Annotated in this window: 100 protein-coding genes and 1 riboswitch (2 of these 101 running past the window's edge); of the genes, 47 read left to right on the forward strand and 53 right to left on the reverse strand. The window is 73.2% G+C overall.

Annotated elements, in window-relative coordinates:
- Positions 1-452, reverse strand: partial view of a malto-oligosyltrehalose trehalohydrolase gene (gene treZ / locus ACXNSR_RS29810; RefSeq protein WP_458638440.1) — the beginning only. The gene continues 1,294 nt to the left of window position 1, outside the view; only the first 452 of its 1,746 coding nucleotides appear in the window; the start codon lies at positions 450-452; its stop codon lies off the left edge, out of view.
- 110 nt (positions 453-562) lie between these two features.
- Between treZ and ACXNSR_RS29815 the strand changes: the two genes are divergently transcribed.
- From ACXNSR_RS29815 to ACXNSR_RS29825, 3 genes are all read left to right on the forward strand, one after another.
- Positions 563-1,126 carry an FHA domain-containing protein gene (locus tag ACXNSR_RS29815; RefSeq protein ID WP_458638441.1) on the forward strand — a complete coding sequence of 188 codons (564 nt, stop codon included), beginning with the start codon at positions 563-565 and terminating at the stop codon, positions 1,124-1,126.
- Between the two features lie 49 nt (positions 1,127-1,175).
- A complete protein-coding gene (locus ACXNSR_RS29820; protein ID WP_458638442.1) occupies positions 1,176-1,688 on the forward strand; it encodes an N-acetyltransferase family protein in 513 nt (170 codons plus the stop codon).
- A 102-nt stretch (positions 1,689-1,790) separates the two neighbouring features.
- On the forward strand, positions 1,791-2,636 hold the full coding sequence (locus ACXNSR_RS29825; protein WP_458638443.1) for a 2OG-Fe(II) oxygenase: 846 nt from the start codon (positions 1,791-1,793) through the stop codon (positions 2,634-2,636).
- Positions 2,637-2,666: 30 nt separating this feature from the next.
- On the opposite strand, the gene ACXNSR_RS29830 is transcribed toward ACXNSR_RS29825, so the two are convergent.
- Both ACXNSR_RS29830 and lpdA read right to left on the reverse strand, forming a co-directional pair.
- Positions 2,667-4,070 (reverse strand): M14 family zinc carboxypeptidase, encoded by a 1,404-nt coding sequence (locus tag ACXNSR_RS29830; protein WP_458643434.1) that lies wholly within the window; start codon positions 4,068-4,070, stop codon positions 2,667-2,669.
- A 115-nt stretch (positions 4,071-4,185) separates the two neighbouring features.
- Positions 4,186-5,598, reverse strand: coding sequence for a dihydrolipoyl dehydrogenase (lpdA, locus tag ACXNSR_RS29835; RefSeq protein ID WP_458638444.1), 1,413 nt, complete (start codon positions 5,596-5,598; stop codon positions 4,186-4,188).
- 83 nt (positions 5,599-5,681) lie between these two features.
- On the opposite strand from lpdA, the gene ACXNSR_RS29840 reads away from it, so the two are divergent.
- Complete coding sequence (locus tag ACXNSR_RS29840; RefSeq protein WP_458638445.1) at positions 5,682-6,593, forward strand: LysR family transcriptional regulator; 912 nt, start codon at positions 5,682-5,684, stop codon at positions 6,591-6,593.
- A gap of 27 nt (positions 6,594-6,620) precedes the next feature.
- Here ACXNSR_RS29840 and treY read toward each other — a convergent pair whose 3' ends face one another.
- Complete coding sequence (treY, locus tag ACXNSR_RS29845) at positions 6,621-8,891, reverse strand: malto-oligosyltrehalose synthase (RefSeq protein ID WP_458638446.1); 2,271 nt, start codon at positions 8,889-8,891, stop codon at positions 6,621-6,623.
- 82 nt (positions 8,892-8,973) lie between these two features.
- On the opposite strand from treY, the gene ACXNSR_RS29850 reads away from it, so the two are divergent.
- Entirely contained in the window at positions 8,974-10,272 is a 1,299-nt protein-coding gene (locus tag ACXNSR_RS29850; protein ID WP_458638447.1) for an MFS transporter, read from the forward strand.
- Here ACXNSR_RS29850 and glgX read toward each other — a convergent pair.
- Positions 10,257-12,371: a glycogen debranching protein GlgX gene (gene glgX, locus ACXNSR_RS29855; RefSeq protein ID WP_458638448.1), complete on the reverse strand. Its 2,115-nt coding sequence runs from the start codon at positions 12,369-12,371 to the stop codon at positions 10,257-10,259. The two genes, ACXNSR_RS29850 and glgX, sit on opposite strands and share 16 nt — an antisense overlap.
- A 286-nt stretch (positions 12,372-12,657) precedes the next feature.
- Here glgX and ACXNSR_RS29860 point away from each other — a divergent pair, with 286 nt between their 5' ends.
- Both ACXNSR_RS29860 and ACXNSR_RS29865 read left to right on the forward strand, forming a co-directional pair.
- Entirely contained in the window at positions 12,658-13,935 is a 1,278-nt protein-coding gene (locus tag ACXNSR_RS29860; protein WP_458638449.1) for an SAV2148 family HEPN domain-containing protein, read from the forward strand.
- A 110-nt stretch (positions 13,936-14,045) separates the two neighbouring features.
- The gene (locus ACXNSR_RS29865) at positions 14,046-14,765 is read left to right on the forward strand and encodes an exonuclease domain-containing protein (protein ID WP_458638450.1); all 720 of its coding nucleotides are present in this window, start codon (positions 14,046-14,048) and stop codon (positions 14,763-14,765) included.
- A 45-nt stretch (positions 14,766-14,810) separates the two neighbouring features.
- On the opposite strand, the gene ACXNSR_RS29870 is transcribed toward ACXNSR_RS29865, so the two are convergent.
- A complete protein-coding gene (locus ACXNSR_RS29870; protein WP_458638451.1) occupies positions 14,811-15,674 on the reverse strand; it encodes an aminoglycoside phosphotransferase family protein in 864 nt (287 codons plus the stop codon).
- A gap of 84 nt (positions 15,675-15,758) precedes the next feature.
- Here ACXNSR_RS29870 and ACXNSR_RS29875 point away from each other — a divergent pair, with 84 nt between their 5' ends.
- Complete coding sequence (locus ACXNSR_RS29875; protein ID WP_458638452.1) at positions 15,759-18,008, forward strand: FUSC family protein; 2,250 nt, start codon at positions 15,759-15,761, stop codon at positions 18,006-18,008.
- A 50-nt stretch (positions 18,009-18,058) separates the two neighbouring features.
- Entirely contained in the window at positions 18,059-19,261 is a 1,203-nt protein-coding gene (gene mgt, locus ACXNSR_RS29880) for a macrolide-inactivating glycosyltransferase (RefSeq protein WP_458638453.1), read from the forward strand.
- 151 nt (positions 19,262-19,412) lie between these two features.
- On the opposite strand, the gene ACXNSR_RS29885 is transcribed toward mgt, so the two are convergent.
- From ACXNSR_RS29885 to ACXNSR_RS29900, 4 genes are all read right to left on the reverse strand, one after another.
- A complete protein-coding gene (locus ACXNSR_RS29885) occupies positions 19,413-19,880 on the reverse strand; it encodes a MarR family winged helix-turn-helix transcriptional regulator (protein ID WP_458638454.1) in 468 nt (155 codons plus the stop codon).
- 195 nt (positions 19,881-20,075) lie between these two features.
- The gene (locus ACXNSR_RS29890) at positions 20,076-21,035 is read right to left on the reverse strand and encodes a M56 family metallopeptidase (protein WP_458638455.1); all 960 of its coding nucleotides are present in this window, start codon (positions 21,033-21,035) and stop codon (positions 20,076-20,078) included.
- The gene (locus ACXNSR_RS29895) at positions 21,032-21,412 is read right to left on the reverse strand and encodes a BlaI/MecI/CopY family transcriptional regulator (protein WP_458638456.1); all 381 of its coding nucleotides are present in this window, start codon (positions 21,410-21,412) and stop codon (positions 21,032-21,034) included. Before ACXNSR_RS29895 ends, ACXNSR_RS29890 begins: the two co-directional genes overlap by 4 nt.
- A 91-nt stretch (positions 21,413-21,503) precedes the next feature.
- The gene (locus ACXNSR_RS29900; protein ID WP_458638457.1) at positions 21,504-21,887 is read right to left on the reverse strand and encodes a BlaI/MecI/CopY family transcriptional regulator; all 384 of its coding nucleotides are present in this window, start codon (positions 21,885-21,887) and stop codon (positions 21,504-21,506) included.
- Between the two features lie 168 nt (positions 21,888-22,055).
- Here ACXNSR_RS29900 and ACXNSR_RS29905 point away from each other — a divergent pair, with 168 nt between their 5' ends.
- From ACXNSR_RS29905 to ACXNSR_RS29920, 4 genes are all read left to right on the forward strand, one after another.
- On the forward strand, positions 22,056-22,601 hold the full coding sequence (locus ACXNSR_RS29905) for a TetR family transcriptional regulator (protein WP_458638458.1): 546 nt from the start codon (positions 22,056-22,058) through the stop codon (positions 22,599-22,601).
- Between the two features lie 74 nt (positions 22,602-22,675).
- Positions 22,676-23,377 (forward strand): phosphatase PAP2 family protein, encoded by a 702-nt coding sequence (locus ACXNSR_RS29910; RefSeq protein WP_458638459.1) that lies wholly within the window; start codon positions 22,676-22,678, stop codon positions 23,375-23,377.
- On the forward strand, positions 23,374-24,210 hold the full coding sequence (locus tag ACXNSR_RS29915) for an undecaprenyl-diphosphate phosphatase (protein ID WP_458638460.1): 837 nt from the start codon (positions 23,374-23,376) through the stop codon (positions 24,208-24,210). Before ACXNSR_RS29910 ends, ACXNSR_RS29915 begins: the two co-directional genes overlap by 4 nt.
- A gap of 60 nt (positions 24,211-24,270) precedes the next feature.
- Positions 24,271-24,852, forward strand: a complete 582-nt coding sequence (locus tag ACXNSR_RS29920; protein WP_458638461.1) for a DUF1697 domain-containing protein — start codon at positions 24,271-24,273, stop codon at positions 24,850-24,852.
- Positions 24,853-24,904: 52 nt separating this feature from the next.
- On the opposite strand, the gene ACXNSR_RS29925 is transcribed toward ACXNSR_RS29920, so the two are convergent.
- The gene (locus ACXNSR_RS29925; RefSeq protein WP_458638462.1) at positions 24,905-25,291 is read right to left on the reverse strand and encodes a nuclear transport factor 2 family protein; all 387 of its coding nucleotides are present in this window, start codon (positions 25,289-25,291) and stop codon (positions 24,905-24,907) included.
- Positions 25,292-25,375: 84 nt separating this feature from the next.
- Between ACXNSR_RS29925 and ACXNSR_RS29930 the strand changes: the two genes are divergently transcribed.
- From ACXNSR_RS29930 to ACXNSR_RS29945, 4 genes are all read left to right on the forward strand, one after another.
- On the forward strand, positions 25,376-26,377 hold the full coding sequence (locus ACXNSR_RS29930) for a ketopantoate reductase family protein (protein ID WP_458638463.1): 1,002 nt from the start codon (positions 25,376-25,378) through the stop codon (positions 26,375-26,377).
- 280 nt (positions 26,378-26,657) lie between these two features.
- A complete protein-coding gene (locus ACXNSR_RS29935; protein ID WP_458638464.1) occupies positions 26,658-27,485 on the forward strand; it encodes an FAD binding domain-containing protein in 828 nt (275 codons plus the stop codon).
- Entirely contained in the window at positions 27,482-30,199 is a 2,718-nt protein-coding gene (locus ACXNSR_RS29940) for a molybdopterin-dependent oxidoreductase (protein WP_458638465.1), read from the forward strand. Before ACXNSR_RS29935 ends, ACXNSR_RS29940 begins: the two co-directional genes overlap by 4 nt.
- Before the next feature lie 4 nt (positions 30,200-30,203).
- Positions 30,204-31,175, forward strand: coding sequence for an antibiotic biosynthesis monooxygenase (locus ACXNSR_RS29945; protein ID WP_458638466.1), 972 nt, complete (start codon positions 30,204-30,206; stop codon positions 31,173-31,175).
- Between the two features lie 89 nt (positions 31,176-31,264).
- Here ACXNSR_RS29945 and ACXNSR_RS29950 read toward each other — a convergent pair whose 3' ends face one another.
- From ACXNSR_RS29950 to ACXNSR_RS30015, 14 genes are all read right to left on the reverse strand, one after another.
- Complete coding sequence (locus ACXNSR_RS29950; protein WP_458638467.1) at positions 31,265-32,020, reverse strand: sirohydrochlorin chelatase; 756 nt, start codon at positions 32,018-32,020, stop codon at positions 31,265-31,267.
- Between the two features lie 5 nt (positions 32,021-32,025).
- A complete protein-coding gene (locus ACXNSR_RS29955; RefSeq protein ID WP_458638468.1) occupies positions 32,026-32,922 on the reverse strand; it encodes an ABC transporter permease in 897 nt (298 codons plus the stop codon).
- Complete coding sequence (locus ACXNSR_RS29960) at positions 32,909-33,727, reverse strand: ABC transporter ATP-binding protein (RefSeq protein ID WP_458638469.1); 819 nt, start codon at positions 33,725-33,727, stop codon at positions 32,909-32,911. The genes ACXNSR_RS29955 and ACXNSR_RS29960 overlap by 14 nt, the downstream gene beginning before the upstream one ends.
- Before the next feature lie 34 nt (positions 33,728-33,761).
- A complete protein-coding gene (locus tag ACXNSR_RS29965) occupies positions 33,762-34,886 on the reverse strand; it encodes an ABC transporter substrate-binding protein (RefSeq protein ID WP_458638470.1) in 1,125 nt (374 codons plus the stop codon).
- Positions 34,887-35,082: 196 nt separating this feature from the next.
- The gene (locus ACXNSR_RS29970; RefSeq protein WP_458638471.1) at positions 35,083-36,423 is read right to left on the reverse strand and encodes a sulfate adenylyltransferase subunit 1; all 1,341 of its coding nucleotides are present in this window, start codon (positions 36,421-36,423) and stop codon (positions 35,083-35,085) included.
- Positions 36,424-36,425: 2 nt separating this feature from the next.
- The gene (gene cysD / locus ACXNSR_RS29975) at positions 36,426-37,364 is read right to left on the reverse strand and encodes a sulfate adenylyltransferase subunit CysD (protein ID WP_458638472.1); all 939 of its coding nucleotides are present in this window, start codon (positions 37,362-37,364) and stop codon (positions 36,426-36,428) included.
- Positions 37,361-37,906 carry an adenylyl-sulfate kinase gene (gene cysC, locus ACXNSR_RS29980; protein ID WP_458638473.1) on the reverse strand — a complete coding sequence of 182 codons (546 nt, stop codon included), beginning with the start codon at positions 37,904-37,906 and terminating at the stop codon, positions 37,361-37,363. Before cysC ends, cysD begins: the two co-directional genes overlap by 4 nt.
- Before the next feature lie 38 nt (positions 37,907-37,944).
- Positions 37,945-38,673, reverse strand: a complete 729-nt coding sequence (locus ACXNSR_RS29985; RefSeq protein WP_458638474.1) for a phosphoadenylyl-sulfate reductase — start codon at positions 38,671-38,673, stop codon at positions 37,945-37,947.
- Positions 38,670-38,876, reverse strand: coding sequence for a hypothetical protein (locus ACXNSR_RS29990; RefSeq protein WP_458638475.1), 207 nt, complete (start codon positions 38,874-38,876; stop codon positions 38,670-38,672). The genes ACXNSR_RS29985 and ACXNSR_RS29990 overlap by 4 nt, the downstream gene beginning before the upstream one ends.
- Complete coding sequence (locus ACXNSR_RS29995; RefSeq protein WP_458638476.1) at positions 38,873-40,579, reverse strand: nitrite/sulfite reductase; 1,707 nt, start codon at positions 40,577-40,579, stop codon at positions 38,873-38,875. Before ACXNSR_RS29995 ends, ACXNSR_RS29990 begins: the two co-directional genes overlap by 4 nt.
- Positions 40,580-40,795: 216 nt before the next feature.
- Positions 40,796-40,879, reverse strand: coding sequence for a putative leader peptide (locus tag ACXNSR_RS30000; protein WP_312847410.1), 84 nt, complete (start codon positions 40,877-40,879; stop codon positions 40,796-40,798).
- A 191-nt stretch (positions 40,880-41,070) separates the two neighbouring features.
- Positions 41,071-41,634: a GNAT family N-acetyltransferase gene (locus ACXNSR_RS30005; protein WP_458638477.1), complete on the reverse strand. Its 564-nt coding sequence runs from the start codon at positions 41,632-41,634 to the stop codon at positions 41,071-41,073.
- A 5-nt stretch (positions 41,635-41,639) separates the two neighbouring features.
- Positions 41,640-42,902: a GAF domain-containing protein gene (locus ACXNSR_RS30010; RefSeq protein ID WP_458643435.1), complete on the reverse strand. Its 1,263-nt coding sequence runs from the start codon at positions 42,900-42,902 to the stop codon at positions 41,640-41,642.
- Between the two features lie 357 nt (positions 42,903-43,259).
- Positions 43,260-44,903 carry an acyl-CoA dehydrogenase family protein gene (locus ACXNSR_RS30015; RefSeq protein ID WP_458638478.1) on the reverse strand — a complete coding sequence of 548 codons (1,644 nt, stop codon included), beginning with the start codon at positions 44,901-44,903 and terminating at the stop codon, positions 43,260-43,262.
- A 17-nt stretch (positions 44,904-44,920) separates the two neighbouring features.
- On the opposite strand from ACXNSR_RS30015, the gene ACXNSR_RS30020 reads away from it, so the two are divergent.
- The gene (locus ACXNSR_RS30020) at positions 44,921-46,036 is read left to right on the forward strand and encodes a YihY/virulence factor BrkB family protein (RefSeq protein WP_150260118.1); all 1,116 of its coding nucleotides are present in this window, start codon (positions 44,921-44,923) and stop codon (positions 46,034-46,036) included.
- Positions 46,037-46,061: 25 nt separating this feature from the next.
- Here the strand turns inward: ACXNSR_RS30020 and ACXNSR_RS30025 are convergent, their stop codons facing one another.
- Positions 46,062-46,895 carry a class I SAM-dependent methyltransferase gene (locus ACXNSR_RS30025; RefSeq protein ID WP_458638479.1) on the reverse strand — a complete coding sequence of 278 codons (834 nt, stop codon included), beginning with the start codon at positions 46,893-46,895 and terminating at the stop codon, positions 46,062-46,064.
- 166 nt (positions 46,896-47,061) lie between these two features.
- Between ACXNSR_RS30025 and ACXNSR_RS30030 the strand changes: the two genes are divergently transcribed.
- Positions 47,062-47,820: a helix-turn-helix domain-containing protein gene (locus ACXNSR_RS30030; protein ID WP_458638480.1), complete on the forward strand. Its 759-nt coding sequence runs from the start codon at positions 47,062-47,064 to the stop codon at positions 47,818-47,820.
- Here ACXNSR_RS30030 and ACXNSR_RS30035 read toward each other — a convergent pair.
- Both ACXNSR_RS30035 and ACXNSR_RS30040 read right to left on the reverse strand, forming a co-directional pair.
- Complete coding sequence (locus ACXNSR_RS30035) at positions 47,742-48,152, reverse strand: VOC family protein (RefSeq protein ID WP_458638481.1); 411 nt, start codon at positions 48,150-48,152, stop codon at positions 47,742-47,744. The two genes, ACXNSR_RS30030 and ACXNSR_RS30035, sit on opposite strands and share 79 nt — an antisense overlap.
- A gap of 80 nt (positions 48,153-48,232) precedes the next feature.
- Positions 48,233-48,709, reverse strand: a complete 477-nt coding sequence (locus ACXNSR_RS30040; protein ID WP_458638482.1) for a hypothetical protein — start codon at positions 48,707-48,709, stop codon at positions 48,233-48,235.
- A 174-nt stretch (positions 48,710-48,883) separates the two neighbouring features.
- Between ACXNSR_RS30040 and ACXNSR_RS30045 the strand changes: the two genes are divergently transcribed.
- The 4 genes from ACXNSR_RS30045 to rsgA all read left to right on the forward strand — a co-directional run bounded on the left by ACXNSR_RS30045 (position 48,884) and on the right by rsgA (position 53,044).
- Positions 48,884-50,161: a sensor histidine kinase gene (locus tag ACXNSR_RS30045; protein WP_458638483.1), complete on the forward strand. Its 1,278-nt coding sequence runs from the start codon at positions 48,884-48,886 to the stop codon at positions 50,159-50,161.
- A complete protein-coding gene (locus ACXNSR_RS30050; RefSeq protein ID WP_458638484.1) occupies positions 50,149-50,805 on the forward strand; it encodes a response regulator transcription factor in 657 nt (218 codons plus the stop codon). Before ACXNSR_RS30045 ends, ACXNSR_RS30050 begins: the two co-directional genes overlap by 13 nt.
- The gene (locus tag ACXNSR_RS30055) at positions 50,802-51,650 is read left to right on the forward strand and encodes a DUF4097 family beta strand repeat-containing protein (protein WP_458638485.1); all 849 of its coding nucleotides are present in this window, start codon (positions 50,802-50,804) and stop codon (positions 51,648-51,650) included. The genes ACXNSR_RS30050 and ACXNSR_RS30055 overlap by 4 nt, the downstream gene beginning before the upstream one ends.
- Positions 51,651-51,925: 275 nt before the next feature.
- Complete coding sequence (rsgA, locus tag ACXNSR_RS30060; protein ID WP_458638486.1) at positions 51,926-53,044, forward strand: ribosome small subunit-dependent GTPase A; 1,119 nt, start codon at positions 51,926-51,928, stop codon at positions 53,042-53,044.
- A 312-nt stretch (positions 53,045-53,356) separates the two neighbouring features.
- On the opposite strand, the gene ACXNSR_RS30065 is transcribed toward rsgA, so the two are convergent.
- From ACXNSR_RS30065 to ACXNSR_RS30075, 3 genes are all read right to left on the reverse strand, one after another.
- A complete protein-coding gene (locus ACXNSR_RS30065) occupies positions 53,357-53,731 on the reverse strand; it encodes a hypothetical protein (protein WP_458638487.1) in 375 nt (124 codons plus the stop codon).
- Positions 53,732-53,938: 207 nt separating this feature from the next.
- The gene (locus tag ACXNSR_RS30070; protein ID WP_458638488.1) at positions 53,939-54,310 is read right to left on the reverse strand and encodes a PPOX class F420-dependent oxidoreductase; all 372 of its coding nucleotides are present in this window, start codon (positions 54,308-54,310) and stop codon (positions 53,939-53,941) included.
- A 217-nt stretch (positions 54,311-54,527) separates the two neighbouring features.
- Complete coding sequence (locus ACXNSR_RS30075; protein ID WP_458638489.1) at positions 54,528-55,931, reverse strand: hypothetical protein; 1,404 nt, start codon at positions 55,929-55,931, stop codon at positions 54,528-54,530.
- A gap of 179 nt (positions 55,932-56,110) precedes the next feature.
- Between ACXNSR_RS30075 and ACXNSR_RS30080 the strand changes: the two genes are divergently transcribed.
- Positions 56,111-56,308 carry a hypothetical protein gene (locus tag ACXNSR_RS30080; RefSeq protein WP_458638490.1) on the forward strand — a complete coding sequence of 66 codons (198 nt, stop codon included), beginning with the start codon at positions 56,111-56,113 and terminating at the stop codon, positions 56,306-56,308.
- Between the two features lie 5 nt (positions 56,309-56,313).
- Here the strand turns inward: ACXNSR_RS30080 and ACXNSR_RS30085 are convergent, their stop codons facing one another.
- The 3 genes from ACXNSR_RS30085 to ACXNSR_RS30095 form a co-directional block, all read right to left on the reverse strand.
- Positions 56,314-56,475, reverse strand: coding sequence for a hypothetical protein (locus ACXNSR_RS30085; protein ID WP_458638491.1), 162 nt, complete (start codon positions 56,473-56,475; stop codon positions 56,314-56,316).
- A 96-nt stretch (positions 56,476-56,571) separates the two neighbouring features.
- Entirely contained in the window at positions 56,572-57,054 is a 483-nt protein-coding gene (locus tag ACXNSR_RS30090) for a DUF456 domain-containing protein (RefSeq protein WP_458638492.1), read from the reverse strand.
- Between the two features lie 24 nt (positions 57,055-57,078).
- Positions 57,079-58,056, reverse strand: coding sequence for a helix-turn-helix domain-containing protein (locus tag ACXNSR_RS30095; protein WP_458638493.1), 978 nt, complete (start codon positions 58,054-58,056; stop codon positions 57,079-57,081).
- A gap of 466 nt (positions 58,057-58,522) precedes the next feature.
- On the opposite strand from ACXNSR_RS30095, the gene ACXNSR_RS30100 reads away from it, so the two are divergent.
- A complete protein-coding gene (locus ACXNSR_RS30100; RefSeq protein ID WP_458638494.1) occupies positions 58,523-59,926 on the forward strand; it encodes a protein phosphatase 2C domain-containing protein in 1,404 nt (467 codons plus the stop codon).
- Between the two features lie 25 nt (positions 59,927-59,951).
- Here ACXNSR_RS30100 and ACXNSR_RS30105 read toward each other — a convergent pair whose 3' ends face one another.
- On the reverse strand, positions 59,952-60,389 hold the full coding sequence (locus tag ACXNSR_RS30105) for a glutaredoxin domain-containing protein (RefSeq protein WP_458638495.1): 438 nt from the start codon (positions 60,387-60,389) through the stop codon (positions 59,952-59,954).
- A gap of 777 nt (positions 60,390-61,166) precedes the next feature.
- Between ACXNSR_RS30105 and ACXNSR_RS30110 the strand changes: the two genes are divergently transcribed.
- Positions 61,167-61,607 carry an ATP-binding protein gene (locus tag ACXNSR_RS30110; protein ID WP_458638496.1) on the forward strand — a complete coding sequence of 147 codons (441 nt, stop codon included), beginning with the start codon at positions 61,167-61,169 and terminating at the stop codon, positions 61,605-61,607.
- 67 nt (positions 61,608-61,674) lie between these two features.
- Here ACXNSR_RS30110 and ACXNSR_RS30115 read toward each other — a convergent pair whose 3' ends face one another.
- Entirely contained in the window at positions 61,675-62,733 is a 1,059-nt protein-coding gene (locus tag ACXNSR_RS30115) for a DUF2637 domain-containing protein (RefSeq protein WP_458638497.1), read from the reverse strand.
- Between the two features lie 208 nt (positions 62,734-62,941).
- Positions 62,942-63,802, reverse strand: a complete 861-nt coding sequence (locus ACXNSR_RS30120) for a (2Fe-2S)-binding protein (RefSeq protein ID WP_458638498.1) — start codon at positions 63,800-63,802, stop codon at positions 62,942-62,944.
- A 137-nt stretch (positions 63,803-63,939) separates the two neighbouring features.
- Here ACXNSR_RS30120 and ACXNSR_RS30125 point away from each other — a divergent pair, with 137 nt between their 5' ends.
- Positions 63,940-64,605 (forward strand): GntR family transcriptional regulator, encoded by a 666-nt coding sequence (locus ACXNSR_RS30125; RefSeq protein ID WP_458638499.1) that lies wholly within the window; start codon positions 63,940-63,942, stop codon positions 64,603-64,605.
- Positions 64,606-64,731: 126 nt separating this feature from the next.
- On the opposite strand, the gene ACXNSR_RS30130 is transcribed toward ACXNSR_RS30125, so the two are convergent.
- Together ACXNSR_RS30130 and ACXNSR_RS30135 are read right to left on the reverse strand one after the other, a co-directional pair.
- Positions 64,732-65,523 carry a hypothetical protein gene (locus ACXNSR_RS30130; protein ID WP_458638500.1) on the reverse strand — a complete coding sequence of 264 codons (792 nt, stop codon included), beginning with the start codon at positions 65,521-65,523 and terminating at the stop codon, positions 64,732-64,734.
- Between the two features lie 166 nt (positions 65,524-65,689).
- The gene (locus tag ACXNSR_RS30135) at positions 65,690-67,369 is read right to left on the reverse strand and encodes a PucR family transcriptional regulator (protein WP_458638501.1); all 1,680 of its coding nucleotides are present in this window, start codon (positions 67,367-67,369) and stop codon (positions 65,690-65,692) included.
- A 253-nt stretch (positions 67,370-67,622) separates the two neighbouring features.
- Between ACXNSR_RS30135 and ACXNSR_RS30140 the strand changes: the two genes are divergently transcribed.
- From ACXNSR_RS30140 to ACXNSR_RS30165, 6 genes are all read left to right on the forward strand, one after another.
- Positions 67,623-68,519, forward strand: a complete 897-nt coding sequence (locus ACXNSR_RS30140) for an FAD binding domain-containing protein (RefSeq protein WP_030715117.1) — start codon at positions 67,623-67,625, stop codon at positions 68,517-68,519.
- Between the two features lie 2 nt (positions 68,520-68,521).
- Positions 68,522-69,139, forward strand: coding sequence for a (2Fe-2S)-binding protein (locus tag ACXNSR_RS30145; RefSeq protein ID WP_327382582.1), 618 nt, complete (start codon positions 68,522-68,524; stop codon positions 69,137-69,139).
- A gap of 2 nt (positions 69,140-69,141) precedes the next feature.
- On the forward strand, positions 69,142-71,544 hold the full coding sequence (gene pucD, locus ACXNSR_RS30150; protein ID WP_458638502.1) for a xanthine dehydrogenase subunit D: 2,403 nt from the start codon (positions 69,142-69,144) through the stop codon (positions 71,542-71,544).
- A 320-nt stretch (positions 71,545-71,864) separates the two neighbouring features.
- Entirely contained in the window at positions 71,865-73,328 is a 1,464-nt protein-coding gene (locus tag ACXNSR_RS30155; RefSeq protein WP_329098008.1) for an NCS2 family permease, read from the forward strand.
- Positions 73,329-73,431: 103 nt separating this feature from the next.
- A complete protein-coding gene (locus ACXNSR_RS30160; RefSeq protein WP_458638503.1) occupies positions 73,432-74,583 on the forward strand; it encodes an XdhC family protein in 1,152 nt (383 codons plus the stop codon).
- A gap of 139 nt (positions 74,584-74,722) precedes the next feature.
- Positions 74,723-75,982 carry a YncE family protein gene (locus ACXNSR_RS30165; protein ID WP_458638504.1) on the forward strand — a complete coding sequence of 420 codons (1,260 nt, stop codon included), beginning with the start codon at positions 74,723-74,725 and terminating at the stop codon, positions 75,980-75,982.
- Between the two features lie 67 nt (positions 75,983-76,049).
- Here ACXNSR_RS30165 and ACXNSR_RS30170 read toward each other — a convergent pair whose 3' ends face one another.
- From ACXNSR_RS30170 to ACXNSR_RS30185, 4 genes are read right to left on the reverse strand one after another with little or no spacing between them, the layout of a single operon-like run.
- Entirely contained in the window at positions 76,050-77,033 is a 984-nt protein-coding gene (locus ACXNSR_RS30170; RefSeq protein ID WP_458638505.1) for a hypothetical protein, read from the reverse strand.
- The gene (locus ACXNSR_RS30175; protein ID WP_458638506.1) at positions 77,024-78,247 is read right to left on the reverse strand and encodes a hypothetical protein; all 1,224 of its coding nucleotides are present in this window, start codon (positions 78,245-78,247) and stop codon (positions 77,024-77,026) included. The genes ACXNSR_RS30170 and ACXNSR_RS30175 overlap by 10 nt, the downstream gene beginning before the upstream one ends.
- Entirely contained in the window at positions 78,244-79,281 is a 1,038-nt protein-coding gene (locus tag ACXNSR_RS30180; protein WP_458638507.1) for a hypothetical protein, read from the reverse strand. Before ACXNSR_RS30180 ends, ACXNSR_RS30175 begins: the two co-directional genes overlap by 4 nt.
- Positions 79,282-79,325: 44 nt before the next feature.
- A complete protein-coding gene (locus ACXNSR_RS30185) occupies positions 79,326-80,570 on the reverse strand; it encodes a hypothetical protein (protein WP_458638508.1) in 1,245 nt (414 codons plus the stop codon).
- A 311-nt stretch (positions 80,571-80,881) separates the two neighbouring features.
- Between ACXNSR_RS30185 and ACXNSR_RS30190 the strand changes: the two genes are divergently transcribed.
- Positions 80,882-81,673 (forward strand): trypsin-like peptidase domain-containing protein, encoded by a 792-nt coding sequence (locus ACXNSR_RS30190; protein ID WP_458638509.1) that lies wholly within the window; start codon positions 80,882-80,884, stop codon positions 81,671-81,673.
- Positions 81,674-81,848: 175 nt separating this feature from the next.
- Positions 81,849-83,093, forward strand: coding sequence for a GNAT family N-acetyltransferase (locus ACXNSR_RS30195; protein ID WP_458638510.1), 1,245 nt, complete (start codon positions 81,849-81,851; stop codon positions 83,091-83,093).
- 33 nt (positions 83,094-83,126) lie between these two features.
- Here ACXNSR_RS30195 and ACXNSR_RS30200 read toward each other — a convergent pair whose 3' ends face one another.
- Positions 83,127-85,343, reverse strand: a complete 2,217-nt coding sequence (locus ACXNSR_RS30200; protein WP_458638511.1) for a terpene synthase family protein — start codon at positions 85,341-85,343, stop codon at positions 83,127-83,129.
- A gap of 236 nt (positions 85,344-85,579) precedes the next feature.
- Positions 85,580-87,604 (reverse strand): ATP-binding cassette domain-containing protein, encoded by a 2,025-nt coding sequence (locus ACXNSR_RS30205; protein WP_458638512.1) that lies wholly within the window; start codon positions 87,602-87,604, stop codon positions 85,580-85,582.
- A 338-nt stretch (positions 87,605-87,942) separates the two neighbouring features.
- Between ACXNSR_RS30205 and ACXNSR_RS30210 the strand changes: the two genes are divergently transcribed.
- The 3 genes from ACXNSR_RS30210 (at position 87,943) to ACXNSR_RS30220 (ending at position 89,769) form a co-directional block, all read left to right on the forward strand.
- Positions 87,943-88,374, forward strand: coding sequence for a hypothetical protein (locus ACXNSR_RS30210; protein WP_458638513.1), 432 nt, complete (start codon positions 87,943-87,945; stop codon positions 88,372-88,374).
- Between the two features lie 295 nt (positions 88,375-88,669).
- Entirely contained in the window at positions 88,670-89,443 is a 774-nt protein-coding gene (locus ACXNSR_RS30215) for a hypothetical protein (RefSeq protein ID WP_458638514.1), read from the forward strand.
- A gap of 104 nt (positions 89,444-89,547) precedes the next feature.
- On the forward strand, positions 89,548-89,769 hold the full coding sequence (locus ACXNSR_RS30220) for a hypothetical protein (protein ID WP_030715088.1): 222 nt from the start codon (positions 89,548-89,550) through the stop codon (positions 89,767-89,769).
- Positions 89,770-89,870: 101 nt separating this feature from the next.
- Here the strand turns inward: ACXNSR_RS30220 and cobN are convergent, their stop codons facing one another.
- Positions 89,871-93,488 (reverse strand): cobaltochelatase subunit CobN, encoded by a 3,618-nt coding sequence (cobN, locus tag ACXNSR_RS30225; RefSeq protein ID WP_458638515.1) that lies wholly within the window; start codon positions 93,486-93,488, stop codon positions 89,871-89,873.
- Positions 93,489-93,544: 56 nt separating this feature from the next.
- A riboswitch (cobalamin riboswitch) is annotated at positions 93,545-93,649 on the reverse strand.
- Positions 93,650-93,987: 338 nt separating this feature from the next.
- On the opposite strand from cobN, the gene ACXNSR_RS30230 reads away from it, so the two are divergent.
- From ACXNSR_RS30230 to ACXNSR_RS30240, 3 genes are read left to right on the forward strand one after another with little or no spacing between them, the layout of a single operon-like run.
- Positions 93,988-95,325 carry a cobalamin biosynthesis protein CobG gene (locus ACXNSR_RS30230; protein WP_458643436.1) on the forward strand — a complete coding sequence of 446 codons (1,338 nt, stop codon included), beginning with the start codon at positions 93,988-93,990 and terminating at the stop codon, positions 95,323-95,325.
- Positions 95,322-95,969 (forward strand): precorrin-8X methylmutase, encoded by a 648-nt coding sequence (locus ACXNSR_RS30235; protein WP_237291375.1) that lies wholly within the window; start codon positions 95,322-95,324, stop codon positions 95,967-95,969. Before ACXNSR_RS30230 ends, ACXNSR_RS30235 begins: the two co-directional genes overlap by 4 nt.
- Positions 95,966-97,462 (forward strand): precorrin-2 C(20)-methyltransferase, encoded by a 1,497-nt coding sequence (locus tag ACXNSR_RS30240; protein ID WP_458638516.1) that lies wholly within the window; start codon positions 95,966-95,968, stop codon positions 97,460-97,462. The genes ACXNSR_RS30235 and ACXNSR_RS30240 overlap by 4 nt, the downstream gene beginning before the upstream one ends.
- Before the next feature lie 96 nt (positions 97,463-97,558).
- Here ACXNSR_RS30240 and ACXNSR_RS30245 read toward each other — a convergent pair whose 3' ends face one another.
- From ACXNSR_RS30245 to ACXNSR_RS30270, 6 genes are all read right to left on the reverse strand, one after another.
- Positions 97,559-98,128, reverse strand: a complete 570-nt coding sequence (locus ACXNSR_RS30245; RefSeq protein WP_458638517.1) for a GNAT family N-acetyltransferase — start codon at positions 98,126-98,128, stop codon at positions 97,559-97,561.
- A gap of 46 nt (positions 98,129-98,174) precedes the next feature.
- The gene (locus tag ACXNSR_RS30250) at positions 98,175-98,930 is read right to left on the reverse strand and encodes a cobalt-precorrin-6A reductase (protein WP_458638518.1); all 756 of its coding nucleotides are present in this window, start codon (positions 98,928-98,930) and stop codon (positions 98,175-98,177) included.
- On the reverse strand, positions 98,920-99,669 hold the full coding sequence (gene cobM / locus ACXNSR_RS30255; RefSeq protein ID WP_458638519.1) for a precorrin-4 C(11)-methyltransferase: 750 nt from the start codon (positions 99,667-99,669) through the stop codon (positions 98,920-98,922). The genes ACXNSR_RS30250 and cobM overlap by 11 nt, the downstream gene beginning before the upstream one ends.
- Positions 99,666-100,919: a precorrin-6y C5,15-methyltransferase (decarboxylating) subunit CbiE gene (gene cbiE, locus ACXNSR_RS30260; protein WP_458643437.1), complete on the reverse strand. Its 1,254-nt coding sequence runs from the start codon at positions 100,917-100,919 to the stop codon at positions 99,666-99,668. Before cbiE ends, cobM begins: the two co-directional genes overlap by 4 nt.
- A gap of 478 nt (positions 100,920-101,397) precedes the next feature.
- The gene (locus ACXNSR_RS30265) at positions 101,398-102,000 is read right to left on the reverse strand and encodes a TetR/AcrR family transcriptional regulator (RefSeq protein ID WP_458638520.1); all 603 of its coding nucleotides are present in this window, start codon (positions 101,998-102,000) and stop codon (positions 101,398-101,400) included.
- 92 nt (positions 102,001-102,092) lie between these two features.
- Positions 102,093-103,061: a trypsin-like serine peptidase gene (locus ACXNSR_RS30270; protein WP_458638521.1), complete on the reverse strand. Its 969-nt coding sequence runs from the start codon at positions 103,059-103,061 to the stop codon at positions 102,093-102,095.
- 227 nt (positions 103,062-103,288) lie between these two features.
- On the opposite strand from ACXNSR_RS30270, the gene ACXNSR_RS30275 reads away from it, so the two are divergent.
- The 5 genes from ACXNSR_RS30275 to ACXNSR_RS30295 are packed head-to-tail and all read left to right on the forward strand — an operon-like array spanning position 103,289 to position 111,580.
- Positions 103,289-104,578, forward strand: a complete 1,290-nt coding sequence (locus tag ACXNSR_RS30275; RefSeq protein WP_458638522.1) for a hypothetical protein — start codon at positions 103,289-103,291, stop codon at positions 104,576-104,578.
- Positions 104,575-106,638 carry a VMAP-C domain-containing protein gene (locus ACXNSR_RS30280; RefSeq protein ID WP_458638523.1) on the forward strand — a complete coding sequence of 688 codons (2,064 nt, stop codon included), beginning with the start codon at positions 104,575-104,577 and terminating at the stop codon, positions 106,636-106,638. Before ACXNSR_RS30275 ends, ACXNSR_RS30280 begins: the two co-directional genes overlap by 4 nt.
- A 31-nt stretch (positions 106,639-106,669) precedes the next feature.
- On the forward strand, positions 106,670-107,779 hold the full coding sequence (locus ACXNSR_RS30285; protein WP_458638524.1) for an AAA family ATPase: 1,110 nt from the start codon (positions 106,670-106,672) through the stop codon (positions 107,777-107,779).
- Positions 107,776-111,357 (forward strand): SAV_2336 N-terminal domain-related protein, encoded by a 3,582-nt coding sequence (locus tag ACXNSR_RS30290; protein WP_458638525.1) that lies wholly within the window; start codon positions 107,776-107,778, stop codon positions 111,355-111,357. The genes ACXNSR_RS30285 and ACXNSR_RS30290 overlap by 4 nt, the downstream gene beginning before the upstream one ends.
- A gap of 34 nt (positions 111,358-111,391) precedes the next feature.
- Positions 111,392-111,580, forward strand: a complete 189-nt coding sequence (locus ACXNSR_RS30295; RefSeq protein ID WP_458638526.1) for a hypothetical protein — start codon at positions 111,392-111,394, stop codon at positions 111,578-111,580.
- An 89-nt stretch (positions 111,581-111,669) separates the two neighbouring features.
- On the opposite strand, the gene ACXNSR_RS30300 is transcribed toward ACXNSR_RS30295, so the two are convergent.
- A complete protein-coding gene (locus tag ACXNSR_RS30300; RefSeq protein ID WP_458638527.1) occupies positions 111,670-112,563 on the reverse strand; it encodes an ion transporter in 894 nt (297 codons plus the stop codon).
- A gap of 318 nt (positions 112,564-112,881) precedes the next feature.
- Here ACXNSR_RS30300 and ACXNSR_RS30305 point away from each other — a divergent pair, with 318 nt between their 5' ends.
- Positions 112,882-113,376, forward strand: partial view of an acyltransferase gene (locus tag ACXNSR_RS30305; RefSeq protein ID WP_458638528.1) — the 5' portion only. 105 nt of this gene lie beyond the right edge of the window; only the first 495 of its 600 coding nucleotides appear in the window; its start codon is at positions 112,882-112,884; the stop codon falls past the right edge of the window.

Genomic DNA, 113,376 nt, shown 5'->3' on the forward strand with positions numbered 1-113,376 from the left:
CAGGGCGCGACCCCGTCGTACCCCCAGCCGTGCCGGCCGGCGAAGGAGCAGACCGGCATCAGCTCCACGTGCGTGACGCCGAGGGCGGTGAGGTGCCCGAGCCGGGCGGCGGCCGCGTCGAAGGTGCCCTCGGGGGTGAAGGTGCCGATGTGCAGCTCGTACAGGACCGCGTCCTGGAGCCGGGTGTGCGGCGGCGGCACCGGCCGCGGGGCGAGGGTCTGCGGGTCGACCACCGCCGACAGGCCGTCGGGCCCGTCGGGCAGGCGCCGTCCGCGCGGGTCCGGCCGCGGGCCGTCGCCGTCGAGCAGGAATCCGTAGCGGCTCCCGTCGGTGGCCGGGGCCTCGGCGGTCCACCAGCCGTCCCGGTCCGGATCGCGTGCCATGTCGTACGTCGCCCCGTCGAGCAGCATGGCGACGTGACCTGTCAGTGGTGCCCACACCTCGAACTGCACGGACGGTCCCCTCGTCGTAGGCGGTGTCCAGCATGCGTATCGTGCCCATCATTCCGGGCGTGGCGGGGGAGTTCTGGACACTCCGGCCCCGACGGGCCGACAATCACCCTGTGACGTCGAGTTTCGAGATTCCCGCCTTCCCCGCGCCGCGGCTGTCCGACGCCGAGCGCGACCGGGCGCTGGGTCAGCTCCGGGAGGGCGCGGCCCTCGGCAAGCTGTCCCACGACACCTTCCTGCGCCGGATGGAACTCGCCCTGGTCGCCCGCCGCTCCGAGGACCTCGCCGTGCTCACGGCCGACCTCCGGTCCCGGCAGGCGGCCGAAAGCCCCTGGACCCGTCGGCTGTTCGGCTGGGTCGGCCGCGCCTCGGCCGTGTCCCTCGGGGTCCGCCGCGCCTGGAACGCCGAGCGCCTGCCCAAGCTGCTGCTGCCGCATCCGAGCGCGGCGGCCCTGCGGATCGGCCGCGACCCCGGCAACGGGCTGCGGCTCAGCCACGAGACGGTCTCCCGGGCGCACGCCGAGCTCAGGCTGCAGGGCGGGGTGTGGGTGCTCAGGGACCTCGGCTCCACCAACGGGACCACGGTCAACGGGCACCGGGTGACCGGCTCCGCTGTGGTCCGCGACGGGGACCAGGTCGGCTTCGGGAACATGACCTTCCGGCTCTCGTCGAGCTGAGGGCGTCCCCGCCGCCCGGCCGGCGGGAGCGTGTGCGCAGGATGGGGTCATGGAAGACACCTCCCTCGTGCGCCGCGCACGCGTCGGCGACCTGCCCCGCCTGGTCGAACTCGTCCACGAGCACGTGGCGTACGAGAAGTCGGCGCCGCGCCCGCCGGACCTCGCCGGCCGGCTCGGCCCGCAGCTCTTCGCCGAGGACGCCCGGCTGTGGGTGCTGCTCGCCGAGACCCCGGACGGCACGGTCGCCGGATACGCCGCCTGCTCCGCCGAGTTCTCCTTCTGGGATGCCCGGCACTACCTGCACATGGACTGCCTCTACCTGGCGGAGGAGGCCCGCGGACACGGCCTCGGAGCGGCCCTGATGGACGGTGTGACGGGTCTGGCCCGCGAGCTCGGCCTCGACCAGGTCCAGTGGCAGACCCCGGACTGGAACGAGGGCGCCATCCGCTTCTACGACCGGCTCGGCGCGGCCGGACGCCCCAAGCAGCGCTATTCCCTGGCGGTGGAGCCCGCCCGGGGCCGGGACGGGACACCCGCCGGGCCCGGTTCCGCTTCGGGCTGACCGCGCCGCGCCGGACGGCCGGCGCGGGCGTGCACCGTGCACTCCTGTGCGCCCCCTTGTGCTCCTTCGGCGCGGACGGCCGCCGTCGTACGGTTCCGGGCTATGAGCGGATACACGATGGAACCGGCCATGCCGATGGAAATCAGCCCGCGAGTCCTGCCGCCCTCCGACCGGTGGTCACCCGCCCCCGCGGTACCGGCACCGGTCTGCCGTTTCGAGAACTTCCTGGGGGCGGAGCGCGCCGCCGCCCTGCTGGAGTACGCGATATCGCGGGGGGAGGACTTCACGGCGGGCACCGTCGTGGACCCCCTGACCGGACAGGTGTCCCGCAAGGGGCGGGACTCGCTGGTCCTTCCCGTGACCAGCCGGGTGTTCAGCGCACACCTGGCCGACTGCCTGCCGCTCGTCCAGGAAGTCCTCGGCCACCGGGCCGCACTCGCACGGTCGTTGACCGTCCTGACGGCGCACGGCGAGGGTGGCCACTTCGGCCTGCACACGGACGCCTCGCGGGTCCCGGACGTGGCCACGGCGCTGTCCGCCGTCTACTACCTGCACCGCATGCCGCGCGGCTTCGGCGGCGGCCAACTGCGCCTGTACGACACCGTGGTGGACGAGGGCAGGGCGCAGCCGGGGGAGACCTACCGCACGATCGAGCCCGAGCACGACAGCATCGTCTTCTTCCCCTCCGGCGCCTTTCACGAGGTGGTGCCCTCCACCTGCCCGAGCGGACGGTTCTCGGACCACCGGTTCACCCTGACGACCTGGATCTCCGGCGGGGAGCCGGCCGCGGGCCCGGCCGCCGGCCGGTCGCCCGTCTGGCAGTGGCTGGCGGACGCGGCCGAGGGCACCCGCCCCCTCCACGACACGGAGGAGGACCACGACGGAGCCAGGCCGGTGGCCCTGCCATCACCCGGCCCCGACACCCTCCTGGGTCCGTCCGGGCGCTGACCGGCCACCGGCAGGGGGCGTCCCGTCCGATCAGGCCGGACCCGATCGGACAGGACACCCCTCGGGTCCGCCCGCCCGCTCGGCCCGCTCGGCCCGCTCGGCCCGCTGGGCACGGCCGGCCGCTACGAGGCGGTCGTAGGCGGCCAGGACGGTGCGGGACTGGTGTTCCACCTGGGTGGCCACCGGGACCCAGCGGGCCCCGAAACAGACCGCGAAGTCCTCGCACCACCCGGTGACCAGCCGGTCCAGCCGGGGCGTCGCCGGATGTCCCTGGGCGCGCAGCACGCGCAGCAGCATCGCGGCGGCGCGCAGCGACAGCCGCCGCCCGAAGGCGTCGATGCTGGCGATGTACGCCGCCGTGGCCTCCGGGGGAGCCCCGGACGTCCACTCGGCGGCGATCCGGGGGATCAGCGCGAGCGTCCAGTCCACCGCGCGCAGCAGGGGCGCCGAGGACGGGTCCTCGTACATCTGCGCCTCCTGCCGTACGCCGTCGCCGCCCCGGACCGCGGCGACCAGCGCGGCGTCCGCGGTGAGCCGCTCGGCCAGCATCCGCAGGGCGCCGCGCGGGTCCGGGTGCGGGGCCGGATCGGCCACCAGGTCGGAGGCCCACATGGGGACTTCGACGATGGCGGTCGTGCCGGCGTAGCGGTGGGCGTGGTACCAGGTGCTCAGCCGGGTGTCCTCCGGGTGGAAGGCTCCGGCGGCCTCGCTGCCCGGCTGCGGTATCACGAAGATCCCGGGCCCGGGGGAGGGCCAGCCGGCCGCGTCCGAGGCCCCGTTCTCCACCGGGATGCGCAGCTCGGCGGCCGATGCGCCGAACGGCTCGGCGAGGCCGGGCACGTCCCGGGTCAGCTGCACCCAGGAGCCGCCGAGGTCGGTGGCGTGCAGGGAGACCTGCAGGACGGGGCGCAGTTCGTCGATGAGCGCCAGCAGGGCCAGGGTCTCGGGCGGCAGCCGGTCCGGAGGCAGTAACGACGGTGCCCACTCGGGCTGTTCGGGGCCGGGCGGCCGGAAGAAGTTCCGGTGGTAGTCCAGCAGGGAGTGCGGGTGGGGGGTGCGGTGCAGGTCCGCGCCGTCCGGGTCGGCGCAGAGCAGGAAGTGCCAGCCGCACCCGGCCCGCGGCGCCGGGTCGTCGAGGACGCGCCGGGCGAGCGAGAGGGCGGTGGCGCCGCCGACGGGCTCGTTGGCGTGGGCCCCGGCGACGACGAGGACGTTGCGGTCGGCCCCGACCGGGGTCCCGACCGGAGTCCCGCCCGGAGCCCCGACCGGGGCGCCGTCCGTCGCGGCGACGGACAGCACCCACAGGGGCTGCCCGGCCCGGGAGGTGCCGGCCTGGCGGAGCCGCACCTCGCCGGGGTGTTCGTCCGCCAGAGCACGGGCGGCGAGCCCGAGTTCCCGCGGTGTGGGGTAGCGCATGTCACGGAGGAGAGTCACAAGGGATGCCATGCCCGCAGGGCCCGCCGCCTACTGCTCCGCGGGCCCCGCAGTTCCCCCACTTCCGGGTGAAACCCCTGGCCAAGGCCCGGGCGCGGCTCCGCGCGGCTCCGGGCTACTGCTGGTGCAGGCCGCGGCCCGCCAGGCTGAGGAAGGCCTCCCCGACCGCCTCCGACAGCGTCGGGTGGGCGTGGACGTGCCGTGCCACATCGCCCGGTTCCGCGTCCCAGCCCACGATCAGCTGGCTCTCCGCGATCATCTCCGACACGTGCGGCCCCACCAGGTGCACCCCCAGCACCCGCCCGTCCCGCTCCGCGACCACCTTCACCGTGCCGCCCTGCCCGTGCACCATGCCCTTGGCCACGGCGGTCAGCGGCATCGTGTTCACCACCACGTCGTACGCCGCCTCGCGCGCCTGCGCCTCGGTCAGCCCGACGGCGGCGGTCTGCGGGGCCGAGTAGGTCACCCGCGGCACCGCCGCGTAGTCCACCGGCACGCTCGTCACCCCGGCCAGGGTCTCCGCGACCAGCAGGCCCTCCGCGAAGGAGGCGTGCGCCAGCCCGAGCGAGGGCGGCGGCAGCAGATCGCCCACCACATGGATCCCCGGGACGGCGGTCTCCAGCCGGGACCAGTCGGCCGGGGCGACGAACCCCCGCCCGTCGGTGGGCAGTCCGGCCGCCGCGAGGTCCAGGCCGTCGGTCACCGGGACCCGCCCGACCGCCACCAGCAGGCGCTCCGCCCCGATCTCCCGCACCTCCCCGCGCGCGGTGCGCACGGTCGCCCGGACCCCGCCGGAGGCGAGCCGCTCGGCCCCCTCCAGCCGGGCCCCGGTCTGCACGTCGATCCCGCGCTTCTTCAGGCCCCGGGCCAGATGCCGGGACACGTCCGCGTCCTCCAGCGGGACCAGCCGGTCCGCGGCCTCGACCAGGGTCACCTCGGCGCCCATGGAACGGTGGAAGGAGGCGTACTCCACCCCGATCGCCCCGCCGCCCAACACCAGCACCGAGGCCGGCAGGCCGGGCGCGAACAGCGCGTCGTCACTGGTCACCACCGTGTGGCCGTCGGGCTCCAGGCCGGGCAGGGTGCGCGGCCGGGACCCGGTGGCCAGCACGATCCCCCGGGCCGCGGTGAACTCCCGCCCGTCCTCGCTCCGTACGGAACGCGGTCCGGTCAACCGGGCCCCGCTGCGCACGATCCGCACCCCCGCGTGCTCCAAGTGCCCCTCCACTCCCTTGTGGTTGCGGGAGACGATGTCGTCGCGGGTCGCGGTCAGGGCCGACCAGTCCACCGAGTCCACGCTCGCCCGGACCCCCCAGCGCTCGCGCGCCTCGGCTATGCCGTCGACGAGTTCGGCCGCGTGCAGCATGGCCTTGCTGGGGATGCAGCCCCGGTGCAGGCAGGTCCCGCCGACCTTGTCCCGTTCCGCGAGCAGGACGCTCAGGCCCAGGGCCGAGGCGCGCAGGGCGGTGCTGTAGCCGCCCGTACCGCCGCCGATCACGATCACATCCACTGCGCTGTCGTTGGTCATGTCACCAGCCTCCGGCGCCTGTTGGGTCAAGTCCAAGGAAATGATCTTCTGAAGGTCATGAAGGATCTTTATGCTTCGAGGTCATGAGCCTGCGCCAGATGGAGTACTTCCTGGCCGTCGTGGAGGAGTCCTCCTTCACGCGTGCCGCGGACGGTCTGCACGTCACGCAGCCCGCCCTGTCCCACCAGGTCAAGGCCCTGGAGCGGGCCGTGGGCGGCGCACTGCTGGAGCGGATGCCCCGCGGGGTCCGGCTCACCGCCATGGGCCGTGCCTTCCTCCCGCACGCGCAGCTCGCCGTCCGCAGCGCCCGTCAGGCCGAGCGGGCCGCCCGCGCCGCCGCCGGGGTGACCGGCGGTGAACTGCACATCGCCACCGTGCACGCGCTGGCCGTCGGCCTGCTCCCGGGCGTCGCCGCCCGCTGGCGGTCCCTGCATCCGGGCGTGTCCCTGGTGCTGCGGGAGTACGGCAGTACCGAGGCCCTGGAGGAGCAGCTGGAACGGGGCGCCGCCGACCTCGCGGTGGGCCCGGAGCCCGCGGGCTGGCCGGGGCCGCTGTTGCGGATCGGCCGGGAGGAACTGGTCATCGTCGTCCCCTTCGACGATCCGCTGGCCGGCCGCCAGTCGGTGGCCCTCGCCGAACTCGCCGACCGCGACTGGATCCGCTGCGCGATGGAACCGCTGGTCGACGGCGTCCTCGTCCTCGACCGGGCGTGCGGGGCGCTCGGTTTCACCCCGCACACGGTGCTGCGTACGGAACACACCTCGACGGCGGTGCGGATGGCGGCGGCCGGGGTGGGGGTGGTCATGGCTCCGGCCCACATGGTCCGCGGCGCCGTCGGCGAGGACTGCGTACTGCTCTCCCTCGACCCGCCGTGGCACCGGCCCCTGGCGGTCTTCTCCCGGGTTCCGCTGACCGGTGCCGCGGCCGCGTTCACCGAGCTGGTCGGCGGCCGGGCCGCGCCGGATCCGGGCTGCCCCGGCGGTCCGGCGCACTGAGCGTCGGCCTGCCCGGGCCCCGCCGGATCAGCCGCGCAGCCAGACACCCACCGGGTGACCGTCCAGCAGGGCGGCCACCTCGGCCGGACCGCTGTGCGATCGCGCGGAGTCCGTGCGCGGGGAGCGGGGGGCGAGGCGGGTCCAGGTACCGGGGGGCAGGTGCAGGCGGGTGTCCCGCCAGCCGCCCGACGCGGCCAGCCGGTGGGAGAGCCGGGTGGCCGCCACCAGCAGTCCCGGGGCCCGGGTGAAGGCCAGCAGGTGGTCGGCGGCCGGACCCCGAGCGAGCACCGGCGCGTAGCCGCGGAAGAGTTCCGGCCGGTCCCGGCGCAGCCGCAGCAGGGTGGCCGTGAGCCCCAGTTTCTCCTCGGCCGGGTCCCCGGGGGCGGCCCCCGCATCCAGCCGGGCCAGCGCCCGGCGGGGAAGGTTCGCCGGACGCCGGTTGTCGGGGTCCACCAGGGCCCGGTACTCCGTCTCCGCGCCCTGGTAGACCTCCGGGACCCCCGGCATCGCCAGGTGCAGCAGGGTCATGCCGAGGAGGTTCGCCCGGGCCGCCCCGGCGAGCTCCGCCGGGAGGTCGACCGGGGTCGTGACGTACCCGGCCACACCCGCCTCGTACTCCTCGTCCCGCTCGGTCCAGCTGGTGTGCAGGGCCGCCTCGCGGACCGCCTTGAGCAGGGCGTCGGCCAGCCGCGGCCCGGCCTCGGGGGCCCGGCCCAGCCCCAGCGCCGTCTGCCGGGCGACCCAGGCCAGCTGGGGGTCGGGCCCCTCGGGGCGCCCCATCAGCTCCGGTGCCTGGGACAGCGCCGCGATCCGGGCCCGGACGTCCGCGCTGCGCTTGGTGTCGTGCGTGGACAGGACCGTTCCGGCCGCGGGCCACTCCCGGGCCAGGGCGGCGCAGTAGGCGTGGAACTCCGCCACCGACACGGCCGGCCGCCCCGGCTCCCCGCCGACCTCGGTGGCCGACAGCAGCGGCGCGTACCGGTAGAAGGCCCGGTCCTCGAGGGACTTGGCGCGCAGGGCCGCCGAGGTCTGGGCGAAGCGGGCCGCGAAGGCCGGATCCCGCAGCAGCAGCTCCCGTACGGCGGCCACCGCGTCCGGACCGGCCGCCGCGGCCGCCTGCTCCAGGGCCTGCGGCGGCAGGTCCGGCTCGCCGGGATAAGGCCGGTAGACGGGAAAGGCGATCAGCAACTCCCTTACCGCTGTCGCAAGTTCCGGACCGGCCTGGCGTTCCAGCGCCCCCAGTTCGGCGGCCAGGTCGCCGGTCAGCACCTCCCGGGCGGACGCCCGGGCCGCCTCCGGCCAGCGGGGCAGTCCGGTGGTCTCCCCGTACCGGGCCGCCAGCTCCGCGGCGCCCTCGGGGTCGGTGAACACCCCGTCCACCCGGTGCAGGGCGTCGTATCCGGTGGTCCCCGCCACCGGCCAGGCGGACGGCAGCCGCTCCTCGCGGGCCAGGATCTTCTCCACCACCACCCAGCAGCCGTCGCCCGCCGCCGCCCGCAGCCGCCGCAGGTACTCCTCCGGGTCCGCCAGCCCGTCCACGTGATCGATCCGCAAGCCGTCCGCGACCCCGTCCCGGACCAGCTCCAGCACCTTCGCGTGGGTGGCTGCGAACACCTCCGGGTCCTCCACCCGGACCCCGATCAGCTCGGAAATGGTGAAGAAGCGCCGGTAGTTGAGCGAGGTGCGCGCTTCGCGCCACCAGGCCGGCCGGTACCACTGCGCGGCGAGCAGTTCCGGCAGCGCCAGCCCCGAGGTCCCCTCCCGCAGCGGGAACCGCTGCTCCCCGTAGTGCAGCACTCCGTCCTCGGCCCGCAGCTCGCAGGATTCCGCCGGCCCGGCGAGGACCGGCAGCAGCACCTGCCCGCCGCCCGCCTCCCAGTCGATGTCGAACCAGCGGGCGTACGGCGAGCCGGGACCGTCCCGCAGCACCTCCCACAGGGGCCGGTTCAGGGCCAGCGGGGTCGGGACCGCCATGTGGTTGGGCACGATGTCGAGGACCAGCCCGAGCCCGTGTGCCCGGGCGGCCCCGGCCAGGGACCGCAGGCCCGGCTCGCCGCCGAGCTCGGCCCGCACGCGGGAGTGGTCGGTGACGTCGTAGCCGTGCGTCGAGCCGGGCACCGCCTCCAGGACCGGGGAGAGGTGCAGGTGCGACACGCCGAGCGAGGCGATGTGCGGTACGGCCGCCTCGGCCGCCGCGAAGGGGAACTCCGGGCGCAGCTGGAGGCGGTAGGTCGACGTCGGAGTGACTGGTGTCGGAACGTCAGATTCCGATTCGGGGGTCGCGTGCGGCTGGCTCATGAGAACGTACGTACCCAACCTGCCGGATTCCGTGCCATGACCCAATGCATCCGAGTGACTGCACCGGGTTAGTGTCGATCAAGTGGTTGGAACCGTCAGTACCTATCGAAACGTCATCGCCCTGACCGGGCCCCTGCTTCCGCTCGTCTCTTTCCTCGCCCGACTGCCCGTCGCGATGTCCCAGTTCGGGAGCTTCCTGCTGGTCGCCCAGACCAGCGGGTCCCTCGCCACCGCGGGCACCGTCGGCGGTGCCCTCTCCGTCGGGCAGGTCCTCTTCGGACCCGTCCTCGGCCGGCTCGCCGACCGCCACGGACAGCGTCCGGTCGTCCTGGCCGCGGCCGCCGTCAACGCCGTGGCCACCGCCGCCCTGGTCGCCGGGGCGCTCACGCACCTGGCCACCGTCCCGCTCGCCGCGATCGGCGCCCTCACCGGCGCCTCGGTACCGCTGATCGGACCGCTCGCCCGCACCCGCTCGGTGGCGCTGGCGCACCGGGCCGGGTCCGACGAGAGCGTCGTCGGCGCCGTCCACGCGCTCGAAGGCACCCTGGACGAGGTCTCCTTCGTCTTCGGGCCCGCCCTCGTCGGACTCGCCGCGCTCCTCGCACACCCGGCCTTCGCCCTCGCCGGGGCGGCCGGCCTCGTCGCCGTCTTCGGCACCGTCTTCGCCCTCCACCCGACCGCCGCCGTCACGGCCGGTTCGCCCGCGCCGGACCGGGCCCCGGGGAGCCGCCGGGTCCGCTCTCCCGCCGTGGTCCACGCCGTCCGCGGCTCCCTCGCCCTCCAGGGCGCGATGTTCGGCGCCTGCCAGGCGGGCATCACCGCGCTCACCATCCGGCTCGGCGTCCCCGACCAGGCCGCCGTCGTCTACTCCGCCATGGGCGTCGTCAGCGCGGTCGTCGGGATCTCGCTCGGCGCGCTGCCCGCCCGCTTCGGGCTGCGGCTGCGCTGGCGGGTGGCGACCGGCGCCGCCCTGGTGCTCTCGGTGCCCCTGCTGTTCACCGACGGCCTGTGGCCGCTGTACGCCGTCGTCACCGTACTGGGCGCCGCCTACGCACCCCACCTGATCACCGCGTTCGCCCTCACCGAGCGGGCCGTGGAACCGGCCCGGCTCTCCACGGCGATGGCCTTCGCCGCCAGCTGCCTGGTGGCCGGGCAGGCCACGGCACTGGTCGTCTGCGGGCGCCTCGCCGAGGCGTACGGCCCCGCCGGGGCCTTCGCCGTGGCCGTCGGGGCGGCCGCGCTCTGCCTGCTCCTCGCCCTCGTCACCAAGGTGCCCGCCGCCCGGACGCACACCGCCGGGGTGTGCGTCCATGGCCCGCGGACCGGCTCCTGCCCGGCGGCGGACGGGAGCGGCGCCGGCGCCGCCTACGCCGGGCGCTGAAGCACCACCAGGCACCGGCCCGTCAGCGCCACCCGGTCACCGGCCGCGTACTGCGGCCCGGTGCCGGGTGGCAGCACGTCCGCCCGCGCCGTGTCCACCACCAGCCGCCACTGCGCGCCGTGCCCCGCCGGAACCGTGAAGTCCTGCGGCTCCGCACCCGCGTTGAACATCAGCAGGAACGAGTCGTCGGTGATCCGCTCCCCGCGGGTGCCCGGCTCGGAGATCGCCTCGCCGTTCAGGAAGACGGTCAGTGCCCTCGCGTGCTGCGCCTGCCAGTCCCGCGCCCGCATCTCCTCGCCGTGCGGGGTGAACCAGGCGATGTCGGACAGCTCGTCGTGCGTGCCCTCCACCGGCCGCCCGTGGAAGAACCGGCGCCGCCGGAAGACCGGGTGGTCGCGGCGCAGCCACACCATCCGCCGGGTGAACTCCAGCAGGGACGGCGCCGGTTTGCCGGGCTCCGGCCAGCGCACCCAGCTCAACTCGTTGTCCTGGCAATAGGCGTTGTTGTTCCCCTGCTGGGTACGGCCGAACTCGTCGCCGTGGCTGAGCATCGGCACCCCCTGCGACAGCATCAGGGTGGCCGTGAAGTTGCGCATCTGGCGTTCGCGCAGCTCCAGGATCTCCGGATCCTCGGTGGGCCCCTCCACGCCGCAGTTCCAGGAGCGGTTGTGGGTCTCGCCGTCCCGATTGCCCTCCCGGTTGGCCTCGTTGTGCTTCTCGTCGTACGAGACCAGGTCGTTCAGGGTGAAACCGTCGTGGCAGGTGGTGAAGTTGATCGACGCCAGCGGGCGCCGCCCGTCGTCCTGGTAGAGGTCCGAGGAACCCGTCAGCCGCCCCGCGAACTCCGCGAGCGTACGCGGCTGCCCGCGCCACAGGTCCCGTACGGTGTCCCGGTACTTGCCGTTCCACTCGGTCCACAGCGGCGGGAAGTTGCCCACCTGGTAGCCGCCCTCGCCCAGGTCCCAGGGCTCCGCGATCAGCTTCACCTGGCTGACCACCGGATCCTGCTGGACCAGGTCGAAGAACGAGGACAGCCGGTCCACCTCGTGGAACTGGCGGGCCAGGGTCGCCGCCAGGTCGAAGCGGAACCCGTCCACGTGCATCTCGGTGACCCAGTACCGGAGCGAGTCCATGATCAGCTGGAGCACGTGCGGGGAGCGCATCAGCAGCGAGTTCCCGGTGCCGGTGGTGTCCATGTAGTGGCGCGGATCGTCCGCCAGCCGGTAGTACGAGGCGTTGTCCAGCCCCCGGAAGGACAGCGTCGGGCCCAGGTGGTTCCCCTCGGCGGTGTGGTTGTAGACCACGTCGAGGATCACCTCGATGCCCGCCTCGTGCAGGGCCCGGACCGCCGACTTGAACTCCAGCACCTGCTGGCCGCGGTCGCCCGAGGCGTAGCCGTTGTGCGGGGCGAAGAAACCGATGGTGTTGTAGCCCCAGTAGTTGCTGAGCCCGTCGTTGACCAGCCGGTGGTCGTTGACGAACTGGTGGACCGGCATCAGCTCCAGCGCCGTCACCCCGAGCTTGGTGAGGTGGCCGATGACCGCCGGGTGCGCCAGCGCCCCGTAGGTTCCGCGCAGCTCCTCGGGGAGATCGGGATGGTGCATGGTCAGACCCTTGACGTGGGCCTCGTACAGCACGGTGTGGTGGTACTCGTGGCGCGGCGGCCGGTCGTTGGCCCAGTCGAAGTACGGGTTCACCACCACCGAGCTCATCGTGTGCGGGGCGGAGTCCAGGTCGTTGCGCGAGTCCGGCCGGCCGAAGTGGTAGCCGTACACCGCCTCGTTCCAGCTGACCTTGCCGCTGATGGCCCGCGCGTACGGGTCCAGCAGCAGCTTCGCCGCGTTGCAGCGCCGGCCGCGCTCGGGTTCGTACGGGCCGTGCACCCGGAACCCGTAGCGCTGGCCCGGCATGACGCCGGGCAGGTACGCGTGGCGGACAAAGGCGTCCGTCTCGCGCAGCTCCACGGCGGATTCCGACCCGTCGTCGTGCAGGAGGCACAGCTCGATGCGTCGGGCGGCCTCCGAATAGACCGCGAAGTTGGTGCCGGCGCCGTCGTACGTGGCACCCAGCGGATACGCCTGTCCCGGCCAGACCTGCATAGATAACGACTCTTCCCTCGTTGCCCGAAGATGTCCCGGCTGACCCGGCGTGGACCACGTCCCTGCCAGATCTTCCCCGAAAGAGGGGCCGCAAGCGCGGACTTGGCAGGGGTCCTACCGGGTGACCCGCAGAGCCGATATGCGGGTCAGCGGACTGTGTGCGCATCGGATAATGGGTCAACGGACAGCCCCTGTACGGGCCGTCGGGCTGCACCGGGCCGTGCGCGCGGAGTACCCTTCCGTGATCACTGGAGACGGGCGTCCAGACGCAGAAGGCGGTGCACGGGTGAGCTCGGGAGGTCTGGAGCTGCCCCCTGGTGACAGCAGTCACGAGGGTGGTCCGGCGGACGACCCGGGGGGTGTCCCCGGCGGGACATCCGCGGGGATCCCGGCCGGGGCGGTCTCCCTGGCGGGCGGACCGGCGGAGGCCGGGAGCGCGGGGACCGGCGTGGAGCTGGACTGGGGCGCGGAGGCCTGGAGCGAGGTCCGGACCCGGGCACAGCGGGCCGGCCGTGCGTACATCTGGCTGAATCTCATCGAACAGCGGCTGCGCGCGGTGGTCGGTGCGGTGCTCCGCCCGATCTACGAACCGGTGCACGGCGCGGACGACTGGGTCGTCGCGGCCGCCGGGCCCGCCGGACAGGAATGGGTGCAGAGGGCGGTGGCCGTGCGCGAGGTCAGCCGGCGCAAGGGCTACCTGCTCGACTCGGCCGACGACAACGTGCTGAGCTTCCTGACCCTGCCGCAGCTGCGGGAGCTGATGGTCCAGCACTGGCCGTGCTTCGAGCCGTACTTCGACGACCGGCGCGAGATCGAGCTGGCCCTGGACGAGCTGGAGGTCACCCGCAACGTCGTCTCCCGCAACCGGGCGCTGTCCCGGCCCGTGCTGGAGCAGGCGGAGCGGGCCTCGGCGCGCCTGCTGGAGGTACTGGGCGGGGTCTCCGGCAGCCCCGCCGCGGAGCGGCTGCCGATCGACGCCGTCGAGGACCTGGTGGGCGACCGGTACGCGGACGTCATCTCCGTCCACCCCGACCGGGTGAGGCTCCAGCGCCAGCTCCCGGCCGAGGACCTCTTCGGGGGCGCGCGGCGGCTCGACGCCATCGGCATAGGGCTCAACCTGCTGGTCCAGAACTTCTCGGGCCGAAGACTCGTCCGGCTCACGGAGGCCGGATGCCGGGTGCGGCTGCTGTTCCTGAACCCGGCGAGCAGCGCCGTGAAGCGGCGCGAACGGGAACTGGGGATGCGCAAGGGCGAGCTGAGCCGCTCGGTGGAGATGAACATCCTGCACGTCCGGCGGGTCCGGGCGGGTCTGCGGGACCCCTCCCGCTTCGAGATCCACGTCTTCGACGAGACCCCGCGGTTCACCGCCTACCTCGTGGAGGGGCAGTCCTCGGGCATCGCGGTGGTCCAGTCCTACCTGCGGCGGGCGCGCGGGATGGAGTCGCCCGTGCTGGTGCTGCGGGGCGGCGGCCGAGGGGTGCCGAAGGACGCGGAGCACGGGCTGTTCACGACGTACCGGGAAGAGTTCGAGTCGATGTGGGAGGACTCCCGGCCGGTGTCCTGACCAGGGGCCCGAAGGCCCCGGCGGCCGGGCTGTCAGTGTCCCGTGGCAGGCTGAAACCCGTTGACCGAAGGTGTACGGGGGAGGGGTACGGGGTGGAGGACCGGCGCGGCATGGGGGACTGGCACGGCGGTGTGCTGATCGGATTCGACCTGGAGACGACCGGCACGGAACCGGGGGAATCGCGGATCGTGACGGCGGCCCTGGTCGAGGTACGGGCCGGAGCGGTGCGCGAGCGGCGCGGCTGGCTCGCGGACCCGGGCATACCGATCCCGGAAGGGGCCTCGGCGATCCACGGGATCAGCACGGAGCGCGCGGTCGCCGAGGGGCGCCCGGTGCGGGAGGTCGCGGACGAGGTCGCGCGGGCCCTGGTGGGCCACTGGCGCGCCGGCGCCGTGGTGGTCGCGTACAACGCGGCCTTCGACCTGACCCTGCTGAGCGCCGAGCTGGCCCGGCACGGGCTGCCCTCGCTGGCCGACCGGCTCGGCGGGGAGGCGACCGGACCGGTGGTGGACCCGCTGACCATCGACCGGGCCGTGGACCGCTACCGGCGCGGCAAGCGGACCCTCGAGGCGGTCTGCGGGGTGTACGGGGTCACCCTCGACGCCGCGCACGACGCCGGGGCGGACGCGCTGGCCGCGGTCCAGGTGGCCCGCGCGATAGCCGAGCGGCATCCGCAGGTGGCCGCGCTCACCCCGGCCGACCTGCACGCGCGCCAGAGCACCTGGCACGCGCGCTGGGCCCGGGACTTCCAGTCGTACCTGCGCCGCCAGGGCACCCCGGACGCGGTGATCGACGAGGCCTGGCCACTGCGGGCCCTGGTCCCGGCGTAGACGGGTGCCGGCCCGGCCCGGCCGGCAGGATCCGAAGGAGACCGCCTAGAAGGAGTGCCACCGCACGTCCCGGTCGCCGGTTCTGAGGGAGGCCACGCGGCGGCGGAATTCGGCCAGGGCCGCGGGGTTCGCCGGGGCGTGCTGGGCGACCCAGGCGCAGCCGGCCGTCTCCCGGGCGCCGCGCAGGACCGCGCAGCCCTCCCAGTCGCGGACGTCCCACCCGTACGCCGCCACGAAGGCCTCGTACTCCTCGGCCGGCAGGCCGTACCGGTCGCGCGAGAGCGCCATCACCACCAGGTCGTGCTCGCGCAGATCGGCCGACACGGTCTCCAGGTCGACCAGCACCGGGCCGTCGGGCCCCACGTGCACGTTGCGGGGCAGCGCGTCGCCGTGGACCGGGCCCGGGGGCAGCCGCGGGGTCAGGGCCGCCAGCTCACCGGCGTACGCGTCCCGGCGGGCCCGCAGGTAGGCCGCGTCGGCCGGGTCCACGGCCCCGCCCGCCAGCCGCAGCCAGCGCTCGACCCCGTCCAGCAGGTTCCGCGCGGGCAGGGCGAAGGGCGGCGCGGGCAGCGCGTGCACCAGGCGCAGCAGCGCCGCGAGATCCTCGGGCCCCGCGGGCCGCACCGCGTCCGGGAGCCGGTGCCACAGGGTCACCGGATGGCCCTCCACCAGCCGCGGCTTCGGCTCGGCCGCCCGGACCGCCGGGATCCCGGACGCGGCGAACCAGCCGGCCACCGCGAGTTCCCGCTCGGCCCGCTCCAGCAGCGCCGCCTCCCGGCCCACCTTGACCACCAGGTCGCCGATGGCGAAGACCGCGTTCTCGCCGAACGCGAGGAGCACCGCCGCCCCGGCCGCACCCCCGGTCAGGCCCGCCGCCGCCAGCACGTCCCTCGCCCGTGCCTCGTCCATACCGCCGCTCCCGCCCCTCGCCGTGGATCCGCTGCCGCCAGTCAGTATGTGGTGGCTTCCGGCAGGTGGCCCGATCCTGGAGTCATGTGCGCCGAACATGACGGACGCGCCGACCGGGGTCCCTCGGTCGTGACGCGGCGCGCGCTGCGCACCACCCTCTCCGCGTGCGTCTCGTTCTTCGTGTGCCTGTACGCGCTGGACCGGCCGGTGGCCGCCACGTACGCGCTGTTCGCCGCGGTGTCGATGGCGGCGCTCTCCCACATCCCCGGTACCGGACGCCAGCGGGCGGTCGTCATGGTCAGGGCGACCCCCACGGCCTGGGTGCTGCTGACGCTCGGCACCTTCCTCGCGATCCGGACCTGGAGCGCCGTCGTCGGGATGCTCCTGATCGGCTTCTTCCTGGCCTTCGTGGCGGCGGCCGGGCCCCGCGCGGCGGGCGCCGCGCCCGGGCTGCAACTGCTCTACATCCTGCCGTGCTTTCCGCCCTACGCCCCCGGCACCCTGGGCGAACGGCTCCTGGGCGCCACCTTCGGCCTGCTGTTGCTGGTCCTCGCCGAGCTCTTCGTCCTGCCCGAGGAGCCCGGGCCCACCTACCGGCGGGTGGCCGCCGAGGCGGCCGACACCGCCGCCCGCTGCGTCGCGGAGCTCGGCCGCGCCCCGTACACGCTGTCCGCCGCCTCGGCGGAGACGGCCCGGGTGGCCGGCGGGTCGCTGCGGCCCTTCCGGACCGGCGAGGCCGACCGCCCCGCCGGGCCGGGCCTGCGGGACCGGGCCCTGTCCCATGCGGGCCTGGCCGCCCGCACGCTCCTCGCCCGCCTCGTGAACCTTCCGCCGTCACCGCCGCCCCCGGGCCCGGTGCCGATGGTGCAGGAGCCCGAGATCCTGACCGCGGTGGGCCGGGCCGTCGGCGAGAGCGCCGCCCTGCTCGACGGTCGCGCCGATGCGACCGAAGCGGCCGACGCCCTGCGGCGCCTGCGGGAGCAGGCCGCCGCGTCGGCCGCGCGGGAGGCGCCCACGACCGCCGCGCGGGGGCGGCGCCGGGCGGCGCTGCTGGAGGTGACGGACGCCGCGGTGGCCCTGGCGACGGCCGCCGAGCTGGCGGTACGGGGCCGCCGCGCGCGGATGCCCGAGGACGTCGATTCGGGCCGGTTCTGGTACGCGGGCAAGCGCGCGCCGAGCCTGTGGTGGCACCGGCTGGCGGGACACGCCGGGCCGCGCTCGGTGTACTTCCAGAACGCCGTCCGGATCAGCCTCGCTCTGGCGGCCGCCCGCACGATCGCGGGCGTGGACTCGCTGCCCCACGGCTTCTGGGCGATGCTGGCCGTCCTCAGCCTGACCCGGACCACCGCCGCGCAGACGCGGGCGACCGTACGCGTGGCGATCACCGGCACGCTGCTCGGCGCCCTGACCACCGGGGTCCTGCTGGCCCTGATCGGCAGCCACACGAACGTCTACGCCGTCGCCCTGCCGTTCGTGATGTTCACCGCGTTCCGGGTGGGTCCGGTACGGGGCGTCGGCTGGGCCCAGGGCATGTTCACCCTCGTGGTGGCCTTCGTGTTCGCCCAGCTGGCGCCGGTGACCTGGCAGCTGGCCGAGGTCAGGATGCTTGACGTGATCATCGGCAGCCTGATCGGCGTCGTGTTCGGGGTGCTGGCCTGGCCGCGCGGGGCGCAGCGGGAGCTGCACCGGGCGGTCGCCCTGCTGCTGGCGACGGAGGCCGAGACGGTCGAGCGCACCACGGCGGCCGTGGTGGAGGGCGGGCCCGGGCACGCCCCCGACGACCGGCCGCTCCAGCACGCGCTGACGATGGCGGAGTCCGCGTTCGCGCAGCACCAGAGCGAGCCCCGGACGTCCGAGAACCCGAGGACGGACTGGCACGCGGCCATGATGTCCGGCCACCACGTGCTGTGGGGCTCGCGCCGGCTGTTCGTCCGCGGAGGTCCGGCGGTGGGGCCCGCGAACGGTGTCCGGCTGGACGGCCGGGCGGCCGGGGTGGCCACGCGGATGCGGGAGGCGGCGCAGCGGGTGGGGGAGGCGCCGGCGGAGGACGTGAATCCGCTGAGCGAGCCACGGCCCGGCCGGTCGGCGGCGCAGGAGCCGCCGGGGGTCTCCTCGCCGCGGTTCTTCGCCGCGCTGGCCTGGCTGGACTCGCTCAACGTCGACGTCGACCGCATGACGGGATCGGATCACCCGTCCGGCCCGACGGGGCCGAACGGGGCGACGGGTGCGGCCGATGGGGCCGATCTTGCCGATGGGGCCGATGGGGCCGATGGGGCCGATGGGGCCGATGGGACCAGGGGGATCGATGGGGTCGGGGGCGCCGGGTCGTCCTGAGCCGCGCAAACTCGTTGCACGAGACGTATCGTCTCGCTTATGGTCGGATCATGACCACAGCGAAGCCCGCCCACATCGCCATGTTCTCCATCGCCGCCCACGGGCACGTGAACCCGAGCATCGAGGTGATCCGCGAACTCGTGGCGCGCGGCCACCGCGTCAGCTACGCCATCCCCGCCTCCTTCGCCGAGCGGATCGCGGAGACCGGCGCCACGCCCGTGATCTACACCTCCACCCTCCCCACCGACGACGAGCCGGAAGCATGGGGCACCGAGCTCATCGAGAACCTGGAGCCCTTCCTGAAGGACGCCGTGCAGGCGCTCCCGCAGCTCGCCGCCGCCTTCGAGGGCGACGAGCCCGACCTCGTCCTCCACGACATCACCTCCTACCCGGCGCCCGTGCTCGCCCATCGCTGGGGTGTCCCCGCCGTCTCCCTCTCCCCGAACCTGGTCGCCTGGGAGGGGTACGAGCAGGAGGTGGCCGGGCCGATGTTCGCCGAGCTGAAGGCCTCCGAGCGCGGCCGGTCGTACTACGCGGCCTTCGCGGCCTGGCTCACCGAGAACGGCCTCGGCGACGACGTCGACCGCTTCCAGGGCCGCCCGCGGCGCAGCATCGTGCTCATCCCCCGGGCGCTCCAGCCGCAGGCCGACCGGGTCGACGGGTCCGTGTACACCTTCGTCGGCGCCTGCCAGGGCGACCGCAGCGCCACCCAGGGCACCTGGCGGCGGCCCCCGGCCGCCGAGGGCAAGAAGATCGTGCTCGTCTCGCTCGGATCCGCCTTCACCAAGCAGCCGGCCTTCTACCGCGCCTGCATCGAGGCCTTCGCGGACCTGCCCGACTGGTATCTCGTCCTCCAGATCGGCAGGTTCACCGACGAGGCCGACCTGGGCCCGGTCCCCGCCAACGCCGAGGTCCACCGGTGGGTCCCCCAGCTGGACATCCTGCGCCGGGCCGACGCCTTCATCACCCACGCGGGCGCCGGCGGCAGCCAGGAGGGGCTCGCCACCGCCACCCCGATGGTCGCCGTCCCGCAGGCCGTCGACCAGTTCGCCAACGCCGACATGCTCGTCTCCCTGGGCGTGGCCCGCCATGTCCCGATGGCGGACGCCGACGCCGCGACCCTGCGCGAGGCGGTCCTCGCCCTGGCGGCCGACCCCGAGGTCGCCGCCCGTGCCGAGGCCGTTCGCGCGCAGATGGCCGCCGAGGGCGGCACACGGCGGGCGGCCGACCTCATCGAGGCCGAACTGTCGTAGGCGGGTTCCGGGGAAGGAGAACGGCCGGGCGGCGGCCCGGGCGTCGTGCGACGACCGCTTCCCGGGAAGGCGCCGATGACCCGCCCCCGCCCGGGGAGGCCGCATGGCACCGGACACCGCGGCTCGGCCGGCAGGGCCCGGAAGGAGCGGCCTAGGACGAGCGCGCCGTGCCGGCCCGGGCGGCCGTCGCGCACACCCGCCGGAGCAGGTAGTGCAGCTGGGTGCGCTCACCCCTCGTGAGGGGCGCCAGCAGGAGGTCCTGCACCGACTTCATGTCGTCCTGCGCCGTCGTCAGGGCCGCCGCGCCCGTCGGGGTGAGCGTCACCACCTCGTGGCGCCCGCCGATGTTGACGACCATGACCTGCACCAGTCCCCGCGCCAGGAGGTCGCGGACCACCCGCGAGGCGTCTGCCGAGGGCACGCCGGACTGCGCGGCGAGATCGCGCCGGGCGTGCGGTCCCCATTGGGCCAGGGTCCGCAGGACCGACTGGTGCGAGGGGCTCAACCCGCCCGCTTCCAGACGCTCGGCCATCAACGCGTCCGCGGCCCTGCCCGCCGCCGCCAGGAGGTGCACGGTCTGCTCGGAGGGACTCGACGACCCGCTCCCCCTGTCGTACAACGTCGCATCCAATCGCCGGGGAGGGGGATGTCACTTCCTGCCCAGGACGTGCGGACGACGTCGCCCACGGCACACCGTGCGCCGGGTGCGGAGCACGCCGGCCCGGAACCACCCGGCGTGCCGGGCCTGGAGGGACAGTGAAGTAGACCAGGGGCAGCTTACGTACCCTCGGCCGATTGGTCTACATCGACGTCGTCACTCGATGACGGGGTCGGCCAGGAGGCCCCGGGCGGCGAATTCCACGTACTCGTGGAGTCCGTAGGCCAGGCCCAGGCCCAGCAGGGCGCACACCGTCACCGCCGTCACCAGGCCGACCGCGGCCGCCCGTGTTCCACGCGTCCGCGGCCGGGCCGGGGCCGGCCGCAGCAGGGCCTCGACCCGCTGCGGGACCGGGCCGGTACTCACCGAGAGCAAGGGGCCGCGGCCTGTGCCCGCCCTCTCGGCGGACGCGGCGGCCAGCGCCGCTCGTGCGATGGCGGTCGCCGCCAGCCGCCGGTCGCCCACCGACGAGGCCGCCGACTCGTCCGCCCACCGCTCCAGGTGGAAGTCCAGTGCCGGGCGCAGGGGCCGCAGGGCGGGGTGCACCGCGGCGGCCAGGTGGGCGGTGACCGACCACAGGTGGTGGCGGCCCGTCAGGTGGGCCCGCTCGTGCCCGAGCAGCACCTCGCGCTCCGCCGGACCCAGGATCCTGAGCATGCCCGTCGTCACGACGACCCGGTCACCGCGCTCGCGCCATCCCGGCAGGGCGAAGGCCTGCGGATCGCTGTCCGGTACGACCAGCAGATCGCCGTCGCGGACCGCGTCGCCGGTGGACGCCCAGGCGCGGGCGAGCAGCGAGCGGCGCTCGTACCAGCGGCGGACCAGCAGCACCGCCTGGAAGGCCAGCACCGCACCGGCGACCGCGGCCAGTGGCACGGTGGCCGGCCATTCGGCAGCCGCCCGTGACAGCGGGATCTGTTCGAGGGAGGCGAGGAACGGCACGTGGAACAGGCCGACGAGGGCGGCCACGGTGCCGCCCGCCAGCAGCACGGCGGTTCCGGTCAGCGCCGCGCAGGCTTCCCTCGGCGGCAGGAGCGCGGCCAGCCGGCGGCCGGCCGGCACCGCGGCCCACGGAAGTGCCAGGGTCAGCACGACGACGCCCAGGACCAGGGTCATTCGCCTTCCCCGGACTCCAGGAGCAGACGCCTCAGGGCTTCCTCGTCGTCGCCGGACAGCGAGGAGACGAACCGCTTCAGTACCAGTTCGCGCTGCGGCTCCCGCTCCAGTTCGCGGCGCATGCGCCCGGCCGCAAGCCCGGCGGCGTCGTCCGCGGCGGCGTAGGCGAAGCCCCGGCCCTCGCGGGTGCGTACGACCGTCCCCTTCTCGTAGAGGCGGGTGAGAATCGTCGTCACCGTCGTCCTGGCCAGGTCCCGGTCGAGCGCGGCGTTGATCTGCTGCGGCGTCAGCGGCCGCTCGGCCGCCCACAGGACCGCCAGCACGTCCGCGACGAGTTCACCGTGCGGCCGCCTCGCGTCCCCGCCGTCCTCCACCATCCCGCTACCGCCCCGCTGCCGCCCCGGGCCGATGCGCCCGGTCGTTGATGAATAGGTATGCCTTATCCAACCGTACGGGCGTGGGTGGAGCTCACGGGGTCCCCTCGGCGCCGTCGCCCTCCAGCAGGGCGCGCAGCAGCGCCTCGTCCTCGTCGCTGAGCTGGGAGACGAAGCGGCGCAGCACCGTACCGCGGTCCTCGGTCCCGGCCAGTTCCGCGTGCATGCGGCGCGCGGTCAGCCCCGACGCGTCCTCGGTCGGCAGGTAGGCGAAGCCGCGGCCGGACCGGACGCGCGTGACCACGCCCTTCTCGTACAGACGGGAAAGGATCGTCGTCACCGTCGTACGGGCACGGGGGGAACCGAGCGCCTCCTGGACCTGCCCGGGCGTCAGTGGGGCGCCGGCCGCCCACAGCGCCGCCAGGACGCTCGCCCCCAGCTCGCCGGCGGGCCGCCGTTCCGCACGCGCATCCCCCATGGGAATCTCCTCACCACAACGGTCGTCTACAGTGACGTAGACCGTCTACGTGACTGTAGTCAATAATGCCGTCACCGCCCCGGCCCACTCATATCAGGGGAGCCGTTCACCATGTCCCTGTCGGCCCACGCGCCAGTGCCGCCCCGTCTCCCTCACCCCGGTCGTGCGGTGATCGTCGCCGCGGCGCTGCCCCTGGTCGTGAGGCACGGCACCGCGGTCACCACTTCGATGGTCGCCCGGGCCGCGGGGGTCCCGGCAGCGGCGGTCTTCACCGCGTTCCCCGAAAAGGCCGCCCTGCTCGAAGCCTGCGCCGCCGCCGCCCTCGGAGCGGACGAAGCAGTGGCGGCCATCAGGGCGATCGACCTGGCCCAGCCCCTCGAAACCCGTCTGACATCGGCCGCCGCGCATCTGCGCGGCTACGCGACCCGCGTGCTCCTGCTCGCCGATGCCATGGCCCGGGGCCGGCCCCGGCTCCCCGGACCGGCGGAGGGCGGCGACGGGCACATCCGGCCCGACGAGGAGCTCGCGGCGCTCCGAGGCGCGCTGACGGGCCTGTTCGAGCCGGAGCGCGAGGTCCTCAGAATGCCCCCGGAGCACCTCGCCCGGGTGTTCCAATCACTGGTCCTTTCCGGCACTGGGTCCGGTTCTGCGGAAAGTCTGCCGGCCGGGGACCTGGCGGCGCTGCTCCTCTGGGGAGCACTCGCCCCGCCCTGACCCGGAGCAGCACCCCTCCGGTACCCGTGCCTCCGACCCCGCCGCCCCGGCGGTCGGTCCAGACAGGACTCCCGATGCCCCCCATCCCCGCGACCGCACCCGGCGCCGCCGGCAAGCCGTGGTGGTTGCCCGCCGTACCGGTGCTGGTGTGCTCGCTGCTGCTGGCGGCACTGATCACCTCCGCCTGCGCGGTGCACGGCGCACCGCTCGGGATGGACGAGGCCCTGCACCGCCGGGTTCTGGAACACCGCCCGCGCTGGGCGGTCGGACCGGCCGTCGCGGTCACCGTGACGGGAAGCGGAGTGCCGGCCTACCTGCTGGCGATGCTCGCCGGTGTCCTGTGCTTCAGGAACCGGCGGTGGCGCGGAGCGGCGGCCGGAGCCCTGGCGCTGCTGTCGGTGCAGCTGCCGCGCATCGCCCTGGCGTCGTGGCTCGCCCGGCCCCGACCGCCGGCCGGCGAGTGGGCGTGGCCGGCCAGTGGATACGCCATGCCCTCGGGGCACACGACGACTTCCGCGGCCGTGGCGGTCCTCCTCACCGTCGCGGTCCACCGCACGGTAGGGGGCCGGGCGCGGCGGCTGCTCCTGGTGCTGCCCGCGCTGTGGGCCGCGGCCGTGGGCGCCAGCCGCGTCTACCTCGGCATGCACTGGCCCACCGATGTCCTGGCGGGATGGCTGCTGGCCGCGCTGTGGGCCGGGCTGCTCGGGACCCTCCTGACTCTCCCGCGGCGCCGGAAGGCCGGCGCCGTCCCATCGAACGAAGGTGACAGCACGTGAGCGCGATCAGTGTGGGACAGGCCGTGGTCCTGGGCATCGTGGAAGGGGTGACGGAGTTCCTGCCGGTCTCCTCCACCGGACACCTCAAGATCACTGAAGGGCTGATGGGGATCCCCGTCGACGACAGGTCCGTCGTCGCCTTCACCGCCGTCATCCAGGTCGGCGCGATCGCCGCGGTCCTCGTCTACTTCTTCAAGGACATCGTGCGCATCGTCTCCGCCTGGGGCCGCGGACTGGCCGACCGCGAGGAGCGCTACCACCACGACTACAAGTTCGCCTGGTGGGTCATCTACGCCACCCTCCCCATCGTGGTCGTGGGGCTCGCGGCGAAGCCGCTGATCGAAGGACCGCTCGCCTCCCTCTGGGTGGTGGCCGGATCGCTCATCGTCGGCAGCGGCCTGATGTGGGCGGCCGACCGGATGGGCCGCCACAAGCGCGGCGAGGACGACACCGACCTCAGGGACGCCATGCTGGTCGGCTCCTCCCAGATCCTCGCCCTGCTCTTCCCCGGCTTCTCCCGCTCCGGCGCCACCATGTCCACCGGCCTCATCCTCGACCTGGAGCGGGTCGCGGCCACCCGCCTCTCCTTCTTCCTCGGCATCCCCGCCCTGACCGGCGCGGGCCTCTACGAGCTCAAGGACGCCGTCGGCGCCGGCGTCGACACCCTTCCGCTCGTCACCGGCACCGCCGTGTCCTTCGCCGTCGCCTACGCCTCGATCGCCTGGCTCCTGAAGTTCGTCGCCAAGCATTCCTTCAACGCCTTCGTCGCCTACCGGATCGTCATCGGCGTACTCCTGTTCGGTCTGCTCGGCACCGGCGTCCTGCACGCCTGACCCCGATCCCGGCCGGTCCTTCTCCGCCCCGCCCTCTGCGGCACCCCTTAAGGTGCGCCCATGACGAAGAAGGCGACGGCGAAGACGGCGGCGACGGCGAACAAGTACGCGGCCCTGCTGCGCGGGATCAATGTCGGCGGGAACAAGAAGGTCCCGATGGCGGAGCTGCGCGCGCTGCTGGAGGGGCTCGGGCACGGCGACGTGGCGACGTACCTGCAGAGCGGGAACGCCGTCTTCAGCAGCCCGCGGCAGGACCCGGAGGCCCTCGCCCGGGAGCTGGAGGCGGCCATCGAGGGCCACTTCGGCTTCCGCGTGGCGTGCCTGGTGCTGGACGGGACGTACCTGCGCGCCGTCGCCGAGGCCTGTCCGTTCCCGGCCACGGAGCTGGAGGGCAAGCAGCTGCACGTCACCTTCTGCTCCGAACAGCCCGGCCCGGAGCGGTTCGCCGCGCTCGACGGAGCGGCGTACCTCCCCGAGGAGTACCGGATCGGCGAGCGCGTCCTGTACCTCTACGTCCCCGACGGCCTGGGCCGCTCCAAGCTCGCCGAGGCCCTCGCCAAGCCAGCCGTCGTCAAGGGCATCGACGTGACCACCCGCAACTGGAACACCGTCGCCAAGCTCGTGGAGCTGACCGGCCCCTGACCCCGCGTCCAGGCCGTCTCTTTCGGATCCTGCCGGGCCCGAAAGCGACGACCTAGGCCATCTCGCCCGGTACCGGCGTGGCCTGGTGGTAGTACATCCGCCACCCGGTCCCGCCGTCCGGCTTCCGCCAGATCGAACTCCTTCGCGCCCGGCGCCCGTCGATCACGGTTTCGTACGTGAGGTGCACCACCCCCGGCGCCAGTTCGACCCCCGTCATGCCGGCGGGCTCGTACCGCGGGCCGTCCTCGGAGCCGCCCTCCAGGTCCGGCAGCGCCGCGAGCATCGCCTCCCGGTCCCACCTGCGGCCCGAGGCGCCCACCTCGACGAACTCCGGATCGAGGAGCCGGTCCGTCAGGACCCTCGACGTCCGCACTCCCGGGCTCATCAACTGCATCTCGTGCGCGACCGCCTCGGCCACGTCCGCTCCGTCCGTCCCCATGGGAGCATCCTGCCCCGGGCCGGCGGGGCGCCGGCGACCGGCCCCAGGGGCGACGGAGCCTGCCGGATGTGCCAGGCTCGTGGCATGCGTTACATCATCATCGGCGCGGGCGCGGTCGGCGCCACCATCGGCGGACGGCTCGCGGAGGCGGGCGGCGAGGTCGTACTCGTCGCACGCGGCGCGCACGCCCAGGCCCTGCGGGCCGAAGGGCTGCGGCTCACGACGGCCGACGGGCCCCGGGTGCACCGGCTGCCCGTCGTCACCGGACCCGACGAACTGGGCGAACTGCGCCCCGACGACGTTCTGTTGCTGTCCGTGAAGACCCAGGACGCCATCGCCGCGCTCGACGCGTGGGGCGACGCGGAGGTCGCGGGCGGCGGCACGGCCGCGCAGCGGCTCCCGGTGCTGTGCGCGCAGAACGGCGTGGAGAGCGAGCGGCTGGCGCTACGGCGCTTCGCGCGCGTCTACGGGGTGTGCGTATGGCTGCCCGCCACCTTCCTGGAGCCGGGCCTGGTCTCGGCGCTGTGCGCGCCGCTGACCGGCGTCCTGCACGTGGGCCGGGCGGCGGGCGGCACGGACGCCCTGTCCCTGGCCGTCGCGGCGGACCTCGGCAAGGCCGGCTTCGGGGCGCCGCCGACTCCGGACGTGATGCGGTGGAAGTACGCGAAGCTGCTGGGGAACCTGGGCAACGCCATCCAGGCGACGACCGGACCGGAGCCGGACCCGGAGAAGGCGGCACTGCTCCTGCGGGCCGTCCGCGAAGGCAAGGCCGCCTTCCGCGCGGCGGGCATCGCCTACGCCTCGGACGCCGAGCAGGCGTCGGCGCGCGAGGGCAAGGTGAACCAGCCGGCCGGGGTGCGGGGCGGCTCGTCCTGGCAGAGCCTGGCGCGGGGCACGGGCTCGGTGGAGGCGGACTACCTCAACGGCGAGATCTCCCTGCTGGGCCGGCTGCACGGGGTGCCGACCCCGGTCAACGACGTGCTGCGGCACGCGGCGAACATCTTCGCCCGGGAGGGCCTGCCGCCCGGCGCGATGTCCGTCCAGGACCTGACGGCCCTCGCGGACGAGGCGGCGGCCCGCGGCTGAGTCCCGTCCCCTGCGGCGGCCGGCCCCGGCGGCAGGACGCGGCTGCTGCGCTTGGCGGTGCGGGGCCGGGCCGGTCGGGGATACGCTGAAAAGGAGTCCCTGCGTCCGACGGTCCTCGTCGAAGTGAAGTGACCGACCGCGGCGGCCGAAGTCGAACCGGATTCGAACCGGGGTCGAACCGGGGTCGAACCGGCTGTGGTCCGTCGTGGCCGTGCCGCGCGCACCGGAGGCCGGTGGACGGTCCGTCACACGGCTGCCGTCGTGAGGGAGAGCGATCCCCGTGGACCTCAACACGATCACCGAAGTCGTCCGGCGTCCTGACGCCCGGCCCGGCGCCAACTGGCGGGAAGGCGACGCCTGGCTCGCGGGCGGGACATGGCTGTTCTCGGTGGAACAGCCGGATCTGCGCCGCCTGGTCGACCTGACCACGCTGGGGTGGGCTCCCCTCGTCACGACCGACGAGGGTCTCGAAATCGGTGCCACCTGCACCATCCGCGAGTTCTACGCCTTCCGGCCCCCGGCGGAGTGGACCGCGGGCCCCCTGTTCGGGACGGCCTGCGAGGCGTTCCTGTCCTCGTTCAAGGTCTGGAACGCGGCGACCGTGGGCGGGAACATCTGCATGTCGCTGCCGGCCGGCCCCATGATCACGCTGACGGTCGCGCTGGAGGCCCGTTACGAACTGTGGGCCCCCGACGGGACGACGCGCACCGTCGACGCCCTCGACTTCGTGACCGGCAACAACCGGAACGTCCTCGCCCCCGGGGAGATCCTGCGACGCGTCCGGATCCCGGCGCACGCCCTGCGCAAACGCGCCGTGCACCACCGGTTCACCCTGACCCGCCTCGGCCGCTCGACGGTGTTCCTCGTCGGTACCCGCACGCCCGGGAACAACGACCTGCTGCTCACCGTCACCGCCGGCACCACCAGACCCGTGCGCATGGTCTTCGACACCATGCCCGACGCCCCGACCCTGCAGCAGAGCATCGACGTCATCCCCGCCGACGTCTGGCTCGACGATCCCAACGGCACTCCCGCCCACCGCCGCCACCTGACGAAGCACTTCGCCGAGGAGATCCGCCGTGAACTCGCCTCCGGGAGCCCGACATGACGTACCGCGTGAACGGCAGGAGCTTCGGCGAGGAGCCGGCGCCCGGACAGTGCCTGCGCACCTTCCTCCGCTCGCTCGGCCACTTCGGTGTCAAGAAGGGCTGTGACGCGGGAGACTGCGGGGCCTGCACCGTATGGCTGGACGGCAGCCCCGTGCACAGCTGCATCACCCCCGCCTTCCGCGCCGAGGGCCGTGAGGTGACCACCATCGAGGGGCTGGGTTCGCCCGGGAACCTGCATCCGATGCAGCAGCAGTTCCGCGACGCCCCGGGATTCCAGTGCGGCTTCTGCACCGCCGGGATGATCATGACCTCGGCGACCTTCACGGAGTCCCAGAAGGCCGACCTGCCGCGGGCGTTGAAGGGCAACCTCTGCCGGTGCACCGGCTACCGGGGGATCGAGGACGCCGTGCGCGGCGTCGTCGGCGTGGAGAGCGCCAGGCCGGGAAAGGCCGTCGGAACGAGCGTCGGAGCCCCCGCGGCCAACGACGTGGTGACGGGCCGCGCCGAGTTCACGATGGACACCCACATGGAGGGCATGCTGCACCTCAAGGTGCTGCACTCGCCGTACGCCCACGCCCGGATCCTGTCGATCGACAAGAGCGCCGCCCTCGCGGTTCCCGGCGTGCACCGGGTCTACACCTGGGAGGACGTACCCCGCAGACGCTTCACCACGGCGATCCACACCGACCACCTGGTCGACCCGGACGACACCCTCATCCTCGACCGGACGCTCCGCTTCGCCGGCCAGCGCGTCGTCGCCGTCGTCGCCGACACGCCCGGCGCCGCGGAAGAGGGCTGCCGGAACGTCGTCGTCGAGTACGAGCCGCTGCCCGCCGTGTTCGATCCCGAGGAGGCCATGGCCGAGGGAGCCCCGCAGATCCACGGAGCCGACGACCCCTTCGTCCGCGACCCCGTCCACAACGTCCTGCTCGAGATCCACGCGCACATCGGAGACGTCGACGCGGGCTTCGCCGAGGCCGACGTGATCCACGAGGGCACCTATGCGTCCCCGCGCGTGCAGCACGCGCACCTGGAGACCCACGGCTCGATCGCCTGGATGGAGGACGGACGCCTGAACGTCCGCACCAGCTCGCAGTCGCCCTCCATCGCCAAGGTCAAACTCGCCCACCTGTTCGCGCTGCGCCCGGACCAGCTCCGCGTGTTCTGCAAGCGCGTGGGCGGCGGGTTCGGCGGCAAACAGGAGGTCATCTCCGAGGACCTGGCCGCGCTCGCCGCACTGGACACCGGGCGGCCCGTGTGCTTCGAGTACACCCGCGAGGAGGAGTTCACCACGGCCTCGCCGAGGCATCCGATGACGCTGACGGTCAAGCTCGGCGCGAAGGCGGACGGCACGCTCACCGCCTTCCAGGTCCGCAACGTGTCGAACACGGGCGCCTACGGGAACCACGGCGGCGAAACCCTGTTCGCGGGCGGCGCGGCCGTCATGATCTACCGCTGCCCCAACAAGAAGTACGACGCCTACTCCGTCTACACCAACACCGTTCCGAGCGGCGCACTGCGCGGGTACGGGATGACCCAGCCGGCCTTCGCCGTGGAATCGGCGATGCACGAACTGGCCCTCGCCCTCCACATGGACCCGCTCGAACTGCGCCGCCGCAACATCGTGCGCCCGGGGGACCCGCTCGTCGCCCTGCACGACGGCCCCGACGACGTGATGTTCGGCGAGGACGGCCTCGCGCAGTGCATCGACCTGGTGGACCGGGCCCTGGCCCGGACGGCCGGGGACCCGCACCTCGGCCCGGACTGGCTCGTCGGGGCGGGCGCCGCGGCCTCCCTGCACGAGACCGCACCCCCGACCGAACACATCTCGGAGGCCTGGGTGACGCTCGGCGACGACCTCGTCTACGAACTCGCCGTCGGCACGGTCGAATTCGGCGAGGGCACCTCGACCGCCCACGTCCAGATCGCCGCCCAGCAGCTGGGCACCACACCGTCGCGGATCCGCCTCGTGCAGTCCGACACCGACCGGACGGGATTCGACACGGGAGCCTTCGCGAGCGCGGGCCTCTTCGTCGCGGGCAACGCGGTCCTGCGGGCGAGCACCGCCGTCCGCGACCGCATCCTGGAGTTCGCCGCCGCCCACACGGGCGTCCACCCCGTGATGTGCTCGATGGACGACGACGGCGTCGTCTGCGGGGACCACCGGGTCTCGCTGGCCGAACTCGTCGCGGTGGCACGGTCGCGCGGCATCCGCTTCACCGCCGCCCGCAAGGCCTACGGATCGCCCCGGAGCGCCGTCTCCAACGCGCACGGGTTCCGGATCGCGGTCCACCGCGTGACCGGTGAGATCCGCGTCCTCCACAGCGTCCAGGCGGTCGACGCCGGCGTCGTCATCAACCCCGCGCAGGTACGGGGCCAGGTGGAGGGCGCCGTCGCCCAGGGGATCGGCTTCGCCCTGACCGAGAACCACCGGCTCGACGCGAACGGCGCCGTGCTCAACCCGAACCTGCGCAACTACCGCATCCCCACCTACGCCGACGTCCCGCGCACCGAAGTGCTCCTGGTGGGCTCGGCGGACTCCGTCGGACCGATGCGGTCGAAGGGCATGGCGGAATGCAGCATCAACCCGGTGGCGCCCGCACTGGCGAACGCACTCCAGGACGCCACGGGAATCCGCTACCGGTCGCTGCCGCTGACACCGGAACGGATCTACGACCGGATCGGCGGGAAGCGGTCGCACTCGAAGGCCTGAGCACATGGACACCGAGAAGCAGCAGGAAAGCGCCGAGGCCACGGCGATCATCGCCCAGAAGGTCCTGCCCGGACGGGAGCGGGAGTACGAGACCTGGCAGCAGGGCGTCAACGCCGCCGCCGCCGAGTACGACGGGTACCTCGGCGTGGAGGTCGCGCCGCCGACCCCCCTGCAGCCCGAGTGGGTCGTGGTCTACCGGTACGACTCGATACCCCACCTCCAGGCGTGGATCAACAGCTCGACCCGGCAGGAGCTCCTCGAAACCGGCGACAAGTACCTCGACGGCCCCGGAACCCAGCAGGTCGTCAGCGGCCACGCACCCTCACGGGACCCGCTGGTGACCGTGGTGATCACCCACCGCGTCCACACGGAGCACGTCGAGGACTTCCTCGCGTGGCAGCGCCGGATGACGGAGGAGGAGAGCAGGTTCGAAGGCTTCCGCGGAAGCGAGTTGTTCCCGCCCATCGAAGGGGTCCAGGAGGACTGGACCACGCTGTACCGGTTCGACAACGCCGAGCACCTCGACGCCTGGCTGACCTCGGACAGGCGGCACAAGGTCCTCGCCGAGGGAAAGGAGTACGACTTCAAGCTGCGCACGATCGACAACTCCTTCGGCAGCTGGTTCGCCTTCGAGGAGAACGGCAGGGAAGCGCCCCCTCCCTCGGTCACCAAGACCGCCATCGCGGTCTGGGTCGGCCTGTACCCGACCGTCGTCCTCCTGGCGCTCGCCACATCGCCGCTGAAGATGCCGCTGTGGCTGGGCCTGCTCGTGGGCAACCTGCTGTCGAGCCTCGTCATGAGCTTCCTCACGATGCCCTACTACGTGAACCCGCTCCTGGGGCGGTGGCTGCGCCCGTCGCCGGACGAATCGCCGACCAGGACGAACCTCATCGGCGTCGGCACCGTCACCCTCCTGCTCGCCCTCTGGGTCGTGGTCTTCTACCTCGTGACCGTCCGGATCTGGACCCTGCCCTGAGCCCGCCCGGGCGGGCGTCCGCCGCGGACACCGCGGCCCCACCACGCGGCCCACGCCGTGATCGCCCTGCGCTTCGGCCGCAGCCTGAGCTAAGCCGTCAGGGCCGGCAGCCGGGCCGGCGCCGTCACGGCCGCGTCGAAGCGGCGCAGCAGCAGCCGGGCCAGTTCCGGGGCCGCGCCCAGGACGTCCGCGACGACGTCCGCGCCCGCGGCGTCGGCGCCCGCCGCGATGCGGTCCGGGAGACGGCCGGGGGCGATGACGTACGGGGCCACCGCCACCCGCGCGAAGCCCTCGGCGCGCAGGGCCCGTACGGCGTCCTCCGTACGGGGCAGTGCGGCGGAGGCGAACGCAGGCCGCACGGCACACCAACCGGTGCGCCGCCACTCCCGCGCGGTTTCAGCGATCACTGCGATCGCCTCCGGGTCCGTGGAGCCGGCGGACGCGAGCACCACGGCGGTGGTGGCGCGGTCCGCCGGGGTGAGGCCGGCCTCGGTGAGCCGGCGTTCCAGGGCGGTCAGCAGGAGCGGGGACGGCCCGAGGACGTCCGCCACCCGCACCGACAGCCCCGGCAGGCGCGAGGCCGACTCGGCCAGCGCCGCCGGGATGTCGGACTTCGCGTGGAAGGCGCGGGTCAGCAGCAGCGGGAGCGCCACGACCTCCCGTACGCCGGACAGGTAGAGCGAGGACAGGGCCTGGCCCACCGTCGGGGTGTTGAAGTCCAGGAAGGCCGTCTCCACGCGCAGCCCCGGCCGCAGCGCCCGCACGCGCCCGGTGAGGGCGTGCACGGTCGCCGCGTGCCGCGGATCGCGGCTGCCGTGGGCGATGACCAGGAGTGCGGGGGACACGGCGATCAGCTCTTCGCCAGCAGGCCGCGGCTGCGCAGCACCCACCGCTCGACCGGGCTGAAGATCAGCAGGTCGATGGCGATGCCGACCACCAGGATCAGGATGATCGCGAGGAACACGCCCGGCAGGTCGATGTTGTTGCGGCCGTTCTCCAGCAACTGGCCCAGGCCCAGACCCAGGTCGGGCGAGGAGGCGATGATCTCGGCGGCCATCAGCGAGCGCCAGGAGAACGCCCAGCCCTGCTTCAGACCGGCCAGGTAACCGGGCAGCGCGGCCGGCATGACGATGTGCCGGGCACCGGCCAGACCGGTGGCGCCCAGGGTGCGGCCGGCCCGCAGGTACAGCGGCGGGATCTGGTCGATGCCGGAGACGAGGCCGTTGGCGATGGACGGGACGGCGCCCAGCAGGATCACCGTGAACATCATCGCGTCGTTCAGGCCGAACCACAGGACGGCCGGCGGCACCCAGGCCACCGACGGCAGCGACTGCAGGCCCTGCAGGATCGGGCCGATCGCGGCGCGGACGAACTTCACCCGGGCGACGAGCAGTCCGAGCGGCGTACCGATGGCCAGGGCCAGCAGGAAGCCGAGCAGACCGCGGGAGACGCTGGTCCAGATGACCTCCAGCAGCGTGCCCTTGAGCCACATGTCGGTCAGACTGCCCCACACCGCGGACAGCGGGGGCAGCTTGGTCTCCTCGGTGACGTGCGTCGCGACGAGGACCTGCCAGACCAGCAGCACCAGGCTCACGGCCAGGACCGGCGGGAGGATCTTCTTGACGAGGATCTCCCGGACCGGGGTGCGGTGGGTCTGGACCGCGTCCAGGGCGTCGAGGCCCGCCTCCAGGCCGGCCAGGTCGTCGGTCCTGCCCGCGGCCTTCGAAGTGATGTCAGTGCTGGCCATGGCGGCGGATCTCCCCACGCAGGTGTTCAGTGATCTCCAGGGACAGTTCCGCCACGTCCGCGTCCTCGATGCGGCGCGGCTGCGGGATGTCCACGGTCCATTCCTTCGCGACCCGGCCGGGCCGGGAGGAGAGCAGGACCACGCGCTGGGCGAGACGGACGGCCTCGCGCACGTTGTGGGTGACGAAGAGGACGGACAGTCCGCCCGCGGCGGAGCCGCTCGTGTTCGCTTCGGCCCAGATGCGGGTGAGCTCGCCGTGCAGGACGTCCCGGGTGATGGCGTCGAGCGCGGCGAACGGCTCGTCCATCAGCAGCAGCCGGCTGTCCTGGGCGAGCGCCCGGGCCAGGGCCACGCGCTGGCGCATACCGCCGGACAGCTCGTGCACGCGCTTGCCGTACGCGCCGCCGAGGCGGACCAGCTCCAGCAGCCGCTCCGCCTCCGGGCGGCGCTCGGCCTTGGCCACCCCGCGCAGGCGCAGGGCGAGTTCGATGTTCTTGCCCGCGGTCAGCCACGGGAAGAGGGCGTGCTCCTGGAACATCAGCGCCGGACGGCCGCCGGGGGTCTCGATGGACCCCGCGGACGGCTTGTCCAGACCCGCGACCAGGTTCAGCAGCGTCGACTTGCCACACCCCGAGGCGCCCAGGATGGTGACGAACTCGCCGGGAGCGACATCGAGGCTGATGTCGTCCAGGACGAGCTGCGATCCGGCCGGGCCGGAGAAGGACTTCGATACGCGGTCGATGCGGGCGGCGTGGGTGCGCTCCGCGACGGAGCCCTCGGCAGCCTTGGCGAGCGTGGTGGCCATGGTCGTCACCTCCTGGGATTGCTGGGTTGCGGGGTTACTTGGCGCCGAGGCCGGCGTCGGAGACCTCGGGCTTGCCGGCGGCCTTGAGGACCTTGTTGAGGAGTGTGAGGTCGTAGATGCCGGTGAGGTCGGGCTGCTCGATGAGCTTGGCCTTGACCGCCCATTCGGACTGGGTCCTGAGGGTGGAGGCGAGGGGGTCGTCGGTGATGGCGATGCCGGGCCATGCCGGGTCGATGACCTTCGGGTCGAGCGGCTTGCCGCTGTCGGCGGCGAGTTTGGCGTTGGCGGAGGCCTTGGCCTCGTCCTGGTTGGCGTGGATCCACTCGTTGGTCTTGACGGTGCCGCGCAGGACGGCCTCGACGACGTCGGGGTGCTCCTTGAGGAACTTCTGGGACACGATGATGTTCGTGATGACGAACTTCTTGTCGGGCCACAGGGCGGTTTCGTCGAGGAGGACGGTGGCGCCGTCGGAGACGAGCTTGGAGGCGGTGGGTTCGGGGACCCAGGCGCCGTCGATGGAGCCCTGCTTGAAGGCGTCGGGGGTGACCTTGTTGTCGGTGCGGACGACGGAGACGTCGCCCTTGCCGGATTCGGGGTCGACCTTCCAGCCCTTCTCGGAGATCCAGTTGAGGAAGGCGACGTCCTGGGTGTTCCCCTTCTGCGGGGTGGCGATCTTCTTGCCCTTGAGGTCGTCGAGGGTCTTGATCCTGTCGGGGTTCACGACGAGTTTGACGCCGCCGGAGGCGGAGCCGGAGATGATCCGGAGGTTGGAGCCCTTGGACTTGACGTAGCCGTTGATGGAGGGGGAGGGGCCGATGAAGCCGATGTCGAGGGAGCCGCCGTTGAGGGCCTCGATCTCGGAGGGGCCGGCGTTGAAGGTCTGCGGCTTGATCTTCGTGCCGTTCAGTTCCTTCTCGATGAGGCCTTCCTGGAGGCCGACCAGTGCGGTGGCGTGCGTCAGGTTGGGGAAGTACCCGATCCGGACCTCGGAGGCGGAGAGCTTCTTGCCGGCACCGGCCGCGGCATCGGCGGCCTTCGGCTCGTCCTTCTGCGCCTCGGAACCGTAGCCGCAGGAGGCGAGCGCGCCGATCAGGAGCGGCAGGGCAGCGGCGACGACACCGCGGCGCAGGGTCTGGCGAGTGGTACGGGTGGCAGGCACGGGAGGACTTCCTCTCGGCGCGCCGTGGTCTACGGCGCGGGTCTTCGTCTGTGGAACGGGGGCAGGTACGGCTCGTCGGGGACGGGGGCGGTCATCGCACACATCGCGCCACCCCTCCCTGGCCGCTGCCGAGGGCGCCGCTGCCGACGCGGCCGCCCTCCTTCGCGAAGGTCGAGTAGAGATCGGTGAACATGGCCTAGAAGTCCCAGCCCTCGTCGTCCGGCTGCACGGTCGCCCGGGCCTTGGAGGCGAAGGACTCGCCCGCCATGCCCGCCGCCAGCGTGGTTCCGTCGGCCGGGTCGATCAGCAGGAAGGACCCGGTGCGGCGCGAGTCGGCGTACGCGTCGAGCGCGAGCGGCTCGGCGGTACGGACGACGACGCGGCCGATGTCGTTGGCCACCAGCTGCCCGGGCTCCGGGTGCTGCGACAGGTCGTCCAGGGTCAGCCGCGAGGGGATCTCCTTGACGATCGCCTTGACCGTGCGCGTCGTGTGCTTGATCAGCACCCGGGCGCCGACGGCCAGCGGCTGGTCGGCCACGTGGCAGACCGTCGCCTCGACGTCCTGCGTGGTGGCCGGCGCGTTCGCGGACGGCGCGATCAGGTCGCCGCGCGAGATGTCGATGTCGTCCTTCAGCCGCAGCGTCACCGACTGCGGGGCCCAGGCGATGTCCACGCTCCCGCCGAGTGCGTCGATGCCCTCGATGACCGAGGTCCGGCCGGACGGCAGGACGGTCACGGCCTCGCCGACGCGCAGCACGCCGGAGGCGATCTGGCCCGCGTAGCCGCGGTAGTCGGGGTGCTCGGCGGACTGCGGACGGATCACGTACTGCACCGGGAAACGTGCCGGGCAGGCCGTGAGGTCGTGGCTGACCGGGACGGTCTCCAGGTGCTCCAGCACGGTCGGGCCGCCGTACCAGTCCATGTTGGCCGACGCGTCCACGACGTTGTCACCGGCCAGGGCCGAGATCGGGATCGCGGTGATCTCCGGGACGCCCAGGTCGGAGGCGTACGCGGTGAACTCCTCGGCGATGGCCGCGAAGACCGACTCCTGGTAGCCCACCAGGTCCATCTTGTTGACGGCCAGGACCACGTGCGGGACGCGCAGCAGCGCGGCCACGGCGGCGTGCCGGCGGGTCTGCTCGATGACGCCGTTGCGGGCGTCGACGAGCACGACGGCCAGGTCGGCGGTGGAGGCACCGGTGACCATGTTCCGGGTGTACTGCACGTGCCCGGGGGTGTCCGCGAGGATGAACCGGCGGCGCGCGGTGGCGAAGTAGCGGTACGCGACGTCGATGGTGATGCCCTGCTCCCGCTCGGCCCGCAGGCCGTCGGTCAGCAGCGCGAGGTCGGGGGCCTCCTGGCCGCGGGCCTGGGAGACCGCCTCGACGTGCTCCATCTGGTCGGTCAGGACCGACTTGGAGTCGTGCAGCAGGCGGCCCACCAGGGTGGACTTGCCGTCGTCGACGGAACCGGCGGTCGCGAAGCGCAGCAGCGTGGTCGCCGACACATCGGCGAACTGCTCGGTGGTGCTGGTCATGTCTAGAAGTACCCTTCGCGCTTGCGGTCTTCCATCGCGGCCTCGGACATCTTGTCGTCGGCGCGGGTCGCGCCCCGCTCGGTGAGGCGGGAGACGGCGATCTCGGCGATCACTGCGTCCAGCGTGGCGGCGTCGGAGTCGACGGCGCCGGTGCAGGACATGTCGCCGACGGTCCGGTAGCGGATGAGCCGCGTCTCGGGCGTCTCGCTCTCCTTCGGGCCGCCCCACTCGCCGGCCGTCAGCCACATGCCGTTGCGCAGGAACACCTCGCGCTCGTGGGCGAAGTAGATCTCCGGGAGCTCGATGCCCTCGCGGGCGATGTACTGCCAGACGTCCAGCTCGGTCCAGTTGGAGAGCGGGAAGACCCGCACGTGCTCGCCGGGGGCGTGGCGGCCGTTGTAGAGCTGCCACAGCTCGGGCCGCTGGCGGCGCGGGTCCCACTGCGAGAACTCGTCGCGCAGGCTGAACACCCGCTCCTTGGCGCGGGCCTTCTCCTCGTCGCGGCGGCCGCCGCCGAAGACGGCGTCGAACCTCAGGTTCTGGATCGCCTCGGTCAGCGGCACGGTCTGCAGCGGGTTGCGGGTGCCGTCCGGGCGCTCGCGCAGCTTGCCCGCGTCGATGTACTCCTGGACGGAGGCCACGTGCAGGCGCAGACCGTGCTTCGTGACCGTGCGGTCGCGGTACTCCAGCACCTCGGGGAAGTTGTGGCCCGTGTCGACGTGCAGCAGCGTGAACGGCACCGGCGCCGGCGCGAACGCCTTCAGCGCCAGGTGCAGCATGACGATGGAGTCCTTGCCGCCCGAGAAGAGGATCACCGGCTTCTCGAACTCGCCCGCCACCTCACGGAAGATGTGCACGGCCTCGGACTCGAGGGCGTCGAGGTGCGACAGCGCGTAGGGCGCGTCCGTCTCGTCGTGGACGTGTGCGACGGTCGTCGTCATGCCAGACCCCTCTCGGTGAGCAGCGCGTGCAGGGCCGAAGCCGACTCCTGCACGGTCTGCGTGTGCGACTCGATCCGCAGGTCCGGGGAGTCCGGTGCCTCGTACGGGTCGTCGACCCCGGTCAGACCGGAGATCTCGCCCGCCGCCTGCTTGGCGTACAGGCCCTTGACGTCACGCTCCGAGCAGACCTCGACCGGGGTGGCCACGTGGACCTCCAGGTACGAGGTGCCCTCGGCGGCGTGCCGCCCCCGGACGGCCTCACGGCTGTCCGCGAACGGCGCGATCACCGGCACCAGCGCCTTGACCCCGTTGCTCGCGAGGAGCTCGGCGACGAAGCCGATCCGCTGCACGTTGGTGTGCCGGTCCTCGCGGGTGAAGCCCAGGCCGGCGGAGAGGAACTCGCGGATCTCGTCCCCGTCCAGCACCTCCACACGGTGGCCCTCGGCGCGCAGCCGCTCCGCCAGCGCGTAGGCGATCGTGGTCTTGCCCGCGCTCGGCAGCCCGGTCAGCCACACGGTGGCGCCCTGGTCGCTCACGCTCATCTGCTCTGTCTCCGTAAGTTCTTCGCCGGTCGTCGTCATCAGCCGTGCAGTCCGCACTCGGTCTTGCCCCGTCCGGCCCACCGGCCGGCCCGCGCGTCCTCGCCCTCGGCGACGCGCCGGGTGCACGGGGCGCAGCCGACGGAGGCGTAACCATCCATCAGCAGCGGGTTGGTGAGCACGCCGTGCTCGGCGACGTACGCGTCCACGTCGTCCTGGGTCCAGCGGGCGATCGGGGAGACCTTGACCTTCTGCCGCTTCTCGTCCCAGCCGACCACCGGGGTGTTCGCCCGGGTCGGGGACTCGTCGCGGCGCAGCCCCGTCGCCCACGCGGAGTACGCCGTCAGGCCCTCCTCCAGCGGCTTGACCTTGCGCAGCGCGCAGCACAGGTCGGGGTCCCGGTCGTGCAGCCTCGGCCCGTACTCGGCGTCCTGCTCGGCGACGCTCTGACGCGGGGTCAGCGTGATGACGTTGACGTCCATCACGGCCTCGACCGCGTCACGGGTGCCGATGGTCTCCTCGAAGTGGTAGCCCGTGTCGAGGAAGACCACGTCCACACCCGGGAGGACCCGCGAGGCCAGGTGGGCGACGACCGCGTCCTCCATGGAGGAGGTCACGGCGAACTCCTTGCCGAAGGTGTCGGCCGCCCAGCGCAGGATGTCCAGCGCGGAGGCGTCCTCCAGGTCGCGGCCGGCCTGCTCGGCCACTTCCTTGAGTGCCGCCGCCCTGAGCTCCGCGGCCGTGAGACTCGCGTCTTGAGTGGTGGTCATATTCCGTCCCCTCCCGCTGATCCCGGCGATCCCACTGATCCCGCTGAATCCGACCGGACGCCCCGGGCCAGCAGCCCGAGGTACTTCAGCTGGAAGGCCCGGTTGCAGGACCTGCATTCCCACGCGCCGTGACCCGTCTCATTGGGAAACAGGTCCTCGTCGCCGCAGTAGGGGCAGTAGAACGGTGCGGCGCGCTCGCTCACGAGAGGCTCTTCTCGTCGGCGCGGGCGACCCATGCCGCGAAGCGCTCGCCGTCCTCGCGCTGCTCCTCGTAGTGCTTGACGACCCGCTCGACGTAGTCGGGCAGGCCCGCCGAGGTCACCTTGAGGCCGCGGACCTTGCGGCCGAAGCCGGCCTCCAGGCCGAGGGCACCGCCCAGGTGGACCTGGTAGCCCTCCACCTGGTTGCCGTCGTCGTCCAGGACCAGCTGACCCTTGAGACCGATGTCCGCCACCTGGATACGGGCGCAGGCGTTCGGGCAGCCGTTGATGTTGATGGTGAGCGGCTCGGCGAAGTCCGGCAGGCGGCGCTCCAGCTCGTCGATCAGCGAGGCGCCGCGCGCCTTGGTCTCGACGATGGCCAGCTTGCAGAACTCGATGCCGGTGCAGGCCATCGTGCCGCGGCGGAACGGGGACGGCTTGACCCGCAGGTCCAGCGCCTCCAGCGCCCCGACGACCGAGTCGACCTGGTCGGCCTCGATGTCGAGCACGATCATCTTCTGCTCGGCGGTGGTGCGCAGGCGGCCGGAGCCGTGCTGCTGGGCCACGTCCGCGATCTTGGTCAGGGTGGCGCCGTCCACGCGGCCCACGCGGGGCGCGAAGCCGACGTAGAACTTGCCGTCCTTCTGCTGGTGGACGCCCACGTGGTCGCGCCACTGGCCGCTCGGCTGCGCGGGCGCGGGGCCGTCGGTCAGCTTGCGCTTCAGGTACTCGTCCTCCAGGACCTGGCGGAACTTGGCCGGGCCCCAGTCGGCGACGAGGAACTTCAGGCGGGCGCGGGTGCGCAGCCGGCGGTAGCCGTAGTCGCGGAAGATCGAGATGACGCCCTCGTAGACGTCCGGGACCTCGTCGAGCGAGACCCAGGTGCCCAGGCGCACACCGAGCTTGGGGTTGGTGGACAGGCCGCCGCCGACCCAGACGTCGAAGCCGGGGCCGTGCTCGGGGTGGTTCACGCCCACGAACGCGATGTCGTTGATCTCGTGCGCCACGTCGAGCAGCGGCGAACCGGAGATCGCGGACTTGAACTTGCGCGGCAGGTTGGAGAAGTCCTTGTTGCCGACGATGCGGCGGTAGATCTCGTCGATGGCGGGGGTGCCGTCGATGATCTCGTCCCGGGCGATGCCGGCGACGGGCGAACCGAGGATGACGCGGGGCGTGTCACCGCAGGCCTCGGTGGTGGACAGGCCCACGGCCTCCAGCCGGCGCCAGATCTCCGGGACGTCCTCGATCCGGATCCAGTGGTACTGGACGTTCTGGCGGTCGGTGAGGTCCGCGGTGCCGCGCGCGAACTCCTCCGAGATCTCGCCGATCACGCGGAGCTGCTCGGTGGTCAGCCGGCCGCCGTCGATGCGGACGCGCAGCATGAAGTACTCGTCGTCCAGCTCCTCCGGCTCCAGGATCGCGGTCTTGCCGCCGTCGATCCCGGGCTTGCGCTGGGTGTAGAGGCCCCACCAGCGCATCCGGCCGCGCAGGTCGTTGGGGTCGATCGAGTCGAAGCCGCGCTTGGAGTAGATCGTCTCAATGCGTGTCCGCACGTTGAGACCGTCGTCGTCCTTCTTGAACTGCTCGTTGCCGTTGAGGGGCGTGTGGTGTCCGACGGCCCACTGGCCCTCGCCGCGGTGACGGCCGGTCTTGCGGCGCGCGGCGGCTGCGGGTGCGGCTGCGGGCGTTTCGGGGGTGGCGGCCATGGCGGTACGTCCTTCTTCGGCGGCTCGAGGCAAGGGCAGGGGGAGGCGGCGGCGCTCCCCTGCGGCTCGGCTGCTCCGAGCGGGTGTGGCTGATTCCCGCTCCGCGCCGGGGTTGCCGACGGGCAGGGCGGTACTACGGCCTCAGGGGGCTGGCGGGTGATCGGCGCGTCCGCGGCAGCGGGGACGGCGGCGATGTGCGCGGCGTGGCTGGTTCCGTCAGCGCGCCGGACAGATGGCGCTGGACATGCGGCCGAGGTCGACGTGCCGCCGACTCACCAAGGCAATTCCAGCTCCATTCATGGCGGAAGCGTGTCATGTGCCGATTGGAGGAGTCCACTACTGTCCACGATTCGGACGAACTCGTCTCGAAAAATGGGATGACGTGACGGGGGTCACTTATCGGAGCCGGCTCCGCCGGCCTCGGGGCCCGGGCGCGGAGCCCCCGCGGCGGCGCCGCACCCGGTGCGCCCGGCCGGCCGGCCCCGGAGGGGCTACGCGCCGGGCCAGGGGCCGGGGGTCGGGGTTTCCACCTTGGACTCGGTCTCCGTCCTGAAGACCTTGAAGCCGCGCCGCTCGTAGTTGCTCATCGCCGTCGGCCCGTCCTGGCTGCACGTGTGCACCCACACCCGCCGGGTCGGCTCAAGCTCCGGCCAGCGCTCCGCGAGGGACCACGCGCGGGCGACGCCCACCGACAGCAGGTGCCCGCCGATGCGGCGGCCGCGGAAGTCGGGGAGGAGGCCGAAGTACATGATCTCCACCACGCCGTCGTCCTGCGGGTCGAGCTCCACGTACCCGGCCGGCGTGCCCCGGTCGTACGCGACCCAGGTCTCCACCCCCGGCCGGTCCAGCTGCTCCACCCACTGCGCGCGGGTCAGGGAGAGCCGGTCCGTCCAGTGGATGTCGCCGCCCACCGAGGCGTACAGGAAGCGGCTGAACTCGGGGGAGGGGACCTCCGCCCGCGCGATGGTTATCTCCGGGCCCGCCGGAGCCGCCGGGACGAGGTCCGCCGGAGAGGTCATCTCCAGCGACCAGGTGGTGAGGGTGATGGTGTTCATGCAGTTCAGGGAATCATGCCGGGCCCCGTCCGGCCCAGGCGGGCCCGGACCACGGAAGGCGCGGTCGAGTGCGGGAGCAGGGCGGCCGGGTCCTCGGGGCGGATCAGCTCCACCTCCACGTCCTCCGCGAACCGGTACGGCCGGTGGGCGAGGACGCCCGCGAGGTGGCGGCGTACGCGGGAGAGCTCCGCGCGGACCGTCACCGTGCGCGTCGGATCACCGAACAGCTCCCCGGCCAGCTCCGCCGCCGAGCGCCCCCGTGTCCCCTCCGCCAGCAGGAACAGCAACTCCGCGTGGCGCGGGCTCAGCTCCTGCGACCAGCTCCCGGAGGGTCCGTACACCGTCACCGACCAGCATCCCGCCCGGCTGAGGTCCACGACGATCCGGGTCACCGCCGTGCTGTGACGGTCCTGGGCGACCCGCAGCAGCCAGCCGCCGGGCAGCGGCTCCACCACGCACTCCCCGAGCCGCGGCACCCGGACCCTGCCCGGCCCGAAGGCCTTCGGCAGCGGGATCCGCTCCTGCGGGGCCAGGCCCGTCACCGCCGCCGTCCAGCCGTTCGGGTCCACGGCCAGCGCCCGGCCCGGCAGCCGGGCCAGCAGCGGGGCCGCCACCGTCCGCAGCCGCTCCAGCGACTCCAGGTGCCGCAGCCGCAGCTCCCGCTCCGCGAGCCGGGCCACCGAGCTCACCCACGCCAGCGTCGCCGGGTGCATGGTCGCCAGCGGACCGCTGACGTCGACCACGCCCAGCAGCCGCCCGTCGCGCGGGTCCCGTACGGGCGCCCCGGCGCAGGTCCAGTCGTGGTGGCTGGAGACGAAGTGCTCGGCCGAGAACACCTGCACCGGGCGCCGGGCCACCAGGGCGGTACCCACCCCGTTCGTGCCGACGACGGCCTCGTCCCAGTCCGCCCCGACCGAGAAGCCGAGCCGGTCCGCCTTGCGCAGGATGGAGGAGTGGCCCTCCCGCCACAGCAGCCGCCCGTCCGCGTCGGCGACGACCATGATGTGCAAGGACTCGTCCAGGGCGGGCAGCAGCCCCTCGCGCAGCACCGGCAGGATCTCCCGCAGCGGCGACACGTGCCGCCGCTCCTCGGTCTCGGCGGCCGACAGCATCCGCGAGCGCGCGTCCCGGTCCGGGTGCACCCCGCCGGCCAGCATCCGGCGCCAGGACTCCGCGATCTCCGGCCGGGGCGCCGCCGGCGGCCGGTCCCCGGCCAGCGCCGCCGCCCGCACGCCCTTGAGCAGACGTGCCGCGGCCCGCGCGTCCATGGCCGAGATGCGTGCCACATCGACCGTGCTGCCTGTGGTGTCGGCCACCGGAACCTCCCCGAGCGAACAGGACGTACGACGCAAGCCGCCCGGGCGGTCCGCGCGTGCCGCTTCCCCCGGGCACCCCGACGGACGGCTGCCGACTCAAAGGTTGCAACGGTATGCAACTCTCGCCAAGTCCCGGTCGGCCGACCGAAACTGTCCGGACGCCGCAGAGCGGCGTGCCGGCTCCTCCTCGGGGCTTCGGATCAGGGGTGGTGCCGAGTCGGCGCGGCGCCACCCCTGTACCGGTGATGGGCCCGGATCCCGGCCGGGAGCGGTTTGGGGACCGCCGTGGAGCCCGACGGGGGCTCTCTCCTAGGCCGTGATCCGTGCCCGTTCCACCACCGTGCGCAGATCCAGGCTGTGCGGCAGCGTGCCGAAGGCCGCGCCCCAGTCCCCGCCCAGCCGCGACGCGCAGAACGCGTCCGCGACCTCCGGCGGGGCCCACCGCACCAGCAGCGATCCCTGGAGCACCAGCGCCATGCGCTCGACCACGCGGCGGGCCCGCGCCTCGATGCCCTCCAGATCGGCGAGATCCGTCAGCAGGTCCTTGATGGCCGAATCCAGCCGGTGGTCGGCGCCCCGGGCCAGGCCGACCTCCTGGAGGAAGGCGTTCAGCGCCTGCGGCTCGCGCTGGAGGGCGCGCAGTACGTCCAGCGCCTGTACGTTGCCCGAGCCCTCCCAGATGGAGTTCAGCGGGGATTCGCGCAGCAGTCTGGGCAGTCCCGACTCCTCTACGTAGCCGTTGCCCCCCAGACACTCCAGGGCCTCCGCCACCATCGGCGTACAGCGCTTGGTCACCCAGTACTTGGCGGCGGGCACGGCGAGGCGCAGGAAGGCCTTCTCCTGCTCGGTGCCGGCGTCGTTGGCGGCCGCCAGGCGCAGGGTCAAGGTGGTGGCGGCCTCCGACTCCAGGGCGAGGTCGGCGAGCACGTTGCGCATCAGCGGCTGGTCGATGAGCGGTGCTCCGAAAGCAGAGCGGTGCTCCGCGTGGTGCACGGCCTGCGTCAGGGCCTGCCGCATCAGCGAGGCCGAGCCGATGACACAGTCCAGCCGGGTCGCCGCGACCATCTCGATGATGGTCCGCACCCCGCGGCCCTCCTCACCGACCCGCCGCGCCCAGGTCCCGTCGAACTCGACCTCGCTCGACGCGTTCGACTTGTTGCCCAGCTTGTCCTTCAGCCGCTGGATCGCGAAGACGTTGCGCGTACCGTCCGGCAGCACCCGCGGCACCAGGAAGCACGTCAGCCCGCCCGGTGCCTGCGCCAGCACCAGGAAGCCGTCGCACATCGGCGCCGAGCAGAACCACTTGTGCCCGGTCAGCAGGTACTCGCCGGACGCGTCCAGCGGCACCGCGGCCGTCGTGTTCGCCCGTACGTCGCTGCCGCCCTGCTTCTCCGTCATCCCCATGCCGAAGAGCACGCCGCCCTTCTCGGCGGCCGGCCGCAGCCCCTGCTCGTACACGTGCGAGGTCAGCCGCGGCTCCCATTCGGCGGCGAGCTCCGGATCCGTGCGCAGCGCGGGCACCGCGGCGTGCGTCATCGAGATCGGGCAGCCGTGCCCCGCCTCGGCCTGCGACCAGATGAAGAACCCGGCGGCCCGGCGCAGATGCCCGGCCGGACGACCCCAGGCGTCGGTGAGCCCGGAGGTCACGGCGTGCCCGAGCAGCCGGTGCCAGGACGGGTGGAAATCGACCTCGTCGATCCGGTTCCCGTACCGGTCGTGCGTCCTCAGCTTGGGCGGATTCTCGTTCGACTGCACACCCCATTCCTGGGCCTGCGCGGAACCGGCCGCCCGCCCGAGGTCGGTGAGCTCCTGCCTTGCCTCGCCGAGGAGTTCGGGATCCGCGGCCGCGAGGTGACGCTCGACGCCCTCGGTGAGGACCCGATCGCCGCCGTAGACGTCGTACCCCACCAGGGGCGGGGCCTGGTTGCTGACTGTGTGGGTGGTGGCTGCCATGCGGATACCGTAAGGACGTGCAGCCAGCAAAAGAAACACCCGAGCGGATCCCAGGACGGCTCCACCGGGCCCGCGCCCTCTACCGCAACGTCTCGATGCGGAAGATGGGCTGGCTGCTGCTGAAGGACACCGTCAACTCGTGCATCGAGTACCGGATCCTCGGGCTCGCGGCCGAGGCGGCGTTCTTCACGCTGCTCTCGCTGCCCCCGCTCTTCCTGGGCCTGCTGGGCCTGCTCGGCTACGTGGACGGCTGGACCGACACCCGTACGGTGGAAAGCATCGAGGAGAACATCCTCGCGGCGGTCGGCACGGTCCTGTCCGACCGGGGCGTCAACGACATCGCCAGACCGCTGCTGGACGACGTCACCCGCAGCGGCCGGCCCGACCTGATCTCGCTCGGCTTCGCCTTCGCCCTGTGGTCGGGATCCCGGGCCGTCAACGTCTTCATCGACACCATCACCGTGATGTACGGGCTCGACGGCCAGCGCGGCATCGTCAAGACCCGGCTGCTGGCCTTCCTGCTCTACGTCATCGCCCTGCTGATCGGCGCGATCGTGCTGCCGCTGATGGTGGTGGGGCCGGACGCGGTGGTACGGCTGGTGCCCTGGGGCACGGAAGTGATCGCGGTCCTGTACTGGCCGACCGTGACCCTGCTGTCCATCGCCTTCCTCACCACGCTCTACCACGTGTCCGTGCCGGTGCGCTCGCCGTGGATCGAGGACGTGCCCGGGGCGCTGGTGGCGCTCGCGATGTGGGTGCTGGGCTCGTTCCTGCTGCGGATCTACCTCACCAACACGGTGGAGGGGCCGACGATCTACGGATCACTGGCCGCGCCCGTGGCCGTCCTCCTGTGGATCGGCATCTCGGCCTTCGCGGTACTGGTCGGAGCCGCCGTCAACGCGGCGATCGACCGCGTCTGGCCCTCCGTGGCCACGGCGGCGGCGCGCGAGGCGAACGAGCGGGCCCGGGAGGCGGAGGCCGCCCAGCTGATCGCGCGGGCCGCCGCCTGGCGGGCGATGGCGGAGGGCGAGTCGGAGGACGACGAGGACGACGGGATGCCGTCGGAGTTCCCGGAACGGTGGTCGAAGTTCCTGCCGCCCGAGGACTACCACTCCCGGCTGCGCAAGCACTGAGGGCCCGGCAGGCGGCGCGGAAACGCTACGCCGGGCCCTTCACGCCCCAGGCGGTGAGCAGGCCGGGCGAGAGCGCGGCGCAGTCCGGCGAGTCCAGGTAGCGGATCGCCGCGTCGATCTCCGCGTCGTCGACCAGCCCGGTGGCCGTCATCGGCCCCCGCGCACGCTCCCACGTACCGGCCCAGAACCGGCTGATGGGGCTGCCGGGCAGCAGCGGGGGGACGAGGATCTCGGCCCCCACGGACTGCAGACCGGCCTCCCGCAGGTGCCCGGGGTACTGCGGTACCCAGGAGACGTCCGTGCCGAGGCTGTCCCCGAGCCCCTGCCACATCGCCCGCATCACCCGGCCGTACGCGGTCGTCGGCGCGGCGGGCGTGGTCAGGTCGACCGCGTCGCCGAGGACCAGCACACCGCCCGGGGCGACCAGGGAGGCGAGCTTGCCGATCATCCGCGGCCAGTTCCGCAGGTGCATCAGTACGAACCGGGCGTGCACCAGCTGGAACCGTCCCGGGCTGAAGTCCAGGGCGGTGATGTCCGCCTCCCGCGCGGTGAGCCCGGGCACCGGGTGGGCCCGCAGGAAGGCCGTGTCCCGGTCGACGGCCAGGACCTCCGAGACCCCGGCCCGCTCCAGGAGCAGCCGGGCGACCGTACCCGTCCCCGCGCCCACGTCCAGGCAGCGCCAGCCCGGCCCGGCACCCAGCGCGCGCAGCCGGGCCAGCGTGAAGTCGTCGTAGGCGAGCGCGCCGAGGTCGATGCGCTCGTCCTCGCCCGCCAGCTCGGGCCGGAACACCGCCTCGCCGTAGCGGCCGCCGGCCACCGCCCCGGGACGCTGCGGCGGGTCGTCGTCGGGCAGGTTCACGTCCGGACCTCTTCACGGGGCGGGGAGGGGGATGCGTCGGACACGGGCGGATGCGGCCCGCATCGGCCGCATCCGCCGCCCACCGATCCTCCACCGGCGCCCTCCCGCCCCGGCGAGGCGCGCCGGTCCTGATCCGAAAGAGACGCCCGTTCCTTAACCTGGAGCCGTGTACGAGGAAGCCGCGTCCGCGGCCGTCCCCGGGGCCGTGCTGTGGCGCGCCACCGCGGGCGGCGGCTCGGTGGTGCTGCCGGACGGCTGCATGGACCTGCTGTGGGCCGACGGGCGGCTGCTGGTGGCCGGACCCGACACCGGGCCGCATCCGGCCGGGGAGGTCCCCGGCGGCGCCTTCGCCGGGATCCGGCTCGCGCCGGGCACCGCGCCCGCGCTGATCGGCGTACCGGCGCACGCACTGCGGGACCGGCGCGTCGAGCTGGCCGACCTGTGGCCCGCCCGCACGGTCCGGCGGGCGTCGGCCCTGGTCGAGGGGTACGTCGAGGGGTACGGGGACGCGCGCGCGGGACTCGAAGCGCTGGCCCTGGCCCGGGCCGCCGACGCCCGGGCGCCCGACCCGCGGACCGCCGAGGTAGTGGCCCGGCTCCGCGCGGGGGAGGCGGTCGCCGCGATCGCCCGCGCCGTCGGTCTCGGAGAGCGGCAGCTGCACCGGCGCTCGCTCGACGCCTTCGGGTACGGCCCCCGGACGCTCGGCCGCATCCTGCGGCTGCGCCGGGCCCTGGCCCTGGCCCGCGCGGGCCTGCCGTACGCCGAGGTCGCCTGCGCCGCCGGGTACGCCGACCAGGCGCACCTCGCCCGTGACGTGCGGGCGCTGGCCGGGACGACCCTGCGGGCCTACACCGCCGGGGCCGCCGGGGCCGCCGGGGCGAAGAGCGAGACCCCGCCCCCGTCCGGGTCCAGGACGACGGCGTAGCGCTGGCCCCAGAAGGCGTCCCAGGGCTTCAGGTGGCCGGTGTACCCGGCGGCGGTCAGTTCGGCGTAGAGCGCGTCCACCTCGGCGGGGGAGTCGCACAGGAAGGCCAGGTCCCGGCGGCTGTCGCCGGTGGGCGGCGTCCACGACGGGTCGAAGGAGCGGATGGTGTCCTCGGTGTCCCACGCGATCCGCAGGCCCCCGGGCAGGACGGCCTCCACGTGCGGCAGGCCGTCGGCCTCGGCCGGGACGTCCAGTCCGAGGCGGCGGTAGAAGGCGAGCGAGGCGGCCATGTCGGAGACCACCATGCCGATGAGGTCGAGTCGAGGAGTCATGGCAGCAGGCTAGGCGGGCACGGGGCGGCGGTCTTGAAGGAATCGGACACCGGCCCGCCGCGTCGCGCGGCGGGCCGGTGTCAGCGCGGCCGGCGCACCGCCACCACCGCGCAGGCGACCGCCAACGGCAGCTCCGCGCCCGCCGCGAGCAGCAGCGCCGTCCCCTGACCGCCGGTCCCGCCCGAGGTCGTGACGTCGAACCAGGCGTCCATCACCAGCAGCGCGGCCGTCGCCGCCGCGACCGGCGACGCCCGGGGATCGCGCCTGCGCAGCAGCGCCCCGGTCCCGGTCAGCCCGGCGGCCAGCATCAGGTCCAGGCCGATCCACGCCGTGGACCAGTTGGAGACCTCGGTGGTCCGGGGCATCGTCTTCGCCAGCACCACGACCCAGGGCAGTAACACCAGGCCGGCGCCGGTGAGCACGGTGGCCGTCCGGGGGGCTCGGGGCGTGCGGGCGATGCGGAGGACGCGAGGAGTGCGGAGGACGCGGAGGGCGCGGGGGGTGCGGGGAGCGCGGGGGGTGCGCCAGGCGCGGGCCTGCGGGGCGACGAGGGCCATGGCGGGGTCTCCTTCCGGCCCGGCGGTCCGTCCCCGGGCACACCACCAGCCTCGTCGGCCGGGCCCGCGGAATCAGTAGCCCCATGATCCGGATCGGGGGTGGCACCAGGTACACCCCCGTACGGGTGCCCGCGTGATGGCATGCCCCTGACCAGTGCGATTACCGTACGGGGCATGGCAATTCGCGGGGGCGCGCCGAGGCGTACGTACACCTGGATCACGGCGCACGCGCCGTGGTCGGCATGGGCCTGGCGCAACACGGCCTTCACCGCGGCCGCGATACCGGCCGCCCTGCCCGTGCTCCTCGGCCTCACCTGCACCCTCATGGCGCCCGGGCCCGGCACGATCCCGCCGCTGCTGATCCTGCTGCTCGGCCCGTTCCTCACCCGGCTCCAACGCAGCCGGTTCCGGGCCCTGCTCGGCCTCGACGTGCCCAGAGCCGAACGGGAGGGCGGCCGGTTCACCCCGCTCGGACTGGTACGGCGGCTGCGCTCCGAGGCCACCTGGCGGCAGTACGGCTACCACCTGCTGGTCAGCCCGCTCGCCGCCGTCGCCGGGGCGCTGGTGGTGCTCGCCTGGACCTTCGGCGTCGTCGGCGCCTGCGTCTACGGCTGGGTCGGGATCCTGCCCGCCGAGACACGGACCCCCGCCTGGAGCAACGACTACGACACCATCACCGTCGGCGGCGTCCTGCTGCTGCTCGCAGCGCCCTGGCTCGCCGCCCTCTTCGCCCGGCTGGACGCCGTCGCCGCGGCCTCCCTCCTCGGCCCGAACCGGGCCCGCGAACTGGAGCGGCGGGTCGAGGACCTCGCGGAGAGCCGGGCCGGGGTGCTCGACGCCGCCGACCTCGAACGCCGCCGGATCGAACGGGACCTGCACGACGGGGCCCAGCAGCGGCTGGTCGCCCTGGCCATGAACCTCGGCATCGCCCGCGCCACCCTCACCGACCTGCCCGCCGAGGCGAAGGCCGTCATCGACGAGGCGCACCGGGAGGCGAAGGAGGCCATCGAGGAGCTGAACAACCTGGTACGGGGCCTGCATCCGGCCGTGTTGGAGGACCGCGGGCTCGACGCGGCGCTCTCCGGGGTCGCCGCCCGGGCCCCGTTCCCCGTCGAGCTGACCGTGGACATCGGGCGGCGGCCCGGCGCCACCGTGGAGGCCGTCGCCTACTTCGTGGTCTCCGAGGCCCTGGCCAACGTGGCCAAGCACGCCCGGGCGCAACGCTGCCGGGTGCGCCTCGTACGCGGTCCGGCGTCCGACGGAGCCGCCCACGGCGCGGACCTGCTGCGGATCACCGTCACCGACGACGGGATCGGCGGCGCCGACCCCGCCCGCGGCACCGGTCTGGTGGGGCTGCGCAAACGCGTAGGGTCCGTCGACGGAACCATCAAGATCGAAAGCCCCCTCGGGGGCCCGACCGTCATCACCGTGGAGCTGCCGTGCGCGCTGTGATCGCCGAGGACTCCGTCCTGCTGCGCATAGGACTCGTCAAAGTCCTCGAAATGGCCGGATTCGAGGTGGTCGCCGAGACCGGCGACGCCGAGGGTCTGCTCGCCGCCGTCGCGCAACACCGCCCCGAACTGGCCCTCGTGGACGTGCGGATGCCGCCCGGCTTCACCGACGAGGGCGTCCGGGCGGCCCTGATGATCCGCCAGGAGAGCCCCGGCACGGCCGTGCTGCTGCTCTCGCAGTACGTGGAGGAACGCTACGCCGCCGACCTGCTGGCCACTCAGACCGGCGCCGGCATCGGCTACCTGCTCAAGCAACGGGTCGCCGACGTCGAGGAGTTCGTCGACGCCGTGCGCCGCGTCGCCTCGGGCGGCACCGCACTCGACCCACAGGTCGTCGCCCAGCTCCTGCTGCGCCGCGGCGGCGGCCCCGACCCGCTGGGCCGGCTCACCCCGCGCGAGCGCGAGGTGCTGGCCCTCATGGCCGAGGGCCGCTCCAACGCCGCGATCGCGGCCGAACTCGTCGTGAGCGAGAGCGCGGTGGCCAAACACATCAACAGCATCTTCGCCAAGCTCGACCTGCCACCGGCCGACGGCGACCACCGCCGGGTCCTCGCGGTCCTGCGCTTCCTGGACGGCACGCCGTGACCCGGCCCGCGGCCCCAGGGCCGCCGCGCGGCGGGCAGCGCCTGGCCTGGATCACCGCAGCCGCGCTCAGCGCGCTCCTCGTGGCGGTACCGGTCACCTCGCAGGTCTGGTTCTGGGGGAGCGGGGGCGCCCGGAGCGCCACCCTGTACGGCGGCAGCGACGGCCGCCCGGTGACCGCGCTGGAGATCGTGGGAGGCGACGCGGACATCACCGTCACCCCCCGCGCGGACCACGAGGTCGGCTACCGGGCCACGGTCGGCTGGTCCCTCAAGGCACCCACCATCGATGAGAGCCGGCTCGGCGACACCCTGCGGCTGACCCCGCACTGCCCCGGCGACGGCTTCTGGCCGGGCGCCGGGACCGGCTGCTCGGTCCGGCTGGCGGTGACGGTACCCGTGGACATCCCCGTGAAGGTGACGACCCGTTCCGGCCGGATCGCGCTCAGCGGACTGGGCGGCACCGTCGACACGGAGGCCGACTCCGGCAGCATCGAGATCGCCGGGCTGCGCGGCGCCCTGCGCGCCGAGGTCGGCTCGGGCCGCCTGCACGCCACCGGACTCACCGCGGACCGAGCCGAGATCCGGGTCGGCTCGGGCCGGGCCGTCGCCGCCTTCGTCACCCCGCCCGACGAGGTGACGGCCCGCGTCGGCTCCGGCCGCCTAGCCCTCACCGTGCCCGAGGCCACCCGCTTCAAGGTCCGCTGCGAAGCAGCATCCGGCCGCTGCGAGGTGCCGGACGGCCTGCGCGACGCCACCTCGCCCCGCAGGCTGGACATCGAGACGGGCTCCGGCCGCGCCCGGGCGGCGTACCCGGACGGGCCCTGGGCGGCGCCCGACGAGTCGTAGCCCCGCCGCGCGGAAAGGCCGCCCGAAAAAGAAGTGGCCCCGGCGGGAGCGGCCTTGTTACGGTGGACCGGTTCCCGCCGACCGGTGGGAAACGATCAGCATGTGCATGGACCCGGAGGTGAGTTCGTTGATGACTGTCATCGCGCAGGGCGCTGCTGCCCGCACTCAGAAGACCATCAATGTCACTTCTGTGGCCTCCGGCTGACCACACACCTCTTCGCGCGCCGCCACCGAGCGAGCGCCCGCGGCCGGGGCCACCCTGTGAAGGGTTCCCCTTGTCTTTCTCCGCTCTCCCGTCCACCTTCCCGCACGCTTCTCTCTCGCACGCCCTCGCCCCCCTCGGCTGGGACGCCGCTTGGGAGGCCGAGTTCGCCCCGTACGCCGAGCAGGGCCTGCTGCCCGGCCGCGTCGTACGCGTCGACCGCGGCCAGTGCGACGTCATGACCGCGGACGGCATCGTCCGTGCCGACACCGCCTTCGTCACCCCGCACGACCCGCTCCGGGTCATCTGCACCGGGGACTGGGCCGCCGTCGAGGCGGCCGGCAATCCGCGCTACGTGAAGGCGTACCTGCCGCGCCGGACCGCCTTCGTACGGTCCACCTCCTCGCAGCGGTCCGAGGGGCAGATCCTCGCCGCCAACGTCGACCACGCCATCATCGCCGTCTCCCTCGCCGTCGAACTGGACCTCGGGCGCATCGAGCGCTTCCTGGCCCTGGCCTGGGAATCGGGGGCGCAGCCGCTGGTCGTCCTCACCAAGGCGGACCTGGTCCCGGACGCGGCGACGCTCGGGCACCTCGTCCAGGACGTGGAGGCCACGGCCCCGGGCGTCCAGGTACTGACCGTCTCCTCCGTCACGGGGGAGGGTACGGACGTGCTGGCCGCGATCGTCGGCGACGGCACCAGCGTGCTGCTCGGCATCTCGGGCGCCGGCAAGTCCACCCTGGCCAACGCGCTGCTCGGCGCCGAGGTCATGGAGGTGCAGGCGGCCCGCGAGGTCGACGGCAAGGGCCGGCACACGACCACCACGCGCAACCTGCTCGCCCTGCCGGGCGGCGGCGTCCTGATCGACACCCCCGGCCTGCGCGGCGTCGGGCTCTGGGACGCGGAGACCGGGGTCGGCCAGGTCTTCTCGGAGATCGAGGAGTACGCGGAACACTGCCGCTTCCACGACTGCGCGCACGAGGCGGAGCCGGGGTGCGCGGTGCTGGCCGCACTGGACTCCGGCGAGCTCCCGGACCGCCGCCTGGAGAGCTACCGCAAGCTCCTTCGGGAGAACCAGCGGATCGTCGCCAAGACGGACGCCCGCCTGCGGTCGGAAATCCGCCGCGACTGGCGCCTGAAGTCGGCGGAAGGCCGCGCCAACCACGCCGCGAAGCGCGGCGGCCGCGTCTGAGCCCCACCCGGGGCCGGGGTCCCGCAGCCCGGGACCCCGCCCCCGCCCGGGCGGTCAACTTCGAGGAGGGCAATGCGGATGGCTCGCTCGACGTGGGCCGCGGTGCCGGCATGCCCAGCGGCCGGGGCCCGAGGCGGGTCAGGGTGAGACTCCGACGCTGCTGACCCAGACGGGGAAGGACACGTTCTCCAGGTCCGCCCGGGCGACGAACCCCGGTTCGCTGTCGGTCAAGAACCCTTCGACGATCGGACCAAGATCGCCGCAGACCACGTAATCACCGCCGAACGGCAAGGCATCGAAGGAAACGGCGCCTCAGGGGGACTCGCCGGAGGCGCGTCGTGCCGTGTGGGTGATCCGCCGGAGCGGCGAGAGGGCGTACCCGGCCGTCACGTAGCCCGCGGCGGCCGAAAGGGGGACGAGAGCGGCCAGGACCAGCGCGGTGGACGCCAACAGCGTGTCCTGGGGCTGCTGCCGCGAGGGGGCCGGGCAGGGGGCCGGCCCGCTGTCCGGTGGCCCCGGGCAGTCCGCGGGGGCCAGGACGATCGCGGACTCCGAACGCAGTTCGAGGACCGGATCGTTGGCCCTGCTCACGGCCTGCACCGCCAGCAGGTGCACGACGGCCAGCAGCGTTGTCCCGGCCGCCATGAACACCCCGCCGTAGAGGCAGGCGAGACGTAAGCGGGTCACGGACCGCCGCTGCGGCGCCATGGCGTGCGAGGCCGCGGAAACGGCGTGTCCCACGGCGTCGGCGATGGCGCGGCCCCTGATCCGGATAGGCACCGGTACTCCCCCTGAAGGCGTCACATTCTCCGGCCTCCACTGTCGCTCCGTGCTCCTAAACAGAGCGTCAGCACCGGACGCCGTACGGCGACGCGCGGCGCGCTCCCGGGAAGGTCAGAGCCCCCACGCGTGGACGCGTTCGGGGTGGATCCGGATCACCTCCGGGCTGAAATGGGGGCCCAGTTCGTGCGGGCCCGTCTCCAGCGTGGCGCGGCCCCGGATCTCGATGCCACGCACCCGCCACGGCCGGATGCTCACCAGGTCGTCCGCGACCAGGGACAGCCGGGGGTTCCCGTGCAGGTTGCGCCACTTCTTCGTCGTGCCCATCGCCATGCCGCCCACCAGGATCGTCCCGTCCTCCTGCGGGAAGAAGCCCACCGGGTTCGCCTGCGGCTGCCCGGCCGCGTCCACGGTGGCCAGGCGGCCCAGATGCTGCGAACGCAGATATGCCAGTTCGGCCTCGCTGAAACCCTTGAAGTCCGTCATACCGCCCACCCTCCCAGTCACTGCCGGTCCCCGCATCGGGCTGCGGACCTAGGCCGTCTCTTTCGGATCTTGCCGGGCCCGCGACGCCCGGCACCGCGCCTGGCCGCGTTGTCGGAGCGCCCGAGTACGCCCAGTACACGGGCGCACCTCCGCCTTGCCATCCACGGCACCGGACGCCGCGGGCTCGGCCGACAAGATCCGAAAGAGACGACCCAGGTCACCGGGGACGGTGGGTCTGGGCCTCCCTCAGGAGTTCCGAGTAGGGCATCTGCACCATCGAGCCGCGCACGAACGCCAGGCCGTATCGATCGGCGGCACGCCTGCGCTCGCTGGGGTTGTCCAGGTCAAAGGCCTTCCTGTCATCCGGACTCGCCACATCCACGTAGACGACCGGCTCGGGACGGTACATCCACCAGACCGTCACGCGCTCCCGACCCCGGGTCAAATTCAGGAGCTCACTGCTCTGGGAGATTCCGGCCTGGTATCTCTTGTAATCCTTGCTGGCCGGCAGTGGCCCTGGAGGGTCGTCGTCGTTTCCTTCCTTCTTGAGTTTTCCGCGCCACTTCCCGGACTTCTCGAAGGAGGCGTCCATCGTCATCCGGTCCTGCCTGAAGGCGTAAGCCTCGACCTGGGCGGTGACTGCCTCGTATTCCTCGCCTCCGGGGTTCTTGATCTCGACGACCACATCCTCCGAAATCTCCTCCTGCGCACTCAACTCCCGCCCCGGCGGCTGGACCAGCTGGCCGGGTTTCAGCAGCTTGTACTTGTCTTTCGGGTCGCTCGCGAGCTTGACCTGGATCCAGTAGATGCTGCCGAGAATGTGGACCGGAACCTCGCCGGAGTTCTTGAGATGCAGCCGGACCCGCAGATACATCTTCGTCCCGGCCCTGTTCAGGCTCGGCGCTCCGATTTCGGCCGAACCCTGCAGCAGAGGACGCGACATGGACGGTAGGTAGATCTGTGTGTACGTCAAGTTGGTGATGACGAGGAGGGTGGAGACGATCGCCCCGACCGCGATGCGCCCCGGATAGCGGAGCACCTTCCACACCCGGCGACGGCAGAGCACCCACAGCGACCACGAGGCGCAGGCCACGATGCCCACCCAGAGCGCCAGGCACAGCGTGATCGTCGGCTTGTCCCTGTTGGCCGCGTACATCAGGAGCAGCACCGAACCGACGAAGAGTTCGATCAGTGCTCCGAGGAGGAGCACCGGGCCCGAGTACTGCTTCTTGTGATTGCGCCAGTAGTCGAAACAGGTCGCGGCGGCGATCAATTCCACTGAGGCCATGAACAGGAAGAGGAATCCGGTCACCCGGCCGGCGAAGGTGAGGGCGTCGAGGGAGTCCTTCATGCCGATCCAGGTGCACATGGCCGCGGTCGCCAGGAAGCCGAGGCCCATGACGATGCCGGTGATGCGCCGTCCCCAGCTGTGGGCCGGCCACACCATGCAGTTTCCGCCGCGCCATTCGATGCCGGCGTCGGGTGCCACGCCGGCGTGTTGCAGGGTCTTCCGCAGTTCGTGGTGGCTCCACACCCTGCCCGCGGGCTTGCCGTCGATCACGATTTTCCGCAAGCCGTTTCCATCCGGTGGCTCTACGACCACATGGGGCTTGTTTTCCATGGCATCAGACTGCTCCCGCCATGGAGTGAACGCCCCTGGTATGCGCCTCACGGGAGCCGACTTCCGTGCAATGACGGGGATGCGGGCGTCACCCGAATGGACTAGCAGGGTGGGCGACTCGACGCGGTGCGGGGCGAGGCTGGTGACGACCGTGCCGCTCGTCCTTGTCGGAGGTCCTGATGCGTACACGACTTCTCGGGTTCATCGCCGCCGCGCTACTGGTCGCTCTCGGTGCCGTCGCCCCCGCAGCGCAAGCCGCCGTGCACGGCGTCGACGGGCAGACGTGCATCGACGGGGGCGGATCGGTGGAGTACGAATCGGCCCAAGGCTCGTGGGTCTGCGTCGGCGGCACCAGCGGCGGCCAGCCGATCAACTGAACGGGCTACCCGGCCGCCGGGTCCCCGTCGGGGAGCGGGGTGCCGCACCGGGTACAGCCGTGCGCCTCGCCCGGGGTGTCCAGGCGTCCGCACGCCTCGCAGACCAGGTGCAGCAGGCAGGCCGGCTCGCCGGCGTCGGCCGGCGTGCCCGGAGCGGACGTACCCATGGCGCCTCCACGACCGGTCGAGTCAGGGGCTGAGAGCGTAACCCCCGGTTCGGCGGGCCGCACCCCGGGCTTCCCGAACCGCCCGCCCCCAGGTGGCTACTGCGCCAGTACCGCCCCCACCCACGCCCCCACCACCATCAGGCACGCGAACAGCTCCACCAGCACGCTCGTCCCCACCGCCCGCATCACCGCCCGCGTCGACGCCCAGGCCTCGCCGTGGGTGCCCAGGCGGAGCCGTTCGCACAGGTAGATGCCGCCCACGAAGCCCGGAACCGCGCCCACCACCGGCACCAGGACGAAGCCGAGGAGCGCCCCGGCCCCCGCGAACACCACCATCCGGGAGGTGATGCCCAGCCCCCGCACCCGACGCGGCGGCAGCAGCCACTTCACCACCTGGACCACCAGCAGCAGGGCCGTCGCCGCGACCAGCAGGGTCCACGCCGACGCCGAGCGCACGTGCAGCGCCCACCACAGCAGCCCCGCCCACACCAGCCAGGTGCCCGGCACACCCGGGATCAGTACTCCGACCACCCCGAGCAGCAGCACCAGCCCCACCAGCAGCAGCTGAGGCAGATCCATGCGCTCAGCCTGACCGACCAGGGGCTATCGGGCCACCCAGCCCCGTTCGTACGCGTGCCAGCCCAACTGCAGCCGCGTCGTCACCCCGGACAGCTCCATCAGGCCCTTGACCCGCCGCTGCACCGTCCGCAGCCCCAGCTCCAGGTGCTTCGCCACGCTCGCGTCCGTCATGCCCGCCAGGAGCAGCGAGAGGATCTCCAGGTCCGTGGCGTCGGGGCTGCCTCCGGCCTCCTCCGCCGAACCGGCCGCCCCCAGCCGCAGCGGCAGCGACTCCCGCCACACCGCCTCGAACAGGCCGGTCAGGGATTCCAGCAGCCCCGACGCGTGCACCACCAGCGCCGCCGGCTCCGCACCGCGGGCCGTCAGCGGGACCATGGCCAGCGTCCCGTCCGCGATCACCAGTTTCGTCGGTACCTCGGCCGTCACCCGGATCCGCTCGCCGCGCGCCAGCGCCGTCGACGCCTCCCGGATCCCGCCCGGCAGGGTCAGTACCTCCCGCTCGATGACCACCCGGTAGCCGACCCCGCGTACGGCGGCCCGGTCCTCCGCCTCGTTGTCCGTCCCCGGTACCACCTGCGGCCGGCCGGTGACCAGGGCGCAGACCTCCTTCTCCGCGCCCAGCTGGATCTGGTGGAAGCGGTGCGCCACCGCGCTCGCACCCTGCACCACCTCCACGAGGTCGTGCACGGCCGGTTCGGTCGCCTCCGCCCGGTACTCCTCGGCCAGCAGCGCCGCCGCCAGCTCCGCCTGCTCCAGCTCGTGCCGCTGCTGGGTCAGCAGCGCCCCGAGGGCCACCCCCGGCGGGGCCGCCACCCAGCGCCCGGGCCGGGCCGAGGACTGCGCCGCCAGGCCGTGCCGCTCCAGATGGCGCAAGGCCCGTTCGGTGTGCGGCACCGGCAGCGTCAGCCGGTGCGCGAGGTCGGGTACCTCCGCGGCCCCCAGCGCGACCAGCGCGCGGTACGCCGACTCCTGGCCCTCGTCCAGGCCTATGGCACCCAGCAACCCGTCCACCCACCTTTCGACACGCGCCCGGCGGGAAGCGGCCACGGCGCGAACCCGCCGCGGCCATCATCGCCGCACCCGACGCCACTCTGCCAAGGTGACGCCACCGCAGCACCAACATCCGCCGGTCAGAAGCCACTTACGCGGCGCTTTCGCCGTGCGATCCAGCAGTTGGCCGGAATTCACCTGGGGAGAGCGATGCGTCCGATATCGCGCACGGCACTCGGGGCGGCCAGGACGGCGGAGCGCGGTCGTCGACCATGCCGGAGCCTCCAAGAAACCCGTGTCGCTGAAGGCCGAACCGACCGGCGCGAAGGGCGCCACGGTCACCCGGACGGTCGTTCGGACGTACGGCGTCCGCTGATCCGTACGGGTGGAACGGGAGGGGTCCGGCGGACGGCGGTCCGGCGGACCCTTTTCGTGCATTCGGCGTTTTCGGTCCCCGTGGGGGGCCGAGAATGAAGCCATGAGTCAGCAGGGCGCGGACGACTGGTGGCAGAAGCTCTACGAGGGCCCGGACGCGGGAGCGGAACCCGACCCGGGGGACACCCTGGACAAGCGGTTCCGCTCGGCGGCGGGCGTGACGACGGACCCGGCCCCGGCCCCGGTATCGGCCCCGGCACCGGGCGCGGCCCCCGCCACGGGCCCGGCACCGGACCTCGCGCCGGACCCGGCTCCGCCCGAACCCCCGCGTGCCCCCGAGCCGCTGCTGCCCGGCCCCCGGCAGGCGGAGCCGGCGCCGACCCCGACCCTGCCCGACCTCCCGGCGCCGCGGGATCCCCGGGCGGGCGACGCCACGGGGTACGCGCTCGGGGGCGTCGACGTACCACCGGTGCGCGGGTCCGAGCTTCCGGTGCGGCATCCGGACTCGCCCAGCCCGGACGCCTGGTTCGATCCGGACCCGGACCCGCAGCAGCCGCGGCCGGCGCCGGCCGCCACCGGCCCAGGACCCGGACCCGAGCCCGGACCCGAGCCCGGGACCGGGACCGGACCGGTGGCGGCCGGACCGGAGGCCGTCCGGCCCGAGGTCTCCCACCTGGGCGACCGCGCCCCCACCTACGCCGCCGAGCCGGGCGCCCTCCCGCCCGCCGACCCGGCCGCCGTGGAGGAACTGACCCCGGACACCGTCCTGGAGGGGGCCCGCTACGGCGGCTACACCCTGCGCGCGGCCTCGCTGCGCGGGGACTCCGCCCGCTACCGCGGCGAGGCCCGCCGCGACTTCCTGCTCACCGCCCGCTTCGGCAGCGGCGACGACGCACTGGTCCTGGTGGCCCTCGCGGGCGGCGACCGGGCCGCCCCCGGGGCCGCCGAGGCCGCCGCCGAACTGTGCCGCACCGTCGCGTCCGCCGTGGGGCGCAGCCAGGAGCGGCTCGCCGACGACATCCGGGCCGGCCGCCGCGACGCCCTGCGCTCGGGCCTGCACCGGCTCACCGACCGGGGCTACGGGCGACTGCGGGCCCGCGCCGCCGAGCTGGGCCTCGAGGAACCGGCGTACACCGCCGGACTGCGCGGGCTGCTGCTCCCGGTGGACCCGCAGTGCCGCACCCGGGTGTGCTTCGGCGCGGGCGCGGGCGGCCTGTTCCGGCTCCGCTCGGGCCAGTGGCAGGACCTCGAACCCGCCGGGTCGTCCGAGGACACGGACGGCGGTTTCCGGTTCCGCGCGACCGTGGCCCGGCCGGGGGACACCCTGCTCCTGTGCTCCGGGGGCCTGGCGGTACCGATGCGGGAGGAGGCCGCGCTCCCGGCGGAACTCGCCACCCGCTGGGCCGCTCAGGAGCCGCCGGGCCTCGCGGCCTTCCTCGCCGACACCCAACTCCGCGTCAAGGGCTACGCCGACGACCGCACGGCCGCCGCCGTCTGGGAGGCGTGACCGGGGCGGCACGCCCGGCTCCCGATCACGCGGAAGGCGGGAGCTGTCCGCGCACCCACTCGGGATCGGGGTTCGTGTGCGGCCGGCCCGCCACGAGGACGGTCGGCACGGTCTCGCTCCCGTCGTTGGCCGCCCTCACCACCGCGGCTGCCGCGGGGTCGCGCCAGATGTCGACCCAGTGCAGCCGGTGGGCGCTGCGGCCCAGCCGGACGCGCAGCCGTATGCAGTACTTGCAGCCCGGCCGCCAGAAGACGACCGGTCGGCCGTCGGCCGCGCTGCGGCGCTGCGCCTCCTGCGCACCGATCGACCGGGGGAACACCAGCGGCGAGTGCAGGCCGGCCAGCAGCAGGAACACCAGCAGGAACGCCGCGGCCGTGCCGGGGCTCCCGCTCACGACCAGGCCGGCCGCAACGGCCGTTCCGCAGAACCCGAACAGCACCGGCAGGATCCGAACACGCGTCATGGGGCCGCAGGCTACCGGCGAGCCGGAGCGGGCCGGCACGGCACGCGGTCCGCCGTCACCGGGCGCGGCGCACCGCCTGAGGGCCCTGTTCCCGGTCCGCACCGGCATGGGCAAGAGGCGGCCGGCGCGCTATCTTTCCCTTCCCGAACGGGCGAGCGGCGAGCGGCGCACGGTCCACCGGTCGGGGCCGTCAAGCGGTGCCGATGGCCGGCGACGGTGGTTCCTCGATGCCGAGGGGAGATTTCCTCCCCCTCGTGCAGTACGACCCCGCCCTTCAAAATGGTCCTCTTCGACAACTCACCCCGCGAAAAGGACGAGTGGCAGGTGCCGGTTTCCGGCCTGCTCTCCTGCGGGGCGGCCGACCGGAGCCCCGATGTCGCCGCCTCGGTGCGCGCGGCGGGCGCGTACGAGGGTGGCGTGGCGGAGGCCGAGCAGCTCACAGGGGCTTTGGAGGGCGCCTCCCGGCATCGGGGACCCGTTCGGGCCGAAGTGGTCACCGCCCCGGCCGCCTTGTGGATTCCTCCGAAGGCCGGTACCGAAAGCGTGGCCGGATTCGCACGGTCCGCCAGCAAGATCGTATGCAAAGGGGTGGTTGGCCGCGCGACCCGGATGGCTCGATCCGGCCTCCCCGACACGCCCCGCCCCTGAGCCCGCAGGAGTGCGGAACCGCCCGGGGGGCATGCATCCCGTAGACCTGTTCGAGAGCAAGGACACGGGAGGGACATCGCCGTGCGGGTGGGGGCGAAGACCGGGAAGCTGTGGGGGAGAGGGAGGCCGGTGCCGCGCGAGCCGTCCGCCGACGGGGACGGGGAAGCGGTGGACACGTTGCGGATCACCCGGAGCGTACGCCGGGCCGACCTCAAGGCGATCGGCGAAGTCCGACGGGCCCTGAGGGAGTTGATGCGCCACCGGTGCCATACCGATGCCGCCGAGGTGGCCGAGCTGCTGATCACCGAGCTCGTCACCAACGCGCTCGTCCACACCGACCGCGGCGCGGAGGTGCACGCGAGTCTCGCCGCCACCCGGTTACGGGTGGAGGTCCGGGACTACGCCGCACGCCGGCCCCGGCCGTACGTACCGACCGCCGACGACGGTACGCACGGCCGGGGGCTCGTGCTGGTGCAGGCCCTCGCCGACGACTGGGGCGTCGACGCGCTCGCCCTGGGCAGCGGCAAAGTGGTGTGGTTCGAGCTCGACGGACGGCGCGACGTGCCTTAGGCCGTACGACGGAGGGCCCGCCCGAGTGGGCGGGCCCCGCGGGGATTCCCCGTACGAGCGGACCGGGTCAGCCGAACTGCTGCTCCAGGTCCTTCAGTTTGCGCTCCAGGGAGTCCAGCCGGGGAATGGTCTGGGTGTCGTCCTCGGCGGTGAGGTCCACCGTCCGGGTGCCGGTCACCTCAAGGGATTCGGTTCGGTTGACGGCCTGGAGGGAGGGCCGGCGTCGCAGGGGCAGTTGTCCTGATTCCGGTATGGCCGGCTCCGCGCCGACCGGCGCGGAGCCCGCTCCCTGCGTCAGTTCCGGGAGCTCGACCTGACGTCCGCGCGACCGCCCGAACGCCCGGTTCTGCCGGCCCAGCGCCTTGATGCGCGCCCGGTCCAGCCGGTTCTGGTCGCGCCTGCGGTGCCGGTCCGCCTCCCGCTCCTTCTTGTCCTCGCGCACCTCGTCCACGGCCTCGTCGAGCGTGCGCACCCCCTCCAGCAGCATGAGCGACCAGGCCCCGAAGGTCTCCCGGGGGGCCCGCAGCCAGCGGACCATCCGGATCTGGGGCAACGGCCTGGGGATCAGGCCCTGTTCGCGCAGCGCCGCCCGGCGGGTCTGCTTGAGGGCGCGGTCGAAGAGCACGGCCGCCGAGAGCGACATGCCCGCGAAGAACTGCGGGGCCCCGTCGTGGCCCAGCCCCCGCGGGGCGTGCACCCAGTTGAACCACGCGGCCGCGCCCGCGAACAGCCAGACGAGCATGCGCGAGCCGAGGGCCGCGTCGCCGTGGCTGGCCTCGCGCACGGCCAGCACCGAGCAGAACATCGCGGCGCCGTCCAGGCCGAAGGGGACCAGGTACTCCCATCCTCCGGTGAGGTTGAGGTTCTGCCGGCCGAAGCCGACCAGGCCGTGGAAGGAGAGCGCGGCGGCGACCGCCGCGCAGCAGAAGAGCAGGACGTACGAAGCGGTCCCGTAGACGGCTTCCTTGCGCCGTCGCCGTTCCTCGCTGCGCTCCCAGCTGTCGTCGGCCGCGGCCTTCTCGCTCTCGCGCTTGCCACGGGCCAGTACCGCAACTGCCGCAAGCACGCCCAGGATCAGCAGGCTGCCGGGCAGCAGCCAGTCCAGCGATATGTCGGTCAGTCTCATGCGGATGTCCCTCGCCTCGCGTGTGCGGCCATGCGGCTGTACGGCTTTCCGGGCGCCATAGTGGCGCAGCCGGTGAGCGGTGCACGCGGGTTTCGGGGCAAGTGGACGCCATCGGGGGGCGGGGCACGCCGGATAGGGTGTTGTAGCTCGAACTGGCGCTCGTGTGGGCCGAGTTGCGTTCGATTATGGTCAGTCGTACGGGGTGGGTTCAGGCAGCGGCAGCCGCGAGGCGGGCGATCCGGTCGGCGTCGCAGGTCCGGGGGCAGGTGACACAGGTGTCCTCGGGGCGGATGGTGTAGAAGAAGCAGCAGCCGGCCCGGTCCCGGGTGGGCAGCTCCTCGCCGGCGGGGCCGGTGAGCGTACGGAACCCCGCGCCCCCGGAGTACGGGGCGGTGGACCCCGGCAGGAGCGCCTCCAGCTCGGCCATGGCCCGCCGTTCCTCGCCGAGCAGGTTGCCGATGTACCAGAGGCCCTCGACGACCTCGTCGGTCGCCATGCCCCACAGGGCGCGTCGGCCGCGCCGCATGCGCGGGCCGAATCCTTCCAGCAGCGGTCCGAGGTGCTGGGCCACCGCAGCCCGCACCTCGTCGCGCAGTGCCTCCTCGTCGGGCACGACACGGGCCCCGGGGAGCGCGGCCGCCGGGTCGTCCGGCAGGCAGGCGAACTCCCCGACCCGCACGCTCATGCGGCCCAGCGTCCGGTGGAAGGCCACCTCGGAGACCGGGAAGCGGGGGACCCGCCGGTGCAGGAACCACGGAAGGGTGATCAGCAGGCAGGCCGGCCACGCGTACCGGTGCAGCCCGAAGCCCGCGATCACATCGGGGCGGGCCTGGGTGCCGTAGTCCCTCAGGACCTGGGCGTCGTCCCAGGCGAGGAAGGCGTCCAGGGCCGGTCCGCCGGCCGCGAGCTCGTCCGCGCCGACCCATCCCGCACCGCGAGGGAGGGGTTCGTCAGCGGCTCGCTCGACCACCCGCAGCCCGCCGTACGCCTCGGCCAGCCTGGCGAAAGCATCCGTCACCGCAGAGCCGGGCGGGGCGGATGTGACAGCCGGGAAGGTCGTGACGGTCATGGCAGGCCACCGAATCACAGAATCACACGATCGTTAACAGGTTAGCCTTACCTTATCTGATTCGGATCGATCTGCACCCCTCCCCGCGCGCGCCGTCACTTATTCTCAGGACAGGCCGAGACCCGGAGGAGGACCGCGTGCACGAAACGGCCCAGGCCCGGGTACCGGCACAAAGGCAGAAGGTGTTGCGCCATTCGGTGCGCGGACAGGTGCTCGACGCGCTCCGCGCGGCCCTGATCGACGGAGAGCTGGTACCGGGGGAGATCTACTCGGGCCCGGCCCTGGGGGAGCGCTTCGGGGTCTCCGCGACCCCCGTGCGCGAGGCGATGCAGCAGCTGGCCGTGGAAGGGGCGGTGGAATGCCTGCCCAACCGGGGCTTCCGCGTGCTCTCCCGCACCCCGAAGGCGCTCGCCGAGCTGGCCGAGGTGCGGGCGCTGCTCGAGGTCCCCGTGATGCTCCGGCTGGCCCGCACGGTTCCGGCGGCCGCCTGGGAGGCCCTGCGTCCGGCCGCCGCCGCCACGGCGGAGGCGGCTGCGGCCGGTGACCTGCCGGGGTACGCGCAGGCGGACCGGGACTTCCACCGGGCGGTGCTGCGGCTGGCCGGCAACGACCAGCTGGTGCAGGTGGCGGAGGAGCTCCACCGCCGGGCCCAGTGGCCCCTGCCGGGCGCTCCGCGGGTCCGGCGGGCCGATCTCGTCGCCGATGCGGCGGAGCACTCGGCGCTGCTGGAGGCGCTGATCGCGCGGGACCTCCAGGTGGTGGAGTCGCTGGTCCGCGAACACTTCGCGGGCTCCCCCGCCTGACCGGACCTCCGCCCCGAACCCCGCGCCACTCCCAGCCCCGCCGGCGTTCGAGGCGCGGCCGCGGAGCGCCGTGCGGGTACCGGAAGCCACGCTGCGGGCGACGGGGCGCCGTGCAGGTACCGGAGGCTACGTCGCAGGCGACGGGGTCGGGTGGAGCTGGTCCGCCAGCCAGGTGGGGATGCCGCCCAGCAGGTGGAACAGGCGGCGGGCCTCCGCGCGGAGCCGGCTGGCCTCCGGTTCCGGTTCGGCCTCGGCCAGGGCGGCAAGCGCCGGGGCCGTGCCGATCAGGAAGCCCAGGTCCTCCCGGATGCGCAGGGACTCCGCGAAGCCCTTGCGGGCCTCGGCGACCTCCCCGTCCCGCAGGGCCAGCGCGGCCAGGTGACGCCAGGTGAAGGACAGCAGCAGGGTGTCCCCGTGCGCCTCCGCCCCCGCGTGGGCCCGGTGGTAGGCCGGCCGGGCCGACTGCGGGGCGTCCGCCAGGTGCTCGGCGACGAGCCCGCGCCGGAAGTCCAGCAGCGGCCGGGTCCGGGACTCCGGGGACAGCAGGGCGGCCGCCCGGCCCAGTGCGGAGCGGGCCTCGTCGGCCCGGTCGCGTACGCCGAGCACGGTGGCGGCGTACGCCAGCTGGCCCCGTTCGCACGCGGCCGCGCCCCGGTCGTCGTCGTCCTGGGACACCGCCTCGGCGGTCCGCAGCGCGTCCTCGGCCTCGGCCCAGCCCTGCCCGGTGAACAGGCACCGCTCCACCAGCAGCGCGGTCCGCTGCACGGCCGCCCCGGCACTGCCGGCCTTGCCGATGTGCGGCGTCAGCAGCGCGGCCGCATCCGTCCAACAGCCGCGCGAGCGCAGCCGCCATATCGCCCGCTGGAGGGGGTCGTCTCCTCCGCTTGTTCCGGCACCCGACATGGCGGTGTCCGCCACATTGCCCTCCCCAAAGCAAGCAAGCAGCACATCGTTGAGCCCTGGGGCGAAATGAGAGCACGGATTCGCGGCCCCGGCCAAGGGGTTGGGTGAACTTTTTCACAAAGTCCGGACGGATCATCAGCCGCCCCGCGGCCGAACCCGGGCGGCCGCGGGGCGGATCCGCTCAGCTCATCCGCAGTGCCAGGAAGAAGTCGAGCTTGTCCTCCAGCCGGGACAGGTCCCGCCCCGTCAACTGCTCGATTCGCCCGACGCGGTAGCGCAGCGTGTTGACGTGCAGGTGCAACCGCGTCGCGCAGCGGGTCCAGGATCCGTCGCAGTCCAGGAAGGCCTCCAGCGTCGGGATGAGCTCCGCGCGGTGGCGCCGGTCGTAGTCCCGCAGCGGGTCCAGCAGCCGGGCCGTGAAGGCGCGGCGGACGTCGTCCGGGACGAACGGCAGCAGCAGCACGTGCGAGGCCAGCTCGTGGTGGCCGGCCGCGCAGACCCGGCCCGGGCGCGCCGCGGCCACCCGGCGGGCGTGCCGGGCCTCCTCCAGCGCCCCGCGCAGCCCCTCGGCGGAGTGCACGGCCGCGCTGACGCCCAGCGTGAGCCGCCCGTCGTCGGCCAGACCGGCCGCCAGGGGGTCCCGGACGACCGAGAGCAGCTCGTCGGCGTGCAGGGCGGAGTCCGGGCCCTTGTCCTCCCCGGCGTCCCCGGAGAGCGAGGGCAGCGGCACCAGGGCGATGGCCTCGTCACCCGAGTGGGCCACGGCGATCCGGTCCGAGGGCTCGGGCCCCGAGACGGACGGGTCGACGAGGATCTCCTCCAGCAGCGACTGGGCCACCGGGCCGCCGGGGATGTCCCCGCCCTCCCAGTCCACCCGGGCCACGACGACCTGCCAGTGCGGGGCCGCGCCCAGTCCGGGCAGCAGCACCGGGGCCGCGACCCGCAGACGGGCCGCGATCTCCGCGGGCGGGGCACCCGTCTGGACCAGTTCGAGGACCTCCTGGGCGAGGCGGCGGCGCACGGTGCGGGCCGCGTCGCGCCGGTCCCGCTCCACGGCGATCAGCTGGGTGACGCCCTGCAGCAGGTCGAGGCGCTCGGCGGGCCAGTCGCCCGCGTCCGCCTCCACGGCCAGCAGCCAGTCCGAGAGCACGGTCTCGCGCACGTCCCGGGCCCCCGGACCGGCTGCTCCGCGCCCGTGTCCCCTGATCGGGAAGAGCGAGTAGGTAATACCCTGGATGGAGATCCGATGCGGCCCCCTGCGGCCCGTCCGGACCGCCGCAAGGTGCTCGCTCGCCAGTGCTGCGCACACGCCCGGCGCCAGCGGCTCGCCCGCCCCGGCGATCTGCCGGCCGGTGGGGGACAGCACCCAGGCCCGGAGATCGAGGTCGGTGGTGAGTAGATCGAGCACCACGTCGGGGCCGCCGCCGGCCGGACCCGAGGTCATCAGCCGGCGGTGCCGGTCCACGACGGCCGCGAGGTCCCCGGCGCGCTCGCCCGAAACCTGCCGCACGACGTACTCGGTGATCGTGGCGAATGCAACGTCCTCGTTCACGGCGAACAGCGGCAGCCGGTTGCGCACACAGGCCGAAACAAGATCATCGGGAATGGCCTGCAGTTCCGCCTCGCCCGCGGCGAGCCCGGCGACGCCCGCGCTCGCCAGAATTCGTACGAATGGCTCGGAGTCGGCTGAATTTCGTCTCCAGGCCAGGCCGGTCAGGACGAGTTCTCCTCCCGACAGATATCGGCTGGGATCCCGTAGGTCGGTCGTCATGACCCCGCGGACCGTCCGGTCGAGTTCACTCTCGCCGCCGAGCAGCCGCAGCCCCAGCGCTTCGGTTTCCAGCAGTGCGCGCAGCCGCATGATGTCGCCGCCGATCTGTCTCGAATGTTGCCGTTGGAAATCGGGCAGGTCGTCGCATCCTGCCTTTCATACGAATCTACAAGACGAGGGAGGCCGCCAGCCAACTCCTTCATGGTTTCAGTGACTGCACCGGGCGGCGAGTGGCTTGTGTACTGGGTCCACACCGCGTTAACAGCACGTGAACGACCAGTCGAGGACTCTCGGGCCTCCTGGCTTGAAGTAAACGACACGATGAAGAAGAAGAGAGCCGCTCATGGACTTCCTTCGCCCCGCCAGCTGGGAGGAGGCGCTCGCCGCTAAGGCCGAGTTCCCCTCAGCTGTGCCGATTGCGGGTGGCACCGACGTGATGGTCGAGATCAACTTCGACCACCGCCGGCCGGAGTACCTCCTGGACCTGAACCGCATCGGTCTGCTGCGGGAATGGGAGGTCGGTGAGGACGTGGTCCGCCTGGGCGCCTCCGTCCCGTACACCCAGATCATGGAGAACCTCCGTACGGAGCTCCCGGGACTCGCGCTCGCCTCGCACACGGTCGCGTCCCCGCAGATCCGCAACCGCGGCGGTGTCGGCGGCAACCTCGGTTGCGCCTCCCCGGCCGGTGACTCCCACCCCGCGCTGCTCGCGGCGGGCGCCGAGGTCGAGGTGGAGTCCGTACGCGGCTCCCGCCTGATCCCGATCGACGAGTTCTACACGGGTGTGAAGCGCAACGCGCTGGCCGCCGACGAGCTCATCAAGACCGTTCACGTCAAGAAGGCGGACGGCCCCCAGCAGTACTCCAAGGTCGGCTCCCGCAACGCGATGGTCATCGCGGTCTGCGCGTTCGGTCTGGCGCTGCACCCCGAGACCCGCACGGTCCGCACCGGCATCGGTTCGGCCGCGCCGACCCCGATCCGGGCGAAGGCCGCCGAGGAGTTCCTGAACGCCGCTCTCGAAGAGGGCGGTTTCTGGGAGTCCGGCAAGGTCATCACCCCGTCGATCGCCAAGCAGTTCGGTGACCTCGCCTCCGGCGCGGCCAACCCGATCGACGACGTCCGCGGCACGGCGAAGTACCGCCGTCACGCGGTCGGCATCATGGCTCGCCGCCAGCTCGTCTGGACCTGGGAGCAGTACCGCGGTACCGGCAACGGCCGCTCGCTTGAAGGGGCTGCGTAATCATGCGCGTCAATTTCACGGTCAACGGCCGTCAGCAGGAAGCCGACGACGTCTGGGAGGGCGAGTCCCTCCTCTACGTCCTGCGCGAGCGCCTGGGTCTGCCGGGTTCCAAGAACGCCTGTGAGCAGGGCGAGTGCGGCTCCTGCACCGTCCGCCTGGACGGCGTGCCGGTCTGTTCGTGTCTGGTGGCGGCCGGTCAGGTCGAGGGTCGCGACGTCGTGACCGTCGAGGGTCTGGCCGAGTTCTCCAAGCAGCGCGAGGAGCACGGCCACGGCGGTGCCTGCGGTACCGGCGGCGGCTGCGGCAGCAAGGGCGTGTCCCTGGACGCGGCCAAGCAGTGGCAGGCACACGGGCCCGGTCGAGCGGCCGACTCTCAGACCGGCGAGGGCGTGGAGCTCTCCACCATCCAGCAGGCGTTCATCGACGCCGGCGCCGTCCAGTGCGGTTTCTGCACCCCGGGTCTGCTGATCCAGGCGGACGCGCTCCTGGAGGAGAACTCCTCCCCGTCCGACCAGGACATCCGTGAGGCCCTGTCCGGCAACCTCTGCCGCTGCACGGGTTACGAGAAGATCCTCGACGCGGTCCGCCTCGCGGCCGCCCGTCAGGGAGAGGCGGTCTGACCATGGCGCAGAACACCCGCACCGTGCCCGCCGGTACGCCGACGAACGTCACCCAGAAGCACAACAAGGGCGGCATCGGCGAATCGATTCTCCGCCCGGACGGCACCCTCAAGGTCACCGGCGAGTTCGCGTACTCCTCGGACATGTGGCACGAGGACATGCTCTGGGGCCAGACGCTGCGCAGCACCGTCGCCCACGCCGAGATCGTCTCCATCGACATCTCCGAGGCGCTCGCCATGCCCGGCGTGTACTCGGTGCTGACGTACGACGACCTGCCGGCCGAGATGAAGAACTACGGCCTGGAGATCCAGGACACCCCGGTCCTGGCCAACGGCCGGGTGCGGCACCACGGTGAGCCGGTCGCCCTCGTGGCCGCCGACCACCCGGAGACCGCCCGCCGCGCGGCCGCCAAGATCAAGATCGACTACCGCGAGCTGCCGCTCGTCACCGACGAGGCCTCCGCCCTCGCCCCGGACGCGCCGCTGATCCACGAGGGCCGCACCGACCACCACATCGGTCACGTCCCGCACCCGAACATCGTGCACCGCCAGCCGATCATCCGCGGCAACGTGGAGGAGGCCCGCAAGCGCGCCGACGTCATCGTCGAGGGCGAGTACACCTTCGGCATGCAGGACCAGGCCTTCCTCGGCCCGGAGTCCGGTCTGGCCGTGCCGTCCGAGGACGGCGGCGTCGAGCTGTACGTCGCCACCCAGTGGCTGCACTCGGACCTCCAGCAGATCGCCCCGGTCCTGGGCCTCCCGCCGGAGAAGGTCCGGATGACGCTCTCGGGCGTCGGCGGTGCCTTCGGCGGCCGCGAGGACATCTCGATGCAGATCCACGCCTGCCTCCTGGCCCTGGCCACGAACAAGCCGGTCAAGATCGTCTACAACCGGTTCGAGTCCTTCTTCGGCCACGTGCACCGCCACCCGGCGAAGCTCTACTACGAGCACGGCGCCACCAAGGACGGCAAGCTCACGCACATGAAGTGCAAGATCGTCCTGGACGGCGGCGCGTACGCGTCCGCCTCCCCGGCGGTCGTGGGCAACGCCTCCTCCCTCTCGGTGGGTCCCTACGTCCTGGAGGACGTGGACATCGAGGCGATCGCGCTCTACACGAACAACCCGCCCTGTGGCGCGATGCGCGGCTTCGGCGCCGTCCAGGCCTGCTTCGCCTACGAGGCCCAGATGGACAAGCTCGCGGCGAAGCTGGGCATGGACCCGGTCGAGTTCCGCCAGCTGAACGCGATGGAGCAGGGCACGATCATGCCCACCGGCCAGGTCGTGGACGCCCCGGCGCCCGTCGCCGAGCTGCTGCGCCGGGTCAAGGCCCGCCCGCTGCCGCCGGAGCGCCAGTGGGAGTCCGCCGGCGAGAGCGCTGACGTCCGCGCGCTGCCCGGCGGCCTCTCGAACACCACCCACGGCGAGGGCGTCGTCCGCGGCGTCGGCTACGCGGTCGGCATCAAGAACGTCGGCTTCTCCGAGGGCTTCGACGACTACTCGACCGCCCGCGTACGGCTGGAGGTCATCAACGGCGAGCCCGTCGCGATGGTCCACACGGCCATGGCGGAGGTCGGCCAGGGCGGCATCACCGTCCACACGCAGATCGCCCGTACCGAGCTGGGCGTCACGCAAGTGACCATCCACCCGGCCGACACGCAGGTCGGCTCCGCCGGTTCCACGTCCGCCTCCCGGCAGACGTACATGACCGGCGGCGCCGTGAAGAACACCTGCGAGGCGGTCCGCGAGGCCCTCCTGGAGATCGGCCGCCGCAAGAACGGCTCGTACCACCCGGCGTGGGCCACGGCCGAGCTGCTCCTCGAAGGCGGCAAGGTCGTCACCGACGGCGGCGAGGTCCTCGCGGACATCGCCGACATCCTGGAGGACGAGGCGATCGACCTCGAACTCGAGTTCCGCCACGCGCCGACCGAGCCCTTCGACCTGGTCACCGGCCAGGGCAACGGCCACGTCCAGTACACCTTCGCCGCGCACCGCGCGGTCGTCGAGGTGGACACCGAGCTCGGCCTGGTCAAGGTCGTCGAGCTGGCGACCGCGCAGGACGTCGGCAAGGCCCTCAACATGCTTTCCGTGGTCGGCCAGATCCAGGGTGGTACCACCCAGGGCCTCGGCGTCGCGATCATGGAAGAGATCATCGTGGACCCGAAGACCGCGAAGGTGCGCAACCCCTCCTTCACGGACTACCTGATCCCGACCATCCTGGACACCCCGACCATCCCGGTCGACGTCCTGGAGCTCGCCGACCCGAAGGCCCCCTACGGCCTGCGCGGTATGGGCGAGGCCCCGACCCTCTCGTCCACCCCGGCCGTCATCGCGGCGATCCGGCAGGCGACGGGTCTGGAGATCAACAAGACGCCGATCCGTCCGGAAGCCCTTACCGGGACCCTCTAGGACGGCGTGGTCCGGGGGCCGCGAGGCCCCCGGACCCCTCAGACTCTCCGGGCGGTGTGCATGGGAACGTCACACTTCGCGCCACACCGTCCGGAGGACATACGAAGCACCGCACCGCTCGCGGTCCCTTCACCTGGCAGTACCCCTGCAAGAACCCCCGTAGTACCAGCGGTCACCCCCGCACTACCCGCAGTAAACGCAGTGAACATTCGCGTCGCCTCGGGCCGTCACCCCGGGTCGTGCAGCCAAACGCAGCATCCCAAATCCCGCGTCTCCAATCTCCAAGCGGGTGCCCCTTTGAACCTTGGGAGTTAGGCACCATGACCCAGTCGTCAGTAGAGCCCAAGACCACCGCGGAGGAGGCCGGCGACGGCTCTCAGCCGCCCGCCGGACGGTCCTGGCTCGACCGCTATTTCCATATAACGCACAGAGGCTCAAACGTCGGCAACGAGGTTCGTGGCGGTATCACGACCTTCATGGCGATGGCGTACATCCTCCTGCTCAACCCCCTGCTCCTGTCGGGCAAGGACGTCGCCGGCACGGTGATGGACGGGTCGGCGATCATCACCGCCACCGCGTTCGCCGCGGCCGTCACCACGCTCCTGATGGGCTTCGTCGGCAAGGTGCCGCTCGCCCTCGCCGCCGGTCTGTCCGTGTCCGGCGTGCTGGCCTCGCAGGTGGCCCCCCAGATGACCTGGCCCCAGGCCATGGGCATGTGTGTGGTCTACGGTGTCGTGATCTGTCTCCTGGTCGTCACCGGCCTCCGAGAGATGATCATGAACGCGATCCCCCTCGCGCTCAAGCACGCGATCACCATGGGCATCGGCCTCTTCGTCGCCCTGATCGGCTTCGTCAAGGCCGGTTTCGTCGGCAAGGGTCCGGAGTTCGGTCCCCCCGTCCAGCTCGGCGCGGTCGGTGAGCTGTCCGGCTGGCCCGTACTGCTGTTCTGCATCACCCTGGTCGCCATCTTCATGCTCCAGGCCCGCAAGGTGCCCGGCGCCATCCTGATCGGCATCGTCGGCGGTACCGTCCTGGCCGCGATCCTCAACGCCATCGTGGACATCGACCCGAAGGCCTGGAAGAACGGCCCGCCGGAGCTGGACGGCTCCGCGGTCTCGATGCCGAACTTCTCGCTCTTCGGCGACGTCTCCTTCGGCGGCTGGGGCGACGTCGGCTACATGACGGTCGGCATGATCGTCTTCACGCTGGTGCTCGCCGGCTTCTTCGACGCCATGGCCACCATCATCGGTGTCGGTACCGAGGCCAAGCTGGCCGACGACAAGGGCCGCATGCCGGGCCTGTCCAAGGCCCTCTTCATCGACGGCGCCGGTGGCGCCATCGGTGGCGTCGCGGGCGGCTCCGGCCAGACCGTCTTCGTCGAGTCCGCGACCGGCGTCGGCGAGGGGGCCCGTACGGGTCTCGCCTCCGTGGTCACCGGCCTGTTCTTCGCCGCCTGCCTCTTCTTCACCCCGCTCACGCAGATCGTCCCGGGTGAGGTCGCCTCCGCGGCCCTGGTCGTCATCGGCGCGATGATGATGCAGAACGCCCGCCACGTGGACTGGGCCGACAGCGCGACCGCGATCCCGGTCTTCCTGACCGTCGTGATCATGCCGTTCACGTACTCGATCACGGCCGGCGTCGCCGCCGGTGTGATCTCCTATGTCGCCATCAAGATCGCTCAGGGCAAGGCCCGGGAGATCGGCGGCTTCATGTGGGCGCTGACCGGGATCTTCCTGGTGTTCTTCGCCCTCAACCCGATCGAGCACTGGCTCGGGGTCGGCTGACCCCGAACGGCCTGATCACCACGTACCCGCACCTCCACGCATCCGGTGCACGCGAAATGCGCGCATCGGATACTGGAACCGAACCTCTCCGAGGAGGCCACCCATGCTGGACATCGCCGAAGAGCTGAACCGGTGGGTCGAGCAGGGGCGTGACTTCGCCGTCGCCACCGTCGTGGCGGTCGGCGGGAGCGCGCCCCGGCAGCCCGGGGCCGCGCTCGCCGTCGACAGCGAGGGCACGGCCATCGGCTCGGTCTCCGGCGGATGCGTGGAAGGTGCGGTGTACGAGCTGTGCCGGCAGGCGCTCGAGGACGGCGAGACCGTCCACGAGCGCTTCGGGTACAGCGACGACGACGCCTTCGCCGTGGGCCTGACCTGCGGCGGAATCATCGACATCCTGGTCACCCCGGTCCGCGTGGGCTCTCCCGCACGGGAGGTGTTCGCGGCCGGGCTGGCCGCCGCGGCCCGCGGCGAGGCGGCCGCGGTGGCCCGGATCGCGCAGGGTCCGGCCGAGCTCATGGGCCGCGCCGTGTTCGTCCGTACCGAAGGCGCCCACCAGGGCGGCTTCGGCGGGCACCCCGAGCTGGACCGCACCGTCGCCGAGGAGGCCCGCGCCATGCTCGACGCCGGCCGGACCGGCGTGCTGGAGATCGGCGCCGACGGCAGGCTCTGCGGAGAGCCGCTGAAGGTGCTGGTCGAGTCCAGCGTCCCGCCCCCGCGGATGATCGTCTTCGGTGCCATCGACTTCGCCTCCGCCCTCGTGCGGATCGGCAAGTTCCTCGGCTACCGGGTGACGGTGTGCGACGCACGGCCCGTCTTCGCGACGAAGACCCGCTTCCCCGAGGCGGACGAGATCGTCGTCGACTGGCCCCACCGCTACCTGGAGAGCACGGACGTGGACGGCCGGACCGTCCTGTGCGTGCTCACCCACGACGCCAAGTTCGACGTCCCGCTCCTGGAGCTGGCCCTCAGGCTGCCCGTCGCCTACATCGGTGCCATGGGCTCCCGCCGCACCCACGAGGACCGCAACGAGCGACTGCGCGAGGTCGGCGTGAGCGAGCTCGAACTGGCCCGGCTGCGCTCCCCGATCGGCCTGGACCTCGGCGCCCGCTCCCCGGAGGAGACCGCGCTGTCCATCGCCGCCGAGATCGTCGCGAACCGCCGCGGCGGCACCGGCGCGGCCCTGACCGGCGCGCACATCCCGATCCACCCGGACGTCTCGCACGCGATGCTCGACCGGATCGGCTCCGTCGCCTGAAGGCGTGACGGCCGGACGGGCCGAAGGTGAGAAAAGGGCGCACCCCGTGAGGGTTGCGCCCTCGTGCCGTTCCCCCTATTTTACCGGCCGGTAATAGGAGGCACCCTCTCCACCCCTTCCCCGTAGCGGAGTTGAGCGGATGTTGCGTACCGTGCGAAACCTGGGACTGCTGGCCGCGGCCACCTTGCTCACCGCCTTCACGCCGGCCCCGTCCGGTCCCGCTCCGGGCCCTGCTTCGGGTCCGGGGGGCGGCCTGCGCGAGGTGCTCTTCGTCGGGAACAACTGGGAGGGGACCGCCGATGTCCTCGCCTCCACCGGCGACCTCGCCAAGGTCGGGCGGATCGACGTGGTCCCCGACAAGGCGGAGCGGCTGCGGGAGATCTACCTCAACCCCGTGAAGCTCGCCTTCTTCCTCGGGATCCGGGAGAGCGCGGGCGAGGGCCACGACCAGTTCGTCGACGACATGTACACCACCCCCGACGGCTCCGCGGTCGTCGTCTCCCGCCCCAGCTTCGCCGACGTCGTGTCCATCGACGTGGCCTCCGGACGCGTCAACTGGCGCTTCCCGGTGTCCGGGTACCGATCCGACCACATGGCGGTCTCGCCGGACGGGACCCGCGTGGCCGTCTCCGCCTCCACCTCCAACACCGTGCACGTCCTGGACATCACCACCGGGCGCCAGGTCGGCTCCTTCGGCACCGGGGACAAGCCGCACGAGAACACCTTCACCCGCGACGGCCGCTTCCTGTGGAACAGCTCCATCGGCGAGGTGAACACCGCCCTGGACGCGCCCTGGCTGGACTGGACGAAGGGCGACCGCAAGATCACCGTGGTCGACGCGCAGACCTTCCGCACGGTCCGGGTGATCGACATGCGGGAGCGGCTGGACGCCTTCGGCCGCCGCGACCTGTCCGACGCCGTCCGCCCGGTGTCGTTCAGCCCCGACGAATCGAAGCTCTACTTCCAGGTGTCCTTCTTCAACGGCTTCCTGGAGTACGACGTCGCCTCCGACCGGATCACCCGCCTCAAGACCCTCCCCATGAACCCCGCCACCAGCGCCGACCGCACCACCTGGGTCAACGACTCCCGCCACCACGGCATGTCCATGAGCCCCGACGGGGCGAAGCTCTGCATCGCGGGCACCATGGACGACTACGCGACCGTGGTGGACCGCGCCACCCTCGCCGAAGGTCCGCTCGTGCCCGCCGCCAAGCCGTACTGGGCCACGGTCTCCGGCGACGGCAGCGCCTGCGTGATCTCCGAGAGCGGCGCCGACCGGGTCACGGCCATCGACTTCGCCACCGGCACCAAGCGGGTCTCCGTCCCCGTCGGTGACCACCCGCAGCGCGTCCGGCTCGGCCGCGTCCCGGCGGGCTGGACCGGTCCCGCCGCACGGTAGTGCCGGATCGGGCAACGTCTGCACTGTCGACGACGGCGCGCGGGCGCCGGTCGTCGGTGTGACCCGCTCAGTCCTTGGCGGGCCGGTCGTGCCCGACCTTCGGCTCCAGCTTCTTCTTCCTCGTCCCCTCGATCTCCTGGACCTCCCAGGGCCCGGAGACGACCGCCGGGGCCTCGCCGGAGATCACGGAGGCGAGGGGACGGCCGTCCTCGTCATAGACGGTCGCGACATCGTTCAGCTGCCAGAAGAGGTTGAGTTCCGCGTGCTCGCTCAGGTTCGCATAGGTGCTGGAAACGAACGAGGTCGACTGGGTGGACACGGTGAGTTGCTGGGTGGTGGTGGAGGACTCGCTCAGGGAAGCGGAGACGGAGGCGCTGAACGGGCCCCACCCCGCGCCGGCGCTCACGCCGACGGAGGCGTTGGTGGTGTCGGACTGCGAACTGCTGTCCTGCATGCCCTGGGTGGCGGTGTAGCTGACGATCCGGGTCTCGCCGGGGGCGAGGCTGTAGGACTCCCCGGTGCAGTGCCAGAACTGTTCACGGGCGACGGCCACGCCGAGTCCGACCTGGTCGTCCCCCGGTGTGGTCACCGGAGTCCGGGTCGTAGCGCCGTGCTGGACGAGACCGGTGGCCACCAGGATGCTGGGGCCGTCCTGCGGGATGAGCACGTCGGCCGTGGGCATGGGGATCGGTCCGATGTTGTTGGGGTCCAGCAGGTCGGATCCGGAGAAGGCCATGGTGCTCTTCCCCGGCAGGTTCTGCAGGACGGCGGCGAAGGCGCCGGAGTAGTGGGACTTGGCCAGCCAGTAGCCGTCGGCCCAGCAGTCGCCGCTGATCACGATGTTGCCGCCGTCGGGCTCCAGCACGAGCCCGGGCCGGCCCGCGGTCCAGTGCCCGCCATCGGGCCCGCACAGGTCGCCGGACTGGTCGAGGTAGAAGAGATCGAGGGGGATCGAGAGGTCGTTGAAGACGAGGATCTCGGCCCTGGACTCCTTGGGGGGCGAGGCGAGGGTCCCGTCGAGGGCCGCCTGGTAGGTATCGTTCATTCGCATGGCGAGCTCCTCCCACCTGCCGTGCCTCCACGTGCGGCGCGGGGTCCGTCGGAGTCGGACTCGTCGGTGAGGTAGTAGACGCGCGGGCCGCGCTCGGTGTGCACGAGGGCCAGGGGCCCTTGCGTGGCCACCTTGGCGGCGGCCGGGAGGCCCAGATCGGCGGTCAGGTCCCACCATTGCCAGCCCGCCTGCGGCCCTCGCCACAGGCAGAGGTGGTTGTCCTCGTCCACGTAGGCCACCCAGGGGCGGCCGTCGCCGGCCACCCTGCTCGCCACGGAGCTGTTGGCGGCCACCACCGAAGAGGTGTCGTACGCGGTCGTGTAGATCCCCTGGCTCCACCACCCGCCGACCCAACTCGCCCAGAACGGTTCGGACGCCTCGTTCCACAGGGCGACGCCAGCCAAGGTCTCGGGGCCCACTGCGGCCGCCAGCGGAGTTCCGTCCTTGGGCTGGCTGATGCTCAGCTTGCAGAGGTTCTGCCAGCTCCACTGGCTGCCCTCGTCCCCGAAGCCCGCCACTTCGATGAGGTTGTCCTGCTGGTCCGCGTAGTAGACGCGCCGGTGGTCCTTGCCCCAGCCCACGGCGGACAACCCGCTGAGCGGGGACGCGGAGGGGAGGTTCGCGTAGTTGGTGAGATCGGCGATCTGCCCCCGTTCATGGATCTCGATGAGGTGGTTGCGGCCGTCGAAGAAGTAGGCGAAGCAGCCTAGGCTGCTCCGTAGAGCGGTGAGCGGACTCTTCTCGGGGACTTTGGGGAGGTTGGGGTTGCTGCCGAAGTTCCAACGGCCTTCGGCGCTGTTGAACTTCATGATCCTGAGCCGACGGTGGACGTCCACGTAGTAGACGTTCAACCTCCCGAACCGCATCCCGCTGGTGGCCAGCGGACTGTTCCATTGGGCGACGGGGATGCCGAAGCTGCTGGTGAAGTTGTGGTACCCCCAGCCGTTCTTGGTGGTCTTGAGCTCGATGACGGCGCCGTCGGTGTCCGCGTAGTAGACGCGGCGGTTGTCCGATCCCCATCCGGTGGCGGCGAATCCGCTCGTCAGGGCCGGGAAGGGGGCAGGTCTGAGGATGCCGGGGCCCACTTCCGTCCCGGCGGCCGTGTTGAGGTTGGTCCATTGGAACGAGCCGTCCGGTTCCCGTGCCACTTCGATGACCGCTATGTAGTCCGCGCCCGGGGTCACGCCCATGGGGCGGGCGCCGGCTGTCGTCATGATCCCCTCCGGTTGCTGGTGGGTGTACCGGTGCCCGGCACGCGGCTGCTGGTGCCGTTCTGCGAGAGCGTCGGTCGGGGCAGTTCGGCCGCCGGCCGGACGGAGACGAGTTCGGGCACGTCCGGTGCGTCGACGCGTTGCGCGAACGTGCTGGACTTCTCGTGATCCAGATCGTCGACGCTGACGGGCCCCCAGACGACCGTCGGACCCTTGGCGGAGACGACCGAGGACAGTGGCGTCCCCGTGCCGTCGAACACGGTGAGGACGTCCGTGAGCTGCCAGAACAGACACATCCGCGCGTGGGAGGTGTCGTTGGTGTACTGGTTCGACGTGAAGCTCGTCGTCTGGGTGGACACGGTGACTTGCTGGGTCCTGGTCGAGGAGTTGCTCAGGGAGGCGTTGACGGAGGCGCTGAACGGGCCCCACCCGGCGCTGGCGCTCGTGCTGACCGATGCCGTCACCGTCTTGGTGTCCGACGAGCTCTGCTGCATCCCCTGCGTCTGGGTGTGGCTGACGGTCTTCTCCTCGCCCGCCGCGAGGCTGTACGACTCCGGCAGACGCTGCCAGAACTGCTCACGCGTGACGGAGTTGCCGTTCGGCAGTACCCCCGTCCCCACCAGGATCCTCGGCCCGTTCGGCGGGACGATCACAGCACTGGTGGGCACGGGAGTCTCCCCGATGTCGTCCGGATCCAACAGGTCACGGCCGGTCAGGGTCACGGCGGCGTTGTCCTCGGCGGCCTGCCAGACCGCCGCGAAGGCGCCCGAATACCCGGCCTTGGCGACGAAGTAGTAGGAGCGGTCGATGTTCGTCCAGGTCGCGGTCGCTCCGGGGTTCAGGACCTGTCCCCGGTGGCCGGCGGTGAATCGCCGGGTCCGCGGGTTGCGGCCGTACAACAGGCCGTCGAGGCCCACCCAGTAGACCAGCAGGTGCACCGGGGTGGCGTTGGTGACCGTCATGTTGGTCCGGCTGCCCTTGTCCACGGACATGAGCGTTCCGCTCAGGGCCAGCTGGTAGGTCGCGTTCATGCGCATGGGTGGCTCCTTCGCGCGTACGGGCCCGCGGCGGCCCGCGGCGTCTACTCCTCGCTGGTGTAGTAGACGCGCGGGCCGCTCGTGCGGATGGCGGCGAACGGGCTGGGCACGTCGGTGGCGACGTCGGGGAGGCCGAGTTCGGTGCCCAGGTCGTGGGAGGCCCACCCGTCCGCGGACCCCCGCAGTTCGATCAGGTTGCGGTCGCCCCCGCCCGGGCCGTCACCAGGGCCGGCGGCGCCCAGGTAGAACACCTGGGCCGCAGAGGGGTGGGCGCCCGGCACGGCGGCCAGGGAGCTGCCGCCGGCCGCAGCGGGAGCGCCCGCGCCGTGATCGGCGTCCGCGCCAGCACGGTTGACCTGCCACCCGCGACCGTTGAACTCCACCTCGACCACCATCCGGTCGGCGTCCAGGTAGTAGAGCTGCGGATGGCCGTCGGCGGTGAGCACGACCGCCGGCTGGCTGCCCGCCGCCGCGGGCGGTGCCCCGTACGCGGACAGGCTGCGCAGTTGCCATTCCGTGCCGCCCTCGGGCTGCTTCTTGGTGCCCGGGATGACCGTGTGCTCCAGCTGGACCGGTCTGTTGTCCTCGTCGAGGAAGTAGACGAGGCGGGAGTCGGTTCCGTACCCGACGGCGGTGAGCCGGCTCAGCGGGGAGGGGGTCGGGCACCCCTCGACGGCGGAGGTCACGTCCCCGATCGACCAGCCCTCCTCCCCGAGCCAGGACACCTCGACCAGGTGGGCCCCGGCGTCCAAGTAGTACGCGTACTCGCCCTGGTCGGTGATGACGGCGGACAGCGGGCTGATCGGCGAACCGCGCGGCGCGTCGGCGCACACGCTGTACGTCCACTCCCGTCCCCCTTCCGCCAGCCGTACGGGGCGCCGGCCGTCCTCGCCCCGGCCGTCGTCGAGGTAGTAGACCCGCAGGTCCCCGATCCGGCCCGCAACCGCCACCGCGCTGCCTACGTCGGCGGTCGGGGCGCCGGTCTCCCGGGTGAAGACGCGGTACCCGTCCCACCGGCCGTCGGGCGACGACGGGTCGTACGCCGCGCCGACCAGGCTGCGGTCCTGCTCCTGGTAGTAGACCCGTCGCTGGTCCTCGTCGGATCCCGCGGCCACCAGGCCACTTCCCGCGATCGCCATCGGACTGACCTGCCGCCACGTGGGCCCGGCACCGGACTCCGCAGAACCGGGCGTCGGCGCCGCGGAGAAGTTGATGTCCGAGTACACCCACCTCCCGTCCTGCTGCGCCACCTCGATGATGCTGTAGATCTTCTCGGCCATGTTCTTCACGTCTCCGTCCCTTTCGTCCGCAGGGGCGCGGCCACGACGGAGAACTCACCGCCCCGCCGAGTACGGGGCCGCTGGCGGCATCGCCGTCCTCACTTCCACCGTCCTCCCGATCGGCCGCCGTCGCATCCGGATGGAACCGACTGGCAGTACGGCAAGAAGAGTTGACGTGCCGACCGACTACGACCGTGCCGGGATGCGGGGGAGCGTCCACGGTGGGTTGATGGATGGGGGCCTGCCGACCACGGTCCCCGGAAGCGAAGAGACAGCAGTGGAGGTGGGACGCGCATGCCGTTCAATGCCTATGAGCATCCATGCCCGGGCGGGTACCAGATCCAAGCCGGCGACACGCCCGTTGCGGGGACGCTGGGGGCGAGGGTGACCTGGGAAACCCCGCCAGAGACGTCGTCATCACTGCTGGCCATATCGTGAACAACCCTAATGCGTTGGTTTACCAGCCTCGCAGAACCGTCGGACAAGGTCAGGTTCAGATCATCGGAACGGTCACCGAAAGATCTCCTTTCCGGGTCTATTCGAGCGTGGCTGATTTTATCGGCACACCGGGCGATGACTCACCTCAAAGCCGCATCAATTCCAACTACGACTTTGCCTGCATTGATGTGGGGTTCAACGAGCGGGCGACCTCGTGCCGAATTGCGGAAATCTACAACAATGATGCACAGGCACTCCCCATACGAGATCCGCGCAACGGTGAGACGGTGCGCTGGCTTGGTTACGCCACGGGAGTAGCACAGACCGGCCGGGTGCGAAACGTCTCCTTCTGGCTGGCAAGACAGTTGGACCCGGGTGTCCCCAATGGCACGTGCGAGAGCATCCATCCCACTACTCTCATCGAGGTCGAAGGTGACGTGCAGCCGCGGGTGGGCGATTCGGGCGCAGCCATAGTCGCCGTGGACGACATGCACATCGTCGGAATCCACATTGCCGGCAAGAGGTCCAATCGAGGAAGGAACTTCGCCTGGGCGTCCAGGGTTCCAGCCTCCCCGGAGGCGCTGAGAAACGGAATCGGCCGTGTTGGCTGGGGCGAACTCGTGACGTGGTTGCAGGAAACGCAGGCGTGGCTGGCTGAGAATCCCGACCTCTGATCTTCCCTGAGAATCCCGTATCGCTCCCGGTCGCGCGGACACGGCTCGGCACATCACAACGGGGGAACGTCGTCCGCTGGGGGGGGTCCGCAGGAGGCCCGCGCGCCGGCCGGATGGCATGGAACCAGCCGCTATGAGGTGACCGGTCCGCCGATGACCGATTAGTCTCGCGATCATGGTGGACATCCGCGAGGTACCCGAGTCCGACATCGACCGCGCTCTGGAGCTCGCGTACCTGGTCTTCCACGACCGGCCCGAGAAGGAGGTCCGGGAGAAACACCACGCCCTGCTCGCGAGTTGCGACCGGATCGGCGCCTACGACGGCACGGCCCTGGCCGGCTTCATGGCCGCGCACGACTTCCGGCTCTCGGTGCCCGGGGCGGACCTGCCCTGCCCCGGGCTCACCTTCGTCGGCGTGGCGCCCACCCACCGCCGGCGCGGCGTGCTCACCGCCCTGATGGACGAGATGCTGCGGCGGACCGCCGACGCGGGCAGTCCGCTCGCCGCCCTCTGGGCCTCCGAGGCCGTGATCTACGGCCGCTTCGGCTACGGCAGCGCCACCACCGGCGTCACCATCGAGATCGACTCCACCCGCCCGCTGGCCCTGCGGATCGACCCGGACCGGCGCCCGCTGCGGCTCGTCGACCCGGAGGAGGCCGTCGCCCTCATCGGCCCCTTCCACGAGGCCGCCCGGGCCGGGCGGGCGGGCCGCCCCACCCGCAGCGCGCAGCGGTGGACCGAGGAGTGGCTGGCCGAACAGGACGAGGAGGACGAGGATCTGAGCCCGCCGCGGATCATCGTCCTGGGGGAGGCGGACGGGCCGATCGCCGGGTACGTCCTCTACCGCACGAAGCCGGACGACGACGGCGGCGGCGGGGCCGGACGGACCCGGGCGCCCGGCCTGGTCCGGGTCGACGAGCTGGAGGCCGACACCCCGGCGGTCGCCGCCGCGCTGTGGGAGTGCGTGGCCTCCCTCGACCTCACCGGCAGGGTCCGCGCGTGGGGCCGCCCGGTCGACGACCCGCTGCTGCACTTCGCCGCGGACCGGGACCAGGTGCGGGTCACCGCCCAGTTCCCGGCGCTCTGGCTGCGCCTGGTCGACGTGGGCGCGGCGCTGACGCGGCGGTCCTGGGCCGCGCCGGTGGAGGTGGTGCTGGAGGTGCACGACGTACGGATGCCCGACAACGCCGGGCGGTTCCGGCTGGCGGCCGGGCCGGACGGAGCCACGTACGAGCACGCGGACTCCGCCCCCGATCTGGCCCTGGACGTACGCGAACTGGCCGCCTGCTACCTCGGCGGGACCCGCGTCGGGGAACTCGTCGCCGCCGGGCTGGTACGGGAGCACACCCCCGGCGCGGCGGCGGCGCTGGACGCGGCCCTGCGCACGGCCGTACTGCCGCACACGGGCGACGAGTTCTGACCCACGGCCGGGCGGGCGGCCCGGCCGATGGCATCAGGAGGACAGCGGGATCCGGGCGGCCGACATGCCGAAGCCGGCCCCCAGGACGGCGGTGGACAGCCGGTCGGGCCGCGCGTACAGGTCCTCCGGGCGGTAACGCCGGATCCGCCGGTGCCAGTTGAGGATGCCGGCGTGCCAGTCCTTCAGCTCGCCCACGTACGCGTCCAGGGCCTGCCGGGCCTGCCGCCCGAGCTTCCAGTCGTCGTAGAGCAGCGGCAGCTGGGTCGCCACGATGTGCTCGAACTCCTCGGTCCGCCGCGTCATCAGCTCATGGCAGATGTGCAGGGCACGCGGGTAGTCGATGTCGAAGAAGTTCCTGGTGACCAGGAGGTAGTTGTGGACCTCGCCCTCGACCTCCACCTCCTTCTGGTAGGAGTAGATGTCGTTGATCAGGCAGGCGGCGTCCGCGACCGCGTTCTCCAGGGAGCGGATGGTCCCCGAGGCGTAGATCTCCTCGGGGATGCCCCGGCCCTGGTGCCCGAGGCGGCACAGGTACATCGTGAGGTGGCTGCCGAAGGTGCGGCGGCGCATCTCCGCGTAGTCCACCGGGTCCGGGATGCGGTTGCCGATCTGGTTGTCCACCTCCCACACCCAGCTCTCCAGCATGCTGACCAGGGTCGCGCGGAACTCGGCGCGCTGCCCGGCGGACATCGCGGCGCCGGTGCGCACCCACAGGTCGCCGAGCGCGCGCTCCATCGCGGTCGCCGGTTCCGGCTGTTCGGTGTGGTCGACCGGCAGCATGGCGATCAGCCGGGCGGTGGCCGCCTTGGCCGCCGGAAGGTTCCTGCCCTGGGCGAAGACCGCCGGGTAGTAGTCGTCCCCGTACGTGCCCCAGGTCAGCCAGCAGGCGTTGAGGGCCAGCTGCTCGGCCGTCGCGTCGGGGTCGATCCCGGCCGAGCAGAGCGCGAAGTCGAAGCCCCGCAGCCGCTCCTCGGTCCAGATCGCCGAGCCGGGGTCGCCGGGCCGCGGGTCCAGCAGGCCCATGCGCCGGGCCCAGGCCACGGACTCCTCGCGCGCGTGCGCGAGGTGCGGGCTGAGGGTGAGCCGGTGCGGCATGTAGATCTCGGGGATGACGGAGGGGCCGGTGCGCTCGAAGGGCACGTGGGTGAAGGAGCGGTGGCGCAGCTCCATCGAGCGCCGCGTGAACACGGACCGCAGGTCGAGCGCGGTGGTGCCGAGCCCGGTCGGCAGGAAGGGCAGGGTCGCCGGGGCGGTGGGCCGGGCCTCCGCGTTCATGTAGCGGCTGGAGACCATGTGCCACTCGTGACCGCCGGACTGCCAGTCCTGGAGGCCCTTGGTGTAGGCGAGGACGGCCGCGATCTCGGCCGGGTCCAGCGCGTGGTCGGCGAACAGCTGGGGGAGTTCGCCGATCGCGGTCTGCTCGAACTGCTGGAGGCGGGAGGTGAGCAGGTCGTTGGAGGCCTCGGCGGCCTCCTGGGTGGTGCAGTCCAGGAAGGTCTCCAGTACCAGGACGGCGTTGGAGAGTTCGCCCTCGTCGGTGACCTCACGCTGGTAGGAGAAGATGTCGTTCCTGATGTGCACGGCGTCGGCGAAGGCGTCGCGCAGCACGGTGAGCGGGCGCGCGTGCGCGACGCGCGCCGGGACCTCGGCGCAGACGTACTCGATCAGGCCGGCCGACCAGGGGGCGCCGCCCACCTTGCGGCGCATCTCGATGTATTCGAGGGGGTTCGCCACGCGCCCGATGTCGATGTTGGCGAGCTCCCACATGGACTCGTCGAGGAGGTTCTTCGTGGACAAGGAGAACCGTTCCCGCCAGTCGGCGGACATCGCGGGGACCGTACGCGCCCAGAGGTCCGCGAGGCCCGCCTCCACCGGGTTGGTGGGCTCGGGGAAGCCGTCGGACAGGTCCATGGGCATGAAGGCGGCGAGCCGGTCGAGGTAGGCCTTGGCGCCGGCCCGGTCCTGCGAGCGCTTGAACATCTCCAGGAAGTGGTCGTCGAAGAAGAACACCCACACGTACCAGTCGGTGACCAGGGCCAGCGCGTCGCGGTCGCAGTCGGGGTGGGTGTACGAGCACAGCAGCGCGTAGTCGTGCGAGTCGAGGTCGCTCTCCTCCCAGACGCCGGACCCCTCCAGCATCCCGAAGGCGCGCGCCCACCGCTTGGTGTGCGTCCGGGCGTCCTCCAGGTGGGGGTTCAGGCGCGCCGGATACGGCACATAGAAATCCGGCAGTCGGAACGGCTGCGTCACGTCGGCTCGGCCTTTCGGTCATGGCTGCGGGGACCGGCTCACTCCGGCCCCGGCACGAGATCAGCAGTGCCCTACCCCTGGTGCCCGTGGGACAAGGGTGATTTCACTGCTTCAGGTGACGCACCGGCCGTTGCGCGGCGCGGGCCCCCGTCAGGGGTTAGGAGCAGGTTCGCGCGGGCACGCCCCACGACGCGGGCGCTCCCCCCGAACGGCACCGGGGAGGGCGCCCGCCCGTTTCAGATGACGGAGTCGTCGCTCCGCGGTGCGGCGGACTGCCGGGGGATCGAGGGCGAGCGGGGCTGCGGATCGTCGCCGAACTGCGCCGCCTGCATCGCGTACATGGAGGCGTACCGGCCGCCCAGCGCCATCAGTTCGTCGTGGCCGCCCCGCTCGACGAGCCGGCCCTCGTGCAGCACGTAGATCACGTCGGCGTACCTGACGCCCGACATGCGGTGCGTGACGAGGACGACCGCGCGCTCGGGGCCGGCGAGGCCCCGGATGCTGTCGAAGGCGGCGATCTCCGCCTCCGGATCGAGCGCCGAGGTGGGCTCGTCCACGACCAGGACACGGGCGTCGCGGTAGCGGGTGCGGGCGAGGCCGAACTTCTGCCACTGCCCGCCCGACAGTTCCGAGGCACCCCTGAACACCCGGGCGAGCAGGGTCTCGTAGCCGTGCGGCAGCTGCGCGACGATGCGGTCGGCGCCCGCGTACTCGGCCGCGGCCACCACGTCCGCGGCCACCACGTCCGCGGCCCGGTCGGCGGCGTCTTCGGGGCCCTCCTTCCCGGGACGGCCGATGGCGATGTTGGTACGGGCGGTCACCGGCCAGCGCTCGAAGTCCTGGGTGAGGAGCGCGACGCGGTCGAAGACCTGCCGCCGGTCGGCGTCCTTCAACTCCACCCCGTCCCAGGTCAGCGACCCGGAGTCGGGCAGGTGCAGGCCGGCCAGCAGTTTGACGAGGGTGCTCTTGCCGGAGCCGTTCTCGCCGACCAGGGCGACCACCCGGCCCGCCTCGATGGTGAGGGAGACCCCGCTGAGGGCCGGCTCGTCGCGGTCCGGGTAGCTGAAGTCCACATCGCGGAGCCGGACCGTCCCGAGGCGCTCGGGCAGGGGCAGACCACCGGACGGGATCGCGCGGCGGGCCGCCTCGGCGACGAACCGTTCCAGGTCCCGTACGTACAGGGACTCCTCGTGCAGGGTGTTGCTGGTGGCGACGAGGGCGCCCAGGCTCGCCGAGCCGGTGCGCACCGCGATCACGGCGGTACCGGCGACGGCGAGGTCCATCCGGCCGGTGACGATGAGCGTGCCCATCGCCGCGTACGTGACCAGCGCGGCGGCGCCGGAGAGCGCGGCGGCGAGCAGCTCGGTGGCGGCCTTGTCCTTGGCGAGGCGGGTGGCCTCGGTCTCGGCGACCTCGGCCATGTTGCGGTAGTGGCCCAGCAGGTAGCGGCCGACACCGTGCACCCGTACCTCGGGGGCCGACGTACGGGAGATCAGGAGCTGGCCGATGAGCCGGGCGGCCCGTACGTGCTCCACCCAGGTGATCATCGACAGGTAGCGGCGCTGTGCCACCCGCATCGCGCCCCAGCCCCGCGGGGCGGCGATCAGCAGCAGCATGGGCAGCAGCAGCGGGTGCAGCACGGTCAGCACCCCGGCGGTGGCGAGCAGCGAGATGACCCCGCCGAGGGTGGCCACGCAGGCGCCGACCGTGCGGCGGGCCGAGGGCGGCCCCCACTGGGCGCTGTCCAGCAGCCGCCGGAACTCGCCGTCCTCGATGGCTTCCAGCTCCACTGCGACGGCGGCGCCCAGGTACTGCTCGTAGGCGGCCCGCTCCACCTTGGGCTCCAGCCGTCCGGCGGCCGCCGTGGAACGGGAGGCGAGTACGGCCCCCAGTACGGCGACCAGCGCCCCGGCGGCGAGGGCGGGCAGGGCCGCGTACAGCCGGTCGGCGGCGCTGCCCTCGCGCAGCAGCGTGCGGAGCACGTCGCTGATGACGAGCAGCCCGACGGCGGAGGTCACTCCCTGGCCGGCCTCGGCGGCGGCGACCGTGAGCAGGGCCGGCCGGTCGGTGTCCCAGGCGAGGCGCAGGGTTCCGGCGACCATGCGGGGCATGGAACGCAAGGTGGTCAGCAGCCGGCTCTCCAGCCGGGCGTACTCGTGGTTGGACCAGCCGGCGTCGTAGCGCAGGGGCCCGCCGAAAAGACGCCGTTCGCTCTCGGAGACGGCGGGCTCGCCGGCTTCGGGCCGCTTGAGGAGCCTCATCGGCGGCCACCCCCGCCCGGTGCCGGGTCGAACACCACTTGAACGTGCACGGATCGCAAGATTCCTCCCGGGGCGCCGCGGCTGCCAGCTGATGCCGCAAGAACGTGGCTGCTCAGAGGGGCGTCACGGGGCCCGGGGAACGAACGCCCGCACACAGTTGCGACCGCCCGCCGGACCCCATGGGCGGCCCGGCGCCACGGTGTTCGAACCACCCGCAGGTGTCGATGCCTCCGATCGAGGGATTGCGCGGCCCCCGTAGGCTTCCGTTTCGTGCTGTGTGCGCAGGCGTCGCCCCGGTCCTTGCGGACTCGTGCGACAGACCGGAAGGAATCGGGTCCTTGTCGCTTTGGAACCATCACGACCAACCGGCACCTACCGGGCACCGTGCGCTGGGCGACATGCTGGCGAGCGGTCACGCCGGCAAGGACGTGGAGTATCAACTGGGCCGGCTCCTGGTCAGTTCGAACACCTCGCTCCTGAACAGCCCGGAATCGTTCGCCGCCGACGACGAGCAGTACATCGAGGACTTTGCCGATGCTTTCGATGGCTGGGACCTCGTCAAGGAGGCCTGTCGTAGGTTGCTCATTGCCGGGGAGGCTCTGGCGGAGGAGCGGCGGGCGCTGCGCGTGCAGCTGGCCGCGACGGGGCGTTCGAAGCGGGAGGCGTTCGTGGAGCTCCCGTCGGACGAGCCACGACGAGATGCCCAGGCGGCACTGGCCCGGGCGTTGGGCGACCTGGCCGATCTCTATGCGAAGTATCCGCGCGCGTGAGGACTCGGTGGAGAACGGGGGGGGCGGTCCACCGGACGGTCCGGTGGCTGGTCGCCGAGACGGGCTGCTCCGGTGGTGACCCGCACGCGGGCGCCGGGGAGCTGATCGGCGTGATGTGGGAGGCCTTCGACATCACCCTCGGTCAAGCGTGGACGGGAGCGAATCGCGGGGGATCGCTCTCCGACGCGCGGCTGGTCCTTTCGGACGGTGCGTGCTGGGGTTTCGTGGTCTGCGGGGCGGTGCGGGTGTACCGGTTCGGTCCTCCGGGGGAAGCAGGGGCGGGCGAGTGAGTCCTATGGCGCGACGCAGGCTCAGCGTTGAAGAGCGGGTGGCCGAGCTCCAGCGGGCGGAGCGGGAGAGCGTCCGGCGGCTGCGTGACCACGCCGAAGGCCTTGGCGGATCCGTGCCCCGGACGTTGAGCCGGCTCGGCGGCGAGGTCGAGAGCGAGGGCTGCGGCGAGGTCGGGTGCGCGACCGCTTCGGCCAAGGCGCAGCACATGATGATCCGGCTGTGCCTCGCCTTCGACCTGGACCTCGCGAAGGCGCGGTGTGCGACGGAGTGGGTCCGTCTCGGTCTCGGCGGTCAGGTGTCCGACGAAGAACTCGAAGCGGTCGTCGGAACCCGGTTCGTCGCCCGGGACGGGGACGTCGTGCTCGGCTCCTCCGATCTGTGCAGGCAGGCGCTGCGGCAACACCGGATCAGGACGCTGGTCGAGGAATACGGCACCCGGCCGTTGAGCTTCCGGCGGAGCTTCCATATCCGCTCCTGCGAGCCGGAGGGCCGCCGGGTCGTTCTGCGTAGTTGGGACGGCACGTTGGCCGGATTCGGTGCGCTGGAGATCGAGTTCGACGGTGTCCTGGAGGTGAGGCTGCCTTCGGGTTTCCGTGGGAGCGAACTGTCCGTCAGTGAGGATCCCGACGGCGTTGACACGCGGGGCCGGCTGTTCCTCCTCGCGGACGGGACGGCGCAGCGGAGCTTCGTGCGCTGTGCGTCCGTCCGCGTGTACCGGTCGGGGCCCGCCGGTGGATCGGGAACGGGAACGGAGCCGCCCGACCCCTGGGCGCCGTGAGTGTGGAGCGAGTCGAGCGCTGCGGGGTGTCGGAGCGTGGGGTGATTGTCGGATTGGGTTAGGTTTGCCCCGATATTCGTTTCGGGATTCCGAGAGGGACGCTCATGGCGATCGATCTGGACAAGGTGCTCGACAAGGCGTGGGCCGACAAGCCGCTCGCCGAGGTGCTCGCGGCTCCCGTTGCCGCGCTCAAGGGTGTCAGCGACGAGGACGGCAAGCTGCTGCACCAGGCGTTCGGGGTCAAGACCGTCGCCGACTTCGGGCAGCTGAAGTACGTCCGCTGGGCCCAGGCCCTCGTCGCGCTGAACCAGACCGTCAAGGCGTAGTGGTCAAGGTCCGCGTGCTCGGGGTGCGTGGGCCTGAATGGAAAAGGCCGTCCCCCTCACCCGTCGGCAGGTGAGGGGGACGGCCTCTGTGCGGGGGAGGGCTACTCCGCCTCGCCCTCCAGGTTGCCCTCCGTGTCCAGGTAGACCTGGCGCAGGGATTCCAGGATCTGCGGGTCCGGCTTCTCCCACATGCCGCGCGACTCGGCCTCCAGCAGGCGCTCCGCGATGCCGTGCAGGGCCCAGGGGTTGGCCTCCTCCAGGAAGGCGCGGTTCGCCGGGTCCAGGACGTACGTCTCGGTGAGCTTGTCGTACATCCAGTCCGCGACCACGCCCGTCGTGGCGTCGTAGCCGAAGAGGTAGTCCACCGTCGCCGCGAGCTCGAAGGCGCCCTTGTAGCCGTGGCGGCGCATCGCCTCGATCCACTTGGGGTTCACCACGCGGGCCCGGAAGACGCGCGACGTCTCCTCCACCAGGGTGCGGGTCTTGACCGTCTCCGGGCGGGTGGAGTCACCGATGTAGGCCTCGGGGGCGGTGCCGCGCAGGGCGCGGACCGTGGCCACCATGCCGCCGTGGTACTGGAAGTAGTCGTCCGAGTCCGCGATGTCGTGCTCGCGGGTGTCCGTGTTCTTCGCCGCGACCGTGATGCGCTTGTACGCCGTCTCCATCTCGTCCCGGGCGGGGCGGCCCTCCAGGCCCCGGCCGTACGCGTAGCCGCCCCACACCGTGTAGACCTCCGCGAGGTCGGCGTCCGTACGCCAGTCGCGGGAGTCGATCAGCTGCAGGATGCCGGCACCGTACGTGCCGGGGCGCGAGCCGAAGATACGGGTCGTGGCGCGCCGCTCGTCGCCGTGCTCGGCCAGGTCCGCCTGGGCGTGGGCCCGGACGAAGTTCTGGTCGGCCGGCTCGTCCAGGGACGCGGCCAGCCGCACCGCGTCGTCCAGCAGGCCGATGACGTGCGGGAACGCGTCACGGAAGAAGCCCGAGATGCGGAGGGTGACGTCGATGCGGGGGCGGCCCAGCTCGTCGAGCGGGATCGGCTCCAGGCCGGTGACGCGGCGCGAGGCCTCGTCCCAGACCGGGCGGACACCGAGGAGGGAGAGGGCTTCCGCCACGTCGTCGCCCGAGGTGCGCATCGCGCTCGTGCCCCACAGGGACAGGCCGACCGAGGCCGGCCATTCGCCGTTGTCGGTGCGGTACCGGTTCAGGAGGGACTCGGCCAGGGCCTGGCCCGTCTCCCACGCCAGGCGGGAGGGGACGGCCTTCGGGTCGACCGAGTAGAAGTTGCGGCCGGTCGGCAGGACGTTGACCAGGCCGCGCAGCGGCGAGCCGGAGGGGCCGGCCGGGACGAAACGGCCGTCCAGGGCCGCGACCACGTGGGCGATCTCGTCCGTGGTGCCGGCCAGGCGCGGGACCACCTCGTTCGCCGCGAAGGTCAGGACGGCGGCGACGTCCGGTCCGTGGCCCTCCGCGACCGGGGCCACGGCGTCGACGGACCAGCCGGCGTCCTCCATCGCCTGGACCAGGGCGCGGGCCTGGGCCTCGACCTCGTCCGCCGAGGTACGGGTGGCCTTGGACTCGTCCAGGCCGAGCGCCTCGCGCAGACCCGGGAGGGCCGCCGTACCGCCCCAGATCTGCCGGGCGCGCAGGATCGCCAGGACCAGGTTGACCCGGGCCTCACCGGTCGGCGCGCCTCCGAGGACGTGCAGGCCGTCGCGGATCTGGGCGTCCTTGACCTCGCACAGCCAGCCGTCGACGTGCAGCAGGAAGTCGTCGAAGCCGTCGTCGTCCGGACGCTCCTCCAGACCCAGGTCGTGATGGAGCTTCGCGGCCTGGATCAGCGTCCAGATCTGGGCGCGGATGGCCGGCAGCTTCGCCGGGTCCATGGCGGAGATCTGGGCGTACTCGTCCAGGTGCTGCTCCAGGCGCGCGATGTCGCCGTACGACTCCGCGCGCGCCATCGGCGGCACCAGGTGGTCGACGAGCGTGGCGTGCACGCGGCGCTTGGCCTGGGTGCCCTCGCCCGGGTCGTTGACCAGGAACGGGTAGATGAGCGGCAGGTCGCCGAGGGCCGCGTCGGGCGCGCACGCGGCGGACAGGCCGGCGTTCTTGCCCGGGAGCCATTCGAGGTTGCCGTGCTTGCCCAGGTGGATCATCGCGTCGGCGCCGAAGCCGCCGTCCTCCGCGCGCGCCTGGATCCACCGGTACGCCGCCAGGTAGTGGTGCGACGGCGGCAGGTCCGGGTCGTGGTAGATCGCGATCGGGTTCTCGCCGAAGCCGCGCGGCGGCTGGATGAGGATGAGGAGGTTCCCGCGGCGCAGCGCCGCGAGCACGATGTCGCCCTCCGGGTTCGCGGAGCGGTCCACGAACATGTTGCCGGGGGCCTCGCCCCAGTGCTCGGTGACGCTGTCGCGCAGCTCGGCCGGGAGCTCGGCGAACCACCGCCGGTAGTCGGCGGCCGGGATGCGGACCGGGTTGCGGGCCAGCTGCTCCTCGGTCAGCCAGTCCTGGTCGTGGCCGCCGGCCTCGATCAGGGCGCGGATCAGCTCGTCGCCGTCGCCCGAGACCAGGCCCGGGATGTCCTCGGTCGGCCCGAAGTCGTAGCCGCCGGCGATGAGGGTGCGCAGCAGCTCCACCGCGCTGGCCGGGGTGTCCAGGCCGACCGCGTTGCCGATGCGGGAGTGCTTGGTCGGGTACGCGGAGAGGACCAGCGCCACCTTCTTGTCGCGGCGCTCGATGTGCCGCAGGCGGGCGTGCCGTACGGCGATCCCCGCGACCCTGGCGGCCCGCTCGGGGTCGGCCACGTAGGCCGGCAGGCCGTCCTCGTCGAGCTCCTTGAAGGAGAACGGGACGGTGATCAGACGGCCGTCGAACTCGGGCACCGCGACCTGCGTGGCGGCGTCCAGCGGGGACAGGCCCTCGTCGTTCTCCTCCCAGGCGGAGCGCGAGCCGGTCAGGCACAGGGCCTGCAGGATCGGCACGCCGAGGCCGGCGAGCGCGCCCGCGTCCCAGGACTCGTCGTCGCCGCCCGCCGAGGCGGTGGCGGGCTTGGTGCCGCCGGCCGCGAGGACGGTGGTGACGACCGCGTCGGCCGACTCCAGCTCGGCGATCAGCTCCGGCTCGGGGGTGCGCAGGGAGGACACGTACAGGGGCAGCGCCCGGGCGTCCTGGGCCTCGATCGCGTCGCACAGCGCGTGGACGAAGGAGGTGTTCCCGCTCATCTGGTGGGCGCGGTAGTACAGCACGGCGACCCGCGGGCCCGCGGCCGTCCCGGGAGTGCGCTCCAGCGGGCCCCAGGTGGGCGCGGCGGCCGGGGGCTCGAAGCCGTGGCCGGTGAGGAGGACCGTGTCGGAGAGGAACCGGGCCAGCTGCTCCAGGTTGGCCGGGCCGCCGTGGGCGAGGTAGGCGTGGGCCTCGGCCGCGATGCCGATGGGGACTGTGGAGGCCTCCATGAGCTGGGCGTCCGGGGCCTGCTCGCCGGTCAGGACCACGACCGGGCGGGTCTGCCCGGGGGCCAGGAGCAGGTCGAGGCCGTCCTGCCAGGCGCGGAGTCCGCCGAGGAGGCGTACGACGACCAGGTCGACCCCGTCGAGCAGGCCGGGGAGGTCGTCGAGGGGGAGACGGGAGGGGTTCGCGAACCGGTACGGGACGGGTCCGTCCGCCGTGTTCGCCGCGCGGGCGCTGAGCAGATCGGTGTCGGACGTCGACAGCAGCAGGATCATGCGGCGGCAGGCCTTCCTCGGGGTTTCCGCGCCCCGGGCAGTGTTGAGGACAGCGGGAGTTCCTGACTCACCCCGGTCGCCGGATCGCTCCGCGGGGTTCACAGTGGCGGGACCGCGCCGGAATCGCACCGGGCTTCCTCCCATGTCGCCGTCCTCGGCGACGGCGGGCCGTGTGGTCCGCCGGAAGGTCATCTTAGGGGCGGGTGGCTGCCGCCGGGGTGGCGGGTGGTGCGAGCCCCGCCGGTTGCGGGTGCGGCGCCGTTGCCGGGGCTCTGCCCCGGACCCCGCGCCTCAAACTCCGGCGGGGCCGAACGGGCCGGGCGGGGCCGGACGGGCCGGGCGGGACGCGGGAGCGCCGAACGGACCGGGTGGCGCCGGATCAGCGGGGCGGTGCGGGGCGGTGCGGGGTGGGCCAGAAGGGTGGCTTGGGCGGTGGTGGGGGCGAATGTCGCTGGTGGGGGTGGTGACGGACACAGGTCGGGCGGAGTCAATCGTGGGTATGCTCGCGGCCATGCCCCAGCCCCCCTCCGCCGCATCGCGGGACGAACCCGTCATACGGGAGCGCGGTGACGCCTGCCCCGGTGCGCTGCGGCTGCACTCGGCGGACGACGGGTTCCTGGCGCGGGTCCGGCTGCCGGGCGGGCTGCTCACCGTGCGCCAGGCCTCGGCGCTGGCGCTCGCCGCCGACCGGTTCGGGGACGGGCACCTGGAGCTGACCTCGCGCGGCAACGTGCAGCTGCGCGGACTGGCCGACGGGTGCGGCGCCGGGCTCGCCGAGCTGCTGGACGGGGGCGGACTGCTGCCCGCGCCGAGCCACGAGCGGGTGCGGAACATCGTGGTCACGCCGCTGTCCGGCCCGGACGGCCCGGACGGCCCGGACGGCCCGGACGGCCCGGACCGGCCCGACGTGCTGGCCCGGGCCCTGGAGTTCGACCGGCTGCTGTGCGCGAGCCCCTGGGCGGCCGCGCTGTCCGGGCGGTTCCTGTTCGCCTTCGACGACGGGCGCGGCGACGTGGCCGCGCTCGGCCCCGACGTGACCGTCCTCGGCCGCCCGGACGACCGGGCGCTGGTCCGGCTCGGCCGGGCCGCCGACGCCGTCGAACTCGCCGGGCCGGACGCCCCCGCGGCCGCGCTGACGGCCGCCCGGTACTTCCTCGACGCCGCCGCCGAAGCGGGCACCCAGGCCTGGCGGGTTTCCGAACTGCCCGCCGAACACGCCCTGAGAGTCGATGAGTTCGGCCGTCGGCTCGATGCCGCCGGGATCGCCGCCACGCCCGTCGGCGCCGTGGACTGGCCGTACGCGGCGCCGCCCCGGCCGTCGGGCGCGGGCGCGGTCGGGCGCGACGGCGCCACCCTGTGCGTGCTGCCCCCGCTCGGCCGGCTCGACACCGCGCAGTGGCGCCTCCTCGCGCAGGTCGCGGACCGGGGGAGCGGGCAGCTGCGCGTCACCCCCTGGCGCACCGTCGTCCTGCCCGGAGCGGGCGCCGGTGACGCCGCCCGCGTCGAGGAAGCCGGACTGGTCGTCACCCCCGACAGTCCCTGGCAGTCCGTCACCGCCTGTACCGGGCGGCCCGGTTGCGCGAAGTCCCGCGCGGACGTACGCGCCGACGCGCGGGCCGTCGCCGAGGAGGCGCGCGGTCCGCTGCCCGTGCACTGGTCCGGCTGCGAGCGCCGCTGCGGGCATCCGCGCGGCACCGCCTGGGTGGACCTGGTCGCCACCGGCTCCGGATACCGGATCGCCGCGCCCGGCCGCCCCGTACGCGAGGACGTACGGCCCTGTGAACTTGCCGCGGCACTCGCGGACGCCCGCACCGACCCCGACGTAGTGAAGAAATGAGCGAGTACACCGTGTTTGAGTACGAGAAGGACGGCGCGGCCATCTACCGCCAGTCCTTTGCCACGATCCGCGCCGAGGCGGACCTCTCCGGGCTGCCCGACACGGTCGCCCAGGTCGCGGTGCGCATGATCCACGCCTGCGGGATGACCGACCTCCCGCAGGACCTCGGGTACACCCCCGAGGTCGTGCTGCGCGCCCGCGCGGCGCTGGAGGCGGGCGCTCCGATCCTGTGCGACGTGCAGATGGTCGCCAGCGGTGTCACCCGCAAGCGGCTGCCCGCCGGCAACGACGTGATCTGCACGCTCTCCGACCCGGCCGTACCCGAACTCGCCGCGAGGATGGGCACCACGCGCAGCGCCGCCGCCCTGGAGGTCTGGCGTGACCGCGGCCTGCTGGAGGGCTCGGTCATCGCCGTCGGCAACGCGCCGACCGCGCTCTTCCGGCTGCTGGAGATGATCGAGGAGGGCGCCCCGCGTCCCGCCGCCGTCATCGGGGTCCCCGTCGGCTTCATCGGCGCCGCCGAGTCCAAGGACGCCCTCGCCGCCCACCCCTCGGGGCTCGACCACCTGATCGTGCGCGGCCGCCGCGGTGGCAGCGCGATGGCCGCGGCCGCCGTCAACGCCATTGCGAGCGTGGCCGAATGAGCGACATCGCCAAGGGCCGGCTGTACGGGGTCGGGCTCGGCCCCGGCGACCCGTCGCTGATGACCCTGCGCGCCGTCGAGGTGATCGCCGAGGCCGACGTCGTGGCCTACCACAGCGCCCGCCACGGCCGTTCCATCGCCCGCTCGATCGCGGCGAAGCACCTGCGCGCCGACCACGTCGAGGAACCGCTGGTCTACCCGGTCACCACCGAGACCACCGACCACCCCGGCGGCTACCAGGGCGCGATGGAGGAGTTCTACGAGGCCGCCGCGGCGCGTCTCGCCGCGCACCTGGACGCCGGCCGGACCGTGGCCGTGCTCGCGGAGGGCGACCCGCTCTTCTACAGCTCGTACATGCACATGCACAAGCGGCTCGCGGACCGGTACGAGACCGAGGTGATCCCCGGCGTCACCTCGGTGAGCGCCGCCGCCGCCCGGCTCGGCACCCCGCTTGTGGAGGGCGAGGAGGTGCTGACCATCCTCCCCGGCACCCTGCCCGAGGAAGAGCTCACCGCCCGCCTCGCCGCCACCGACTCGGCGGTCGTGATGAAGCTCGGCCGGACCTTCCCGGCCGTGCGCGGCGCGATGGAGAACAGCGGCCGCCTCGCCGAGGCCCGCTACGTCGAGCGCGCCACCATGGCGGGCGAGCGCACCGGCCTCCTCGCCGACACGGACGCCGACAGCGTGCCGTACTTCGCCGTCGCCGTGGTCCCCAGCCGCGTCGGCAACCCGGGCAGCGTGCCGTCCGGCCCCGGCGAGGTCGTCGTCGTGGGCACCGGTCCGGCCGGCCCGCTGTGGCTCACCCCGCAGACGCGGCGCGCGCTGGCCGACGCCGAGGTGCTGGTCGGCTACACGACCTACCTGGACCGGGTGCCCGTCAAGCCGGGCCAGATCCGGCACGGCTCCGACAACAAGGTGGAGTCCGAGCGCGCCGAGTTCGCCCTCGACCTCGCCCGGCGCGGCAAGCGGGTGGCGGTGGTCTCCGGCGGCGACCCCGGTGTCTTCGCCATGGCCACGGCGGTCCTGGAGGTGGCCGGACAGACGGAGTACGAGGACGTGCCCGTACGGGTCCTGCCGGGGGTGACCGCGGCCAACGCGGCGGCCGCCGCGGCCGGCGCCCCGCTCGGCCACGACTACGCCACCATCTCGCTCTCGGACCGGCTCAAGCCCTGGGAGGTCATCGCGGAGCGGCTGCGCGCGGCCGCCGCGGCCGACCTGGTCCTCGCCCTCTACAACCCCGGCTCGCGCAGCCGGACCTGGCAGGTGGCCCAGGCCCGCGAGCTGCTGCTGGAACTGCGCGCGCCCGCCACCCCGGTGGTCGTCGCGCGCGACGTGGGCGGCCCCGAGCAGTCGGTACGGATCGTCACGCTCGCCGAACTGGAGCCGTCCGAGGTCGACATGCGCACGATCCTGCTGATCGGCTCCTCGCAGACCCGGGTCACCGAGCGGGCCGACGGGTCGAGGATCACCTGGACGCCGCGCCGCTACCCGTGATGACCGGGTGAGGCGCGGCGGTACGTGCGGAAGGCCCGGTGCGAGCAGCGCACCGGGCCTTCCCCCGTGTACCGGAGCGGGACGTCCCCGGGCGCTTCAGCCGGCCGCGGGCACGCCCGCGCCCGCCGCCGCGCCACGGCCACGGGCCAGGCGGAACAGCACGTTCGGCCGCAGCGGGCCCTCGGGCGCGTCGGGGTCGTCGAAGTCGCCGGCCGGGTCCCGGGTCATGCCGATCCGCTCCATCACCGCCTGGGAGCGGAGGTTGCCGGCGGTCGTCACGGCGAGGATCTCCGCCAGCCCGAGCGCGTCGAAGCCGTGGGCCAGCACCGCCCGCGCGGCCTCGGTGGCGTAGCCGTGGCCCCAGGCGGCCCGGGCGAGCCGCCAGCCGATCTCCACTCCGGTGAACGGCAGGCCGTCGTCCACGTGGTCCATGCCCGCGAAGCCGATGAACTCGCCCGTGGCCCGGACCTCCACGGCCCACCAGCCGTAGCCCCGCCGGTCGAACGCGGCCCGGAACCGCACGATGGACGCCTCGCTCTGCTCACGGGTGAGCGGGTCGCCCAGGTGCCGGCGCACCTCGGGGTCGGCGTTCATCGCCGCCCAGGGGTCGAGGTCGGAGTCCTGCCAGGGGCGCAGGACGAGGCGTTCGGTGTGCAGTACGGTCATGCCACCCACCCAACGTGAGCCCCGTTCCCGGGGCAAGTTCCTTTTCTCACCGCTCGCGCAGCCAGCGGCCGACGGCCTCGACCGAATCGGTCTGCGCGATCCCCGCCGGGACCGGGGGCCGGCGTACGACGAGGACCGGGATGCCGGCCTCGCGGGCGGCGGTGAGCTTGGGGGCGGTGGCCGAGCCGCCGCTGTCCTTGGTGACCAGGACGTCGATCCGGTACCGGGCGATCAGTTCCCGCTCGTCGTCCAGGGTGAACGGGCCCCGGGCCAGCAGGACTTCCAGGTGCGGCGGAACCGGCGCGGCCGGCGGGTCCACCGAACGCACCAGGAACCAGGTGCCGGTGAGGTGCGCGAAGGTGTGCAGGCCCATCCGGCCGGTGGTCAGGAACGCGCGGGAGCCGAGCCCGGGCAGCCGCTCGGCCGCCTCCTCCAGGCCGTCCACGAAGGTCCAGTCGTCGCCCGGCCCCGGCGTCCAGCCCGGGCGCCGCAGCGCCAGCAGCGGGACGCCGGTGAGCGCCGCCGCCCCGGCCGCGTTGAAGCTCATCCGCTCGGCGAAGGGATGGGTGGCGTCGACGAGGTGGGTGACCCCGTGGGAGCCGATCCAGGCCGCCAGCCCCGCGGGCCCGCCGAAGCCGCCGATCCGGGTCTCGCCGGGCGGCAGCGCGGGCGAGGCGACCCGCCCCGCCAGCGAGGTCGTCACCCGGTAGGAGGGATCCCCGGCCAGTGCCTCCGCGAGGCGCCGGGCCTCCGTCGTACCGCCCAGGATCAGGACGTGGGCCGCGGCCGTGTCAGCAGACATGCCGGTCGCGCTCGGGCGAGTACAGGTGGCTGTCGCGGAACTGCTCCGCGCCGAGCGTGCGCCCCACCACGATGACGGCGGTGCGCACCAGGCCGTGCTCCTTCACCCGGGCGGCGATGTCGGCCAGGGTGCCGCGCAGGATCAGCTCGTCGGGGCGGCTGGCCATCGCCACGACCGCCACCGGGCATTCGGCCCCGTAGTGCGGCAGCAGTTCGTCGACGACCCGGTCCACGTAGCGGGTGGCCAGGTGCAGCACCAGCAGCGCGCCGCTCGCGCCCAGCGTGGCCAGGTCCTCGCCGGGCGGCATCGGGGTGGCCTGCTGGGCGATCCGGGTCAGGATCACGGTCTGACCGACGGTGGGGACGGTCAGCTCCCGCTTGAGGGCGGCGGCGGCCGCGGCGAAGGCCGGGACACCCGGGACGACCTCGTAGGGGATGCCGGCCGCGTCGAGCCGCCGCATCTGCTCCGCGACCGCGCTGAAGATCGAGGGGTCGCCGGAGTGCAGCCGCGCCACGTCCTGGCCCGCCGCGTGGGCCCGTACGCACTCCGCGATGATCTGGTCCAGGTCGAGCTGCGAGGTGTCGACCAGGCGGGCGTCCGCCGGGCACTCGGCGAGCAGCTCGCGCGGCACGAGGCTGCCCGCGTACAGGCAGACGGGGGCGGCGGCCAGGGTCCGGGCACCGCGCACCGTGATCAGGTCGGCGGCGCCGGGGCCCGCACCGATGAAGTACACGGTCATGTTCGATCCTTCTCCTTGGATGCGGTGGCCGGTCCGGCAGGCTTCGTCACCGACCACTGGGTGACCGGCATCGCCTGCCGCCAGCCCGTGAAACCGCCCACCGGCACGGCGTGTGCGACGGCGAGCTTCACCAGTTCGCCGCCGTGGCGCCGGTAGCGCTCGGCGAGCACCGCCTCCGACTCCAGGGTGACGGTGTTGACCACCAGCCGGCCGCCGGGGGCCAGCGCGTCCCAGACCGCGTCCAGCAGGCCGGGCGCGGTCAGCCCGCCGCCGATGAACACGGCGTCGGGGGCCGGCAGCCCGGCCAGGGCCTGCGGTGCGGCGCCGATGACCACGCGCAGGCCGGGTACGCCGAGGGCCGCCGCGTTGCGGGTGATGCGCGCGGCCCGCTCCGGGACGCGCTCGACGGCCACCGCCCGGCACGAGGGGTGCGTGCGCATCCACTCGATGCCGATGGAGCCGGAGCCGCCGCCGATGTCCCACAGCAGCTCGCCGGGGGCGGGGGCCAGCGCGCACAGGGTCGCGGCCCGCACGTGGCGCTTGGTGAGCTGCCCGTCGTGTTCGTACGCCGTGTCCGGGAGGCCCGGGGTCGCGCCGAGGCGCGGCGCGCCGTGGGCCGGGTCGCGGCGGCAGTCGAGCGCGACCACGTTCAGGGGGTCTCCGGGCGCGTGGTCCCAGCCGTCGGCATGGCCCTCGTACGTGTCCTCGCGCTCGGACCCGAGCTGTTCCAGCACCCGCATCCGGCTCGGGCCGAAGCCCCGCTCCCGCAGCAGGGCGGCGATCTCGCCCGGGGACGACGCCCCGGCGCTGAGCACCAGCACCCGGCGCCCTTCGTGGAGCGCGGCCGCCAGCCGGGCCACCGGGCGGCCGACCACCGTGACCACCTCGGTGTCCTCCACCGGCCAGCCCAGGCGGGCGCAGGCGTAGGACACCGACGAGGGGTGCGGGTGGACCCGCAGCGAACGCGGCCCGAGCTCCTCGGCGAGGGCGCGGCCGATGCCGTAGAACATCGGGTCGCCGCTGGCCAGCACCGCGATCCGGCGGCCGGTGTGCTCGGCCATCAGCTTCGGCACGGCGGGCCGCAGCGGGCTCGGCCAGGCCACCCGCTCACCGGCGCACTCGGCGGCCGGCAGCAGGTCCAGCTGGCGCGGACCGCCGATCAGCACCTCGGCCGCGGACAGCGCGGAGCGGCCGGCGGCGCTGAGCCCGGCCCAGCCGTCCGCGCCGAGGCCGACGACCGTCACGGGCATGGGGGGCGGCGGGGAGCTCACTGCGCGGTTCCTCGGGGACGGGATGCGGAAAGAGGGCGGACCCGCAGCCTACTGGCCTGCGGATCCGCGCCCCGCGCCGCCCTGGCCGAGGCCCGTCCGGAGCCGGCCCCGGCGGGCCGGGTGGGCCCTCGGCGACAGCTCCGGCGAGCTGCTGCGGGCCGCCTTCCGAGAAGCTCACGGGGGTCTCGTACGCCGCACTGCCGCGCTGAGCCGCGCCGAGCCGCGCTGAGGGGGGCGCGCGGTCGCCGCGCCATGAGTCCGCCCGCCCCCGCGTCGCCTCCGGGCGCCCCGGCGCGGGCCTGCCCCGCGCGCCCCCCGCGCAGCAGAATCTGCGGCATGGACGACGAGCCGGACAACCACCCAGAAACCCGCGGCCGTCACGACCGCATCGACCGGCAGGACCGGCACGACCGGCAGGCCCGGCACGACGGGAGAACGGGCCGGACCGGGCGGGAGCTCAGACGGGCTCGGGGCGCAGGGAACGCCAGATGTGGTCGGGGAGGTGGCGGGCGGCCTCGGTGAGGTCGATCTCGTAGGTGCTGGACAGCCAGCGCCGGGCGGCCTCCGCGAGCGGGCCCATGACCAGCACCTCCACCACGGGCGCCGGGAGCGGGGCGATCTCGCCGCGCTCCGCACGCACCTCCAGCCAGCGCATGATGGGCCCGAACTTCTCCGCCTTGGCCGCGGCGATCTCCTCGGCGCGCGCCACCAGATAGCCGGAATAGGCGGAGGCGTGCAGGAACAGCGCCACGTCCCGGTGTTCCCGGGTGAACGTCAGATAGGCGGTCACCCACGCGCGCACCCCCGTGCGGGCCGTGCGGCACCGGGTGAGGGCGGCGACCATGGCGTCGCACAGCTCGTCCATGCACCGGATGTAGAGGGCGGCGGCGAGACCGTCGAAGCTGCCGAAGTGGTGGTAGAGGCTGCCGAGGCTGACCCCGCCGGCCGAGACGACCGCGTTCACGGTGAAGCCCTGCTGGCCGGACTCGGCGAACACCCGCAGGGCGGTGGTCAGGAGCCGGTCGACCGTGGCCTCGCCCCGCTGCTGCTTAGGAGACATGGTGCGGTCCCGTCGGTGTGCGTCCTGATGCCCGAAATCCGTGCCGACGAGCCTAGCAACCCGGGACCCGCGGAACCGGTCGGACGTGGGGCTCAGGGCTTGGCGGAGCGCTCGTACAGGGCGCGGACCCCGTCGCCGAAGCGGACGCAGTACGAGGTCTCCTCGTCCCCGCCCCCGTCGCGCCCGCCGATCACCCCGATCAGGGTGCTGCGGCCGGTCGTCACCGGGCCCCCGCTGGTGCCGTTGGGCACGTCCGCGCAGTCCAGGCGCACCTGTGTCGGCCCGGCCGGGACGGCGGTGTTGCGGCACTCCAGCGGCTGCTCGGCGCCGTTGGGGTAGCCCATGAGCCGTGCGGGCGCCGGTAGTTCGGTACCGAAGTCCATGGTCAGGGCCCCCGTGACGTCCTCCAGCCGCTGCCCCGGATAGCCCGGCCGGCGCACCCGGACCAGGGCCACGTCGTGGTCGGGGTCCTGGTCCTGCGTCCAGCGCGGGTCCACGTCGATCCGGGTCGGCACCCAGATGCCGTACGGGGCCACGCCGTCCCGGTAGCCGGGCGCGAAGGCGAGGTTGGTGCGGAAGCCGCCGCCGTACACGCAGTGCGCGGCCGTGGCGATGAGGTCGCCCCGCGGGGAGTGGACCACGACCGCCGAACAGTGGTGGTCGGGGTCGCCGTCACCGCCGGGGGAGAACAGCGCGCCCACGGCGGGTTCGGCCGGGGCGGGCCGGGCCTCCAGGGGATCGGAGGGCTGCCACCCGGCGTACCGCCAGTCCGCCCCGCCCCCGCCGTCACCGAAGGCCTTGCCGTCCGTCGGCGCCTCCGTGGCCTCCCGCACGATCCCGTCCAGCACCGAGGCCGCCGTCTTGTCGGCGCGTTCGGGGTCCTGCTGGTAGACGCCCTGCGCCGGATCGCCGTCCGTGCGGGTCGCGGCGATGCCGCGCAGCTCCCAGGCGACGTAGCCGACGCCCGCGAGGACAACGGTGCACAGGAGGCCGACGGCCACGGAGCCCCGCGGGGCGGCCCGGCCCCGCCGCCGTTCCCGCTCGTCAACCTTGCCGACCATGTGGTACTCCCGCCCCTGACGCCTTCAGACTCTTCCTTCGATGGGGGAGCGGCGGCCCGGGTTCCGGAGGGCGGACGTGTCCGTGCTCACAGCCCCCGCCCCCGGTACCCCCGCCGGCGGCCCCCGATCCGCCCGCGCACGCCGAACTCGACGTTCCATGGCCCCTGTTGCCCCCGCCGGGCTATGGTGCCGGGCGGGGGACGACTGCGCGAGGGGGCCGGGCTGCGATGCGTTTTCTCTTTGTCCACGGTACGGGGGTACGGCGTGAGCGCCACGACAGGCTGTTCGCCCGGGTCCGGGAGCGCCTGACCGCCAGATTCCCCGGAGCCGCCGTCGAATCCTGCTACTGGGGCGACCGGTTCGGCGCGACCCTCGGCGCGGGCGGCCGTTCGGTGCCGGGACTGCGCCCCGGACCGCAGGGCGCCCCCGACCCCGTGGACGCGGAGACCGCCGAGTGGGCGCTGCTGCTCGCCGACCCGCTGTGCGAGCTGCGGGTCCTGGCCGAGGCGGGCTGGGCGGGCCCCGGCGACCGGGGCGGCGCCGGCGGCGAGGACGCCGGGTACGACGAGGACGCCGGGTACGGCGACGCCTTCGCGATGCCCGGCGTACGGGCCGCCGGAGCCCGGGTGCTCGCGCTGCTCGAAGGCCTGCCGCCCGCACCGCCCCCGACCGGGGACGAGCTCGGCGCCCTGCTGCACGGCACCGGTCTCGCCGCGGGCTACGCCACCGCCCTGGACGCCGCCGCCGGCTCCGCCGAAGCGGCCCGGGCGGCGGCCCGCGCCGCCGACGAGCCGCAGGCCCGCGAGCTGGCCACCGCCCTCGCCCGGGCCGTGACCGCCGGCGCCCTCGCCGCCGCCACCGACGAGGCCGACTGCACCGGCGCCGAACGCGACCGCCTCGTCGAACTGCTCACCACCCGCCTCGGCGGCGACGGCCGGGTTCCCGGTGCCCGCGTGGCCGCCGTCCTGGGCCGGCTCGCCCTGCGGGTCACCGCCCAGCCCCTCCTCGACGCCCGGCGCGGCTCCCTCACCGTCGGCGCCACCCCCGTGCTCGGCGACATCCTGCGCTACCAGTCCCGAGGCCACGAGCTGCGGGACTTCCTGCACGCCCGGATCACCGCGGACCCGGGGCCGACCGTACTCATCGGCCACAGCCTCGGCGGGATCGCCCTGGTGGACCTCCTCACCCTCGCCGCCGCCCGCGGCGAGGCCGTCCCCGGGGCCGAGCTGCTGGTCACCGTCGGCTCCCAGGCCCCGTTCCTGTACGAACTGGGCGCGCTCACCGCACTCGAACCCGGCGCGAAACTCCCGTACGGCTTCCCGCGCTGGCTCAACGTCTACGACCGGCACGACGTGCTCTCCTACCTCGCCGCACCCGTCTTCCCCGGCGACGCGCGCGTCAGCGACCACGAGGTCCGCAGCCGCCAGCCCTTCCCGGCCTGCCACAGCGCCTACTGGAAACAGGACTCCCTCTACGAGCGCATCGAACAGGCGGTGACCGAGGCGGAGATCGGGTGACTTCCGCCGACTTCCTGCCTGCGGCCCTCGGACCGCAGCGCACCTTCGCGCTCGTCGCCGGGGTCGAGCGCTACGACATCAGCCACCGCTGGAACCTGCGCGGTCCGGCCCGCGACGCCCTGCGCTTCGCCCGGTGGCTGACCGGCCCCGCCGAGGTGCCGCCCGGCAACGTCCGGCTGCTGCTCTCCCCGCTCGACGAACCGGGCGACCTCGACTGGACGGACTCCCCGGCGATGGCAGCCCTGCGCACGGCCTGCCGGCCGGCGACCGAGGAGAACGTGAAATCGGCGCTCCTCGACGAACTCCCGCAGTGCGACGGCGACCTGCTGTGGATCTTCTGGGCCGGACACGGCTACCTCGGGCCGCGCCAGGAGCTGATGCTGCCCTGCGCCGACGCCCGCCCCAGCCAGATCAGGCACCTCAACCTCGACTCGGCGCTGCGCTGGTGGCGGACCGACCTCGTCAAGCAGCGCCGCTTCCCGCTCCAGGCCGCACTCGTGGACTCCTGCCGGGTCGACGCGCCGCGCGACACCCGGTGGAACTTCGGCAACACCGATTACGGGGGCGGGAGTTCGGTGCCGGGCCGACGCCAGTTCCGGCTCTACGCCTCCCGCGAGGGCGAGGTCGCGCAGAACGACCCCGAGCGCGGCGCCGGCCGGTTCACCGAGGCCCTGCTCGGCGAACTGGACGGACGGTCCCTGCGGGAGAGCGTCAGCGGGCTGCCCGGCGCCGCCCTCAGCATCCACCGCACCTTCCAGGAGCTGCGCGAGCGCGGCGAGGGCTGGCAGCTGCCGCAGTTCATCGTCGACCGGGACTGGGACGCCTGCTCCTTCCTCGACGACGACCTGGCCCGCCTCGCGCCGCCCCGGGCCGCCAGGCTCGACCAGGCCGCCTGGGACGGGCTCGGCGAGCTCTTCGAGGGCCGCCGGCTGCCGCGCTGCGCCTACGAGGCCTACGCCTGGGCGTTCAAGGCGGCCGGCTGCACCACCCCGGCGCACGGCGGCCTGCCGGGGGACGGCCTGCTGGAGGTGGTCCAGGACCTGGACGACCGGCAGGGCGGGCGCGCCGGGATGCCGCTGGCGGTGCCCTTCGTGCGGTTCCTCGCGGACCGGGCCGCCGCCGCGGGCGACGCCCGCTGGGCGGCCGGCCTCGGGGACTGGGTGCGGGCCACCCGCGAGCGCCTCGCCCTGCCGGTGCTGCCCCCGCCCCCGCCCCCGGCCCGCCGGACGGTCCTGCACGTCCGGCTGGAGACACCGCCGGGCGGGGAGCCCGGATTCCTGGCCCGGATGTGGCTGCGGGGCGAACGGACCCGGCACATATGGGAATCGGAGGGCAGGCCGGTCGCACTGGACGAGGTGCGCGAACAGCTCGTACGGCAACTCGCCCTCGTCGCGGACGCGCCGGCGGCCGACGGCGAGGCCGGGTGGCAGGTGTACGCCGCACTGGACCGCGTCGAGTTCCACGTGCCGTACGAGCTGCTCGACGCCGACTTCGACCAGTGGCCGGTGCCCCGCGGCCCGGCCGGCCGGCGCCGCGCCCTCGGCCTGCTCCACCAGGTGGTGGTGCGCTGTCCGCAGGAGCGGGCGGACACCCGGGCCGAGTGGCACGGCACCTGGCGCTGGCTGCACGCCCGGGGCGGCCGCCACCCCGACGCCGTACGGGTCGTCGTGGACGAGGAGGTCACCGACGCGCTCGGGATGGAGCTGGCCGCGCAGCCGCCGCCCGCGTGCGTCCTCGCGCACACCACGGCCGCCCCGCACGCCGGTCTGCTGGAGGCCGTACTCGAAGGCGGGCTCCCGGTGGCCGTGTGGCGGCGCGGGGGCGGCCCGCCCGCACCCGCGCTCCTCGACCTGCTGGCCCCGGCCGGGCCGGACGGCCGCCCCGACCCCGGCGCACTGGACGTACTCGCCCTGCCCGCACGCCTGCGGGAGGTGCGCCGGGCGGCCGCGGGCGCCGCCGGGGGAGCCGCGCGCGCCCATCAACCACCCGCAGGGGGAGACCAGTTGGTGCTCCTGTGGGACGATCCCGACGACATGCCGGGCCTCCGGTCCCTGGCCTGACCCCGACCACCGACCGACGGCGGAACCGAAGATGGAGGCAGAGGCAGTGGTGAAGGACTGGTGGCTGTACCACGGGACCGGCGAGGGCGCGGACCGGCGTGCCCGCCTCGAGGCCGGATTCCCGCCACCCTGGCGGGACTTCACCGGCGCCCCCGACCCCGGATACGCGCCGCCCGGGTGCGCGGGAGCGGCTTGGGAGCGCACCTGGCGGCGCGGCGAGGGCTACGTACCCGACGAGCCGGAGAAGGACGTCGTCAACACCGCCCTGCACCTGCGCAGGCCGCTGCTCGTCACCGGGAAACCGGGCGTCGGGAAGTCCACGCTCGCCTACAGCATCGCCTCCGACCTGAACCTGGGACCCGTACTGCACTGGCCGATCACCAGCCGGACCGTACTGCGGGACGGGCTCTACCTGTACGACGCCATCGGCCGCCTCCAGGAGGCCGGGCTGGAGCAGCTGCGCACACCGGGCGCGCAGCCCGCCACGGCCCTGCCCGCGCCCGCGGAGGACACCGCTCCCGAGGCGGACACCGTCCCCGCCCCGTCCGCCCCCTCGATCTCCCGCTATCTGCGCCTCGGCCCCCTCGGCACGGCCCTGCTCCCGCAGGACCGCCCCCGCGTGCTGCTCGTCGACGAGATCGACAAGAGCGACATCGACCTCCCCGGCGACCTCCTCACCGTCTTCGAGGACGGCGGCTTCCTGATCCCCGAACTCGCCCGCCTCGCCCAGGAGGACCCCACCGTCGCCATCGGCACCGACGACGACCCCGACGCGGTCGTACGGATCACCCAGGGCCGCGTCCAGTGCCGCTACTTCCCCGTCGTCGTCCTCACCAGCAACGGCGAACGCGACTTCCCGCCCGCCTTCCTGCGCCGCTGCGTCCGCCTCCACCTGGAGCCGCCGGGCCCGGACAAGCTCGCCCGCATCGTGCGCCGCCGGCTCGGCGTCGACATCGAATCCGGCGAGGAGTACCAGGACCTCGTCCAGGCCTTCCTCGACCGGGGCGAGGACGGCGACCTGGCCACCGACCAGCTCCTCAACGCCATCCAGCTCCGCCTCGCCGGTGCCTGGTCCGCGCCCGCCGACCGCGAACGCTTCCTCGCCACCGTCATGCAGCACCTGACCGGGCCCACGGCGTGATCGAGCAGCTGCTCGCGGCCCTCGCCGACGGCGCCGACGGCAGCGTCCCGAACACCGGCATCGGCGCGGAGGAGATCGCCGACATCCTGTGGCTGGCGGCCCGGGTCGACGCGGGCCGCGAGGCCCGCCCGCCGCAGGCCCCCGGCGCCGACCCGCCGGGCGGGCCGCCGCCCCCCGACACCCCCTCACCCGAGCCCGCGGCGCCACCCGGGCCCGGCACCCCCACCGGCGCCGAACCGGCCGTCCAGCTCTTCCCGGCCGCCCGGCGCGACCCCACCGGGAAGCCGGACGACGGCGCGGCGGCCCGCCGGGGCTCACCCCTGCGGCTGCCGCGGGCCGCCTCCCTCGACGACCCCCTCGCCCTGATGCGCTCCCTGCGGCCCGTCGGGAGGCGCTCCATCGGCGGCCCGGGGGAGGAGCTGGACGAGCAGCTCACCGTGGAACGCAGCATCGAACGCATGGTGACGACCCCGGTCCTGCGCCCCGCCGAGAGCCGCTGGCTGGACCTGGCCCTCGTCGTCGACACCCACCGCTCCATGCTGCTCTGGTCGGACCACGTGGACGAGCTCCGCCGCGTCCTGACCCGCAGCGGGGTCTTCCGCGACGTGCGCACCTGGCAGCTGACCGGCACCGCCGCCGGCGCCACGCCGATGGTCACCCGCGGCCACGGCGGCCCGCCCCGCAACCCCCTGGAACTGGCCGACCCGGCGGGCCGCCGCCTGATCCTCGTACTCTCCGACACCGTGGCGGGCGGCTGGCGCGAGGCCCCGGTGCAGGGCATGCTGCGGCACTGGTGCGCGCACAACGCCGTCGCCGTGCTCAACGTCCTGCCCGAACGGCTCTGGACGCGCGGCGCCGTCCGGCCCGTCCCCTTCGCCGTCCGCGCCGACCGGCCGGCCGCCGCCACCCGCTCCTGGCAGTGGATCCCGGCCGCCCGACGCGCCCGCGCCGGACGCCGGCGCGCCGCGGTCCCGGCCGTCGTCCCCGTGGTCGGTGTCGCCTCCGGCAGCCTGGCCCGGCTGGTGCGGGTGGTCTCCGGGGACGGCCGGTGGCGGCGCCTTGCCTGCCTGCGCCTGGACCCCGGACCCGCCGCCCACGGTGCCCCGGACGATCCCGCCCCCGGCGTCGGACGCAGCGCGCTGGAGGTGGTGGAGGACTTCCGCGCGAGCGCCTCTCCGACGGCCCAGCAGCTCGCCGCCCACCTGGCCGCCGTACCGCTCACCCTGCCGGTGATGACCCTGGTCCGGCGCTCCCTGCTGCGCGACTCGGAACACGGCCACCTCGCCGAGGTCGCCCTCGGCGGTCTCTTCGAGGACTGGGACGACGAACAGGACCCCGGCGAGGTGGAGTTCGAGTTCCTGCCCGGCGTACGGGAGGCACTGCTCGGCTCGCAGCGGCGCGGGGACGTGGCCGCCGTGCGCGAGCTCGTCCGGCGCCGCGTGTGGGAGTTCATGTCCCGCAACCGCAGCACCGGCCCGGACTTCTCCGCGACCCGGGTCACCACCGGCCGGGAGGGCGGGCGCCGGGTGCTCGAAGGGGCCCTGCCGTTCGCGGCCCGGCCACCGCGGGAACCGGGCCTGGCCGACCGCGTCGTACGGGTCCGCCACGACGGGATGCCCGAGCCGCAGGAGGTCGGCACCCTGCTGACCCCCCGCCTCGTCCTCACGGTGGGGGACGCGGTGCCCCCCGCCGGAGCGGTGGCCTGGGTACGGCCCGGCGACCGGGAGATCCCCTGCCGTGCGGTGTGGTGGGACGACGCCGCCCCCCGGATGCTGCTGCTCCAGGCCGACGAGGACCTGATCGACCCGGTGGCCGGCGCGCAGCCGCTGCCCTGGCTCACGGCGGAGGACCACCACCGCCTGGACCGGCTGCGGATCGACGGCCGCACCGACCGGGGGGACCCGCTCGCGCTCACGGGGGAGGCGGCCCCGCACGACGGCGAACGCAACGGCGAGCTCGTCCGGCTCTCCGCGGAACCGGAGGGCTGGACGCACTTCCGCGGCGGCCCCGTCTCCGCGGACGGCGCGCTGGCCGGCGTCGTCCACACGGTCTGGCCCGACCGCATGGTGTTCCTGCTGGCCGACGCCCTGCTGGAACAACCGGGCTTCCGCGCGGCCCTGGAGGGTTCCGGGCGGGTGCCGGACACCGGGACCGCGGTGTGCCTGGCGGTGCTGCCGGCCGCCGACGGCGCGTATCCGAAAGGGAGTTCGGCGAAGGCCGAGACGCACGCGATGCTGGCCGAGCTCATGGCGTACACGGGCGTCACCGGGCGGCTGACCGGCGGCGAGGGGGACGCTCCCCTGCTCGTGACGCTCGCCGCGCCGGGCGCCCACGCCAAGGCGGGCCGGCTCCTGCGCGATCTCCCCGGAGTCATGACCCGGTACGGATTCCGGCGCGTGGACGGCATGCACCCCTCCCTCGGCGTGGCCGTGGGAGACGGCGAGGACGAGAGCGCCCGGCTGGTGCGGCACCCCGTGATCGCGGATCTGCTGGGACGGACGGTGCGCCCGGGGGCTCTCGTCCTCGCCGTCTCCCACCGCCTGCACGAGGAACTGGGCGACGTGATCGGCTCGCCCGCCCGGCTCGCGCTGCGCCGGGTGGGCGGCGCCGACGAGGGCTGGGTGTGCTCCGACGACCACGCGCCCGCCGGGGTGCTCGGGCAGGTACTGGCCGAGGCGGGCGGGCTCCTGGACGAGGGCGTCGACTGGCCGGCCTGCGCCCTGGTGATCTCACCGGCCGAGCCGCGAGCCTGCACCGGCATCCGGCTGCCGGGCCGCGAGCGGTGCCTGGCACATCTGGAGATCGAGGACCAGGAGGACTACCTCGGGACCCTGTCGCCGGGAGCGCCGGTGGACCTCCGGGGCACCACCCTCGACCACGGCCTGCTGTCGCGCCTCCTCATGGCGCTGCGGCCGAGCGGTCCGGGACCCGCCCGGGTGGGGCCGGCGGCCTTCGACCGGGCCCGGTTCACGGACGGCTGGAACCGGGCGGACGTCGAGTTCTCGGACCGCGCGTCCTTCGTCCGGGCCACCTTCGCGGGCCGGGCCGGTTTCGCCGGAGCCGCCTTCGCCGGGCCGGTCTCCTTCGACGGAGCGGTCTTCGAGTACGTCGGAGACTTCGACCGGTGCCGCTTCCAGCGGACGGCCACGTTCCGCCGGACGCTCTTCCACGCTTCGGCGGGGTTCAAGAACGCGGTGTTCCTCGCTGACGTCTCCTTCGCCCGGGCCGTGCTGGAGGCGTCCGCCGACCTGAACGGCGTACGGGCGGCCGGGACGGCGGACTTCTCCCGCACCGTCTTCGGCGGCCTGGCCATGCTGAACGAGGCGGGCTTCGCCGGGGCCGTCTCCTTCGCGTCCGCGGCGTGGGAGGGCGGGTTCCTGTCCAGCAGAGCCGTCTTCGAAGCGCCGGTGGACTTCGAGCGGGCGAGCTTCCGGGGCCGGGTCCGCCTCGACGGCGTGCTCTTCGAGGCGGACTCGCTCGTCGGCCAGTTCCCCCGCGTGGCACCGCCGGACGGCTGGTCCTCCGTCCGGCGGTCGGACGGCACCTGGGACATCCGGCTGCTCGACACCGAGGCGTAGTACCCCAGCAGGACTTCGTGCACGGCCGCCGTTCGTGACCACCGTCATCCGGTACCTCCAGGCCGTCCTCTACGACCTGCCGGCCGGGCCCCGCCTCTGCCTGGTGGTCAACAGCCGCGACCCGCTGTACTCCTACGCCGGCTCCGACCTCCCCGCCCTCACCACCGCCACGGTCGGTTCGGTGAGCGGGAGCGAGGCCCGGCTGGAACTGCCGCTGGGCTGATACCCCGGGGCTCCACGCCCGTACGGCTGTCGACCGGACGGACCGCGACGTCGCACCGGAGTACCGGCCCGCGGTGCGGCCACGGGCCCTCAGGGCCCGGTGTGCGAGGACTCCAGCTGCCGTTCCGGCCGTCCGGCTCCGGCCGCCACCGGCAGGCTCGCCTCGATCTCGTCCAGGGCCCGCCGGGCGGTCGCGATCCGTGCCCGGACGTCGGGATCCGCGCCCGGGGCCGGGGCGCGGTTCGCCTCGTCCTCCATCTCGCGCGCCTCGTCCAGGGAGTTGAGGACGACGCCGATGAGTACGTTCACCAGCACGAAGGAGGCGAGCAGCGCGTAGGAGGCGTAGTAGATGATGCTCAGCCGGGAGATCTGCAGCCCCGCGCGGACGGCGTCGGTCAGACCGTCGAGCGTGGTCAGCAGGAAGAGCGTGAGCATCGCGCGGCCCACCGAGCCGTAGTGCCCGGGGTCCGACTTCGCGAAGCACACCCAGCCGACCATGGCGTACACGTACAGCACCAGCGCGCCGACGAACAGGAAACTGGCGGTGCCCGGCAGGCTGCGGCCCACCGCGATCAGCAGGATGCGCAGGTGGGGCAGGAAGCGGGCGGTGCGCAGGACGCGGGCCAGCCGCAGCAGCCGCAGCAGGGTGGTGTTCTCGCGGACGAGCGGGACGAAGGCGGAGGCCACGACCGCGAGGTCGAAGAGGTTCCAGGGATCACGGAAGAATGCTTTCGGCCGGTCGGCGCAGGCACCCAGGCGCAGCAGCATCTCCAGGGTGAACAGGGCCAGGCAGCAGTTCTCCGCGCCCTGCAGCACGAGCCGGTACTCGGCGGCGAGCCCGCTGTACGTCTCCACCCCCATCAGCGCGGCGTTGAAGAGGATCGCGCAGAAGACGACCATCCCGAAGGCGGGGGCCTCCGTGGCCACCCGGCAGCGGGCTGCCAGCTTCATCCGGCCGCGTCCGGCCGGCCTCGGGTCTCTCATCGTGCTCCTCGTGCTTTTCGTGTGCGCCGCGGGCGAAACGGCGGGCCACCCCTCTAACGCCGCGAGGCCGATCGGGTTTCACCCCTTTACGCCCTCCGGTGCATCCGGGCGTGAGCGGGCGCACGGTTCCGCTCCCGGGCGCCGCCTTTCGCCCCCTCGCCCCGGGCCGGGGTCAAGTGCGTTGCGTGAACAGTCGGTTGATCTGCGGGTGGGGTGAGCCTTCGGCGCATATGCTCGCTTCGTACACCCGCACTGCGTACATCCGTACCCCGTGCATCCGTGCTTCCGCATGCCTCGCAGCCGTAAGGGGACCGCGCCGTGAGTGTCCGTATCCAACCCTCCTCCCAGGTCGACGAGAGCGCCGAGCTCGGTGAGGGGACCACGATCTGGGATCTGGCGCAGATCCGCGAGGAAGCCCGGCTCGGGCGCGGGTGCATCGTGGGGCGCGGGGCGTACGTGGGGCCCGGTGTGAAGATCGGCGACCACGTGAAGCTGCAGAACTACGCGCTCGTCTACGAGCCCGCGGTCCTCGGCGACGGGGTCTTCATCGGCCCGGCGGCGGTGCTCACGAACGACTTCTACCCGCGCGCGGTCGACCCCGAGGGCCGGATCAAGCGTGACGGCGACTGGGAGGCCGCCGGGGTCGTGGTCGCCGAGGGGGCCTCGCTCGGGGCCCGCTCGGTGTGCGTGGCCGGGGTGCGCGTCGGGCGCTGGGCGCTCGTCGCGGCCGGCGCCGTGGTGTCCAAGGACGTGCCGGACTTCGCGCTCGTCGCGGGCGTTCCGGCGCGGCGGATCGGCTGGGTGGGCCGGGCC

This window comes from Streptomyces sp. NC-S4 (genome assembly GCF_054353315.1).

Excerpts from the sequence above, each read along its gene's own strand:
- ACXNSR_RS29870 (WP_458638451.1), bottom strand. The coding sequence starts at position 15,674 with ATGGACGAGGCACGGGCGAGGGACGTGCTGGCGGCGGCGGGCCTGACC.
- cobN (WP_458638515.1), bottom strand. The coding sequence starts at position 93,488 with ATGATCCTGCTGCTGTCGACGTCCGACACCGATCTGCTCAGCGCCCGC.
- ACXNSR_RS29995 (WP_458638476.1), bottom strand. The coding sequence starts at position 40,579 with ATGGCCGCCACCCCCGAAACGCCCGCAGCCGCACCCGCAGCCGCCGCG.
- ACXNSR_RS30005 (WP_458638477.1), bottom strand. The coding sequence starts at position 41,634 with ATGAACACCATCACCCTCACCACCTGGTCGCTGGAGATGACCTCTCCG.
- ACXNSR_RS30090 (WP_458638492.1), bottom strand. The coding sequence starts at position 57,054 with ATGGATCTGCCTCAGCTGCTGCTGGTGGGGCTGGTGCTGCTGCTCGGG.
- ACXNSR_RS30195 (WP_458638510.1), top strand. The coding sequence starts at position 81,849 with ATGGTGGACATCCGCGAGGTACCCGAGTCCGACATCGACCGCGCTCTG.
- ACXNSR_RS29865 (WP_458638450.1), top strand. The coding sequence starts at position 14,046 with ATGGGGGACTGGCACGGCGGTGTGCTGATCGGATTCGACCTGGAGACG.
- ACXNSR_RS30070 (WP_458638488.1), bottom strand. The coding sequence starts at position 54,310 with ATGACGGACTTCAAGGGTTTCAGCGAGGCCGAACTGGCATATCTGCGT.
- ACXNSR_RS30120 (WP_458638498.1), bottom strand. The coding sequence starts at position 63,802 with ATGACCGTCACGACCTTCCCGGCTGTCACATCCGCCCCGCCCGGCTCT.
- ACXNSR_RS30145 (WP_327382582.1), top strand. The coding sequence starts at position 68,522 with ATGCGCGTCAATTTCACGGTCAACGGCCGTCAGCAGGAAGCCGACGAC.
- ACXNSR_RS30265 (WP_458638520.1), bottom strand. The coding sequence starts at position 102,000 with ATGTCTCCTAAGCAGCAGCGGGGCGAGGCCACGGTCGACCGGCTCCTG.
- ACXNSR_RS29925 (WP_458638462.1), bottom strand. The coding sequence starts at position 25,291 with ATGGGGACGGACGGAGCGGACGTGGCCGAGGCGGTCGCGCACGAGATG.
- ACXNSR_RS30170 (WP_458638505.1), bottom strand. The coding sequence starts at position 77,033 with ATGCGAATGAACGATACCTACCAGGCGGCCCTCGACGGGACCCTCGCC.
- ACXNSR_RS30100 (WP_458638494.1), top strand. The coding sequence starts at position 58,523 with ATGAGTCAGCAGGGCGCGGACGACTGGTGGCAGAAGCTCTACGAGGGC.
- ACXNSR_RS30250 (WP_458638518.1), bottom strand. The coding sequence starts at position 98,930 with ATGTCTGCTGACACGGCCGCGGCCCACGTCCTGATCCTGGGCGGTACG.
- ACXNSR_RS30270 (WP_458638521.1), bottom strand. The coding sequence starts at position 103,061 with ATGGTCGGCAAGGTTGACGAGCGGGAACGGCGGCGGGGCCGGGCCGCC.
- ACXNSR_RS30135 (WP_458638501.1), bottom strand. The coding sequence starts at position 67,369 with ATGCGGCTGCGCGCACTGCTGGAAACCGAAGCGCTGGGGCTGCGGCTG.
- ACXNSR_RS29945 (WP_458638466.1), top strand. The coding sequence starts at position 30,204 with ATGGACACCGAGAAGCAGCAGGAAAGCGCCGAGGCCACGGCGATCATC.
- ACXNSR_RS30080 (WP_458638490.1), top strand. The coding sequence starts at position 56,111 with ATGCGTACACGACTTCTCGGGTTCATCGCCGCCGCGCTACTGGTCGCT.
- ACXNSR_RS30285 (WP_458638524.1), top strand. The coding sequence starts at position 106,670 with ATGGAGGCAGAGGCAGTGGTGAAGGACTGGTGGCTGTACCACGGGACC.
- cobM (WP_458638519.1), bottom strand. The coding sequence starts at position 99,669 with ATGACCGTGTACTTCATCGGTGCGGGCCCCGGCGCCGCCGACCTGATC.
- ACXNSR_RS30015 (WP_458638478.1), bottom strand. The coding sequence starts at position 44,903 with ATGGCAGCCACCACCCACACAGTCAGCAACCAGGCCCCGCCCCTGGTG.
- ACXNSR_RS30205 (WP_458638512.1), bottom strand. The coding sequence starts at position 87,604 with ATGAGGCTCCTCAAGCGGCCCGAAGCCGGCGAGCCCGCCGTCTCCGAG.
- ACXNSR_RS29960 (WP_458638469.1), bottom strand. The coding sequence starts at position 33,727 with ATGGCCACCACGCTCGCCAAGGCTGCCGAGGGCTCCGTCGCGGAGCGC.
- ACXNSR_RS30160 (WP_458638503.1), top strand. The coding sequence starts at position 73,432 with ATGCTGGACATCGCCGAAGAGCTGAACCGGTGGGTCGAGCAGGGGCGT.
- ACXNSR_RS30000 (WP_312847410.1), bottom strand. The coding sequence starts at position 40,879 with ATGAATGGAGCTGGAATTGCCTTGGTGAGTCGGCGGCACGTCGACCTC.
- ACXNSR_RS30220 (WP_030715088.1), top strand. The coding sequence starts at position 89,548 with ATGGCGATCGATCTGGACAAGGTGCTCGACAAGGCGTGGGCCGACAAG.
- ACXNSR_RS29900 (WP_458638457.1), bottom strand. The coding sequence starts at position 21,887 with ATGGGGGATGCGCGTGCGGAACGGCGGCCCGCCGGCGAGCTGGGGGCG.
- cysD (WP_458638472.1), bottom strand. The coding sequence starts at position 37,364 with ATGACGACGACCGTCGCACACGTCCACGACGAGACGGACGCGCCCTAC.
- ACXNSR_RS30190 (WP_458638509.1), top strand. The coding sequence starts at position 80,882 with ATGCCCGGGCGGGTACCAGATCCAAGCCGGCGACACGCCCGTTGCGGG.
- ACXNSR_RS29910 (WP_458638459.1), top strand. The coding sequence starts at position 22,676 with ATGCCCCCCATCCCCGCGACCGCACCCGGCGCCGCCGGCAAGCCGTGG.
- ACXNSR_RS30165 (WP_458638504.1), top strand. The coding sequence starts at position 74,723 with ATGTTGCGTACCGTGCGAAACCTGGGACTGCTGGCCGCGGCCACCTTG.
- ACXNSR_RS30275 (WP_458638522.1), top strand. The coding sequence starts at position 103,289 with ATGCGTTTTCTCTTTGTCCACGGTACGGGGGTACGGCGTGAGCGCCAC.
- glgX (WP_458638448.1), bottom strand. The coding sequence starts at position 12,371 with ATGCAGGTCTGGCCGGGACAGGCGTATCCGCTGGGTGCCACGTACGAC.
- ACXNSR_RS30035 (WP_458638481.1), bottom strand. The coding sequence starts at position 48,152 with ATGACTCCTCGACTCGACCTCATCGGCATGGTGGTCTCCGACATGGCC.
- ACXNSR_RS29920 (WP_458638461.1), top strand. The coding sequence starts at position 24,271 with ATGACGAAGAAGGCGACGGCGAAGACGGCGGCGACGGCGAACAAGTAC.
- lpdA (WP_458638444.1), bottom strand. The coding sequence starts at position 5,598 with ATGACCAACGACAGCGCAGTGGATGTGATCGTGATCGGCGGCGGTACG.
- cbiE (WP_458643437.1), bottom strand. The coding sequence starts at position 100,919 with ATGCCCGTGACGGTCGTCGGCCTCGGCGCGGACGGCTGGGCCGGGCTC.
- ACXNSR_RS29970 (WP_458638471.1), bottom strand. The coding sequence starts at position 36,423 with ATGACCAGCACCACCGAGCAGTTCGCCGATGTGTCGGCGACCACGCTG.
- pucD (WP_458638502.1), top strand. The coding sequence starts at position 69,142 with ATGGCGCAGAACACCCGCACCGTGCCCGCCGGTACGCCGACGAACGTC.
- ACXNSR_RS30010 (WP_458643435.1), bottom strand. The coding sequence starts at position 42,902 with ATGGACGCGCGGGCCGCGGCACGTCTGCTCAAGGGCGTGCGGGCGGCG.
- ACXNSR_RS29940 (WP_458638465.1), top strand. The coding sequence starts at position 27,482 with ATGACGTACCGCGTGAACGGCAGGAGCTTCGGCGAGGAGCCGGCGCCC.
- ACXNSR_RS30240 (WP_458638516.1), top strand. The coding sequence starts at position 95,966 with ATGAGCGACATCGCCAAGGGCCGGCTGTACGGGGTCGGGCTCGGCCCC.
- ACXNSR_RS30235 (WP_237291375.1), top strand. The coding sequence starts at position 95,322 with ATGAGCGAGTACACCGTGTTTGAGTACGAGAAGGACGGCGCGGCCATC.
- ACXNSR_RS29955 (WP_458638468.1), bottom strand. The coding sequence starts at position 32,922 with ATGGCCAGCACTGACATCACTTCGAAGGCCGCGGGCAGGACCGACGAC.
- ACXNSR_RS29890 (WP_458638455.1), bottom strand. The coding sequence starts at position 21,035 with ATGACCCTGGTCCTGGGCGTCGTCGTGCTGACCCTGGCACTTCCGTGG.
- ACXNSR_RS29985 (WP_458638474.1), bottom strand. The coding sequence starts at position 38,673 with ATGACCACCACTCAAGACGCGAGTCTCACGGCCGCGGAGCTCAGGGCG.
- ACXNSR_RS29930 (WP_458638463.1), top strand. The coding sequence starts at position 25,376 with ATGCGTTACATCATCATCGGCGCGGGCGCGGTCGGCGCCACCATCGGC.
- ACXNSR_RS30105 (WP_458638495.1), bottom strand. The coding sequence starts at position 60,389 with ATGACGCGTGTTCGGATCCTGCCGGTGCTGTTCGGGTTCTGCGGAACG.
- ACXNSR_RS29840 (WP_458638445.1), top strand. The coding sequence starts at position 5,682 with ATGAGCCTGCGCCAGATGGAGTACTTCCTGGCCGTCGTGGAGGAGTCC.
- mgt (WP_458638453.1), top strand. The coding sequence starts at position 18,059 with ATGACCACAGCGAAGCCCGCCCACATCGCCATGTTCTCCATCGCCGCC.
- ACXNSR_RS30180 (WP_458638507.1), bottom strand. The coding sequence starts at position 79,281 with ATGCGCATGAACGCGACCTACCAGCTGGCCCTGAGCGGAACGCTCATG.
- ACXNSR_RS30040 (WP_458638482.1), bottom strand. The coding sequence starts at position 48,709 with ATGGCCCTCGTCGCCCCGCAGGCCCGCGCCTGGCGCACCCCCCGCGCT.
- ACXNSR_RS30155 (WP_329098008.1), top strand. The coding sequence starts at position 71,865 with ATGACCCAGTCGTCAGTAGAGCCCAAGACCACCGCGGAGGAGGCCGGC.
- ACXNSR_RS30230 (WP_458643436.1), top strand. The coding sequence starts at position 93,988 with ATGCTCGCGGCCATGCCCCAGCCCCCCTCCGCCGCATCGCGGGACGAA.
- ACXNSR_RS30245 (WP_458638517.1), bottom strand. The coding sequence starts at position 98,128 with ATGACCGTACTGCACACCGAACGCCTCGTCCTGCGCCCCTGGCAGGAC.
- ACXNSR_RS30075 (WP_458638489.1), bottom strand. The coding sequence starts at position 55,931 with ATGGAAAACAAGCCCCATGTGGTCGTAGAGCCACCGGATGGAAACGGC.
- ACXNSR_RS30175 (WP_458638506.1), bottom strand. The coding sequence starts at position 78,247 with ATGACGACAGCCGGCGCCCGCCCCATGGGCGTGACCCCGGGCGCGGAC.
- ACXNSR_RS29895 (WP_458638456.1), bottom strand. The coding sequence starts at position 21,412 with ATGGTGGAGGACGGCGGGGACGCGAGGCGGCCGCACGGTGAACTCGTC.
- ACXNSR_RS30115 (WP_458638497.1), bottom strand. The coding sequence starts at position 62,733 with ATGAGACTGACCGACATATCGCTGGACTGGCTGCTGCCCGGCAGCCTG.
- ACXNSR_RS30140 (WP_030715117.1), top strand. The coding sequence starts at position 67,623 with ATGGACTTCCTTCGCCCCGCCAGCTGGGAGGAGGCGCTCGCCGCTAAG.
- ACXNSR_RS30085 (WP_458638491.1), bottom strand. The coding sequence starts at position 56,475 with ATGGGTACGTCCGCTCCGGGCACGCCGGCCGACGCCGGCGAGCCGGCC.
- cysC (WP_458638473.1), bottom strand. The coding sequence starts at position 37,906 with ATGAGCGTGAGCGACCAGGGCGCCACCGTGTGGCTGACCGGGCTGCCG.
- ACXNSR_RS29820 (WP_458638442.1), top strand. The coding sequence starts at position 1,176 with ATGGAAGACACCTCCCTCGTGCGCCGCGCACGCGTCGGCGACCTGCCC.
- ACXNSR_RS30300 (WP_458638527.1), bottom strand. The coding sequence starts at position 112,563 with ATGAGAGACCCGAGGCCGGCCGGACGCGGCCGGATGAAGCTGGCAGCC.
- ACXNSR_RS29825 (WP_458638443.1), top strand. The coding sequence starts at position 1,791 with ATGAGCGGATACACGATGGAACCGGCCATGCCGATGGAAATCAGCCCG.
- ACXNSR_RS29875 (WP_458638452.1), top strand. The coding sequence starts at position 15,759 with ATGTGCGCCGAACATGACGGACGCGCCGACCGGGGTCCCTCGGTCGTG.
- ACXNSR_RS30215 (WP_458638514.1), top strand. The coding sequence starts at position 88,670 with ATGGCGCGACGCAGGCTCAGCGTTGAAGAGCGGGTGGCCGAGCTCCAG.
- ACXNSR_RS30045 (WP_458638483.1), top strand. The coding sequence starts at position 48,884 with ATGGCAATTCGCGGGGGCGCGCCGAGGCGTACGTACACCTGGATCACG.
- treY (WP_458638446.1), bottom strand. The coding sequence starts at position 8,891 with ATGAGCCAGCCGCACGCGACCCCCGAATCGGAATCTGACGTTCCGACA.